The organism is Pseudidiomarina planktonica (genome assembly GCF_900177775.1).
Taxonomy (GTDB): Bacteria; Pseudomonadota; Gammaproteobacteria; order Enterobacterales; family Alteromonadaceae; genus Pseudidiomarina; species Pseudidiomarina planktonica.
In genome coordinates this window covers 1-114,249 of sequence record NZ_FXWH01000002.1, presented here as the reverse complement: position 1 = coordinate 114,249, position 114,249 = coordinate 1, and the positions used below count along the sequence as shown (strand labels likewise).

Sequence of the window (114,249 nt, the reverse complement as noted above, 5' to 3'; positions counted from 1 at the left end):
CCGAAATGAAACTGCACGACGGCCTGCCACTACAGTTAGTATTTCAGGACACGCCGCTGGGTCGCCAGTTGCGTGATCACTATGAAGCAACCATGCGTCAGTTGGTGCAAAGCGGCGAAATTAAAGATATTTACAACGCCGAGCAACTACGCAAAGCTAATTTAATGCCCAAGCCTTAAGGTATCGACAGTTCATGTTTCATATTGCGCTTTATAATCCGGTGATGGCGGCAAATGCTGGCAATATTATTCGGCTGTGCGCCAACAACGGCTGCATGTTGCACATGATTGAGCCGCTGGGCTTTGACTTTGAAGAGAAGAAATTGCGCCGGGCGGGGCTGGATTATCACGATTTAAGCAGAGTTGAGCGTTACCCTGATTACGACAGCTTTAAGCAAGCCATGGGCCAGCGCCCTATTTATGCTATTACCACCAAGGGCACACGCGGTTACACAGAAGTAGAGTTTCAACCTGATGATGTGTTGCTGTTCGGCTCTGAAACCAGCGGGCTGGCACCTGATGTTATGGAGCAGATTCCGCCAGAAAAGCGCCTGCGGGTTCCCATGATGCCAAATAACCGTTCGCTTAACCTTTCCAATACAGTAGCCCTGGTTAGCTACGAAGCCTGGCGCCAACAGGGTTTTCTAAACTCTATTGACGCCAGTAGCTAAGCGCGAATTCCGCTACTAATTCTATTCGGTAATTTGAAGCTGATGTTTAAGCTCGCGTAGTAGCTGATCACGATAACGGTCAGTCTCCATTACTACTTCATGTTGACTGTGTGCGATCACTTTTAAGTCGCTGTCGGGGTGAATCAAACGGTTGGCAAACCGTATTTGCCCGTCGGGTTTTATCACCCGGTCGCCGCCTGCTTGCAGCACCCGCACCGGAACTGTGATTTTGTCGGCACAATCAATAGCCTGCTCACTGGCGAGCAAAGCTTCACGCAGCCAGCCAAAGGTGGGGCCACCTAATTTTAGTTCATGATCGGTTTCATACACATCGCGAAAGGCGCGGTAACGGGCCCGACTGCTGGTAAGTACATTTTCTTCAAAGCTCGGCGACTGATAGTCACCCATGCCCAAAAAATACCAGGGATTAAGCGGCGCCAAGCGCTGATTCAGCCAATTGCCAAAGTTTACTGCAGCTCTAGCCAGCCAGGTAGGAACCCAGCCACTGCTGATAGACAGCATGGGTGCGCTTAATACTGCGGCTTGTAGTTGGTGTTCATGCTCTGCCATATATAGCGCGGCTATAGCGCCGCCCATGGAGTGGCCCAGCAGCACCTGGCGATGCGTGGGAAGTCGTTCCGTTACCAAATCACAAAACAGGCCAAAGTCATGCACGTAATGCCCAAAGCTGTGCACGTGGCCTTTGTTGGGATTGTTGGTCATGCGGCCCGACTTGCCCTGGCCACGGTGGTCTAAAATAGCCACAGCAACGCCTAGCTGGGCCATTTCCCACACAAATTCCTGATATTTAATGGCCGCTTCGATGCGACCGGGGGAAACCACTACTACCTGAGTACTTTCAGCAGGCACGCAAAAAACGGCATTGAGCTGCAGGTTGTCTTCACCCACAAAACTGACTTCTTCGCAGTGTTGGTGCCAGAAGGTTTGCACGTGATCGCGGAAAAACGCGGGCCATTCGGGGCTGGTATCAGCCGGCCGCTGGGGGTCGGGTATAAGTTCGGCATCCAGTACTGGGTTATCGCGCATGGTCTGCAGGTTATCCTTCGCGGCTATTCTTTGTCGTTGTCGTTGTCTTTGTCTGCTTCACAGGTTAAATGAATACTCACTTCCAAGCCACCATCGGGATGATTCCGCGCACTTAGCTTGCCGCCAAGTACACCTGCGGCGCGACGGCTTAATGCCATACCTAAGCCAACGCCAGCCTGAGGCAACCGCGACGGATCGCCGCGGTAAAACGGCTCAAATAATTTTTCCATTTGTGCGTCGGTCACGCCTTGGCCGTGGTCACGCACCAGCATCACACACCAGCCTGTAGGCGCCGTTGAACAGCTAATTTCCACCTTACCGCTAGTGTATTGCAGCGCGTTACGCACCACGTTTTCCAGTACCAACCGCAGCAACTCCATGTCGGCGTGTAAGTGGGGCCACTCTGAATCTGCTACCAGCACCAGCCGTTTCTCAAGGCCGGCATCGGCATAAATCAAGTCGGCAACCAACCGCTTGGCTATGTCTTTAGTGATTATGCGCTCGCGGTTTAGTTTGATCAGACCATTTTCCAGCCGCGACAATGACAAAATGCGTTCAATAATACTGCCCAGCCGCTCTAAGTCGCGCTCCATTTGACTCCAGTGCGGATTATCTTGTTCCTCTTTTTCAGTCAGGCTCAAGGCTACCTGCATACGCGCCAGAGGCGACCGTAGCTCGTGCGACACGTCGCTTAACAAACGCCGCTGGGCATCACGCGACACGGCTAAATCGTGTGCGGTTTTTTTCAGCGCCCGGGCCAGCTCACCAAGTTCGTCACTTCTCCGGGGTAAATTTCGCAGTTTGGGGGACGCGCTACCTGCAGCAATTTCGCGGGTGGCCCGCGTTAACCGATGAATAGGCTGCACCAGCCAGTAACCTAATAACAGGGCAATAAAACCGCTTCCCACCGCCAGCACTATAGTTCGCGCCTCGCGGGTTTCTCGATCAGACGCTTGCCGCTGGCGCAGTTCGTCGGCAGATAACGGGCGCGTAAGCAGTAAACGGGAGCCGTTCAATTCAAAGGGGCCAACCAGTAACAAATTTTCCAGCGTGCGTTGCTGTGGCTCGCTCGCATCAATTTGCTTAAGCAACGTGGCCTGGTGACGACTGGCCAACCCGGGATCTACCAAAAACTGTTGTTGCCCTTCAGGTGCCAGCCGCACTACCACGCGGTAGTCGCCTGCTACCAGTCGACCAGGCGTCAACGAGCCGAAAGTGGCAGGGTCACTTAACAAGGGTTCTAAGGTTCGACGAATTTCTTGAGCTAAAGGTGTGGGGGTTTCACCTTTGGTTTGCCATAGTGCGATGACAAAACCGCTGCTGGCAGTCAGAAACAAAAGTATCCAGAACAGAACCAGCAGCCGCAGAGTTAGGGAGTTATACCAGCGGGTATGTCGAATTTTCATCGGACCTCAATTAAACGGTAACCCCTCCCTCGTACAGTTTGAATGCGCTCAGGAGAAGCCGGTAGCTTCTTGCGTATGTTGCTAATGTGTACGTCCAGACTGCGGTCAAAAGGTGCCATGGCACGGCCTAGCGCCGCCACCGACAGCTCGTCTTTACTGACCAGCTCGCCAGCGTGCTGCATCAAACACCGCAAAATATCGAATTCAGTAGGAGTAAGTGTAAGCTCCTGCTCGTCACAAGTCACTTCGTTCAAGGTTGGATTTAACACACAACCGGCATAATCCATGGTTTCGGACTTCACCGTGGTATTCGATGAACGGCGCAACAGCGCTTTTATGCGTGCCTGAAGCTCTTTGGGATAAAAAGGTTTTGGTAAATAATCGTCGGCGCCTAAATCCAGTCCGGTTACCCGGTCTTCGTCGTCACCACGCGCCGTTAGCATGAGCACTGCGGTATTACGGTGTTGCTGGCGTAATCGCTGCAGTAGCTGCAAACCGTCAATGCCGGGCAGCATAATGTCCAGCAAAATCAAATCAAAACCACCGTTGAGCGCCAGCTGCAATCCAGTTTCGCCATCCAGGGCGCACGTCATTTTATAGCCGTCCTTGGTCAGCACCTGATCCAGCATGCTGCTCAGTTCAGCGTCGTCATCAACTAATAGAATCTTGGTCATTTGAAGTCTCTGCCCTCAGCTTTTATTAAAAGCTTAACTGTTTAACTATGGAGTTATAGGAGCTTTGACCCTAACGTAAAGATAAGTTGCGTCTATATGTAAAGATTTACCCGATCTTTACATTGGTAACACTCTTTTAAGTGATCTTCTTATCCTTTGCATCGGTTTCGGCTTCGGCTAGTTTGCGAGTTAAGGTGTTGCGCCCCCAACCTAGTTTCTTCGCGGCGTTTTGTTTGTGTCCGTTGCAATAGTCCAGTGCCTGCTGCATAGCTTGCTGTTCCAGTTGATGTACCGCGCTGTCTAACAGCCCCTGCTGACCGCTAGTCAGTTGTTGCGCAAACCAGTGCTCAAAGGCTTGCAACCAGTGACTGTTAACGGCGCCAGCGTTGTCGTTCGTAACGCCGGGGCTGTCATTAAGTTCTTGCAGCTCTACCGGCAAATCGCTCACGGATATTTGCTGACCCGGCGCCATAACCGTAAGCCAGCGACAGGTGTTTTCTAATTGCCGCACGTTGCCCGGCCAGGGTGCCTGCTGCAGTAACTGCAGCGCCTGTTGGCTCAGGTGCTTGGGCTTACCGCCAAGTTCTTTGGCGGCGCGCTGTAAAAAGTGTTGCGCCAGCTTGGGAATGTCGCTGCGGCGTTCATGCAGGCTTGGTAGCTGCAAGCGAATCACGTTCAGGCGGTGGAATAAGTCTTCCCGGAATGCGCCTTCCTGCACCCGTTGCTCTAACTGCTGATGGGTGGCGGCAATAATGCGTACGTCCACAGTCACGGCCTGATGCCCGCCCACCGGGTAAAACTGGCCTTCGGCTAACACCCGTAACAGCCGGGTTTGCACTGCCAGTGGCATATCGCCAATTTCGTCCAAAAATAAAGTGCCACCGTGGGCTTGTTCAAAGCGGCCCTGACGTTTTTGCGCAGCGCCGGTAAACGCGCCTTTTTCGTGACCAAATAATTCGGATTCAATCAATTCGGCCGGTATGGCGGCCATATTCAGTGCAATAAAAGGCTCGTTCTGGCGTGGGCTGTGTTGGTGCAAGGCGCGAGCTACCAGTTCTTTACCCGTGCCTGAAGCGCCGGTAATTAAAACGCTAACACTGGAGTGCGACAATCGCCCAATAGCCCGGAACACGTCCTGCATAGCCGGGGCTTCGCCAACTAACTCGGAACCAATTTCCGGTACCTGAGGTGCCGGTGCACTGTGCTTTTCGCGCTGCTCAATAGCGCGCCATACGGTTTTAATAGCATCATCTAAATCAAAAGGTTTGGGCAGGTACTCAAAAGCGCCCCCCTGAAAGGCACTTACGGCACTGTCGAGATCGGAGTGCGCCGTCATCACGATAACCGGAATTTGCGCATGTTGCTGTTGCAGCTTAGCCAGTACCTGCAGGCCGTCTTCGCCGGGCATGCGCACGTCGGTTAGCACCACACTGGGTTGCTCCGTAGCCAGCGCTTCGCGCAAACTGCTGCCGGTTGCAAAACTGGTAACCTGAAAGCCGGCTTTATGTAGCGCGCGCTCCAGCACCCAACGAATAGATTCGTCGTCGTCGAGCACCCAAATCAAATGCTGATTCTCGGCTTTAGTCATCCTTCACCTCGTCGGCAACACGGCTATTTTCGTAGGGCAGAAACACCCTGAATTCGGTAAAGCCCGGCCGGCTTTCCACTTCAATTTTACCGGCATGCTGATGCACCGCCGTTTGCGCAATAGAAAGCCCCAGCCCGGTACCACCAGCGCGACCACTTACCATGGGGTAGAACAAGGTTTCTGACAGCTCTGCCGGAATACCCGGCCCATGGTCAATCACACTCACTACCGCACACTGGCGATAGCGCTTGCCGTAAATGGTTTGCTGATGCACCACTCTGGTGCGAACGGTTATCTCACCGCTACCACCTAACACTTCACTGGCATTCGCCAGCATGTTTAGTAGTGCCTGTTCAATAGCGTCGCCGGCAATCGTCATTTCCGGCAGGCTGGGGTCGTAGTCGCGCTTCACGCTAAGCTCGCCCTGCGCATCCAGCTGTACTACTTTAATGACCTGTTCCAGCAATTGATGCAGGTTGCACGGCTTGCGCTCAGGAAAGCGGTGTGGCCCCAATAATCGGTCTACTAAAGTGCGCAGCCGATCGGCCTGACTAATAATTAAATCTGTGTATTCGCGCAACTGAGTATCGGGTAATTCGCTAGCCAGTAGCTGCGCAGCACCACGCAAACCACCCAGCGGATTCTTAATTTCGTGCGCCAGCCCGCGTACTAAGGATTGCGCGGCCAACAGCTGCTGATGCTGGCTGTTTTCCTGATTTATTTTGCGTAGCTGGTCTACCCGGCGCAGCTCCAGCAGTAATAGTTCTTCGTTGTCGTTTGACTGAATCGGCTGGGTAGAAAACTCCACCAGCATGCGCTGATGGTCGTGAAACACCATCACCACTTCACTGTCAGAAACGCTCTGCTGTTGTCGCAACGCGTGAATCAGCATGGATTCGTCCAGGCTCAGGTAGCTGAAGTGGCTGTAAAAGGGCGTGCCGGCCAAGCGCTTGGCGCTGCCGTCCAGCAGCGTTTCTGCCGCTGAATTCATATATTGAATAACCAACTGGCGGTCCAGCACCACAATGGCCGTTAATAAATGATCACATAGCTGCCGCAATGGCATCATAACGCGCATCCTTTTACCCGAGCTACCAGCAAATGCACCATAATGGTGCATAGGTACTCTACCCAATCAATTGCCATTTGGGAATAAGCGCGAGTGCCGTTGTAAATAAAATATCTGCGGCTCGGTAGTGGCCACTACAGCATCTTCAACATTACTGCCGTCGGTCATGCGTTCACTCAGTAAAGCTTTTATCTGATATTCATGTTCACCACGGTTTAAATTCTGCAGCGTGGTTTGTGGTAAAACGCCCTGGTAAACCAGGTTCCCGTCCAGAATCAGCTGAAATACTAAGCTGCTACTAAGCCGCTGGGCTTCAACGCTCCAGCGAAAGCTCACATCACCATTATTGGCGCGAACAGCTTCTTCCGCAGTAGGTTCAATAATGCTCAGGCTTACCTGATTCAGTAATTCGTCGGGTTGCTCAGCGTTTGATTCCGATAGCTGCGGCACAGTTACCGGCGTAAAACGAGTCGTGGTTGGAGTAAGCTCCACCTCCACCGGCACCGCAGCAGAGCTTGGCTGGTCGCTGTAGCGAACCCGCCCCTGGGCATCAATGGATTTATAAATTTGGGGGTTAGCGTCAGTGCTAGCTTGCGGATCGGCTTGCGCCTGCTCCTGCTCGGCCGCCTGAGCTTCGGCCTGTACTTCGGCGTGTAAGACAGCCGGATAAAAAAACAGCGTGCTCACCGCCAGCATAGTACCAGCCAGCAAGGTGGTGAAACACCACCGGCTGGTTGGGTTAGTTGCTGGCGATTTACACGCTGGCATGGGTCAACGGCTGACCAGACTCAGCTTACACTGAGTAGTACAGGTCAAACTCAATTGGGTGCGTGGTCATTTTCAGCTTCATCACTTCTTCGTGCTTCAGCTTAATGTACGCATCAATCATGTCGTCGCTCATTACGCCGCCTTGTTTCAGGAAGTCGCGGTCTTTGTCCAGCGCTTCCAGCGCCATTTCAAGTGAGTGACACACAGTTGGAATTTCTTTCGCTTCTTCCGCTGGTAAGTCGTACAAGTCTTTGTCCATAGCGTCGCCAGGGTGGATCTTGTTACGAATACCGTCTAAGCCGGCCATTAACAGTGCGGTGAAACACAGGTAAGGGTTGGCAGCCGGGTCCGGGAAGCGCACTTCAATGCGGCGTCCTTTCGGGTTAGAAACCACCGGAATACGGATTGAAGCTGAACGGTTACGCGCTGAGTAAGCCAGCATAACTGGTGCTTCGAAGCCTGGTACCAAACGCTTGTATGAGTTGGTAGCCGGGTTAGCAAAGGCGTTAATAGCGCGGGCGTGCTTAATAATACCGCCAATGTAGAACAACGCCATTTCGCTTAAGCCGCCGTACTGGTCGCCAGCAAACAGGTTTTCACCGCCTTTGCTTAGTGACATGTGTACGTGCATACCTGAACCGTTATCGCCTACTAATGGTTTCGGCATAAAGGTTGCGGTCATGCCGTATGAATCAGCAACGTTGTGAACGACATATTTGTAGATCTGAATTTCGTCAGCTTTTTTCATCAGCGTGTTGAAGCGGGTTGCCACTTCGTTCTGGCCAGCTGTTGCTACTTCGTGGTGATGCGCTTCAACTACTAAGCCCATGTCTTCCATTACGGTACACATAGTGCTGCGAATGTCGTGCGCAGAATCTACTGGTGGTACCGGGAAGTAACCGCCTTTTACACCCGGACGGTGAGCTAAGTTACCGTCAGCGTACTCTTTACCAGAGTTCCATTTGGCTTCTTCGGCTTCAATTTTGTAGAACGAGCCGCTCATGTCGGTGTGGAAACGTACGTCGTTGAACAGGAAGAATTCTGGCTCAGGACCAAAGGCAGCGCTGTCCGCTACACCTGAACTTTGCAGGAACTCTTCAGCGCGACGGGCAATAGAGCGTGGGTCACGGTCGTAACCTTGCATGGTGTCCGGCTCTAAAATGTCGCAACGAATGTTCATAGTCATTTCTTCGGTAAACGGGTCTAACACCATGCTGTCGCAGTCAGGCATCAGCACCATGTCTGACTCGTTAATACCTTTCCAGCCGCCGATGGAGGAACCATCGAACATTTTGCCGCCTTCCAGGAATTCTTCGTCAATTTGTGACACTGGAATAGTTACGTGCTGCTCTTTACCTTTGGTATCGGTAAAGCGTAAATCGACAAACTTTACTTCGTTTTCTTCGATGGCTTTCAATACATTGCTTGCTGACATGTGATCCTCCACGATCGGTCTGCTTTGCTACAGGTTGCTGTTGTATGCATTAGCAATGCAACAACAACCCCTTAAACTTTGCTCGCTTACTAGCTTGAGTCCGCATGAGTAAGCAATGGCTGTGCCAAAACAATTTTTACTCATATATTCAGTTAGTTATACGCTAACTGGCGAACAGTCACTGATAAGATAGCAGTAATCACTGTAAAAATGCACTGTTATGGTGCATTTTACACAAAAATGACGCACAAAATCATTTTGAGCCACCCTTAACGACAAAAACGCACCAAAATAGTGCGTTTTGCTCGCGGCAGCCCCTGCGCCGTTAAGGTGTAAGTATAGCTGGTATTTAAAATTCTTCAGTCACCACTTTCGGGTTAACCAGCCGCGTCGAGCGTGCAGGACACAATTCGCGACAGGTGGCTGTACGGCAGCCCGGTTTCTTCATGCCAGTGGTTAAAAGCTTTTTGCGCCTGCAGCAGGCCTTTTTTGCTAGTGGGTGAGGCATCCATTAAATGATGATTCTCCAGCGCCGTTACTACGTCGGCCGACAAAATAAAGCCGTCGTACCCGATGCGCCGCAGAAAGTACTGTGCGGTAACACCACCAAGGCGGGCGCCATTGGCTTTTAACCACAGCAGCAAACCAGCCTGATCACTGGCTGGCCACTGGCTTAAAAAGCGTCCGAAACTGCCATGCTCTTCGCTCATTTCCACAACCATGCGGGCGTTTACCGGCACCGTATCTATTTTTTGCATGTTGCGCACAATGCGCGCGTCGGCGGTTAAGTCATCCAGCCGCTCCGGCGGTACTTGCTGCCAGTACAGGGGGACAAATCCGCTAAAGGCCGCTTCAAAGCCCGGCCATTTATGATCGATAATGCGCCACACAAAACCGGCGCGGAACACGCAGCGGGTTATCTCTGCCAAATAAAAGCTGTCATCACGCGCTTCCAGTTCAGCGTTGCTGGCCACCGCAGGTAAGCGTTTTTGCAGCGCCTGCTCGCCGCCGCTGCGCGCTACCGCTCGTTCGTAGAAATAATCAAATTTCATTGGTCACCTGGTGTTCTTTATAACTAAGGGTCATAGCTTTTGTTCATAGTGAACAACTTCCGTGTCACCCAGTGGATCTTGGTGCAGGAAGGTTCGCACAAAGGTCATACCCAGCTTTTTCATAATATGAATAGAACCAGTATTGTCGGGGTGCGCAATGGCTGAAAAGCGCTGAATGGACTTATCATGAGCCGCTAAAAAGTCCGCCACATGGCGCGCGGCTTCACTGCCATAGCCATGCCCCCAGCTGTTCTCTTTAAAGCGCCAGCCCAGTTCTATATTGCTGTCGTCACGCTCGTTGGAGAAGAAATACATAGGGCGCACCAAGATGAATCCGATAAAGGCATCATCTGCGCGTGTATTCACCTGCCATAAACCCCAACCTTTGTCAGCATTGCGATAACTTAGCATGCGCGGAATAAATACCGAGGTAATGTCGTCACGGGTGGTTACCCTGCCTGGCGATATGTAGCGCATTACGGCCGGATTTTGATCCAGTTCATACATCAGGTCGCCGTCGTGTTCGTTCATTAAACGATAGGAAAGGCGTTCGGAATAAGGCATTGCTGGCAACATGGGGTTCTCTTTTTTGTTATTTTTTAAACAGTATACCTTCGAAACAGAGCCAGCTCACCTGCTTAAGAACTGACCAGCCATTATTTATTTAGCACTACCCCTTTCTAATCGCGGCAGTAAATAGTAGAATACGCCGCTATTTTAACCAATCTCCAACTCTCTTCTCTCGCAAATTCTCGCAAGACTGGGAATGAATACAGGCTTTTTGAATGACTATCCAAGCAACCGAATTATCTAAACTTCGCAATATTGCGATTATCGCTCACGTTGACCATGGTAAAACTACTTTGGTTGATAAACTGCTGCAGCAATCCGGCACGCTGGAAAGTCGCGGTGATGCGCAAGAGCGCATCATGGATTCAAACGACATTGAGAAAGAGCGCGGCATTACCATTTTGGCGAAAAACACCGCCCTGAATTACAAAGACTACCGCATCAACATTCTGGACACCCCAGGCCACGCCGATTTCGGTGGTGAGGTTGAGCGTGTACTGTCAATGGCTGACTCAGTGTTACTGTTGGTTGATGCCGTTGACGGCCCAATGCCGCAAACTCGCTTCGTAACGCAAAAAGCCTTTGCGCACGGTTTGAAGCCAATTGTTGTTATTAACAAAATTGACCGTCCGGGCGCACGTCCTGACTGGGTGGTAGACCAGGTTTTCGATTTGTTCGACAACTTAGGCGCTTCTGACGAGCAGCTGGATTTTCCAATTGTGTTTGCCTCAGCCATTAACGGCTACGCCACTTTGGATCACGAGCAACTGGACGACGCGGGCGACATGACCCCATTGTTCGAAACTATTCTAAGCAAAGTAGCTGCGCCTGACGCAGACCGCGACGGCACCCTGCAAATGCAAATCTCGCAGCTGGATTACTCTAGCTACGTAGGCATTATCGGTATTGGCCGTATTAAGCGTGGCTCTATTAAGCTGAACCAACAGGTTACTATTGTTGGCGCTGACGGCACCACACGTAACGGTAAAGTTGGCCAGTTATTCGGCTACTTAGGTTTGGACCGTATTGAAACTGATAAAGCCAGTGCCGGTGATATTGTTGCCGTTACAGGTTTAGGTGAACTGAAAATTTCTGACACCGTGTGTGCCGCTGGTGCTGTTGAAGCCCTGCCTGCGCTGACGGTTGATGAACCTACAGTAACCATGACCTTCCAGGTAAACACCTCGCCGTTCTGTGGTAAAGAAGGTAAGTTTGTTACCTCGCGCCAGATTCTGGAGCGTTTACAGCAAGAGCTGAAGCACAACGTAGCACTGCGCGTTGAAGAAACTGAGAACCCGGACCGTTTCCGCGTATCAGGCCGTGGCGAATTGCACTTGGGCGTATTGATTGAAAATATGCGTCGTGAAGGCTTCGAGCTGGCCGTGTCACGCCCGGAAGTTATTCTGAAAGAAGAAGACGGCCAAACCTTAGAGCCGTTTGAAAACCTGACTGTTGATATTGAAGAGCAACACCAGGGTTCAGTGATGGAAAAACTTGGTATTCGTAAAGCCGAAATGACCAACATGACGCCAGACGGCAAAGGTCGCGTACGTATCGACTTTACCGTTCCTAGCCGCGGCTTAATTGGCTTCCAAACTGAATTCATGACTCTGACTTCAGGTTCTGGCTTAATGTACAAAACCTTCGACCATTACGGCCCGCACAAAGGCGGTAAAATTGGTCAGCGTACCAACGGCGTATTGATTTCAAACGCAACCGGTAAAGCCCTGACTTACGCGCTGTTTAACTTACAAGAGCGTGGCAAGCTAATGACTGGTCATGGTGATGAAGTATACGAAGGTCAGGTTATTGGTGTGCACAACCGTACCAACGACTTAACAGTGAACTGTTTGAAAGGTAAGCAGTTAACCAACGTACGTGCTTCTGGTACTGATGATGCCTTAACCTTGTCACCGCCAATACGCCTGACGCTTGAGCAAGCGTTAGAGTTTATTGATGATGACGAGCTGGTAGAAATTACGCCGAAGTCGATTCGTATTCGTAAGCGTCAGCTGACTGAAAACGATCGTAAGCGAGCCAGCCGTACTAAATAAGCCAGCTTAAAAGCTTTAGGAAGAGGCCGTAACCGTTTGGTTACGGCCTTTTTGTTTGGCTTCGTACATGACTTTGTCGGCGCGGTTCAGCAAATGTTCCAGATTTTCTTCGCGATCCCACAAGGCAATACCTAAACTCATAGTTACCGTGCGGTCGTCGGGAATACTATCGAACTTCAGTGAGTTCAAGCCCCGATGTAGTCGATTGGCCAGCATCTCGGCGCCTTCCAAATCAGTAGAGTCCAGCACCACCGCAAATTCTTCGCCACCAGTACGGGCACCAATGTCGGTTTCACGCACTGTGCCTAAAATCAGATTACCCACTGCCACCAGAACTTCATCACCGGCGGCGTGACCAAACTCATCGTTGAAGGCTTTAAAGTAATCCAAGTCGAACATCAGCATGCTAATGGGCTGGTCCTGACGTTTCGCCCGTTTCAGCAAACGGTCGCCATGCTCAAAGAAGTAACGGCGGTTAGCCAGACCCGTTAAGGCATCGGTGGAGGCCTGGCGTTCCAGCTCCTGAATCAACTTTTCACGTTCCAGCTGCGCTTTACGACGCTCGGCAATCTCGTATTTCAAGTCTTCGTTGGCTTTCAGCACTTCTTTCGTACGCCTACGTACCTTATGATCCAGATCTTCGTTTAGCTGAGTTAACTGACGTTGTTTGTCGTCCACCCGTTGAATAAGCGTATTCAAAGCCACCGACAAGTCGTTCACCTCGGGGTAGTCGCGTAGCATAGGAATTTTATTTACCCGGGGGTCATTACCCAGTGCGCGCGCGGCGGCGGTAATTTCAAGCAATGGCCTACTAATACGCTCGGCGCTAAACCAACCTATAAAGGCAAATAGAATAACTACTACCACGCTCACCAGAATAGCGTTCTTCCGCAACTCGGTAACTGGCGCAAAAGTGTCGCGCAGGGGTTGGCGCACAATCACTTTCCAGTCCAGCCCCTCATAGTCGCGGTAGCCGCGGTTCTGTGCATAACCCACCACATAGGTTACGCCGTTGTCCCAGGTTTCAATCAAGTAACCGGAGTTGTTTAAACTCAGTTCTTCCAACGCTTGCGAGCTTATTTCATGCTCCATTAGCTCCTTCGGGCCCAATACCACCTGATTGTCATTACCAACCAGAATCATCTCGGCCGAACCGCCCAATTTCATGGTATTGATAACCGAGCTTTCCAGCTCTCGCCCCCAGCGCCAGTTCAAATGCGAACCCAGCACTCCGGTAATGTCGCCTTCGGCGTTACGAATCGGAATAGCAATATCAACAAAGCGTAATGGCTCGCCGCCTTGCTCGGCCGCCAGAGCTTCTTCCAGCAACAAGGCCGGATGTACGTCACCCACATAAGAGATATCGTTAATGGCGTTGCGAAACCAGGGTCGGTCAGATACGTCGTTGCCTTCCAGCAAGTCCTGAGTAGCCACCAAGACCTTGCCCTCGGCATCGGTAAGCCCTATCCAGGCATAATCGCTGTAGGTGGTTTGCAGACGGTTCAGTAAGCGCTGCATGCCTTCGGTGTTGTTTTCCAATTGCAGCTTTGCCACTAAACTGGCGGCCACCTGAATGTCGCGATAGCGCTCAAACATGCCGCGCTCAAGTTTGTCGGACATTTGATAAGCCACGTCGGCCAGGCTGTTACCTGCTTGCTGCCGTATCTGGTTACTGGCAACCTGGGTCAGCAGTACGCTGATAACAGTCGTAAGCACGACCGCCCAGGCAGCAAATGTAACAAACCAGCGCAATTTTAGATTCAACGGAACACCTTTTACTCAATACCAATACTAATGCTTTACCTTATACGTCCAGTGTCAGGTTTCGTTGGTTTTTTTTAATTACGGCAACACCTCCGGGTGCGGCAGTACGTAGTAAAATATCGACAGGAAATGAAAAATACTTCCCATTAAAACGAATAAATGCCAAATAGCGTGATGATATTTCAATGATTTCCACACATAGAAGATAACCCCAAAGCTGTATGCCAGGCCACCTGCCAATAGTAATATCAAGCCCACAGTGTCAACTGTATCCAACATGGGTTTAATCACAATTAATGCCATCCAGCCCATGCCCAGATAGAGGGTTAACGACAACCACTTGATGCGCTCTTTAATTCCCAGCTCCAGCACCACACCAATAATGGCTATGCCCCAGGCCACACCTAGCAACGACCAACCCCATACCCCCTGTAAATTAATTAGCGCAAAAGGTGTGTAGGTTCCCGCTATCAGAATAAAAATAGCCGCATGGTCAAGTTGTTGAAAAATATACTTTAGCTTAGGTACCGGAATGGCGTGGTACAAGGTCGATGCCGTGTAAAGTAAGATTAAGCTGGCGCCGTAAATGCTGGCAGCAACCACATGCACGGCACTGCCGTAAGCCATGGCCCAGGACACCATAACAACTAAGCCGACAACACTAAGTACTGCCCCTAACCCGTGTGTAACTGCATGAGCTACTTCTTCCGCCACGCTATAGCCAGCATGTTTCGTCATGGTATTCCCTGTTGGTTTTAAAGTTATTTGTCACGCCCCGGCGCGTTGTAGCCCTTGCTGATTTGCTCTATTTTTTTCATAAACAAATCGTAATCCCGTGAGGCTTCATACTCTAAATGGTACTTATTATGAAACTCCAACGTCAGCTTGGTGTTGTGGCCTTCTAAAAACACCGTGTAACCGTCGTGGTCGGTGTAGGCGGTAATGCCGTCAAGCGTGTGTTTGCCTTGCTCTGCTTTACCGTGCAAATGAATCTTCTCGTATGCATCTAGTAGTAAGCGATGATCTATCTGGTTTTGCATAAACGCTCCTTGATTAAGATATCGGCTTTCTTTTCAGTATATACGCTAGTGTCGCATAGTATAGTTTTACCCCGTTTGGCCAAAAACGGATGCTCTACTATTAGTTATGGGTGCCAATGTCTTAGTTTTCAATCATTACCACTGATCTCTGTTCTCGCATAAACAGCCTAGACTACTTTTTATACATACATTCATGCATGTTTGTAAAAATTTGAGTATACTTGTATACAAATGAAGCAGGATAACGCGCTTAGTGCGCAATTTGAAACGGAGCTAGTGTGGTAAGAAGAACTAAGGCCGATGCACTGGAAACGCGGTCAGCGTTATTAGATGCTGCGGAGCAGTTGTTTAGTGAACAGGGTGTTACCAATACCTCAATGATGCAGGTAGCAGAAGCGGCAAATATGACGCGTGGCGCTATTTACCATCACTTCAAAAACAAACTGGATTTAATTGACTCGCTGATGGAGCGGGTGCGTTTACCTGTGGATGAAATGCGCTGCCAGGTACAAGCGAATAGCCCCAATAATCCGCTGGAACAAATTACCCTGCGTTCACAGAAGTTTATTCGCCATGCCCATGATGATCCGCACACGCGCGCGCTAGTAGAAATACTGCTGCATAAATGTGAATACGTAGACGACGTGTTACCCATTAAAACTCGCCATTTAACCGGGCGTAATGAGTGTATTACTGATGTACAGCAGCTGTTTGAACTGGCTATAGAAAAGCAGCAGCTGCCTAAATCAGTGAAGCCTCACGCCGCCACCGTAGGTTTATTTAGCCTAATTGACGGCCTGATGTACAACTGGTTATTAGATAAAGACTACTTTGATTTGCTGTCGGTAGCCGAGCAATCCATTCAGGCCTACCTGAACGGACTGGCTCGCAAAGCTTAATACCGGCTAACTCAGGGGCGGATGCTCGCCCTTGCCACGGTTGCGCCAACCACTGTATTTACGGTGCACGCCGCGGGTTAACGACTGGAAGTAATTTTCCAGCATGTCTACCAGCACCAGCACACCCACCACCACTAACGCTAATTTAATGGCCACCCCAAGGTGGCCAAGCCCTATGGCCACGCCAAGTGCTGCCAGCGACCAAATGGTTGCGGCCGAGGTAACCCCCACCACAATACCGTCGCGCGCCAACATGACGCCTGCACCTAAAAAGCCGATGCCGGTAATAACCTGGCCAATAACCCGGGACGGATCGCCATGTTCGGTCATCACCGAACTGGCGCTCACCAGAAATAAATAGGTGCCCAGGGTGATGAGTGACGACGTACGAATACCTACCGGCTTACCCCGAAACTGGCGTTCAATACCAACAATAGCACCACATAAAATAGCCGTGGCTATAGCCGGCCAGGAATAAGGCTCAATAAGAAACAACGCCGTCCATTGCATAATTAGTCACCTTGTTGCAAAAAGTGCTGAAGGAATTCGTGATCTGTGTCTGCGATTTCTTTTGCAGATGCATTCTTTATACTGCCAAACTCAGGCGCAATCCACGCTTTTAAGTTACTTAATATGTCGCGCAAATGCGACAACGAGCGCAACCCGCCTAAAGCGCCGGGCGAAGCGGCCGCCAGCAGCACTACCTTACTTTTCCATACCGCAATGTTTTCGCGGCTGCTCCAGTCAATGGCATTCTTTAATAGTGGTGGTACTGAGCTGTTGTACTCCGGGCTTACAATAACGACTTTGTCGGCGTTACTAATAGCATTGTTCAAGCTTTTGATAGACTCAGGATAGCCATTGGCTTCTTCGTAGTCACCGTTATAAATAGGGGCGTCTAAAGCCTCAGCGGGGTACAAATTCACGGTCATATTCAAGCCTTCCGCCACTTCCGCTAAGCGTTTCTGTAGTTTTTGGTTTAGTGAATCTTTGCGGCTACTACCAGCTAAGATAAGTACTTTCATAAGGTTTTGTGCTCCTTAAAGTTGTTTAAAAGCAAACATTGGCGAGCTAGGCGAGAGGCGTTTTTTTACCGCGGTTATAGCTGTCGATAGCAAAGGCGGCGTGCATAATGCAAACCAACCACAGCCAGAACAATCCGCCGAGCGAAAACACGCTGAGTAGAATCACGGCAGCACACAGAATCAAATTCAGTATGGCCTGAAATATTTTGCCGGTAGTCATAATAGCTAGCGGCGGTAAAAAAATGGCAAGCAAATATCGCATGGCTTTAATCCTTAAGCTGTTGATACCAAACTAATACTAATAATTACTTAGCTTAGCAGCCTTGGGCTAATAAGGTAATTCTTCACCGTTCCAGTGCCACAGCTTACCACTGTTATCCGGGTTTAAGTTTTGTATTACCTGCACTATGCGTTCAGCCGACTCCGCTGGCGTGTAAAGCTTGCCCTCGCTAATACGTTCCTGAAACGGCGCCGACAGCTGGGTGTCTGTGGTGCCCGGATGAATAGCTGCTACCGTGAGCTTCTTATGCGTTCGGCGCAGCTCTATGGAGGCGGTTTTTAACAGCATATTCAGCGCGGCTTTACTGGCCCGGTAGCTGTACCAACCGCCAAGATAGTTATTGGTTGCGCTGCCCACCATGGCGCTTAGCTGCACCCAGAAGCCCGGGGCTTTGCGATCCATTAAGGGTAAACTCTGCTGCATTAACAACAATGGCAAGGTGGCATTTACCGCAAAGTTCTCGGCCAGCTGCTTGGCATTCACTTCGGCCAATCGCTTCTCCGGCATATAGTCGTTGGTATGCAGCACTCCAACGGTGCTAAGCACGCCAGTAACAGGCTCTTTAATACCACTAAGTACTGCCTGCAACGACTCTTCACTGTAATCGGCCACCTGGTGGTGCTCAATTCCCGCGCCTGACGTTGCAGCAGATTTGGGTTGCCTGGTAATGGCAATCACCTGATCGGTTACCCCAGCGGTTAACAACTCCTGCACTAATGCCTGACCTAAGCCGCCACCGGCGCCGAATACTAGAACAGCCATATTGATCTCACCTGTAAATTTCGTCGTTGAATAGTTACCACTGTAACTGCCATTACGAAAATTAATCCGGAACAGGTCAACACGGTGGCGCTTGCTTGGTAGCCCAAAGCACTTACAATGACTACTATACTGATAGCAGAATTAGCAAAGGACGAGGTCGGTATGCCGACCCGGTGGTAGGAATTAGCAAATGGATGTAACCAAACTTCAGCTTTACGCAACCAATTCATGGCGCTTTTTGCGTTACTTTGTGCGCCGCTGTGCGCAGGATAAGATTTCGGTAACTGCGGGTCATCTAACCTATGTGAGCAGTCTGGCACTGGTGCCATTAATTGCGGTGATGTTTTCGGGCTTTGCCGCATTCCCCATGTTTGCCGACATGCGCAAAGAAATTCAAAACTTAATTGTGACCAATTTAATTCCTACCTCCAGTGACGCCATTAACGGCTACATTAACGAGTTCGCCGGAAACGCCTCGCAAATGACCACCATTGGTGTGGTATTTTTGGTGGTGGTTGCCATTATGCTGCTGATGACCATAGACACCGCCATCAATCGTATTTGGCGTAACTATCAGCGCCGCCGGTTACCTATTGCCATTGCCATTTACTGGATGTTGTTAACGCTGGGCCCGTTACTCATGGGGTCCGGTTTAGCTATTAGTTCCTACGTGGTGTCGCTGGCGTCCTTTGCCGACACTTATGTTTCCGGCCTGCAGTCAGCCATTCTGACCATAGTGCCCTACATTACCTCGATACTGGCGTTTTTGCTGCTGTACGTACTCATGCCAAACCGTGTGGTACGCATTAAACACGCCATTTGGGGCGCTTTATTAGCCACGATATTATTCGAGTTAGGCAAATACGGTTTCACCGAATACATTACCCGCTTCCCTTCCTATGAAGCGATTTACGGCGCCCTGGCCACTATTCCAATACTGCTGGTGTGGATGTACTTGTCCTGGAATATAGTGCTACTTGGCGCCGAACTAACCGCCAGCATTGAGGAATTTAATGAGCGCGAAGAGCCCGGCACCGATCATTTACCCGCTGACTGAACCGCGCCAGCGCTGGCAGCTGGAGGTTGGTGCGGGGCACGTACTGCAAATTTACGAGTATGGCCGCGCCGATGCCCCGCCAGTAGTGGTGTTACACGGTGGCCCCGGTGGTGGTGCCAATGCCGTACAGGCGGCTATGTTCGACCCGCGCGCCTGGCGCATTATCTGTTTTGACCAACGCGGATGTGGTCAATCTACCGCAACCGACACGCTGGCCGAGAATAACACCCACACGCTGGTGGCCGACATTGAAGCAATTCGGGAACAGCTGGGTATTGAGCAATGGCATGTTTCCGGCGGCTCCTGGGGCAGTACTTTAGCCTTGGTGTATGCCATTACTCATCCGCAGCGAGTGTTAGGAATGATTTTACGCGGGGTGTTTTTAGCACGTCAGCACGACAGCGACTGGCTTTACGGCAATGCTGGAGTGGCTCGCTTATTTCCGGAGTTTTACCGGGAATTCACCGCCAGTTTAGGGGTTGATGCCAGCCACCGCAGCAGTAAAGAGGTTATCGCCAGTGCCTGGCAGGCCTTGCAACAACCAACCTCACCGCAAGGCCTGAAGGCAGCGGCAGCCTGGGCGTTATGGGAAGCCAGAATTTCCACCTTAACGGCGAAATCCGGCTTGCTCGATCATGTTCAGCGCGACCCCAATGGCATGAATGCTGCTCGCATTGGCACTCACTTTTTTCACCACGGGTTCTTTTTGCCTGAAGGATTTATTCTTGAGCATTTAAACGCTATTTCGCACATTCCGGCCATTATTGTGCACGGCCGTTATGACGTGGTTTGCAGCTTAAATAATGCCTATGATTTGGCCACCCGCTGGCCCTGTGCCCAACTTAAGATTGTGCAGGACGCCGGCCATTCCACTACCGAAAGCGGGATTGCCCGGGGCCTGGTTGCCGCCGGCCATGTTTTTCAACAACACAGGTAATAGCAGTAATTATGATTGCACTTATTCAACGAGTGTCACAAGCCAGCGTTAGTGTGGCTGGCAAACAAATTAGCAGCATTGAGCAGGGCTTATTAATTTTGCTGGGGGTGACCAAAGCCGACACCCAGAACGATGTTGAGCGCTTGGCAAAGCGGGTAGCCAGTTACCGAATTTTTGCCGACAGCGACGATAAAATGAATTTAAGCCTGCAGGATATTAACGGCGCCGCTCTGGTGGTTTCCCAATTTACCCTGGCCGCAGACACTGCTAAAGGGCGTCGCCCGAGCTTTTCCAGTGCGGCACCACCGGAACAGGCCGAACCGCTGTATTTGGCTTTTGTTGAGGCTTTGCAGCAACAAGGTGTGGCGGTGCAGACCGGTCAATTTGCGGCCGATATGGCGGTTAGCCTGGTGAATGACGGCCCGGTTACCTTCACCTTACAAAGCTAGAATCAATCGGCCGCACGTTGCGCCGGTTGCGAAACACCATTACAGTAGTGCACCTAAACCTGTGCCCCGGAGCCTGCCCCATACTATGTTCACTGTGATAACCCCAAGCTCAGACGAAGAACTCAAGCGCTATTTTAATTTGCGCTGGCGAGTTCTGCGTGAGCCTTTTCAGCGTCCACCGGGTTCTGAGCAGGATGAATATGATCAGGTGAGTCATCACCGCATGGTAGTGAATGCAGCCGGCGAACCCGTAGCTATTGGTCGGGTGCATTTTAATAGCCCCGATGAAGCACAAATTCGGTTTATGGCGTCGGCACCGGAATATCGTGGCGAAGGGCATGGTGTCAGTATTGTGTACGCGCTAGAGCAGGTGGCTCGCGCCGAGGGCGCCAAGCATGTAGTGATTAATTCCCGTGATAACACGTTGGGCTTTTATCAAAAATGCGGCTATACCTTAGTGGAAGAGGCCGACACCTTAAAAAATTCAACCGCCGAGCATCAGCTACGCAAAGAATTCAGCGAGTCGAACCGCATTATTTACCGGCCCGAGTGGTGCGCCGACTTGCAACAAATTTGGCAGCAGGACATTCCCATTTCAGAAGCTATGGGCATTCGTATTCATCAGTATACGGGCCGGGAATTTGAAACCCGGGCAACCTTGTCACGCAACACCAATGTGCATGGCACTATGTTCGCCGGCAGTATTTATTCGTTAGCCACCTTGACCTGCTGGGGGTTATTGCATCTACAATTGCAGGAGCGACAGTTGCCGGGCAGTGTGGTGTTAGGTGATGGCACTATTCATTATCATAAGCCGGTAACCCATGAGCCACGCGCTACTGCGCAATTAAGAAATATGACCGGTGATTTCTCACCACTGAAAAAGAATCGCAATGCGCGCCTTACGTTAAAGGCGCAGGTTTTTGACAACGATAGTCCGGTAGCTGAGTTTAGCGGGCAATTTGTGGTTTTAGCACCAACTTCCGACAAGTAAGGGACTGTGCAGTATGAGTCTTTCGTTATCCGCGCAACAACTGGCGCGTATTCGTACCAAGCTGGAAACCCGGCGCTCTGAAAACCCACCAGCGGCAAAAGCGGCAGCCTTGGAGGCTGCGTTAGAACGCATTGCCAACGGCGAATATGGGTATTGTGTGGAATGTGGCGATGAAATTTCTGCCGCACGACTGTCCATGAAGCCGGAAGTAGCCTTGTGCAGCGATTGCCAGGCGCTAAAAGACGAAGAAGACGATAGCAACACCTGAGTCCGGTGCTGCTATCGCGCTAAGCTACATTAGTAACGTTTTAATCAAACAATGACTGCGGTAATAGTGCCGCAACTTGCCCTTGCTCAATAAGTGTTCCCACCGCAGTAATGTCCGGGGCGAAGAACCGATCCTGATCGTAATAACTTACCTGCTCGCGTACTAACGCATGCACTTGCTCAACCACGGCAGCGGCTTTTAACGGCCGGCGGTAATCTAAGCCCTGCGCCGCTTCCAGCAGTTCAATAGCAACAATGTCCCGAACATTCTGGGCAATATCGGTTAACCGCCGCGCCGCAAAAGTAGCCATAGAAACATGGTCTTCCTGATTCGCCGAGGTTGGAATGCTGTCTACCGAGGCTGGATGCGCCAGTGATTTGTTCTCAGACGCCAGTGCTGCTGCAGTTACCTGCGCCAGCATAAAGCCTGAGTTCACCCCACCGTCGTCTACTAAGAACGGCGGTAAATTGCTTAAGTGGTGATCAATCAGCAAGGCTGAGCGACGCTCCGAAATAGCGCCAATTTCACTGGCGGCAATAGCCAGAATATCGGCGGCCATAGCCACAGGTTCGGCATGGAAGTTACCGCCGGACAGAATATCGCCCGAATCGGCAAATACCAGTGGATTATCAGTTACACCGTTGGCTTCGCGCTGCAAAATACCAGCCGCATGGCGAATTTGATCCAATACCGCGCCCATAACCTGCGGTTGGCAGCGTAATGAGTACGGGTCTTGTACTTTTTCGCACTCGGCATGAGCTTCGGCAATACCTGACGTGTGGGTAAGCACGCTGCGCATAGCGGCAGCAAAATCGATTTGCCCCGGCTGGCCACGTACCGCATGAATGCGTTCATCAAATGGTGAGCGCGAACCCATGGCAGCTTCTACTGACATAGCACCCGTTAACAAGGCCGCGTCGTACACGCGTTCAATGGCAAACAGCCCGTGCAGCGCCAATGCAGTGGATGCCTGGGTGCCGTTCAGTAAGGCCAGGCCTTCTTTCGGTGCCAATACCAGCGGTTCCAAGCCGGCGTGCTTTAAGCCTTCCACCGCGCTTATTAGCTTGCCCTGATAGCGAACTTCGCCTTCACCCAGAAGTGGCACCACTAAATGGGCCAGTGGCGCTAAATCGCCCGAGGCGCCAACTGAGCCTTTGCTTGGCACACAGGGGTAAACACCGCTGTTTAGCAGCGCCAGCAGTGCATCTATAACTTCGGCGCGAACACCGGAGTAACCGCGAGCCAGTGAGTTAATCTTTAACGTCAGCATTAAGCGCACAACGCTGTCAGACATCAGCTCACCGGTACCGGCGGCATGTGACAACACAATGCGGCGCTGCAGGTCTTGTAGCTTGTCTTTTGGAATGCGGGTATTTGCCAGCAAGCCAAAGCCGGTATTAATACCGTACACAACGCGGCCTGCAGACAATACGTCGGCCACAGTTTGAGCACTTTTACCAATGGCGCCATAAGCTTGTGGGTTCAGCTCCAGTTGCGGTTGCTGCTGGTGTAAATGGCGCAGATCGGCCAGGCTTAGTTCGCCAGGTTGTAACATAAACACTTCGCTCATGACTTGCCCTCCAGCATTGGTAAATCAAGTTGTTGTTGGCGCGCGCAGTCTTGTGCCAGTTCATAACCAGCGTCGGCATGGCGCATTACGCCAGTGCCCGGATCGTTCCACAATACCCGCTCTAAGCGCTTGGCTGCAGCGTCTGTGCCATCGGCAACAATCACTACGCCGGCATGCTGGGAATACCCCATGCCCACGCCACCACCATGGTGCAAACTAACCCAGGTGGCGCCACCGGCAGTATTTAACAAGGCGTTCAGTAACGGCCAGTCGGATACCGCGTCAGAGCCATCTAACATGCCTTCAGTTTCACGGTTCGGGCTGGCCACTGAGCCGGAATCTAAGTGGTCACGACCAATCACAACTGGCGCTTTCAACTCGCCATTTTTAACCATTTCATTGAATGCCAGCGCAATGCGTTGACGGTCTTTTAAACCAATCCAGCAAATACGTGCTGGCAGCCCCTGGAATGAAATGCGCTCACGCGCCATGTCCAGCCAGTTATGCAGATGGTCGTTGTCAGGAATCAGTTCTTTAACTTTGGCGTCGGTTTTGTAAATGTCTTCCGGATCGCCAGACAGCGCCACCCAACGGAACGGCCCTATGCCTTCACAGAACAGCGGGCGAACATAGGCAGGTACAAAGCCTGGGAAATCAAAGGCGTTTTCAACGCCCATGTCCTGCGCCATTTGGCGAATGTTGTTGCCGTAATCCAGTACCGCAGCACCGGCTTTTTGCATGGCCAGCATCGCGCGAACCTGCACAGCCATTGCTTCTTTAGCGGCAATAACGGTACCTTGCGGGTCGTTTTCCTGACCTGCTTTATAGTCTTCCAGCGTCCAGCCCTGCGGCACATAGCCATGCAGAGGATCGTGCGCAGAGGTTTGGTCGGTTACCACGTCGGCCATAATGTTGCGACGTTCAAGTTCGGCGTAAACGTCGGCGGCATTACCCAGCAGGCCAACTGAAATAGCGTCGCCTTTGGCACAGGCGTCGTTAATAAGTTTTAGCGCTTCGTCTAAGTTGGTCGCTTTGTGGTCTACGTAGCCAGTACGTAACCGGAAATCTATGCGTGACTCGTCCACTTCTACCGCCAGCATACAAAAGCCAGCCATAGTGGCTGCCAGTGGTTGCGCGCCACCCATACCGCCTAAGCCGCCAGTAAGTACCCACTTACCTTTGCTTTCGCCGTTAAAATGCTTACGTGCAACCGCGCCGAAGGTTTCGTAGGTGCCCTGCACAATGCCCTGCGAGCCAATGTAAATCCAGGAGCCGGCGGTCATTTGGCCGTACATCATTAAACCGGCTTTATCGAGCTCGTTAAAATGCTCCCAGTTCGCCCATTTAGGAACCAGATTAGAGTTAGCAATTAACACACGCGGTGCATCTTCATGGGTAGGGAACACGCCCACAGGTTTGCCCGACTGAATCAGCAATGATTCAGTTGGCTTCAGCCGGTTTAACACTTCAATAATTTTGTCGTAGCATTCCCAGTTACGAGCGGCGCGGCCAATGCCGCCATAAACCACCAGCGCATGCGGGTGCTCGGCAACTTCCGCATCAAGGTTGTTCATGAGCATACGTTTGGCAGCTTCTACCTGCCAGTTGCAGGTAGTCAGTTCGCTACCATGTGCCGCTTTAATGGAGCGGGTCGTGTCCAGGCGTGAGCCGGTTACTTTGTTAGGCATACTACTTCCTTACTTTTAATTCTTACAACGTGCAGCGGCTTAAGCGCGCGCTGACTGGAAACTCAGGTGACCGCCTAAACGGAAGCGCGAACCCGGGTGGGTTAACACCGCGTAGGTAACCACGCCATCGGCACACCAGGTGCGACGAATAATGCGCAGGCAAGGTTCCGGGCGATCCAAATCCAACCACTGGCACACCTGTGGTCGTGGTGAAATAGCTTCTATTTCGTGGCTGGCTTCGGTGAGTGGAGTTACTTCGCACAAGTACTCATGCGGAGTCATTTGGGTGTAGTCCTGGCGCAAATAGTCCGGCACCAATTGTGGGTTCACAAAACGTTCTTCAACCTGCACGGCAAGGTCGTTTTCAAAGTGGGTGATAACCGAATGCAGTACTTTTTCGCCCACCGTCAGGTTCAGCAACTCGGCAATTTGGTCTACTACCTTTTCCTGCCGTAATACCTGTACTTTGGCGTGGTAGTTGTGCCCGCGAGAGCGAATTTCATCAGCAATATTGCGAATAGCCATAAAGCTGGTTTGCGACTTTATTTGCGCCACATAGGTGCCGGAGCCCTGGGTGCGAACCACCAGGCCTTCATCGGCCAGGTCCTGCAACGCCCGCCGTGCGGTCATGCGACTTACCTGAAACTGCTGAGCCAGCGCGTTTTCAGAGCTCACCGGATGATTTTCCGGCCATTCGCCGGATGCGATTTTGCGATACAGATGCTGTTTAATTGAAGAAAATTTTGCCATGCTGAACACTCCAGAACTGTGATTTTAGCCACCAGCTGTGCTAAAGTTTACGCCACCTTGGTTGTATATACAATACATGCAAATTCAAAATAAATAGTCAGCGAGAGGTTACTTTGCAAGCAGCATCCAGCAGTCAGCGTATCGAGAACATTACTTTGGCAACCATGCAGGGCAACGGCTACGGGCTTATTGAAAATGCGGTGGTGGATATTCACGGCGACACTATTGCCTATGTGGGTACAAGTCAGGATGCGCCGGCTCCTAGCGCAGACATGCAGGTAATTGACGGCAAGGGTGGCTTGTTAACTCCGGGGCTGATTGATTGCCATACCCATTTAGTGTGGGCGGGTTCGCGTGCGAATGAATTTGCGGCGCGTTTGCACGGCGCCAGCTATCAGGAAATTGCTGAACAAGGTGGTGGTATTGCTGCCACCGTAAAAGCCACCCGCGAAGCGTCAGAAAGTGAGCTGCTACGGTTGGCCAAAAGCCGTGCCGAAGCCTTGATGGCCAGCGGTGTTACCACGGTTGAAATCAAGTCCGGCTATGGCCTTGATTTAGCCAACGAGCGAAAGCAATTAACGGTGGCGCGACAACTGCAGGAAGTATTACCGCTGGCGGTGCAAACCACCTTGCTGGCTGCCCATGCGGTACCGCCGGAATTTAAGGGCCAGCCAGATGCCTATATTGATGTAGTGGTGAAAGAGATTTTGCCCAAGCTGGCCGCAGCCGGGCTGGTGGATGCGGTAGATGCCTTCTGTGAAAATATTGGCTTTAGTCCGGCGCAAACCGAGCGTGTGTTTCAAGCAGCCAAACAGCATAAGCTGCCTATTAAGTTGCACGCTGAGCAACTGAGCAATCAAAACGGCAGTGCACTGGCGGCCAAATATCAGGCGCTTTCTTCGGACCATTTGGAGCACTTAGACGAAGCGGGCGTGCAGGCGATGCGCGAGGCCGGCACTGTGGCCGTGTTATTGCCAGGCGCCTTTTACTTTTTGCGCGAAACTAAGCTGCCACCTATTAGCTTACTGCGCGATTATGGCGTACCTATTGCCATTGCCACCGACGCCAATCCGGGTTCAGCACCCATTCATAATTTACAGTTGATGCTACAAATGGCCGCCACCTTTTTCCGCATGACGCCGGAAGAATGCTTACGCGGCGTTACCTGTAATGCGGCGCAAGCGCTTGGCTTAACCGACCGGGGTATTATTGCCGAAGGTAAACGCGCCGACTTAGCGCTGTGGAATGTGCAAGATGCCGCCGAGCTCAGCTACCAGTTTGGCGTGAACCCGCTACAGCAAGTGTGGTTTCAAGGATTGCGCCGCTGACGCCCATGCAGGTAAGCAAGTGCTAACTCACTGAGTAACTGGCCGACCTGCAATTCACCCGCCGCTTTGCCGCTTGGGTGCAGTGCGGGTGCCGCCTCGGCCAGGTGCACATAACGGGCGGTTTCAATTTCCGCCAGTTGCGACACAAAGCGATAGCCTTGCGCCACGGTTAAGCCGGTGTAGTTAAACGCGCTGGCTGGCACCTGCGACAGTGCGTCTATGTCTACTTCAATACCCAGCGGACATAACCAGGACGCTGCCTTGGCTGTTACATCCTGCATCGCATCGGTAAAGAACATATCGTATAACCGGTGAATGCTGTGATAGCGGAAACCGGCATCACGCATTTGCTTTAAGCTGGTGGCGTTGTTTTTGCCTTCATGCAGGCCAACCACATGGTAATACTCCAGCGCACCGTCTACGTAGGCATAGCTAAAGCCATTCCCACTGTGGCGCCCTTCGCGCAGGCGAAAGTCGGCATGCGGATCCAGATTCACCGCGCCACAGCCCACTTCAGTTACGTCAGCCAGACTGCGCAACAGCGGATACGCATTGTTATGCCCGCCGCCCACCAGAATCACTTCAAAGCCGGCCTGAAACAAAGGCCGTAATACGCGCATAACTTGCTGGTCCAGCTCACCACACAACTCACGTAACCGCGCCAGTTCACCGGCATCTTGCGGATCTAGCCCGGCGCCCTGCTGCTGCAGCGGCTCACAACTCACCGCGCCAACCAGCAGCAATTCCTGCACCGGTAAATGCGGGGTGGCTTGCAAGTTTAAAAAGCTGTTTAGAAAAGCTTCCCAGGCGCCTTCGGCACCGCTGCGGCCAAGGTTGGCACGTGGCCCTATACTTTCCGGAACGCCCACTACGGCCACCCGCTGCCCGTTTTTATACGCCTCGGACAAAGCCTCGGAATAACCGTCCGTGGATTCATTCACCACTTCAGATAACAAAGCCACCGCCTGCCCCACACGCGTTTCATGCTGGCGTGGTTTTACGTAATGGCTGGGATCAACCAGTTGTAAATGCTCAAATGCCATACTACTTATTCAATATCCAGCGGTTCGGCGGCAATAATAATGCCGGTGCTGTCAGTATAAATGTGGTCTTCAGGCAGGAAGGTAACGCCACCGAAGTTCACCGCGATATCGCTTTCGCCGATGCCTTCACTTGGCGCGCCTACCGGCATAGCGCCAACCGCCAGAATACCCATTTCAAGTTCGTCCAGAGCATCAACATCGCGCACCGCACCAAAACAAACAATACCTTCCCAGTCGTTGTCCAGCGCCGTTTCGGCAATGTTAATGTCAATCAGAGCGCGACGCAGCGAACCGCCACCGTCAATCAGCAGCACTTTACCGGCACCCGGCTGTTGCACCACCTCTTCAATCAGGCCTTTGTCTTCAAAACATTTAATAACCACCAATTGGCCACCAAACGAATCACGACCACCGTAATGAATGAACATGGGTTCTACCACATCGATCATGTCTGGATATAAATCACAAAGTTCGGATGTATTGTATTCCATGTTGGGTTCCTGCCTAGGTTCATGCTTAACTTGTTGTTAAGTTTTCTGCGCTGTTGAGATGCTTCAGTATAGCTGGTTATTCCAGCACACAAAAGTATAAGCCAGAGCTATCACTTGCACATTTTTCTGAAAACACGTTTAATCGTGTAAGAGTATTAAACAGAGTTCTGAAAACTCGTCCGTAGCTCCTAAAAACAACCACAATAATAAGAGTTGTCGCGATGTTTCTGATTAGCCAGACCATAGAAGGCTACACCCACTTTACTCAGGGTATGCTGCTGTTTGCCTTCGCCCTGTTACTTCGGCACTATTTTTCTGCCTATCAGCGCCATTATCTGCGCTACTGGTCGTTTGCCTCGGCGGTATTTGGCTTAAGTGAAGTAACGCGCTTTATTGCCATGCAGGCAAGCCCCTCATTGCTACCCGACTATTCGTTAATTATCGACTCACTGCTGGCGGTGTCGTTAGCATCTCAGTATCTGGCTATTGTGTTTCTGGCCATTGGGGTATTTCACATTACCCGCGGCGAGTTACCTATTACGGCAGTTCGACGTTTGATTTATTACGGCGCCATTACTGCTGGTTTAGTCTCAGTGGCTGCATTTTCGCTGGTACCTGAACTTGCCCACCTGGAATCGTCAATCGGCCTGGCCGCCAAGTTTTCGGTAACCGGCCTGGCTGTCGTCATTCTGAGCGCGTTGATTATTCGTTCAGCGCCGGCAGCGGTAGGCCCGCGGCTTATCGCAACCGCCTTCTTTTTAATTGGGGTCAAAAATTTAACTGTTACCTTTTTGATTCTAACCACGGTATTTAACATTGATCTGTCGCTGGTTTTAGCGATAAAAGCCCTATTGAACCTGACCTTCTTAATGCTGGCAGCACTGGGGGTTATCATTTGGCTGCTGGAATCTGAGCGTAATAACACCGTGATGGCCATTCAACGGGCGGAATACCTGAATACGCACGACGCGCTAACCGGCGTGGAGAACCGCGAACAACTGGTAAACAAGATTCCGGTATTTATTGATTACTGCCGCGGCAACGGTCGCCATTTGACCGTTATGCTGGTGGGTATTAACCGCTTTAAAGCCATTAACGACATGCTGGGCATTCGCGGCGGCGACAGGGTTCTGGTTGAACTAGCCGAGCGGCTGACAAACTTTCAGCCTCAGCCACTTGCGGTAGCCCGTATTAGCGGTGACGTGTTCGCCGTGATGTTTGATCATTTAAAGCGCCGGAGTTTTATTCTGGATTTAGCCGAAGAGTTACTCGGGCGACTACAAAAAACCATGCAAATTGACGGTCGCAGCATCAATATCAGCTGTGCCCTTGGCATTTCCAGATTCCCGCAACACGGCACCCGCGCTGAACTGCTGATTAATAAAGCCACCATAGCGCTGGCCAACGCCAAGTTAATAGACAACGACTCAGTTATTTTCTACGAGCGCGGTATGGATGAGCCCTACACCCGGTTGGTGGATTTAGAACCGGACTTAAAACGTGCGTTGAAAGAAGACGAGTTTTTACTGTATTTACAGCCGTTTGAAGAAGCGAGAACCGGCGAGCTGTGTGGGTTTGAAGCCTTGATCCGTTGGCAACACCCTACCCGTGGCTTAATTGGGCCAGGCGAGTTTCTGCCGTTTATTGAACAGCTAGGCATGGCCAGTGAGCTGGACGACTGGGTACTGGAACACGCCGCGCAGTTGATCAAGCGCTGGCAGGGGCAGTTCGATACCCTGGTGCCATTAGCGGTAAATATTTCCGCCAAGCATTTCCAGCAGCCACAGCTAACTCAAAAGCTGAAAGACTTACTGAAAAAGCACAACTTAAGCGCCGATTTGCTCGAGCTGGAAATTACCGAGAACGTGGCTATGTCGGATATTAAAACCGGCATGAACGTGATTAGTCAGTTGCAGGGCATGGGTTTGAAGGTAGCAATTGACGACTTCGGCACCGGCTACTCCTCGCTCGCCTACTTACGCCGCTTACCAATTGATCGTATTAAAATTGACCGTAGCTTTATTGCTGAGCTGCAGGAAAGCGATGCCGATGCCACTATTGTAAAAGCCTTAATTCGACTTTCGCATGGCTTAGGTAAACGTGTGGTTGCTGAAGGTGTTGAAAAAGAGCACCAGCATCAACTGCTGAAAGAACTTGGTTGTGATGTGATTCAGGGTTACTACTACTCACCGCCGGTAGCGGAAGCCCATGCGGCTGACATGCTTGCGCGCATTCAAACGCAAGCAGCGGTCAGCCAGTAAGCTACTGGTGTTACAGAATGAAGCGGCTTAAGTCTTCGTTTTGCGCCAGTTCACCTAAGTACTTATCAACATAGGCGGCATCCACTTTAATAGTGTCGCCTTGCAAATCACTAGCGGTGAAGCTCACTTCATCCATTAACCGCTCCAACACCGTGTGCAGGCGCCGAGCGCCAATATTCTCGGTGGTTTCATTCACATGAAACGCGGTTTCAGCAATCCGCTCAATACCGTCTTCGGTAAACTCAACGGTCACACCTTCGGTGGCCATAAGCGCTTTGTACTGGGTAGTTAGCGAAGCATTCGGCTCAGTCAGAATACGCACAAAGTCGTTGCTGGTTAAGGCATCCAGTTCCACCCGAATTGGCAAACGCCCCTGCAACTCAGGAATTAAGTCCGATGGCTTGGCCATTTGGAACGCACCTGAGGCAATAAACAGAATGTGGTCGGTTTTTACCATGCCATGCTTGGTTGATACCGTGGTACCTTCCACCAATGGCAGTAAATCACGCTGCACACCTTCGCGCGACACATCCGGTCCGCTCACGTCACCACGCTTACAAATTTTATCTACTTCGTCTAAGAACACGATGCCGTTTTGTTCCACGGCATGCAGCGCCGCTTCTTTTACGTCATCCGGGTTCAGCAGTTTGGCGGCTTCTTCTTCCACTAACTGCTTGTAGGCGTCTTTAATTTTAAGCTTACGCGGTTTGCTTTTACCACTGCCCATATTCTGGAACATAGACTGCAACTGCGAGGTCATTTCTTCCATGCCCGGCGGCGCCATGATCTCCACACCCATTTGCTGCATGGCTAAATCAATTTCAATTTCTTTGTCGTCCAGCTGACCTTCGCGCAGCTTTTTGCGGAACATTTGGCGGCTATGGCTTTGCTCGTTACTTTTGCTCTCGCCGTCTTCTGCGCCCCAGCCAGTTTTTGCCGGTGGTAACAGGGCATCCAGGATACGTTCTTCGGCTGCATCTTCGGCGCGATGACGCACTTTTTGCATCATGCTTTCACGCGTTTGCTTAATCGCCGTATCGGTTAAATCACGGATGATCGACTCAATTTCTTTACCAACATAGCCAACCTCGGTGAACTTCGTGGCTTCTACTTTAATGAAAGGCGCATTCGCCAGCTTTGCCAGACGCCGGGCAATTTCGGTTTTACCAACACCGGTTGGGCCTATCATTAAGATGTTCTTAGGGGTAACTTCCTGACGCAGTTCGTCACCCAACTGCATGCGCCGCCAGCGATTACGCAGTGCTACAGCAACCGCACGTTTGGCTTTGTCCTGGCCAATAATATGGCGGTTTAATTCATCTACAATTTCGCGGGGGGTCATGTCAGACATTTTTTGACTCCGAATCTTGTTCTTCAATTGTTTGATTGCCGTTGGTATACACACAAATATCACCAGCAATAGTGAGTGCCTTTTCCACGATTTCGCGGGCACTTAACTCGGTACTGTCCAGTAGGGCAGTGGCGGCGGCTTGCGCATAAGGCCCGCCAGAGCCAATGGCAATAAGGTCGCGCTCGGGCTGCACCACGTCGCCGTTACCCGTAATAATCAACGAGGTTTCTTTGTCGGCTACCGCCAGTAAGGCTTCCAGACGTCGCAGGGCGCGGTCGGTGCGCCAGTCTTTGGCGAGTTCAACCGCCGCGCGCATTAAATTACCCTGGTATTGCTCCAGTTTGCTTTCGAAGCGTTCGAATAGGGTGAAAGCGTCGGCAGTGCCGCCGGCAAAACCTGCCAGCACCTGGCCGTTGTACAAGCGACGTACTTTTTTGGCATTGCCTTTCATTACAGTATTGCCAAGCGACACTTGCCCGTCGCCACCAATGACAACTTTGTCGCCGCGGCGCACTGATACAATTGTGGTCATGAATATCTTCCTTTTCTTACCGACACACGCACCTAAAAGTGCGCTGTCATACATGGGGTATGACAGCAGTTATGAGGGCAGAAACGGATTTTTCAATAGCAGGACACGGCTGTTTACAATTCGCCTAGATTCCAGTTCCAGATTTGGCAGCCGAAAATTTGCGCGCGTTGCAGCTTGTGGCGGTCACGTTCAGCGTCACGTTTAGTTTCGTACGGACCTAAGATTACCCGGTGCCAGGTGCCTCGGTTGGCTTCGGTAGTACCTTCAGAAGCACGAACAATAGCTTCTAAGCCCACCATAGCCATGCGCGCCCGCAGTGCCTGGGCATCGTCCAGACTACGGAAGGAGCCGCACTGCATCAGTTTGGGTGGCCCCAACTCACGCTCAGGTACGTCTACATACACTTCTTTGTTTTCAAGTTCTTCAATGTACTGCCAGCGCTCTTCCGGCTTGGTCGGCAATTTGTCAGCGTCGGTTACCGGCTGTTTCGTTAAATTTGGCAACGTCTTTTCGCTTTCTTCTGACTTGCCATTAATGCTCACCAAAAACCAGGTGAATAAACCCACCAGCACTAATGCCAGAATAACAATCAGCCAGGGCACCGGACGCGCAGCCACCGATTTGCTGGCCGCGCCACGCTTGGTGTTTCTGGCTTTGCCTTTGGCAGTGCCTGAAGGTTTTTTCTTCCGCGGCGGACGGCCGCGATTTGCATAATCCATGCTTACATCTTCTCTAGCGTTGGAATGCCCAGCAAGCGTAACCCTTGCTGCAGAGTTCTGGCGGTTAATGCCGACAGCTTCAGGCGACTTTGCCGTTGCTCCGCATTGTCGTTATTCAGAATCGGGCAAGCTTCGTAGAAACTGGAGAAGTTACCGGCCAGTTCAAACAAGTAGCCGCACAGAAAGTGTGGCATGGCTTTATCGGCCACGCTGTGTACCACTTCATTAAAGCGCACTAATTGATTGGCCAGGGCGATTTCGCGTTCGTCTTCCAGCATCAACTCGCCGGTTACACTGTTGGCATCCAACCCTGCTTTTTGGAAAATACTGTTTACCCGGGTAAAGGCATACAGCAAGTATGGTGCGGTGTTGCCTTCAAAACTCAGCATGGTGTCCCAGTCAAAAATGTAATCACTGGTGCGGTTCTTCGACAAGTCCGCATACTTCACCGAGCTAATACCTACTACCTTGGCAATATGTTCCTGCTCGGTTTCACTCAGTTCGTTGGACTTCTGCTGCAACAATTCCAGCGCGCGGCGCTCGGCTTCGTCCAGCAAATCGGCCAGCTTAGTAACGCCACCATCACGACTCTTGTACGGACGACCGTCTTTGCCCATTACGGTACCGAAACCGAAGTGGTCCAGTTGCAAATCAGCACTGGCGTAACCGGCTTTGCGCGCTAACGTGAATATTTGCTGGAAGTGCAGGCCCTGGCGCTGATCCACAAAGTACATCACCTGATCGGCGTTCAGCGTACCCACCCGATAGCGAATAGCGGCTAAATCTGTGGTGGCATACAAGAAGCCGCCACCGGTTTTCTGCACAATAATTGGCAGCGGGTCGCCTTCTTTATTCTTGAATTCGTCCAGGAATACGCATTTCGCGCCCTGATCTTCTACCAGCAAGCCTTGTGCTTCTAAGTCTTTTACTACCGGCGCTAAGTCGTCGTTGTATGAGCTCTCCGCCATCACGTCGTCACGCGTTAGCTGCACGCCTAAGCGGTCATAAACTTCCTGGCAGTGGGTTAGTGACACATCAATAAATTGCTGCCACAGCTTGTTGCAGTACTCGTCGCCGGATTGCAGCGCGACCACTAATTCGCGGGCGCGTTTGGCAAAGGCTTCACTTTCATCAAAGCTGCGCTTAGCGGCTTTGTAGAAGGTTTCTAAGTTGTTCAGTTCGAATTCAGCGGTGGCAGCATCCAGTTCTTCCATGTGCGCCAGCAACATACCGAATTGCGTACCCCAGTCACCCACGTGATTCTGGCGAATAACCGTGTGACCTAAAAATTCCTGCACCCGCGCTACGGCGTCGCCAATAATGGCGGAACGTAAATGGCCCACGTGCATCTCTTTCGCTAAGTTCGGCGAGGAATAATCAATCACCACACGCTTGCTGGTTTCAGCTTTGGTTATATTTAACTCTGCCGACGCATAAGCGGCTTCCAGCTGTTCCAGTAGTTGTTGCTGCGATACCTTGAAGTTAATAAAGCCAGGTCCGGCAATATCCGCACCAGCAATAATATCGTTGCCAGGCAGAGCTGCCAGAATAGCTTCTGCCAGCGCGCGCGGGTTGGCTTTGGCCGGCTTGGCCAGCATCAACGCCAGGTTAGTGGCAAAATCACCATGCGATTTATCACGCGGCCGGTCCAGTTGAATTCGGGGTGCGACGTCGTCCGGTAAGGTACCGTTTTGTTTTAGCTCGGCAATTGCCGCCGCAAGTAACTGTTCCAACTGCGTTTTCATGAAACTATTCCTGTGTACTCTGAGTCGTTTAAGGCGCTTATGTGCTGCAGCACCGATGATTGGTGCCGGCGCGCTCGGGAAGGCCGAAATGTAAGCCTGCTAGTTTAATCTTTCGGCGCGCTAAAAAAAACCACTAAAGCCTGCCAATTCACGTAAAGTCCTGCGGATCTACATCCAGCGACCAGCGTACCTTGCGCGTAATAGATAAGCCCGCTATTTGTGGCACCACATGCTTGAGCACTTGTTGTCGTAAACCACGCTGCGCGCACTGCACAATCAACTGATAGCGGAACTTGCCGGCTTTGCGTTCCATAACTGCCGGTAGTGGCCCCAGCACCATCAAATCCGGGTGCTCAGGAAACAAGGCGCCAATAGCTTCCAGCGCCGCAACGGCAGCTTCACGTTCGGTTGCCTCGGCACGGAACAAGGTCATGTGACTAAAGGGCGGTAACTGGGTTTGCTCGCGTTCGGTTAAGGTGGTGAGCGCAAAGTCATGGTAGCCATTGTTCACCAGATCCTGAATCAGCTCATGCTCTGGGTGATGGGTTTGCAGTACCACAGTGCCTTGCTTACTGGCACGCCCGGCGCGCCCAGCCACCTGGGTATACAATTGCCCGAGCCGCTCAGCGGAACGAAAATCCGAGCTATACAGCGCACCATCAACATCCAGCAGCGCCACTAAAGTAACGTCGGGAAAGTGGTGGCCCTTGGCCAGCATTTGCGTGCCCACCAGCAGTGAGTGTTTGTTTTCAGTAGCGGCCTGCAATTGTTTGGCGAGCTCGCCCTTGCGACGAGTACTGTCGCGATCAATACGTAGCACCGAATGGTCAGGAAATTCCTGCTGTAATACCTGCTCAAGTTGCTCAGTGCCCACCCCGCGGCCCATCAGCTGAGTGGAGCCGCAATCGTTGCACTGACGCGGAATACGCTGCTGGGTACCACAATGGTGACACTGCAGCTGCCCCAAACTCTGGTGCACGGTAAAATAAGCATCGCAGCGCGGGCACTGCGCCAGCCAGCCACACTCATGACAAATCAGCGCGGCAGCAAAGCCCCGGCGGTTTAAAAACAAGAGTACCTGATTACCTTGTTCCAGCTCTTTGCCCATAAGCTTCAGCAGCGGTTCTGACAACCCGGCTTTTAGCGGTAATTGCTTAATATCCAGCACCTGGTGGCGCACGGCTTTGGCACCACCGGCGCGGTTTTCTAATGTGAGCCAACCGTAACGACCGGCTTTGGCATTCGCCAGGGTTTCCAGCGAGGGTGTTGCCGTACCCAGTAGCACCGGCACCGCTTCGTGATGACCGCGTTTTACCGCTAAATCACGGGCGTTGTAACGAAAGCCGTCCTGCTGTTTGTAGGAGTTGTCGTGCTCTTCGTCCAGAATAATCAAACCCAGCTTGGCGAACGGTGTGAAAATGGCCGACCGGGTACCAATAACAATGGCGGCAGCGCCACAGCGGGCGTCTAGCCAGGCATCCAGCCGTTCACGGTCGGTTAAACCCGAATGCAGCATCACCACAGGTACTGAAAAGCGTTGTTGAAAGCGCTGCAAAGTTTGCGGCGTGAGCCCAATTTCAGGCACCAGCACCAGCACTTGCCCACCTTTGCGCAGCACTTCGGTCATGCACTGCAAATACACTTCGGTTTTACCGCTGCCGGTAACACCCTGCAGTAAATAAGGTTGTGGCTTACTGGCGGCCGCGATGGTGGCCACCGCAATCGCCTGTTCTTGATTCAGTTGCAGTGGTTGCTCACCTAAATTCAGCTGCCAGTCGAGCGTTGGTTTAGCCGTAACTTCCTGCTGCCGTACCCAGCCTTTGTCCTGCAGCGCTCGTAGGGCCGAGGAGGCGTATTCACCCGCGCGAATATCGCGACTTAGTAACGGCGCTTGTTTCAGGGCTGCCAGCAACCGCTGTTGCTGTGGCGCACGTTTTAAATCGTCGGGCTGCAGCGCAGCACCCTCTGTGGTGAGTTCGTACTGACGGGTGGTTTGATAGTTGTCGGCCTCACCGTGACGCAGCAATACTGGCAGAGCATGCATTAAGGCATCACCCAGCGGATGCTGGTAATAATCCGCCGCCCACTGCACCAAATTCCAAATAGCTTCAGGCCACACGCAGGTGTCGTCCAGCACTGACATGATGGCTTTATATTGAATGCCAGCGGCAGGTTCACTGTCACTTTCACCTAAACAAACTCCGGTTAACTGGCGCTGACCAAACGGCACCCGCACCCGCGCCCCTTTGGGCGGCACGGCAATGTCGTTAGGCAGCACATAATCATAGGCCGGATAAATAGGCACCGGCAACGCCACTTTCATCAGCTTAGCGCCAGCTAAAGTGCTTTGATTTGAGCCTGCCGAGTTGTTATTTGATGTTGTCATAATGCCTATTGTGCGGGGCGATGTCGGCACAGGCAAGCACCTTAACGGGTAACTTTCGCCGGATGTTAGTTACGCGCGATCAGTTGCTTGATCTTTAACCCGTTTAGCATTAGAATGCGCGCCCTTATTCACAATAATTTGCGTATGGTGTCCGGCTTTGGATCGGATGGCGATACGGCCCTAACGAGGTAACCCCATATGAGAGAAGGTATACACCCTAAATACGAAGCAATGAACGTAACATGTTCTTGTGGTCATAGCTTCACTACAAATTCTACCCGCGGTGGCGACTTGCACCTGGACGTATGTTCAGAGTGTCACCCATTCTACACTGGTAAACAGCGTGTAATGGATACTGGCGGCCGTATCGAGAAGTTCAACAAGCGCTTCTCAATGGTTGGTGGCAAAAAGTAATACTTGCCATTGATTTAAAGAAAGGGTGCCAAAAGGCGCCCTTTTTTGTGCCCAACTGCTCCCTGAAGCCCTTTCCTTAACAGTTCTTTACTGGTGTAAAAACCAACAACCGCGCGATTATCTTCGCCAAACCAGCCTCTTTCGTGGGAGGTAAGATTTGTTATCTTCTACAAAGCCGCTACAATTCCTGCCAATGCTCTAATTCTCCACATTTGCAGGTACGCAACACTATGACTGACTTCCGCCAGAAAGCGCTCGACTACCATGCTCTGCCAACTCCCGGCAAAATATCGGTGGAGCTAACCAAGCCCGCTGAAACCAGCCGTGATTTAGCTTTGGCTTATAGCCCTGGCGTGGCAGAACCCGTGCGCGCGATTGCGGAAGACCCAGCCGAAGCCTATAAATACACAGCCAAAGGCAACATGGTAGCGGTTATCACCAACGGCACCGCTATTTTGGGCTTAGGTAACTTAGGTCCATTGGCGTCGAAGCCGGTGATGGAAGGTAAAGCCTTATTGTTTAAGCGCTTTGCCGGACTAGACTCCATTGATATTGAAGTGAATCACCGTACCACGCAGGACTTTATCAATACCGTAGCCAATATTGCCGACACTTTTGGCGGTATTAACTTAGAAGACATTAAAGCACCTGAATGTTTCGAAATTGAACAGGCACTGATTGAGCGTTGCGACATTCCGGTGTTTCACGACGACCAGCACGGCACCGCTATTGTCACTGCGGCCGGTTTGCTGAACGCTCTGGAAATCCAGGGGAAAGACTTAAATAAAGCGCAAATCGTTTGTTTAGGTGCCGGTGCTGCAGCTATTGCCTGCATGGAACTACTGATTAAATGTGGCGCCCAGCGCGAACACATTTACATGCTCGACTCGAAAGGCGTTATTCATACCCGCCGCGATGACTTGAATGAATATAAAGCCCTGTTTGCCAACAACACCGACAAGCGTACTTTGGAAGAAGTAATTACCGGCGCTGACGTATTCCTTGGTGTTTCTGGCCCCGATTTGTTGCCTCCAGATGCACTGAAGCTGATGGCGCCAAATCCGATTGTGTTTGCCTGCTCTAACCCAGATCCGGAAATTAAACCCGATTTGGCCAACGCCGTACGTGATGACTTGATTATGGCCACCGGCCGTTCGGATTACCCAAATCAGGTTAACAACGTATTGTGCTTCCCGTTTATTTTCCGCGGTGCGCTGGATGTGCGAGCTCGAATGATTAACGACGAAATGAAACTGGCCGCCGTAGAAGCCATTCGCTCGTTGGCAAAAGAGCCGGTGTCGGCAGAATTGTTAAAAGCCGCCGATATAGATAAACTCGAATTTGGTCCGCAGTATATTATTCCGAAGCCACTGGACCCGCGCCTATGCAAACGAGTGGCGAAAGCTGTTGCCGAAGCTGCTGTTGCTTCCGGTGCGGCACGTATTGAACTACCTAAAGGCTACATGGAGTAGCCTGCAGGCCTTACAGGAGCCTTGCCATGGATATTGAACGTCTTGAAAAGCTTCAGGATTTGCGCGACAAAGGCATAATTACCGAAGAAGAATTTCAGGCTGAACGCGCCAAAGCTATTCAGGCCAATGCGCAGCCTTCAACTGCGAGCGAAGACGCTGATAAAGACAACAACTTTGGCGTTATTTTGCACCTGTCGCAATTCGCCGGCTGGGTAGTGCCGCTGCTGGGCTTCTTGTTGCCTATTATTTTGTGGCAGTCACGCAAAGACAATCCGCTAATTGACGAGCAAGGCCGCGCGGTAACCAACTGGTTACTCAGCTCAATTATTTACTTCGCCGTGTCGTTTGTACTCACGCCATTTATTATCGGCTTCTTTATGCTGTTCGCGCTGGTGTTGTGTAACATTATCTTCGTGGTTATTGGGGCGGTAAAAGCAGGCTCCGGCGTGGCCTGGAAGTACCCACTAAGCATTCCGTTTTTTAACGTAAAAGCGGTGTGAATCTGCCTATCTTATTTTCATAAGAATCTAAAAAGGCCACCTAAAGGTGGTTTTTTATTCCCATTAAATGAATATTTATGCTTGAATAACGAATAAGTATATTTTATAGTGCAGCCATTACTGACTTACTGAACTAGAGAATAATGGTTGTTTCCAATGCAAATATTGCCTGTGCAGTGTTTGGCGCCAGCGGTTATAGCGGCGCCGAATTGGTGCGCCTGCTCAACCAGCATCCCAATTTCAATGTCAGTGCCGTGTTTTCCTCCAGCGCAGGGTCAGCAAAGCCGTTGGCTGAGCTGTACCCGCAGTATCAGTTCCCTGGTCATTTGATACTGCAACCTTGGCACTCGGACTTGTTGCCCCAGTTGGTGCAGCAGGTTCGGGTGGTTTTTTTAGCGCTACCCCATGAAGCCAGTACCGAACTGGTGCCTGAATTGTTGGCCGCCAACAGTGAGCTCACTATTTTTGATTTGTCCGGCGCCTTTCGGTTGCAGGATGAAACTGCGCACGCCCAAGCCTATGGTTTTGACCAACCAAAGCTTGCGCAGCCAGTGCCATATGGTTTAGCCGAATGGTGTCAGTTGCAGGGCAATGAGCCGGTAGTTGCGGTGCCCGGTTGTTACCCCACAGTTGCAGCCCTGGCATTAAAGCCACTACTGCCGCTATTAAGTGAGCAAAGCACGCCCATTATTAACGCCGTAAGCGGTGTGTCCGGTGCTGGCCGCAAGGCTTCGCTCACCACCCATTTTTGTGAAGTAAGCCTGCAAGCCTATGGCGTTGGTACTCACCGGCATACGCCGGAAATAGCCCAAAGCCTGCAGCGGCCGGTGGTGTTTACACCGCATTTGGGTAACTTCCCACGCGGTATAGTGGCTACTATTTACGCTCAAACAAACGCCGATGTGAGTTTGGCGGACATTAATCACGCCTACCAACAAGCCTATACCGATGCGCCTTTGGTGCGTTTACGTAACCAACCACCAGCTATTAACGATGTTGCCAATACACCTTTTTGCGATATTTATGCGCACCTGAGCGGCACACAATTAATTCTGTGTGCGGCCATTGATAACTTACTCAAAGGCGCTGCCGCACAGGCGGTGCAACTTGCCAACCTGTATTTTGCCAAGCCAGCTAGCCGCGGCCTATTGCCCGAGCCTGCTCCAGCCAGCGGAGGGCAGCATGAGTAAAGTCCCTTTTGTAATCAAGCTGGGTGGGCGCTTGTTCGACCACGCCGATGCGCTGCAAAAACTCCTGCAGGTATGCGCTGACATTCAAACAATTCGGCCGTTAGTGTTGGTGCATGGTGGCGGTGATCAAGTGACTGCACAATTGCGTGCGCTGGGCTTTTATCCGGACAGCGGCGAACCGAAACTGGCAGGTCAGCGCATTACTGCCCTTGAGCATCTGCCGGTTATTGCCGGAGTACTAGCCGGTGATTTGAATAGTCAGCTATGTGCACTGGCACAGCAAGCCCAACTGAATGCCGTTGGGTTAACCCTGGCCGCCGGTAACAGCATTAGTTGTCAGGTTGATACCAGCCGCGGTGCCGTTGGCGTACCCGCCCCAAACCAACCGCAATTGCTGCAAGGTCTGTTAGATCAGGGCTTCACCCCTATTATCAGCTCGCTGGGCGTTGCCCCGGATGGCCAGCGCCTGAATGTGAACGCTGATTTAGCGGCCGCCGCTGTGGCACGCCTGATCGGTGCTGATTTAGCCCTGTTAACCGACGTTGAGGGCATTTTAGCGGCTAATGGCGACCTAATTCCCAATATTACCTCCGCTGAGGCAACCCCATTAATCGACAGCGGTGTGGTGCAGGGCGGCATGTTAGTAAAACTAACCGCTGCGCTTGATACCGCCCGCGCCAGCCGACGAAGCATCGCGGTGGCCGGCTGGCGTAATGCCAGTGCCCTGATAGAGCTAGCTCAGGGTCACCACGTTGGCACCCGCATACTCCTTTAGAAACACCCAAGCCAAATTCTTACTGAACCAAATTGGAAACCGACATGAATGATTTACTAGCGCTGACCGAAGTCAGTCCGCAGCAATTAAACGCGTTGCTGCAATTAAGCACCACCATGAAGCAGAACCCGGCCGAGTATGCCAACGCGCTAACAGGCAAAAGCATCGCCATGCTGTTCGAGAAGCCATCACTGCGCACCCGCTCCAGCTTTGCTGCTGGTATTAATCGGCTGGGCGGACATAGCATTTATCTGGACGCTAATACGGTTATTGGCGAGCGTGAAACTGCGGCCGACGTAGGTGCAAACCTGGCCTGCTGGCACGACGCTATTGTGGCGCGGGTATTTAAGCAGTCGACCTTGCACGAACTGGCGAATGCGTCAGACAAGCCGGTAATTAATGCCCTGAGCGATACTTGTCACCCCTGTCAGGCCATTGCCGATGTGCTTACCCTGCAGGAATTATTCGGTGACTTAAGCCAGGTGCAACTGACCTGGATTGGCGACGGCAACAACGTATGCCACGCCCTGATTAACGCGGCCGCACTGGTAGGTATGAAGCTGCAAATTGTAACTCCTAAAGGCTATGAAGCTAACACCGAGGTGCTGGCAACTGCGCAAGGCATTGCCAGCCAAACCGGAGCTCAAATCACCCAAACTACTAGTTTGGATGAGCTACTGCCAAGCGACGCTATTTATACCGACACCTGGTTTTCCATGGGTCAACAACGTGATGAAAGTCAGGTTATGCATGACTTTGCGCCTTATCAGGTGAACTGCCAGCTGATGCAACAAACCGGTGCTCAGTACTTTATGCATTGCCTGCCCGCCCAACGCGGCCGCGAAGTAACCGCCGAAGTACTGGACAGCGATCAAGCCGTGGTGCTGAAACAAGCCGAGAATCGGCTGTTTGCCCAAAACGCTATTTTAATGACCCTATTAACCGGAGACCAGCAGTCATGAGCAAAGGCGCAACGAACAAACCCAAGGTAAACAAAGTTGTACTGGCGTATTCCGGCGGACTGGACACCTCGGCCATTGTGCCCTGGTTAAAAGAAAACTATGACTGCGAAGTGGTGGCTTTTGTGGCTGATGTTGGCCAGGGTGCCGACGAACTGGATGGCGTTGAGGCTAAAGCCAAAGCTTCAGGGGCCAGCGAATGCTACGTGGTGGATTTGCAACAAGAACTGGCTGAGCAGGTGATTTACCCCAGCCTGACCACAGGTGCTGTATACGAAGGTCAGTACTTACTCGGCACCGCATTGGCGCGCCCGGTTATTGCCAAAGCCCAGGTTGAGGTAGCCCGCGCGGTTGGCGCTGATGCGGTTAGCCACGGCTGTACCGGCAAAGGTAACGATCAGGTGCGGTTCGAATCGGCGTTTGCAGCGCTGGCCCCGGACTTAAAAGTGATAGCACCCTGGCGGGAGTGGAGCATGCGGTCACGTCCCGATCTGCTGAATTATCTGGCTGAACGGGATATTCCGTGCTCGGCATCAGCGACCAAAATTTATAGTCGCGACGCTAACCTTTGGCATATTTCGCACGAAGGCGGTGAGTTGGAAGACCCTTGGTGTGCACCAACCGAGCAGGTATGGACCTGGACCCGCTCACCCGAGCAGGCACCGGACAAACCTGAGTACCTGACGCTAAGTTTTGCCGCCGGCAAACTCACCCACATTAACGACAGCAGCTTTAGTCCGGTTGATGCCATTTTGCATCTGAATGAAGTGGCTTCAGTTCATGGTATCGGGCGGTTGGATATTGTCGAAAACCGTTTGGTAGGCATGAAATCGCGGGGTTGTTACGAAACCCCGGCCGGCACTGTACTAATGGCTGCGCTACAAGGGCTGGAATCACTGGTGCTGGATCGCACCGCGCTGAACTACCGGCAGAGTATTGCGCAGGAATTTGCGTTGTTGCTGTATGACGGACGCTGGTTTACGCCGTTGCGCGAAGCCCTGCTGGCCGCTGCCGCTAAACTGGCAGAGCCGCTTACCGGCGACGTCGTAGTGAAGCTATACAAAGGTCAGGCAACTGTTTCCCAACGGCGGTCACCGAACAGCCTGTATTCCAATGCCTTTGCTACCTTCGACGAAGACGAAGTGTATGACCAAAGCCATGCGGAAGGTTTTATTCGGTTATACAGCCTGTCGAGCCGTATTCGGGCATTGCATCAGCAAAGCGCTGATCACAAACCCAATGGAGGTTCGTCATGAGTTTATGGGGCGGGCGGTTTGCGGCGCCCAGCGCCGCCGAATTTAAACAATTTAATGACTCACTGAGCTTTGACTATCAGTTGGCGCCATACGATTTAGCAGCATCCCAGGCCTGGGCCGGTGGTTTGCTGCAGGCCAAACTGATTACCGAGGCTGAGCACCAGCAGTTGCAGCAGGCCTTAGCCCAGTTACAGCAAGAAGTTGCAGATAACCCGGCGTTACCGCTGCAAACTGACGCGGAAGACATTCACAGCTGGGTGGAAAGCCAACTGATTGAGCGTATTGGTGCTACCGCTAAAAAGCTACATACCGGCCGGAGCCGAAATGATTTAGTGGCGACCGATTTACGCCTGTGGTGCAAGCAGCAAGGGCAATTACTGATCACGGCGAACCTGGCTGCCATACAGGCGTTGCTGCAGTTTGCACACAACTACACCGACGCCATTATGCCAGGCTATACGCATTTACAGCGGGCGCAGCCAATTACCGCAGGGCATTGGGCGCTGGCTTACGTGGCCATGTTGCAACGCGACGTGAGCCGTTGGCGCGACGCACTGAAGCGGCTGGACGTTTGTCCGCTGGGCAGTGGTGCTTTAGCTGGCACTACCGCCCCGCTGGATCGGCAACAACTGGCGCAAAACCTGCAGTTTCGCAATGCCTGTGACAACAGTCTGGACGGCGTGTCCGACCGCGACTTTGTGCTGGATTTTTTGTATGCCAGCAGTGTCGGCATGATGCATTTGTCACGGTTGGCTGAAGACGTGGTGTTTTATTGCTCCGGCGAGTCTGGCTGCTTTGCCATGAGCGACCGCATTAGCAGTGGTTCGTCGTTAATGCCGCAGAAGAAAAACCCGGATTTATTCGAGTTACTGCGTGGCAAAACTGGCCGGGTTTATGGTCATTTGCAGGCTATGTTAACCACTTTGAAAGGCCTGCCGCTGGCCTACAACAAAGACATGCAGGAAGATAAAACAGGTTTGTTCGATGGCATAGCTACCTATCAGCAGTGTTTGCAAATGCTGGCCTTTGCCGTGCCTGAGTTAAGCGTGAACGTGAGCCATGCCCGGGAACAAGCGGCTAAGGGTTACAGTAATGCCACCGAGCTGGCGGACTACCTGGTGAGCAAAGGCATTGCGTTTCGCGATGCCCACCATGTAACTGGCGCTATTGTGTTGGCGGCCCAGCAGCAACAGTGTGCGTTGGAAGACTTGCCACTGGCCAGTCTGCAAGAACACTGTGCAGTAATTGAAAACGATGTGTATCCGGTGTTAGCCGTGGACTACGGTTTGCAACAGCGGTGTGCACTAGGTGGCACCGCACCCGAGCAGGTGAAGCTGGCGTTAAAACGCGCCGAGGACTGGTTGCACGCCGCCGAAGCCGCCAGCAAACATGTGCGTCAGGCGCGGCTAACCGATGTCGACAAAATCTGTGAACTGATTGCGTACTGGGCTGATCAGGGCGAGAACCTGCCGCGCTCCAAAGCCGATGTCATGCAGGCCATTCATGGCTTTGCGGTGGCTGAAATTGATGACGAAGTAGTGGGTTGCGCGGCTTTGTATGTGTATGGCACGGGTTTAGCGGAAATTCGCTCGCTGGGGCTATTCCCGCAGGCGCAGGGCAAAGGTATGGGGGCTGAGTTGGTGGCCTGGTTACTGTGGAAAGCCCGTGAACTGGGCATTGGCCGCACTATAGTATTGACCCGGGTGCCGGAATTCTTTGGCAAGCTAAACTTCGCAATTACGGTAAAAGAGAAGCTACCGGAGAAAGTAATGAAAGACTGTGAATTATGCCCGCGCCGGGATCACTGCGATGAAACGGCGCTGGAATACTGGCTGTAGTTACTCGAGGTCGTCGTCTGCCGGAATCGGTAACCCGCGGGCGATGAGCTCTTCGCGTACTTCAGCAGGAATTTTGTGCGGGTTGTCTTTGCGCAAATCATCGTCGGTTGGCAATGGCTGCCCCGTAAAAGCGTGCAAAAAGGCTTCGCACAGCAGTTCACTGTTGGTGGCATGACGCAGGTTTTTGATTTGCCGGCGGGTACGCTCGTCGGTTAATACTTTCAGCACTTTGGTTGGAATTGAGACGGTAATTTTTTTTACCTGCTCGCTTTTCTTACCATGCTCCACGTATGGATAAATATACTCGCCATCCCACTGCATTGATTTGCTCCGTTGCTGAACCGCTATACCCCTACAAAATGCAGGTTTAAACACTGGTCAAATTGTACTGCGTTCGTGGCATCAGTCAACTTTAACCGCTTTTACGGGCGCTTAACTTTGACCCCGGCGTATAGCATCGTATAATCAAGCCCTTAGAGTTTATATTTCGACCATTATTCGCTCAGTAAATGGAGTACGCTCACGCATCATGGCAGTTGGTACCGAGGTTAGCAGCGCACAGGCAATAGCCGACAATGTGCAGGTTCATAAATTTGGCGGCAGCAGCCTGGCTGATGCCTTCTGCTATAGACGCGTAGCCCGCATAGTTACTGAGTATGCGGGTGCCAGCGATTTAGTGGTGGTGTCTGCTGCAGGCGACACCACCAACCGTATTTTGGCTATTATTGACGCGCATGAACAGCAAAGTGAAGCCGCTGAAGTACTGCTAAACCAGCTTGAGAAATACCAGCAAGGCCTGATTGTTGAACTGCTGGGTAGCAAAGACCACCCCATTTTTGAGTTATCGCGCACTGATTTTGCCCGCTGGCGGCGCTGGCTGGCCGGCGAAGAAGAAATTACCAATAGGCCGGAACTGCTGGCTTATGGTGAACTTTGGTCCGCACGCCTGCTGGCCAGCCTGCTGCAAAAGCAAGGCATGCGCTCCGACTGGATTGATGCCCGCACCTTTTTAACCGCCGATGACGCCCCCGAACCTATTATTCAGGTAGAAAAGTCGCGCGCGGCTTTATTGGAACGAATTGCTCCACATACCGGTACCCGGTTTATTGTGACTGGCTTTATTTGCGCCGATCCTGACGGTAACTCCCTTATTCTGGGTCGAAACGGTAGCGATTATTCAGCAACTTTAGTGGGCAGCCTGCTGGATTCCAAACAAACCACTATCTGGAAAGACGTTGCCGGTGTGTACTCTGCCGATCCACGCAAAGTAGAACGCGTGGTTAGCTTACCTTCGCTGGACTGGCAGGAAGCTGAAGAATTAGCCCGCCTGGGTAGCCCGGTATTGCACCCGCGTACCTTCCAGCCGGTAAACCGCGAACGCATGGTTATTGCGGTGCGCTCGAGCTTGAAAGTTGAGAATCAGCAAACCCGCATTGGTCAGTATGAACAAACCGATCCCCGCGGCAAAGTATTAACATCACTGGCTGAAGTAGTGTTGTTCCGCGTTGATTTAGCCGACAAGAAGCTGGTAGAAGCCTTTGAAGAGTTAGATTTAACGCCACTGCTAAGCTGGAACGAAGTGGAAGCTAAGCACGCCTACTACGCCTATCACCAGAACCATCTGGACTTTATGGAGCAGTGGCTGGAAAAAATAGACATTAGCGATCATGTTACCCAAATGCATGGCTACAGCATGATTGCGCTGGTTGGTAATCGGATTCAGGAAACCGACCAGTACCCGGTGCTGAAGCAGCAACTGGCTGAGCAAAATGTCCGCCGCGTCAGTTTTAGTCCGAACAGTTCGTCGGTTATAGCGATTTTAGAGCAGAAGCTTGATAACCGCTTGCTGAACCGTCTGCACAGCTTGCTGTTTAACTACCGCCGCAGTCTGGGCATTCTGGTGGTGGGTCGCGGTAATATTGGTTCGGCCTGGTTACAGCTATATCAGCAACTTCGCGATCGTATTAACGAAGTGATGGACGTGCAGATTATTGGCATTTGTAACTCCACCCGCATGTGGTTTGACTACAACGGGCTGGAGCTTAGTGAATGGGAAGACGGCTTTGACCGCTTAGCGCGCCCTTATGTGCTGAGCGAATTCATTGGCGAGCTGCCAAATGCGCCTTATGACGAACTAGCCATGCTGGATTTAACCGATTCACTGGAAGTAGCGCAGTTGTACCCCAGCTTTTTTGCGAACGGCCTGCACATTATTAGCGCCAATAAACGCGCGGGTGCTTCCGAAGACGCACAGTACCGGGAAATCCGCACTATTCAACGCGAGTACAAGCGCGAGTGGTATTACAACACCACGGTTGGCGCTGGCTTGCCACTGAACTATGCACTTAACGACCTGCGTAACTCAGGCGACGAAATCCGCAGTATTTCCGGTATTTTCTCGGGTACCATGAGCTGGTTATTCGAGAATTTCCATAGCGAAGTGAAGTTCAGCGATTTGGTGCGTGAAGCCAAGGTACGTGGTTACAGTGAGCCCGACCCACGCGAAGATTTATCCTGTCAGGATATTATTCGCAAGCTGCTGATTCTGGCCCGCGAAATTGGGTTGAAGCTGGACTGGCAGGACATTGAAGTGGAAAGCCTGTTACCGGATCAATTGCGCGACATTCCGCTGGAAGAATTTATGCAGCGCTTACCTGAGCTGGATGCCCATATGCACGCCATGTATGCCGACGCTCAGCAAACGCAGAAAGTACCACGCTTAATGGCCAGCTTTACGGTACTCAAAGACGACACCATAGAAGCCAAAGTAGGGATTGAATACATTCCTGAAGGCGACATGCTGGCGAACTTGATTCCGGGTGAGAATATCTTCGTAATTTACACCGACTGGTACAGCGAAATGCCGCTGGTTATTAGCGGCCCTGGCGCAGGTAAACAAGTGACTGCCGGTGGGGTTCAGTCTGATTTGAATCAGTTACTTAGCCGCTTAAGTGCTGAGAACCGCGACTAACGTAAACTGCTGCAAAGGCGGCTAGAACAAGCCGCCTTCACTTTCAAATACACTTTCCTGATCGTTACTGTCGGCATAATCAGTAGGCGCTGTGCCCGACATAAAGTACTCGAATCGGGTGGTGTGATCGGTTCGCTTACTGAGTTTACCAGTAGCCAAATCAATGCGCGCCGAAACAATGTCAGGCGGTGTTGAGGTTGGCAGCGCAGGTACGTCCTGAATCGCTACTTCCATAAATTCAATCCAGGCTGGCAAGGCCGTTTTAGCACCAGCCTCGGCACCTGAAATACTCTGTTCTTTACTGGTCAGGTTGCTATTCATAGTGCTGCGGCCAAGAGTACGTTCCAGATTGTCATGACCTACCCAAACGGTAGCCACCAAACCGCTCACAAAGCCCGAGAACCAGGTGTCTTTCACATCGTTGGTGGTACCGGTTTTGCCGAATACGTTGCGGCCAGCTTTATCCACAATAGCGCTGGAGCGGGTAACCCGCCAGGCCGTACCGTTCCAGCCGGTTTTGTGCGCCCAACTACCACCGCCCCAAATAGCGGAACTCATGGCCTGCTGAATTAAAAATGTATTTTGCTCAGAAATTACCTGCGGCGCCTGCTCAAACTCACGGTCTCCGGTTTCGCAACTCACACATGCTACCTTCGGCTTCGCTTCATATACGACTTCACCGTCGGCATCTTCAATACGTTCAATCACGTAAGGGTCAACCAAATAGCCACCATTGGCGAATACCGCATAACCGCGCGCAACCTGCAACGGAGTCATGGAAGCTGAACCCAGCGACAATGATTCGTTGCGCGGTAACTCGCTGCGCTCGAAACCAAATTTGGTCAGGTGATCAACCGTGGTGTCTACGCCAAGCGCTCTTAATAGCCGCACGGAAACCACGTTTTTAGATTTAGCTAACCCCTGCCGAACCCGAATCGGACCTTCGTATACGTCCGGCGAATTACGCGGACGCCAGGCCACACCGGTACCCGGATTCCACTGATTAATAGGGGCGTCATTGACCAGGCTGGCCAGGGTAAAGCCATTGTCCAATGCCGCTGAATAAATAAAGGGCTTAATGTTTGAACCGGCCTGACGTTCCGCCTGCAGTGCGCGGTTGTATTGGCTTAGGGTAAAGCTGTAACCACCTACTGCGGCCGCTATGCCACCGTCTTGTGGACGCAGTGCAATCAACGCTGAACTTGGTTCAGGTACTTGTGCCAGTCGCCATTGATTCTCGGGATCCGGACGTACCCAAATATGATGTCCCGGAGCGACCACATCAGCCACAGTTTTTGGAGCCGGACCTTGCCGCTCGTCATTCATATAGGGTCGGGCCCAGCGCCAGCTACCCCAGGGCAGCGTTACCTTTTCGCCGGTGCGTAGCAACACCTCAGCAGTTTGTTCTTCGGCATCAGCCGCGGCCACCTGGGTCACTACGGCGGGCACTAAGCGACCAATAGAGCGATGCTGTTCCAGATACGCGCTAATGTCTTCGTCGCTCCACGCAGTAGCGCCTGAAGCAACTAAGGGAACCAACTCAACATCGTCATTGTTGGCGTTCGCGACTCGCGGCTGCGGTGGCTTTTCTTCCGATTCCCACAACACACTGACCGGACCACGGTAACCGTGGCGCTCATCATAACGGTGTAAATTGTCACGCACAGCCTGAATAGCGCCGCGTTGCTGCTTCGCATTGGCGGTGGTGTAAACTTTAAAGCCAGCGGTGTAGGCTTCTTCTTCGCCAAACCGGGCAACCATTTCCTGACGCACCATTTCGGCCAGATAAGGCGCTTCCATGGTCACTTCGGCACCATGAACATAGGTTTTCACGGGTGCCTGCAAGGCTTCCTGATACTCTTGCTGGCTAATTTTTCTTTCATCCAGCATCCGACCTAGCACCACCGCACGGCGGCCACGCGCGCGCTCCGGATAAGACACCGGGTTCATGGTGGAAGGCGCTTTCGGTAAGCCGGCAATTACAGCAATTTCAGCCAGCGTTAGTTGATCAACGGTTTTGCCGTAATAAACCTGTGCTGCAGCACCAACGCCAAAAGCGCGATGCCCGAACGAAATTTTGTTCAGATACAGCGTTAGAATTTCATCTTTTTCCAGCTGCTGCTCAATGTGCAGGGCAATAAAGGCTTCTTTAATTTTTCGAATCCAGGTTTGTTCGTAACTTAAATAAAAGTTCCGGGCTAACTGCTGCGTAATGGTACTACCACCACCTTGTATTTCACCGGTGCTTACCAGCAAAAATAAAGCGCGGCCTACGCCAATAGGGTCAATGCCGAAGTGGTCGTAAAAACGGGTGTCTTCGGTACTCAGAAATGCATCGATCATAGGTTGCGGAATTTCTTCAATTCGCAACGGAATACGGCGCATTTCACCGAATTGAGAAATTAATTCGCCATCGGCAGAATACACCTGCATAGGTGTTTGCCAGCGCACATCACGAAGCTCCTGCACACTCGGCAGATCGGGACGAACGTATATGTAAATTGCAACCACAGCCACGACACCAAGTACAAACCCGAGCAATCCTAGCTTCAGTAAAAATTTTAAAACCTTCAAACAGTGACGCCTCTTTATTACCTAACAGTGGTTGCGTTATGAGCCCACGTATTATAGAAAGATAAGACATTTAGAATAACGCATATTATGGCTCATATTAGGTCTTTACTCTATGCTTGCGGTATAACTTTTGTGCAAGACGAAAAGATCGCCCCAAAAATAAGCCATCCAGCGGTATAGGAACAATTATGCAACTAACTCGCTTTCAAAAGCCCCAGCCTGCGCTCGGGGTAGATATAGGCACCGACGCGGTGCGGGCGATTCAATTGTTACCTGTCGAAAACTCCTACAGTATTGGTTGCGCCGCCGAACTTAGCGTGCCGTCCAATGTTATGGCCGAAGACGAAGTTACTGATATCGGCCAGTTAGGCACCATCCTTAAACAACTCAGACAGTATTGCGGCGCACAGGTTCGCGATGTTGTTAGTGCCGTGGCCGGTACTCAGGTTATCAGCAAAATCATGATGATAAGCCCGGGCCTTGATGAACAGGCTATTGCCGACCAAATTGAAGTGGAAGCCGAAAGCTTAATTCCGTTTCCGCTAAACGAAGTCAGTTACGATTTTGAAAGCTTGGGTGAAAACCCAACCAATCCGAATCAGGAACGTATTTTGGTAACTGCGGCGCGCAGCGAGAGTATTAACGCGCGAGTTGAAGCCTTCCGTAACGCCGGTTTTGACACCCGCATTATGGACGTTGAAAGTCAGGCCTTACTGCGCTGCTGCCAATACGTGCTGCCACACCAGCATCCACATTTACTGGCGCAGGAAAAACCACTGCTACTGTTAGATATTGCTGAGTCTCATTTGTTGTTGCTAGTAGTGAAAGGTGACGAAATTCTGTTTAGCCGCCACCACGGCATGGGTACTGACGCCTTAATAAAACCGCTTAGTAGCGGTGCCGACGCAACGCCAGAAACATTAGTCTTTGAGCAGTTACAGCACGGTGAGCTGGAAGGCTTTTCAGAACTTATTATTGCCGATTTTTGCGCGAACTTATGGCAGCAACTTAGCCGTAGCCTGCAACTTTACAGTAGCAGCACCAGCGGCAGCCAAACCGATTTCAGCGGCCTGGCCATAAGTGGTAGTGGCGCACAGCTGCCGTTAATTCATGAATATTTGCAACAGCAAAGCAAGTATCCGGTCGCCGTGGTTGACCCCTTTGCACTGTTCGAACTGGCACCCGCATTAAATCATATGAAATCGCACGGCCCGCGTTTTGTGCAGGCTACCGGGTTAGCCCTGAGGAGCTTTTCAGCATGGCACACGTAAACCTGCTCCCCTGGCGGCAACATGAGCGCCTGCGTGCGCGTAACCGATTTTTACTCATTATGGGCTTAACTGCTTTGGCCGCGGCATTGGTTATTATGCTGGTGCACTTTGTGTTTATGGAAGTGCGGTATCAGCAACAGTCGCGTAATCAGTACCTGCAACAGCACATTGCCTTGCTGGATACTCAACTGGCCGAAATTAAACGTATTAACGACCAGAAAAAATCTATAGAGCAGCGCATGGCACTGATTCAGTCATTGCACGAAGATCGCAACACCGCGGTGCGGCTGGTCAATGAACTGGCAACCCGAACCCCGCAGGGGCTGTATATTGTGAGCGTCGAGAAGCGTGGCAGCATGCTTTATATTGACGGCCGCAGCGCGTCCAATAATCGCGTAGCGGAACTGTTGCGAGAGTTAAAGCGCTCGCCGCTGTTCGACCAACCCTTGCTGCAACAAGTCGTAGCTGACGAAGACAGCAGTGGCCAGTTTGATGCCTTCTCGTTGTCCACCCGAATTGTGCCAGCAATGACACCGCCAACTGCTGCGGAGGTCGCCAATGGCAATTAATTTGGAGCAATTACGCGAGCTGGAACTGAGTGAGCTACCCTGGTGGCCAGCGCCACTGCGGCGCCTGGTATTTGCTATTACTGCCGTAGCTGTACTGGGGCTGGGCTATTATTTTTTACTGGCCGACGACTGGGCGAGCTATCAGCAGGATGTAGCCAAAGAACGCACCCTGAAAGATGAGTATCAGTTGAAGTATTATCGCACCGCAAATTTGCCAACCTATCGCGAACAACTCCGAGTGTTAAATGCGGCGCTGGCTGATTTACTGAACATGCTGCCGACGGACGACGAAACGCCACGGCTATTGGATGACATTACTCTGATTGGAACCCAAAGTGGTTTGCGAATTGAACGCATTGAATGGCAGCCCGCAGTGCAGCGGGAGCTCTATACCGCCTTACCCATGAATATTGAATTAACCGGCAACTATCATCAAATTGGCGACTTTATTGCTGAATTAGCCGGGCTGGATCGCATTATTAGTGTGCAGAATTTTCAGTTACTGCGCCGCTCAGAAAATGCGCCACTGCGATTAACAGTAACCGCAGAAACCTACCGCCAGCAAACCATGAGGGCGGAACCATGATAATATATTCACGCACTCTGGCACTGGTGCTAGTGGTTCTGACTTTGGCAGCCTGTAGCGGTCGGCATACCGACTTACAAAACTATTTAGAGCAGGTTCAGCAAGGTGCAGTGCCAGCCGCGGAGCCACTACCACAACTACCTGAACTAACCAGCGTAGATTATGTTGGTGAATCTGCACGAGATCCGTTCCGCCCCATGGCTCGCAGCAGCGAGCAAAGTCGCGATGCAGCAGCTGGTGCGGCGCGCAACTGCCCACAACCAAATTTTGCCCGGGTGGCAACCCAGTTGCAGCAAATTGCGCTGGATCAAATGCAGTTAAAAGGCGTCATGAGCGCCCAAAACGGTAGCCGCACCGCTTTAATAACCACTAACCAAGGTCAGTTACATCGGGTAACGACCGGGGACTATCTGGGCCTGAATTACGGCCAGGTAACAGCCATCAGTGCCAATCGCTTAACGTTGCGCGAGTGGATAGCTACCGGCGACGGTTGCTGGCAGCAACGCGAAACTTCGCTAACACTGGTGACGCCTTCCAGGAGTAACAATTTATGAGATGCCGATTATTTACCGCCGTACTTGGTTTATGCATCGCCTTTAGCAGTCATGCTGATACGCTGAATACCTTAAATGGCATTGACCATGCACCGCTTACTCCCGATCGCTTCGGTTTGCAGCTGCGTTTTGAAAATCAGGTAGCAGCCCCGGTGGTGCGTACCACCAACAGCCCGTTGCGCAATGAATTTTTGCTGCGCTACACCAACAGCGAGTTGCCCGATGGCAAAATTGCCACGCCTAATCATCCGCTTATTGAAGCAGTGTATTTAGAGCAGCAACGCGATGACCTGCTGTTATCGGTACACACCCGCGAACCACTTCAACACTTGTTAATGCGCAACAATAACGAGCTGTCGTTAACCTTGCTGGCCAGCACCGACACCCCAAGTGCGGGCGCCTCAGAGGAAATGGCACGCATTCAAAGTGCGCGCAATGAAATTGATGATATTCAGTTCGAGCGCACCGATAACTCCACCGCTACTGTGCGCATTCGCACCAATAGCGATGCCGGCACTCAGGTTCAGCAAGAGCTGAAAGCTGGTGAAAATTCATTAAGCATTATGCTGTTTAATACCCGGTTGCCGGAGCAGCACCTGTATTTGCTAGACGTAAGCGAGTTTGATACCCCGGTAGAAACCATTGAAACCTTCCGTGAGGGCGACCATTCACGTATCGAAATAGTGGGCAAAACCGGCTTTGAACATCAGCTACAACAACTTGAAGACAACCTGGTACTGCGGTTATTTCCGCGCCCGAAAGACGAACTGGCCGAGTTAAGTGACAACACCGATGATCGGCCCATTTCACTGAACTTTCAGGACATTCCGGTGCGCCAGCTGCTGCAGATTTTGGCCGACGAGAACAACCTGAACCTGGTTGCCAGCGACAGTGTTAGCGGAACCATTACCTTGCGCCTTGAAAATGTGCCATGGAATAAAGCGCTGACCACTATCTTGCGAGTAAAGGGGCTAGATAAACGCATTGATGACAATATTCTGATTGTTGGTCCGGCCGATGAGCTAGCCGAGCGCGAAGCCAAAGACTTAGCCGCCAGCCAGAAAATTGCCGACTTAACGCCCATGCAATCCAGCTATGTGCAGGTAAACTACGCCAAAGCAGCAGAACTAGCGGCGTTATTGCGCAATGACGATACTAATTTATTGTCCCAGCGCGGTGCTGTAACCGTGGACGAGCGTACCAACACCCTGCTGATTCGTGACACTGCTGAACAAATTGAAGCTATTCGCAGCATGGTGGAAGTACTCGACCGCCCAGTTAAGCAAGTTATGATTGAGTCGCGCATGGTTACTGTGCGCGACAACATTAGTGAAGAACTGGGTATTCGCTGGGGCTTTTCCGGCAGCGGCAATGAAAGCGGCGTGTCTGGTAATTTGCAGGGTGCCGAAGACATGGCCAATGGCAATGTGCCAGCACTGGCTAATCGCCTGAATGTGAACTTGCCGGTGAATAACCCTGCCGCTTCGCTTGGTTTCCACGTGGCCCGCTTAAGTGACGGCCGCTTGCTGGACTTAGAACTGTCGGCTCTGGAGCAGGAAAACCGCGGTGAAATTATTGCCAGCCCGCGTATTACCACGGCCAATCAAAAATCAGCTTACATTGAACAAGGTACCGAAATTCCGTTTGTGGAAAGCTCATCGTCGGGCGCGACCTCGGTTCAGTTCAAAAAAGCGGTGCTGGGCTTGCGGGTAACACCACAAATAACTCCAGACAATCGCATTATTCTGGACTTGGTAATTACTCAAAATACCCGCGGTGAAACCGTGAGCACCCCAACCGGACCAGCAGTTTCTATTGATACCCAGGAAATCAGCACCCAGGTACTGGTAGAGAACGGCGAAACCATAGTGTTAGGTGGTATTTATCAGCAGCAAATACTAAATGATATTTCCAAAGTACCGCTGCTGGGCGACATCCCTTATGTTGGTGTGTTGTTCCGTACCACCAGTCAAATTAACGAAAAGCGCGAGTTACTTATTTTCGTGACCCCGCGCGTAGTGACCACTGAGCGCTAAAGCTTGCCATCAGAGCTGTGAATTGCGATAATCGCGGCTCTTTTTCGTTGGGTTGAGGATGGTCTTAAGACACTCCAAATTCGTGAGTCACAGCTATCAATAAGTGATGTAAAGCAGACATATGGCTGAAAAACGTAATATTTTCTTAGTAGGTCCAATGGGTGCAGGCAAAAGCACTATTGGCCGTCAAATCGCCAGAGAACTTCATTTAGAATTTTATGATTCAGACTCAGAAATTGAGCGCCGCACTGGTGCTGAAATAAGCTGGGTATTTGAATTAGAAGGTGAAGAGGGTTTTCGTGCGCGGGAAGAAAAGGTCATAGAAGAACTGACCGAGCATACCGGTATCGTGCTGGCCACAGGTGGTGGTTCTATCCTGAGCAAGGAAAGCCGTAACCGCTTATCGGCTCGTGGCATTGTAGTTTACCTGCAAACTACCATCGACAAACAACTGGCTCGTACTCAGCGCGACAAGCGCCGGCCGTTAATCTCGGAAGCCGAAAATCCACGCGAAGTGCTGGAAACTCTGGCCGAAGAGCGTAATCCTTTATATGAAGAGATTGCCGACATTACGGTTCGTACCGACGAGCAAAGTGCCAAGTTTGTGATTGACCAAATTATAGAAAAAGTCGGTATTTAAACACCGGAGCGCGCAAACTATGGCCAGCCACGCAAACAAACCCCTGATGGTGCAATTGGCCGAGCGCAGTTACCCGATTCATATTGGCAGTGGTTTGCTGAATCAAATCAGCACCCTGCTGCCGCAGTTACCCCCGCAGATTTTTATTCTTACCAACACCACGGTAGCGCCGCTGTATTTGGCGCAGCTGCAACAAAGCCTGGCCGAATCTGCAACTGAACACCAAGTGGTGGTGCACCAACTAGCTGATGGCGAACAATATAAGTCGCTGGAAAGCTTTGCTGAGGTTATGAATACCTTAATAGGCGCCAGCTTTAACCGTGATTGTGCCGTGCTGGCATTAGGTGGTGGTGTAGTTGGTGATTTAGCGGGATTTGCGGCCGCTTGTTTTCAACGTGGCGTCGACTTTTATCAAATTCCCACCACCTTACTGGCCGACGTAGATTCGTCGGTGGGCGGCAAAACTGCCGTAAATCACCCCTTAGGTAAGAACTTAATCGGCGCTTTCTATCAGCCGCAAGCCGTGGTTATTGATACCGACTGTTTAAACACGCTAACCGAGCGCGACTTCCACAGCGGCCTGGCCGAAGTCATGAAGTACGGCATTATTCATGACGCTGAGTTTTTTACCTGGCTGGAAACCAACGCCGCCAAGCTGGTTGCTCGCGATAGTGCTGCACTAACGGAAGCTATTGCCCGTAGCTGCGCTATCAAAGCGGAAGTAGTAGCCTTGGACGAACGCGAACAAGGCGTGCGCGCCCTGCTGAATTTAGGCCATACCTTTGGCCATGCCATTGAAGCCGCCAGCCACTACGGTGAATGGACCCACGGCGAAGCTGTTGCAGCTGGCACTGTTATTGCATCTAACCTTGCGATGGCAATGCAGCTGATCACAGCGTCAGATTTTCGACGCATCGTTGCGCTTACCAAAGCGCTTGGGCTACCGGTGAAACCACCGCAATTAGCCTGGGACACCTGGTTAAGCTACATGCAACGAGACAAAAAAGTGCAGGCCGGCAAACTGCGATTCGTTCTGCCTACCGCTATTGGTAGCGCCACGGTAACCAGTCAGGTCGACCCCGAACTTGTGAAGGCTGCAATTGCTGACGTCAGTTAATCAACGTCGGACAATGGCAGATGCAAGCGTTATCTAAAAATCCAATATTACTAGCGGCGCCGGTACAGGCAACGCTGAGCCAGCAACGGTTACTGGAACGGCTACATTATGTGAGCAGCTTCAGTGAACAAGTGGTGATTTTGCACGGCCCGCAAGGCGCCGGAAAATCGACGCTGGCCGAACTGTACCTGGAACAAGCGTCGGACTACGCCGAAGTAGCTTTCTTAAGCGCAAGCAGCAAGCAGTCCGATGCTCACTTGCGCAGCCAGATTCTTACTCAACTATATGGCACTATGCCGGTGTCCAGCAAAGCGCTGGGCGAGCAAATGGCGAATCACCGCGCCATTAGTCATGCCATTGTGGTGGTTGATAACGCCGAATACTTGTCCAACGCCTTTATTCATGAATTGCAGCAAGCCATTATGCAAATGCTGGCCAGCGGCAAGGGCTGCCGCCTGAGCGTAATGCTGAGCGGCATTTCCAGCTGGGCCAAACAATTCAAAGCTATTCACAATGGCGATCAAACGCCGTTGTTAATGGCCGTAGAACCTTTTACCTTCGCCGAGCAATACGATTTTGTGCGCGCCATGCTGCCACAAGCACTGCAAAGCAGCTGGACCCAGCAACGCCATAAGCGCGAGCTGATGAGCCTGACCGGCTTCCCAGGTGAAATTCAAAACTACTTACAGCAAAATCTACGTCCGCAAGCTTTTGATCTTGGCGATGGCATTGACTCGTTGCGCGACAACGACAGCAGTAGCATTGATGATGAAGACGAAGGCGTTGCTGTAGCCTTAGGTGCCTACAGCGCTAAAAAGCGTAAGTTGAGTAAATCCCAGCCCGGCTGGTTTAAGTTGCTGATGTTACCGCTACTGGGTTCTTTGTTTACTCTGGTTACACTAAACAATGACTTAATCACGGCACCCGTTAAATTAGCGCTGGCCGACAATCACCGTCTGGATGCGGCGTTCTGGCAAACGCCATTACCCAAGCCTGAGCCTGCAGCTCCGGCAGCAGTGGCGGCTACAACTGATACCATTAACAGTGCCGACGAGTTACCGGCAGAGCTGGCTATTACCTATAACGACGCCTTAACCGACTTAACCACAGCCGCAGAACGTGAAGCTTCCACCGAAACTCTGAATTTAAAACTCAGCAAACCAAGCAAAGCGTCCGTAGCTGTCGAACAAGCTCCACCAGCTACTAGCGCTGCCGCAAATGCGTCAGAGAGTCCGGCGGAGAATACGCAAAGCACGCCAGTAAGTACGAACAACAACTACGACAACGCCTGGGCGCTGGCACAACCGCCGCGCAACTATACCTTGCAGCTAAATAGCCTGAGCTCAGCTGAATGGTTAGATAACTTTTTACAAGAAAGTGGTTTGCAGAACACCGCCAGAACCTATCAGTACGGCAGTGGCAATAACCTGCGCCTGATCACCATTTTCGGTAGTTTCAGCACTATAGATGCAGCGCGTAATGCCGTGGCCGAACTGCCACCGAAGGTTCAGGCACTGCAGCCCTGGCCGAAATCTTTTGCTGCGGTACACGCAAACATCGAACAACAGCCCTAAATCAGGTTACAATCGGCGCTATGTTGAAGTAATAACTGTGCAGGCGCATGAAAAAGAACCGGGCATTTTTAAAATGGGCAGGGGGCAAGTACGGCCTCATTGAGCCCATTACGCGTCTGTTACCCAGCGGCAACAAGCTCATTGAGCCCTTTGTTGGCGCTGGCTCGGTATTCTTAAATACCGATTATTCCCGCTACCTGCTAAACGACATCAATCAAGATTTAATTACCCTGTACCGCACGGTTAAGCGCAAGCCGGTTGGCTTTATTAAAGACGCCCGCACCTTCTTTAACGCCCAGAATAATACCGAACAAGCCTACTACTCCATGCGCGAGCAGTTTAATGCCAGCACCGACGGCTATGAACGGTCCTTGTTGTTTTTGTACTTAAACCGCCACGGCTACAATGGCCTGTGCCGCTACAATTCCAGCGGTGGCTTTAATGTGCCCTTCGGCCAATACCGCAAGCCTTACTTCCCGGAAGCTGAGTTGGAGCACTTTGCCGAAAAGGCGAAGCGCGCCACCTTTACCTGCCTGAGCTTTGAAGACGTGTTCCGCCGCGCCCGTACCGGTGACGTAATGTACTGCGATCCGCCGTATGCGCCTTTAACCACCACCGCTAATTTCACCAGTTATGCCAGTGGCGGTTTTAATCTGGAACATCAGCATGAATTAGCGTTGCGAGCAGAGCGTCTGGCACGCAAGCGCGACATACCTGTATTAGTTAGTAATCACGACACTGAGCTCACCCGGGTGCTGTACAAAAACGCGCAACTCACCACCTTGCAGGTGGCACGCAGTATTAGTCAAAATGGTGCAAAAAGACATAAAGTAGCTGAGTTACTTGCTCTTTTTCCGGCAAACACGGATAGTATTGCGCAACAAAACGTTATCCACCTAAACCAAAAACTAAAAAAAGTGGCCACATGATTTGGGAAAACCGTAGTTTTCAGGAACTAGATATTCAGACCTTGTATGCAATTTTAAAAATTCGTCAGGAAGTTTTTATTGTTGAACAAACCTGCCCTTATATGGACGCAGACGGACTGGATCAGCAAGCACAACACCTATTCGCACGCAGCGATACCGGCAAGCTATTAGCCTATGCCCGCATTTTTCTGCCGAATAAAGACAACCAATACAGCCGCATTGGCCGCGTACTTAGTGCCGGCAATAAGCGTGGTAGTGGTTTGGGTAAGCAGCTCATGCAGCGCTCGCTGGATTATTTGCTGGAGCAAGCACCAACCAAACCTGTGCGGTTAAGCGCACAAACCTATTTGAGAGATTTTTATGCCGGTTTTGGTTTTGTCGAAATAGGCGAAGAATATTTAGAAGACGATATTCCGCACATAGATATGGAACGCGCTGCATGAGTGAAACCGGGGTCGGCGTTATCGCCGTTGTAAACACGCAAACGGATGACCCCGAGTTGCAGCAACAAGCGGCAGCCATTGCCGAGCAGTTTCAATTCACCACCCAACCACATCCAAATGCCGAATTTCAGTTAGAACTTAGTCGCTTAGGTTTAAGCCTACGCTGGCTGGCCAACGCTGACATGACGCCGCTTCGCATTGATTTTTTACATAGCAAACATGCCGCCAGAGCCGCTCGTGCCACCATTAAAAATGAGGCTATTGCCCGCGCCATTGGTGTGTCGGGTAACAAACGCCCCAGCGTTTTAGATGCCACTGCCGGGCTAGGCCGTGACGCGCTGGTACTGGCTGCGCTTGGCTGTGAAGTAACCCTGCAGGAGCGCCATCCGGTAGTTGCTGCCTTGCTGCAGTATGCGCTGCAACACGACGGCGCCAGCCATCCGTGGCTGCAGCAACGCCTGCAATTTGGTGGCCAGCATGTATTACAAACCACACCAGCCGCCAGCTTTGATGTTGTATACTTAGACCCTATGTATCCTAAAGGTCAGCACAAACGCGACCGCAAGTCTGCGGTCAAAAAAGACATGCAGATGTTTCATGCGTTAGTGGGCAACGACGAAGACGCCGATGCGCTATTAGCCCCAGCACTGCAAGCGGCACGCAAACGCGTAGTCGTAAAGCGCCCGCAGCACGCCGATTTCCTGGCCGGCAGCAAACCAAATCAACAGGTAATTAGTAATAAACAGCGTTTCGATATTTATTTGATAGACGCCGCGGCGCCGTCAGTAAATTCATAATCACCAATTTCACCTAAGGATTTACCCATGATTAAGCAAAACGATCGCATTCCGGCTGGTACGCTAACCGCTAAAGGCGAGTTAGGTATGCAGCAACATAATCCAGAAGAAATCTTCGCCAAAGGCACCCATATTTTGTTTGCCGTACCGGGCGCTTTCACCCCAACTTGTTCTGAAAAACACTTACCGGGCTTTGCTGAGAAAGTAGATCAGTTCCGTCAGTTAGGCGTCCAAACTATTAACTGCGTTGCAGTGAACGACGCTTTTGTAATGGCCGCCTGGGGTAAAGACCTGAACGTTGGCGATAGTGTGCGCTTACTTTCTGATGGCGACGCCAGCTACCACAAGCAACTTGGCCTGGTAAAAGAAACCGGTAACTTTGGTGGCACCCGTGCCGAGCGTTATGCCATGGTCATTACCGACGGCGTGATCACGCACCTGTTTGTTGAAGACGAAAAAACCTTCGGCGTAAGCAGTGCTGAACACGTATTAGAGGCTCTGCAAAGCTAGTGAGCCAGGTTGATGTTCTGATTATTGGCGCCGGTGCAGCTGGCCTGCACTGCGCCGCTACCGCCGCCGCACGGGGAAAATCCGTGCTGCTTCTGGACCATGCCAAACAAGCCGGCAAGAAAATACTGATATCCGGTGGCGGGCGCTGCAACTTTACCAATATGTACACCAGCCCCGAAAATTTCCTGTCGCAAAACCCACACTTTTGTAAGTCGGCACTAAGCCGCTATACCCCCTGGGACTTTATTGCGCTGGTAGAAAAGCATGGTATTGCCTACCACGAGAAAACCCTGGGTCAGTTATTTTGTGACGAGTCCGCTAAAGACATAGTGCGGATGCTGATGGCTGAATGCGACACTTATGGTGCCCGCGTGCAGCTGCGCACCGAGATTCTGGATGTAAGCTACGCCAACGATCAGTATCAGGTGAAAACCTCGCAAGGCAGCTATCAGGCAAGCAAGCTGGTCATTGCCTGTGGCGGACTTTCCATGCCCAAGCTGGGCGCCACGCCGCTGGGTTATCAGTTAGCCGAACAGTTTGGTCACAGCGTGCTACCGGTGCGCGCCGGCCTGGTGCCTTTTACCCTGCATGACGCCGACAAAGAACGCTACGCCGAGCTTTCGGGTCTGGCCGTAGACGTAGTTGCCAGCAATGAGCGCAGCAGCTTTAAAGAAGCCATGCTGTTCACTCACAGGGGCTTAAGCGGACCTTCTATACTGCAGATTTCGTCGTACTGGTTACCGGGCGAAGCCGTGAGCTTAGACCTACTGCCTAGCACCGACGTACTGGCCGAGCTACAACAATTGCGCACTGACCGACCCAAACTTGGCTTGCGCACCGTTCTGCAACAGTGGTTCCCCAAACGCCTGGCACTGACTCTGGCCGACCAACACCAATGGCCCGACAAAAACCTGGCCGACTGCAACAACGCCCTACTAACTCAAGTTGCCGAAACCCTAAATAGTTGGCAGGTAAAACCCAACGGCACCGAAGGCTACCGCACCGCCGAAGTAACCTTAGGCGGCGTAAATACCGACGAAGTAAGCTCGCGCACCATGGCCAGCAACCTGCAGCCCGGCCTATTCTTTATAGGCGAAGTGCTGGACGTAACCGGCTGGCTGGGCGGCTACAACTTCCAGTGGGCCTGGGCTTCGGCAAATGCCGCGGGGGAGAGTGTTTAGTTCAACCAATAGAATAGCTATCTTCCTGAATGTAGCCTAGTGTGTTACTGGTACTTCCCACCAGTTGACGCGGCTGCAGGCACCCAGGCTCGAATGTAACTTTCACATTTCAGCGACTTTTTAGTCACATTGGCCTTGCTAACCTCCCAACGTTCATCAGAAAAATACAGCGCGTTGTTGGAGGATAGTAATATGACTAGGCAATTTAAACGGGTATCGTGGTTGGCTCTGTGGTCGCTCCTGATTAGTTTTCCATTTTTTACTTACGCAGCAGAAGCGCCCGGTGCGCTGACGGTTATCGTTAAAGATCAGATGACAGACCGACCACTGCCGAACGTGCAGATTACCCTCGAGGAGCGGGAAACCGCTGCCACGCAAACGGTGGAAACCGACGAGCAAGGTCGTATCGTTGTTGACCAGCTCGACTCGGGTCTTTACTCGGTAAGCTTAGCCAAAAGCGGGTTCGCTTCATTGTACGAGCCAAGCGTACGCGTAGTTACGCGCAAAAATATCAAGGTTGAATTCAAACTGTTTAAAGACGAGGCGATTGAGAGGGTACTTGTTCAAGGACAGCAAACCAATCCATTTGCATCGCCTTCCAGCACCTATATCGACAGAGAAGCGCTGCGCAGCGCTGTGGGCGGTGGCGCAGATCCGCTGCTGTCATTGGACGGATTGCCAGGCTTGGCATCTGCCAGTGAATTCGCAAGTTTTAGCGTGCGCGGCCGGGGCCCACGAGATAATTTGCTATTCGTTGATGACTTTCCCTTTGATAAAGCGATTCACTTTGATGCGACACTGGGTGAAGAGGAAGACGTTGGTGGCGGTGGCCGTTTCTCGATTTTCGCACCGAACGTTATCAGCGGCGCTGAATTCTCACCAGGCGGTTGGGGGCCTGCTTATGGCGGCCGTGCTGCATCGCTACTCAAACTAGACGTTGCCGATGGCAACCCAAGCCCTTCCGCAAGTTTCCGCTACGACCTTGCGGGTTATGAAGTTGGTTACGATGGCCCTACCGGTATCACTGAAGACTCAACGATGCTCGTTTCTGCCCGGCGGCTGGACTTCGGCGCTTTGTTTGAAACTATTGAAGAACTCGACATTGGAGAACCTGTTTTACGAGATATCATCGTAAAATCGGTTATGCCAATCAATCCAACGAACACGCTTGAAATTCTGCTAATAGATACACACGAGGACTATACTCGCGACGTGACCCACGTTTTCGAATCGCCGAACTTCGAAGATGCAGCGCTGCAAGATTCTGAACAAGACAGTGATTTGTATGGTCTGACATTACGCTCTTTAATAGGCGAAACAGCGGTCTGGACCAACAAGGTTTACTACCGCAACAGCGACAAGGTTAGTTCAGAGGGCGAAGCATTTCCTGACCAAGCACCAGAAGGAGGGCCTGCGTCGAGTATTCCGGTGCGCGAGGACATTATTACCATTGGTGAAGGTGAAACGGAGATCGGCTGGCGCAGCGATTTTGAAGAAATGAATCAATGGGGTATGTTCAGTACGGGTGTTCGTGTCACGCAAATTGATCTGGACTACAACACGTTTTTAGATGGTGATTGGAACCGATATGTTTACCACGACGATGATTTTAGACCCGACCCAGAGCAACGTTATATTGTGCTGACGCCCGAGAGCATCAACTCTTCGGTAAGCCAGAAAGAAACCAGTTATGCTGGCTACGTAGATCAAGTTTTTGAGTTCGGAAATTGGGATTTCAGCACTGGCTTACGGCTCGAGCGAGACGGCTTTGCTGACGAAAGCCTGGTGTCGCCCAGATTCAGCGTGAACTGGCAGCCAACTAAAACGGTTAGATATTTTGCCACCGCAGGGCTGTTTCATCAGTCGCCACGGTATTTAGAGCTTGCCGCTAACGAATCAAACAATCTTAAGAACGAAGAAATCACGCATGGTAGTGTCGGTTTGAAGTATTTCCCGAGCACTAATTGGTCGGTGTTAACAGAGGTCTATTATCAAAACCTCGACGACCTAGTCGTAGATCTTGACCGAACCAGCGGCACCTTTGCCAACATTGGTGACGGCACCTCGTACGGCTTCGACATCGTGACTATGGGAACAATTCGCGACGGCCTATACGCTACCGCAACTTACTCTTACAACGATGCTGAAATCGACCGCAAAGATGGTCGCGGTAAAGTAGCCGCTGAATTCAGTCGCGAGCATGTTGCCACCCTGGGTCTGACTTGGGAAATTAACGACCGCTGGAAGGTCGCCGGGCGCTACAAGTATCTATCCGGTACACCCGACGACAACTTTATTATTCACGAAGACGTATTGGGACCCGGACAACCGTTACGCTACTCAAAAGAGATCACTGAGCGCAATGTTGGTCGCAAAGGCAGCACCGCCATGGTAAACCTTCGCGTTGACTATCGGCGCGCAGTTGGCCCTGTAGATGTAACTGCTTTTCTTGATGTCATTAACGTAACCTCGGCATCATCGGGTGAAGAAGCCGAGTTTGACTACCGCCGCGGCGTTATCGTGAAAGACGATGGCGAGGCCGAACCACTGATTGGTTTACGATTCGACTATGCCTGGTAGTTAGGCTTAGTAACTAGGTCTGGTGAGGAGAGCAATACATGGCAAATGTGCTTGGCGCGGCGCCAATTAGAGTGTTGATTGTCGAAGATAACCGCGACATTTGCGCGAACATTGCCGCGTACTTTGAAAAGCATAGCTATGTTATGGATTTTGCCTATGACGGTGTCAGCGCGATGCACCTGGCACTGACAAATCCGTTTGACGTTATTGTTCTGGACCTTATGCTTCCAAGGATGGATGGCCTAAGTTTCTGCCAAAAACTAAGAACTGATGCCGACGTAGATACGCCCGTGCTGATGCTAACGGCCAGAGACACGCTTGACGATAAATTGAAGGGGTTCGCCGCGGGAGCCGATGACTATTTGGTCAAACCATTCGAATTACAAGAACTGCATGCGCGACTACAAGCGCTTTACAAACGCAGTCACGGCAAAACCGACAACCTGCTGAAGGTTGGTGAGCTGACTCTGAATAAGTCCACGCTGCAAGTGCATCGTGCGGGACAGCGCGTCGATCTCAACCCTGCTGGTATGAAACTACTGCAACGATTAATGGAACAAGCACCATCTGTGGTGACACGCGATGCTCTCGAAACCTTGTTGTGGGCTGACGAGCCACCCGATGGTGATGCGCTTCGCTCCCACATGTACAAGCTACGGCAGGCTATCGACAAGCCATTTGATAGCCCGCTCATTCATACGGTGCATCGCATCGGTTATCGAATTTCAGAGGACGCTTAGTTATGTACCGCCACAGTTTGCGCAAGCGTGTCGCCATTGCATTTGCGATATGTGTTGCTCTGCTCAGCGTGGTTTGGGGATTCGCGTTCTTAGCCGCGGTCAGGTTGAGCGAAGACCGTGTGCTAACGCAGCAGTTACAGCACGCTGCCGACAATTATCCCTCGCTGGAAACCAACTTACGCGGCTACGATAACGTTGAGAGCTTGCCGGAATCGCTCAGAGACTGGGCGCAGACAAACCCCGCTGCGGGATTGCACGAGTTCGAGGCGGAAGAGTTACATGTGGCAGTAATACCTACCGACAATGAACAGCGACCCGCCTTTGTGGTGTTTGACGTTGCCGGAATCGAAGCGCCATCGTCCGAGGATTGGTGGTATCTGCTGATTATTACCGGTGTTGTAGGCACGCTGGGTGTGCTTGGTTTCGGGCTGGGAATTTTGGTGATGCGTCGAGCAATAGCCCCGGTAACGCACCTTGCTAAAGCGGTTGAGAGCATCGACTTAAAACATCTATCCGCCGAAGATTACAAACGCATCGAATCGAGCCGGTTTGGTGATGATGAAGTTGGCCTGCTCGCTGAAGCTATTGAAAAAACATTAGAGCGTATCAGTGCATTCGTTGATCGGGAGCGATACTTTACCAGTTCCGCCAGTCATGAGTTACGCACGCCAATCACAGTAATAATAGGGGCGCTTGAGCTGCTAGAGCAAAGCGATTTGTCCGCAGCCGATGTAAAGACGTTAAATCGAGTAAGGCGTGCCACGCTCGACATGAAAACCACCATTGAAATGTTCTTGTGCCTTGCGCGCGAAACCGACAACAGCTTGTATCACGAGCAGTTTTCAGTCATGCCAATGGTGAATCATGCGATAGATCAGCAGCGCTACCTGCTGAGCCGAAAGTGCGTGGATGTGAATATCGACGAACTCGCAAAACCCAGCGTGAACGGACATCCGCAGGCTTTTGCTATTGCGGTTAATAACCTAGTGCGAAATGCGTTCGAGCACACGCCCGACGGCCAGGGACCAATCACGATTCGTATTAAGGAGCGCGAGCTGTTAGTCACCAATCAGTTGAGCAGTGACGCAGATCAACCGCACCCGCCAGCCGAGGCGTCATCTCACGGGTACGGTCTGGGTCTGACTATCGTGCAACGGCTGTGTGAGCGTAACAGCTGGTCGTTTTCACTACTCACTGATGAGCAGCGTGTAGTCGCTCGTCTTTCGTGGTGACGGCAGCGGACCACTGTAATTGATTTAGCAAAGGCTCCTGTCGACATCCTTAAGGTGTAAGTTCCGAATCACTTCGAATGCACTTTCCCGCCAATCATCTTATACGCCGGAGTGCCGCGCATCATGGTTTCGCGGGCGAATTGCTGGCCGCAGGCCGGGCAATGGCAGGGGGTTTCGGTAAAATCTTCGGCAATGCGCTCAATAAAGCACTTTACCAGCGCGCCTTTGCCGCCCTTGCGATATTTGAATAACGGTGCGCGGCAGGCCGCGCAGGTTATGTCGACGGTTCGTAATGGCTGTTTTTTGCGTGGTTTAGAGATAATAAACTCCGAATTACTTACCTTTAAATGCGAATACTTTCCAGAACGCGCCATCAATGGATGAGCGCCCTACGCCCAGTATAAAGAGAACGGCTGCAATTCCAAACAACACAGCATAGGTAATCCAGCTGCTCCAGCTTATATCGAAAAATATCCATTCAAACAGAAATATCAGAATGTAAGCGTAAATCAGCGCAGGAATAAGAAATATGGCCAGCGCGATAGCGCCCACTAAGTAGGCAAGTACATATTCGTGTGGTTTGGTTTTTCCGTGGTAGCGCTTGAGGTACCTGTCACTTCCGGACATGTTTCAGTTCCTTTGATTTTCATTAGGGTTCGCGTGGCTTCAATGTTAGCCGATCCCGGCTTAGCACTCACCCCTTATTATCCCTCTATAAATCACTACTACTTTCAAATTCCACACCGGCGATTTCCATCGTGGAATGGGCGCGCTCGCAACGCTCCAGATCAGTCGGTCGGGTTGCGTCGGTTAGCAGCACCACTTTGAAGTCCTCATTGCGGCCATCCAGTGCTGTGGAAGCCACGCAAATGTCTTCGGCCAGGCCACCAATAAGTACACGTTTTACGTCGCGGCGACGCAGCTCTTGCGCCAGCCCGGTTTCGTCAAACGCAGAGCTTTGGTCTTGGTCAAAGCGCGTGCCTTTACTGACTATAACTGCCTGTTCAGGTATTTCTAAATCGGGATGGAATTTGGCTCCGCTACTGTCCTGCAAGCAATGCTCTTCCCACTTACCACCCTGCGCTTTGAAGCTAATATGTCCTTTGGGGTGCCAGCAGCGCGACACATAAATGGGTACGCCTACCTCAGCAGCTTCGCGCATGAGCTCATTCAGTACAGGTATGATTTCGTTCGAGTCTTTGATTTCTAAGTCGCCCCCTTCGCAAAAATCATTCTGCACATCTACCACTATCAGGGCGTCTCCCGATTTCAGCTTGTTGCTCATTGTTAATACCTATTTTTGTTTAGTTCCTATAAGCTTAGCTCATGAGTCACGCTATTTCGAAGAAGCCAAAAGGACTTAGCCAATGAGCCAACTGAAGTTAAGCGGTAAGCGCATTTTAGTCACTCACGCGGATTTATTTATGGGCCCGGCGCTGTGTGAGGTGCTAGCGGAGCAGGGCGCCGAGGTTATTGCCAGTACGGAAGCACTGGCCACCAGCACCGAGGTGCAGCAGCTTATTGAGCGCGCCGGCGACCTTGATGTAGTGCTGGTGAACTTAGGTGTGGCTGCGCCTTCAACGCCCGCCACTGAGGTTACCGACAACGAATGGCAGCAGGTATTCGGTGCCCTGGTTGACCCGTTGCCGCGTATTATTCGTGAAGTACTACCGGCAATGGTTGAGCGTCGCTCGGGAAAGATTTTATTAATGGGTAGTGCTTCGGCGCTGCGCGGAATTAAGCGTGCCTCAACTTACAGTGCGGCGCGTGGGGCGCAGTTGGCTTACATCCAATCGGTAGGGATGGAAGTAGCCGCGCATAACGTGCAGGTGAATGCCATAGCCCAGAACTTTGTGGATAACGCCACCTACTTCCCGCCCGAGGTTCAACAGAACCCGCGCTTTCAGGAGCGCTTAAAACGGGAAGTGCCACTTGGCCGCTTGGTGAGTGCCCGCGAAGACGCTGAATTTGCGGCCTTCTTATGCAGTGATGCCGCCGACTGTTTTGTTGGTCAGATATTCCCGGTAGCCGGCGGTTGGGTTACGCGCTAATGAAAAGCCCGCAGTTGATGCGGGCAAATATTTCACAGTTAATGCAGCTTCAGGCGCGGTCGCAAACGTCTGTTAATACCCTGCACGGCAATAAACAGCATGGTTTTGAAGTAGCCATGCACTTCCACCTGATGCATACGATACAACGACTTATACATAATACGCGCCAGCCAGCCTTCTACCATCATGGCGCCTTTGGTGAGGTTGCCCATTAAGCTACCCACCGCGGTATAGCTGGACAGCGACACCAGCGATCCACGGTCATTAAACACAAACGGGTCTAATGGCTTATTGGCTTGCTGACGTAATAGGTTGGTATACACAATCTTCGCCATTTGATGTGCAGCCTGCGCTCGCGGCGGCACCCAGGATCCATCAGACCGCTCAAACCCAGCGCTGTCGCCGAGTACAAAAATGTCGTTATCACCTTTGGCCAACAAACTCTCTTCCACCACAATCTGGTTACGCTTGTTCGTTTTAAGTCCATCAATTTTGGTCAGCAACTCAGGCGCCTTCACGCCTGCCGCCCATATTTTCAGGGGCGCCTCGAAACTCTCGTCGTCGCCGGTATAAATGGCATCAGCCGTCACCTTCACCACGGGTTTATTCACCAACACTTGTACGCCCAGCTTTTCTAGTTCTTGCTTCGCCGCATCAGCAATACGCTCGGGCAGCGCAGGAAGAATGCGGGGGCCGGCTTCTATTAGCGTAATGCGTAGCTGATTCATTTCAAAATCATCAAAACCGTAGGTGCGAATGAGCTCAGCTGACTTATGCAGTTCCGCCGCCAGTTCAACACCGGTGGCACCAGCACCAACAATAGCCACCTGCAGCGGCTTCACATATTTTTGTGCCTGCAGTGCCAGGAAGGTGTTCATTAGGGTGTGATGGAACTCGGTGGCTTGCTTAACGCTGTCCAGGCAATAACAATGTTCTGCTACGCCCTCGGTACCGAAGTCATTAGTTACTGAGCCAATGGAAATAACGAGTTTGGTGTACTCGATTTCACGTTCGGCAACCAATTCGTCGCCTTTGTCATTCAGAATTGCGGCCAGAGTAATGGTTTTTTCTTTGCGGTTTACGCCAGTTAACTGGCCAGGCTGGAAATGAAAGCCAACATTAGCGGCTTGAACGCGGTAATCAACTCCGTCAATGTCAGCATCTAATGCGCCAGCTGCTACTTCATGCAACAAGGGCTTCCAAACATGGGTCAGGTTTTTGTCGACCAGGCTAACCCGAACCTTGTTGTCTTTTTTGTACTTGCGCCCCAGTTTAGTAACTAGCTCCAGCCCACCTGCACCACCACCAACAACCACAATATGTTGACTTGGCATGAAATTCCATCTCCCGCTTATGCATAACCGCAAAGGTTTTGACTATTGTAAAACGCCCATAAAAAAAGGCAAACCGGTTACGGCTTGCCTTTCTAAGGTTTGTGCTGCCGATAACCTTATAGGTTAGCCCTGCGCACGAACAGCGTAGATTAAATAGCTACGATGTTTTCAGCTTGAGGACCTTTAGGGCCTTGAGTTACAGAGAACTCAACGCGCTGGCCTTCAGCTAAAGTTTTGAAGCCTGAGCTAGTAATAGCACTGAAATGGGCGAATACGTCAGCGCCATCTTCACGCTCGATAAAACCAAAACCTTTAGCTTCGTTGAACCATTTTACTGAACCAGTAATTGTATTAGACATAATTTATGTACCTGTATTTTTGAGTATATGCCTCATTGAGGCGGTCATGCGGGGAAAAAATAACTGAAACTTAAAACTACAGGACGATGGAATTACGAATAATGCAACGAAGTGGAGTATCTAAATATATATTTTCTATCCGACGCCGTGGAGACTACGCCTATTCCAGCCGAAGTCAATGATGTTCTGCTATTTATTATCAGGAGTGGTTTTGGCTTTGTGCTTGCTAGCTGACAAGTCTTCAATCTCAGCCTCGTCTGCAGCCAGATTGTTCAGCCAACGATTCGGTATGATACGACGCAGTTGTTTTCCTGCTTTTAGCCGGAATCTTTTACTATGAATGCAAATACCACCGAGCAAACCAAATAAACAGCCTAACAAGGTATCGTAAAAACGCGCTTCAATGAGCGTGTCGACCGAGGTTTCCCCAAGCGAGGCGGCTTCGGCTATTAAAATAGTAAGCGGCGTGAAGAAAATGGCCGCAACCACATAGTGACGCACCACCATGAACTCGATAAGAAAGGCCAATAACATCATAACCAGCGCAATGCTCCACTGATTCAGCGGCTGCTCGAGTAAAAACCATGCCAGCAGCATCCCAATAGCAGTGCCTAATACCCGGTGCAATTGCTTGTCCCAAATGTCCCGTACCGATGCGCCTTGAATAACAGCTAAACAACTAAGCGGCACCCAGTACGGTTTTTCGAGCTGCAACAACTGGGCAACGGCCAGCGACAGCCCAATAAAGAAGCCGATAACCACCGCATCGAACACCACAAAGCCGAAGGTAGGTCGCGGCCAGGGCAGCACACGGTGTGGCGCCCGTATGCGTAATACGTTCACGCTATAAAAAAACGCAATGGCGCAGGCAAGTATGGTGCCCATACTAAATAGGCCAATCATGAGTGGTACTGAACGGCCGTCCATAGGGGTGTAGGCGGCAATTCCGGCAGCGGTGATAAAGAACAAGCTACCCGGCGGCCCCAGGCCGTAAAAGCGGCTGACCATGGTAGCCAATACGCTGATAAAAATTAGGCTAGGCACCATAAACACCGGGAAAAACTGGCTGATCAAACCAAGTGTATAACACGCCGTCATACCGAAGGCACAAGCCATTAACTTCAGCATGCGGTGGTATAGCGGCGTTTCCGGTACATACAAAAACACCAGCCCACCTAACGACGACACCAGACCGTAATCAAGTCGCCCGAAGTAAACTCCCACCAGCAAAGGTAAGCCAATAGCCAAAGCCGCAGCCACCGGCATTTGCCACAGCCGGTCGGTACTGTGGAACGTTAGTAAGTAATGCAGCTCAATTCGAATGCGCTGCTTTAATCGCATCCAACGGGACACCTCTGCCATCTAAATCTTTTCCCTCCTCCTGCTAACTGTGCTCAGCTCAGGCGCCGGAAACTAAAATAGCAACGCCGGCAGCGTATAGCACCAGAATCGACACGCTTTCCAAACCAATTCGGGCCAAACCCTGACGCTCGCGGCGAATCAATCCCATCATAAGCACGCCACTCATGACCATGGTTAACGACACCCAAAATAAGGCGTCATCGGACATTTGGTGGTAAATAGAGCCGTCACGATAAGCAACGTCAGAAGCCGCTGTAAACAGCGTATCAAAAGCGTTACCGCCAATAATACCGCCAACGGCAAGCGTGAGCGCACCGCGCCGAACGGCGGCAATAGAAGTCACTAACTCAGGAATAGAGGTACACACTGCGGTAAGTAAAACGCCTATTACGGTATGACTGATACCGGCTTCAGCAGCAATAGTGGTGGCCGAGGGTTCCAATAACCAGCCGGTTATTCCCAAAACTAAAAACAACAAGGTAAATTCCATCCAAAGCTGCGGTAGCGACGGCATTTTGCGAGTATCGTCGGGCACATCTTCCAGTGTGTCACTGGTGCTTACTGCGGTCCACATAGGCTCTTCCTGGGAACCTCGCACCAACCGGATACCGTAAATATAAAAACCAAACAATAACGGTGTAATAGGGTGAATACCCCACACCGTAAATTCAGGTGTAAAGGGTGCCAGCAGAATAAAGCCGAGCAGTGAAATGAGCAGGCCATTCTGCATCATGTTCGGCACCGAGGCCGCTGCGTGTTCCAGATTAGCCTTACGGTATGCCATATCTGCCAATGCCAGGAAGAATGTTTGTACCGCAATACCACCTAAAGCATTACTAACGGCTAATTCGGCGTGGCCGTTCCAGGCAGCCGTTACCGACAGCACCGAACCACCGATTGAGGTTGACGCGCCAAGCAGCACTGCACCGGCCGCAGCCTCGCCAATACCGGTTCGGTCAGCTAGCTGATCAACCACCCGCGTAATGCGTGTGCCGGCTACCGCAATAACCAGTGCACAGAGGCTAAAAACACTGATTGCCTGAAATAACGTCCAACTATCGGGATTTAGAAGTGACAACTTACCCCCTCGAGTTATGGTTTATCGGTTTTTGTCACGCACTGAGTCAGAATTTGCTCAAAAAAATCAGCGCCTTTACGGCGCGCAAATTCCATATTCCGCTGGGGAATGTTTTCCGGATCTTCGTAGTTCGCCAGTGCTTGTTCTAAGCTCGATTCTCGCAGCAGGTGCAGAATTGGGTAGGGTGCACGATTGGTGTAGTTGGCCGCGTCACTTTGCAGTTCACCGTCGAAGCAGTAGTCGGGATGAAAGCTGGCGAGTTGATAAACACCTTCGTAATTTTGCGCCAGCAATAAGTCGTTAGCCAGATCGAGTAAGTCCAGATACTGGTAAAAGCCTTCGTAGCCGTGCGGCAGAATAAACAAGGTGGTTTCGGTTTCCGGATGCTCATCTAAATAGGTGCATTCATCAATCAGCTGAGTGAGCACCGCTTGCGGACTCTGCTGTTCGGCAACCACATAACGAATACTATTGCGTTCAAGCTCACGCCGCGCAAAGGGGCAGATATTGTATTTCACAATAAGCTGCTCAACCCAGCGCTGCGTGTGCTCTATGTAGTTCGCCATAGCTTAACGGGCGCGATCCAGTACGAATTCAAGCGCACCTACTACCGAGGCTACCTGTGCCTGAATACACTCTTCTGGCGTTGCGTTTGCACTATCGGGATACACTTCCGTAGTGGTCACGTACTTGGCTTTGGTTAGGCCCATGCACAGACCGAGCTTTGCCACTGCGTAATTGATAGCGCCTTCCTGAGCTACGGTTTCGCCAATCAGCTTGCCGTGTTCATCGGCTTCGGCAATGTGCGTAACCTTTGCGACTGAATCCAACACTGCAAGCTGAAATTCAGGTGCCGGTTTGTCAGAATCACCAACCAGATAAAAGCCATCGGGAATATTCCAGTTGGTATTTACTGTGCCGTCGCGAGCGGCTTTGGCAGGACGAAACTCACTGTTGTCGGTGTCTGTAGTTTCGTGCAAATCAACATGAACCAGAATCTCTGTTGGCACGCTTTCCATTAAGCTCATCAGTGCGGCCGCCTCTGGCGCCGGGCTATTTTTTACAAATGAGCGATTTGGATCCACGGCTAACGGGTTCCAGCGGTTAATGGTTTCATAACCCCAGGGGCTGACACAGGGAGCCACCACAATATTAAATTTTTCGGCGTAACCTTTAGCCTTGGTTTCCAGAAAACGCAGCGCGCCATGCACACCACTGGTTTCGTAACCATGCACGCCGCCAGTTACTAGTATAGTTGGTTTGTTATGGTCCCAATTGCGGGTTTTAACGGCATATAGCGGGTAGGTTTTTGCATCAAATTGTTGGTAATCCAGACTGCCATACTGTTCCACATCAAAGGTGTCTTTCAGGCCTTCCAGTTTATTCACAACGTCGTCAAAGTAGGAACGCTGGTTGCTTTGCTGGGCTAACCAGGTGGCTTTTTCTTCATCACCCCAAGGTTTACCCTCGGTTCCTATTTTGTATATATGCTTCTGTGACATTCTGTGACCCTGTTGAAGATTAGAAATAGTAGTCACAGAATGATACCAGAGCCGGGCGTTTACCCAAACTCAGGCTGGCGAATTAATTCTCTTCGGCAGGTTCGGGTTCGGGTACGGGTACGGGTTCAGGCTGCGGCACAAATATAGCCATTCCCTTACCTGCTTTTGCGCTCATACCAATAGAGGTTCCAATGCCAATACCAACACTTGAGCTGCGCGAGTGAGTACCACCGCCGGTGCCAAGTGATACCGCACCACTTTGCTGATCACCAGTGGTTTGCAATAACACCCCGTTAGCGCCAAGTTTAGCCGCCTCTTTTTTTAACCGCTCAATCATGACGTCCATTTTAGCTTGCTCTGAAAAGGTCATGGATGCCTTGCTGGAAGCTTCAATAAAGGCGATTTCTTCGTACACCTCAGGTGGTTCCAGATAAAGCACGACCTGTTCAGGGGTAATAGCCGGGCGTGTTTCGCCAACCACCACGGCCGACGAAGATGAACAACCACTAATGAGCAGGCTGCCTAGGCTAATAAACATAACGGGAATAAAGTACAAACGGCTGCGCATTAGAGTCCACCTTGCTAAGAAAAAAACTCAACTGCAGCTAACATGGGTTAACTGCGCTTTCAGTATAGCTTAGTTATAGCGAACTGCTTGCGTAGGCAGTTGCGTTAAGCGCTTAGGCGTTATCAATACCAAAGGCGGCATGATAATGAACAAAGCCTTGCGCGGTTGCGGCGGTGAATGCGCGCGCCTGAAAATATTCCGGCGGTACATTCGCCAGCACCAACTTAGGTTCAGCCCGAAAACCAAAACGTTGATAGTAATCAGGTTCGCCCAGCACCACGCAACCAGCCGCACCGCGTTGTTGCAACTGTGCCAAGGCAGTAAAAATAAGTTGCGAACCAACCCCTCGGGATTGTTGCTCTGGCACTACAGAAACCGGACCAAGGCCATACCAATTAAGGCTACCATCGGTGATTTCCACCGGTGAAATGGCCACATGACCGATAACTTCACCAGCAAGTTCAGCCACCAAAGAAACAGTGAGCGCGCCAGCACTGCGCAACGTATTCACAATCACATGCTCGCTCTGATCGCTATGCTCCACATCGCGAAAAGCTAACACGGTAATACGTTCAATGGCCGCTTCATCGCTAGCACATTCAGGTCTGATAATGACATTACTCATGATTCGCACTCATCCCAAAACAATGTTCGTCGGCCGGGAATTTCCCACTACGAACGTCCGTTTCAAATTCCGCAAACACCTTCGCTATAGTGGAGCTCAGATTCACATATTGCTTGGCAAACTTTGGCGTGAAGTCGGTAAATAGCCCAAGCATATCTTCAGTCACTAGCACCTGACCGTCACACGCCGGTGATGCGCCAATACCAATGGTTGGTATTGCAACGGCCTCGGTAACCCGCCGGGCAGCAGCTTCAAACACGCCTTCAACTAACAACGAAAAGGCACCCGCGTGTTGATAAGCCAATGCTTCTTTAATCAATAACTCCGTGGTTTGCTCAGTTCGAGCCTGCGCTTTAAAGCCACCCATGACGTTGGCATGCTGCGGCCGCAAACCAATATGCGCCATCACCGGAATACCCCGCTGTACCAGGAAATCAACGGTTTCAACCAGCTCCATACCGCCCTCTAGCTTCACCGCCTGCGCTCCGGTTTCTATTAATACCCGTGCGCAATTTCGGTAAGCCTGCTCCTTTGATTCCTGATAGGTGGCAAACGGTATATCAATAACCACACAGGCACGCTCGGCACCGCGCACTACCGCTACACCATGCAGAATCATCATGTCCAGCGTAACCGGCAACGTAGAGTCAAAGCCATAAGCCACCATACCGGTGGAGTCACCCACAATAATAAGGTCAACGTATGGGTCCATAAGCGCTGCCATAGGTTTGGTATAGGCAGTAAGCGAAACAATTTGGCCGCGCCCTTTCATGGCTTGTATTTTGGTAGTGGTTATTTTGCTAGTAGAGGTATGCGTACTCATGCGTTCAAGTCCAAGTTTTCAGAGGCCGCTTAGCCTCATAAAGTGACCGGACTTTAGTAACTCCCCAAGGTTATTGGTAGGTACACATGGCTGCTTAAACTACTACACAGTTGACTGTTTAGTCTTGTCCAAGTGCTTTTAGGAAGCCTTGTTTGTCTTCGGGTGAAATCATTAGTTTTTTGTCGTTACCATAGCAAATGAGTAACCGATCAAGACTAAGCGCGGGATTCGACAATGGGCTGCGGGTTTCAGTAATTGAGGATATTTCGCTCCGTTCAATCACCCATTTAAAAGGGCCGCTACGAACTTTTAGTTCGCTTTGCGTTACTGTGTATTTGGTCGACAATATTAACCAAAATGGCAGCACGACACCGGTGGCAAGAATAACCACAGCCAGAAATACATTAGGTACGGTTGGTAGCAAAAATAGCAAAACCGCCGCGGCTGATAATGATAGGGCTATACCCAGACCCAGAATTGACAGCAGCCAGTTATCAACTTTTGATTCAAATACCATATCTGCGTTCTCCTTAACTCAATTGATCAGTTGTTGCACACGCTGCTTCAACTGCGGAATCAATTCTGTTTCAAACCAGGGATTGCGGCGCAACCATAAGTTATTTCGAGGGCTAGGGTGTGGCAAAGGTACTATTTCGGGCCAGTACTCGCGCCAGCGTTGCACACGTTCTGTAACTGTCATTTTAGGGCCGCTGAAATGCCAGTCGTGCGCATAACGACCAATAGCCAAGGTTAGCTTCTGATGTTCTAAATGCGGTAGCAATTTATGTCGCCATGCCGGGGCACATTCAGGTCGTGGAGGTAAATCGCCCGACTTGCCAGTGCCCGGATAACAAAACCCCATAGGCACAATAGCCAGTTGTTTGGCGTTGTAAAAAGTATCTGCAGTTATCCCAAGCCAGTTCCGCAAGCGATCACCGCTGGCGTCATCAAATGGCTTACCTGATGCATGTACCTTGCGCCCCGGAGCCTGCCCAACTAATAGAATGCGGGCCTTCGGATGAAACTGTACCACTGGTCGCGGCCCGAGAGGTAAGTGCTTCTCACACAAAGTGCAGGCTCGAATTTGCGCAAGTAATTGGCGCGTTTCTGAGTTCATTACAGCGGTGCGTTCCTTGCGCGCTCCATAATTTCAGCCAGTTCGGGTTTTACCGGCATCGGCTTAAACGGGCTCACATTCGCTCCACCGGTGTTACCTGTGGGAACCAAGCCCACAGCTGTTTTAGTGGTGGCTCCAACAATACGTAGTAATTGCCCCAACAACTCACGCCACTGTCGTTCCCGCACGCTCCAGCGCAGCATTAACCAATGGGTGCGCACATGCAGACGGGTTGAGTTTTGCCCCAGCACATGGGCGTTCTCCAGATGCGTAAAGGCTTTGCTCGAATTCCCAGCCGCATGGGCTTGTTCAGCTAAGTTAATTTCAGCTTCCACGTAGGGTCGAATATTGTCGGTATAACTCATTCGTCCTCCTTCCCCTCTGACTCTTCCACTGCTACCGGCTCAAATACGGCCAGAGTGCCTGCCACTGTGCTTAGCAGTGTGAGTTGATTTGCCTGCAGCACATAGCTGTCTGTTTGCGCCACTAAATCCGCCAATTCTTGCTCGGGGTTTGCTGTTTGACACGCCATTTTAGTAGTAGCCAGCAACGCCAGCTCAATACCGTTGTTGTCGCTCAACTGATAACTGCTACGAAACCTGTTACAGCCAAGAAAGCCACTCACAATGCCATGTTTAGTAAAGCCAAAAACCACCGGTTCCGCCAGTTTATATTCGGCCTCAACCGCCTCGCCATTCAGGGTTTTCAATTGCCAGTATCTGGGTTTTGTCAGAAGCTGCTTTGCTTGTGCCGCTGGCATGGTTTTACTGAGTGCATGCTGTTGCTTACTGGTAGCACTGACCTGAAGCAAACTCCCTTCCGCAACTTGGTATTCGGCGGGCTCGGTATTCATATTATCCAGAATGATATGAGACCCTGCGTCATTCCAATAAAACAGCCCCTGCGAGCGAAACTCGGTTCCTGTTTTGCCAAGATAGTGGCTTTGTAATGTATAGCTGTTGTCGGGGGTTAAGTTGAGTCTGGTAAAGATGCCGGCACAGTCGTCACAAGGCAGTACGCCGCTATAAGGCCCGGCCCAGTCTAATGCGTTGCGACTGTTGTGCATGTCCGGCGCACTGGTGTTGTCACCGTCCGGCTTACCTGCGCAGGCGCCGAGCGCTGTTAGTAGCGCTACCGCCAGTATAAAACGCGACAATGTGTAAGGGTACATGGCTGTCACCTGTTAACCAGTTGATGTTCGGGCCAATTGCGCCAGTTGTTTATCATGCCATTTCGATAGCGTTAGCAAAGCTAAAATAGCACCTAACAGCGCAAATCCCATGTCTGACTGCGTGTCCCAAATATAGCCCTGAGTTCCTAAGAATGCGTCAGCGCCGGAGCCCGAGGCTACCGCCACCCACCATTCAATCAGCTCATAAAAAGCGCTAAAGGCCAGGCATACTGAAATGATAAACAGGTTGCGCCAAGCCGGGCTCTTCACCACGCTATGCCGAATTAGCAGCTCGCGGGCCAGAATAGCGGGCACAAAACCCTGGGCCAAATGGCCGAGCTTGTCATAATTATTTCGTTCAAATCCAAACCACTCTTTAAACGACTCAAACAACGGCACTTCCGCATAAGTAAAGTGGGAACCTACCATTAAAATAACCGCGTGCACCAAGATCAGCACATACAGCAACGGAGTTAGCGGGAACCGCTTATAAGTATAAGCTAGTAGTAGCACCGCAATAATGGCTGGTAGTGCTTCCAGAAACCAAACGAAGTAATCCTTAGGTTCAATGGCCGACCATATGAGCACGGCAAAAAATACAGCTAACCATAGGGCAATTGCTATTCGTTGCTTGGTTGTCATGGTTTATACCTTTAGTTATTTGCCGGCCAGTTCACGATGATGCTCTTTTATAGCTTTAGTGAGCGATTCATCCTGTGAGTTTCCCAAGCGATTTGTTATTTCTGCGGCCTGTTCACTGTTACCTTGTAGCTGATATAGCTGTGCCAGCCGAAACTCGGCCCAGTCGCGACTTGGCAAATCTGGTTTACCCGGGTTCTCGTCTAAATAGCTTTCAATAGCGGCTGTGCCTTCCGCCACATGATTGCCGCTGAATACCGCAGTGCGGGCAACCTGATACAGCGCACTCAAGCGCGCCTTCTCACTGCGCTCATCGGGCGCTTGTTGCTGGCTACCCGCAACAAATAACTCATGCGCTCGCTGATATTCAGTTTCAGCCTGTGCATTCAGCCCGGCTAGAAAATAAAAATCAGGAATTTCGCTATGGGTTTCAACGGCCTCTTTTAGGCGGCGCTGAAATATTTCTTGCTGGTCGTCTGCACGCAGGTAATCCAACTCGGCAATCATGCCTGAACGAGCATCTAACTTGGCAATTTCTTGCACCTGTTCCCAGGCCAGCTCCATGTCGCCACCGGCAATGCCCGGAGCCGCCAGATAAAAGCCCATGAGCCCTTGTCGGTACAGCACAGTTTCAGGTTCCAGCTCCACCGCCCGCTGAAAGCTGTGCAATGCCTTTTTGGCATAGCCAAGCGCGGAAAAAATCGAGGTGTTCGCTTGCGCACCCATAGTAATACCACGCTGAAATTGGGCTTCCGCGTAGTCAGGAGCCAGTTCAACAGCTTGGTCTATGAGTTCTTCTGACTCATCAAGATCTTCTCTGCGCACTATTTGCGACAAGTACATTAACGCCGTAGGGTGATTCGGATGTGCCTCAAACACCTGTCTGGCAGTATCAAAGTCGCCATTTTCAAATGCGGTTACGGCCTCATCCAGCTCCGCATCGGCGGCAGCCGCTGTTGTTACTAACAAAGCGGCAGTGGCAATTAGTTGTAGTAATGCTTTGCGCATTAGTCATTCATCCTTGTCATGAGTTCGGATTACTCTGATGGTAGCCGATTTTGCCGTACAACGGCGCGTTTTTACTATTCCTATAAAAAAAGCCCCTCATTGTGAGGGGCCTGTTCAGTAAAACTCGTGCGGCTTATGCCTGTTGTGACGCTATCCACTGGTCAACACGGCGCTCCAAAATAGGTAATGGCAAGGCGCCGCCACCCAAAATGGTGTCGTGGAAACCACGGATATCAAACTTGTCACCCAGCGCTTCACGTGCTTTTTCACGCAGCTCCAGAATCTTAATCATACCGATTTTGTACGAAGTAGCCTGACCCGGCATCACCAGATAACGACGTACTTCTGAACGCACGGCACCTTCAGCAATTGGCGTGTATTCCTGGAAATAAGCAACGGCTTCTTCTTCGGTCCAGCCTTTTGCGTGCAAGCCGGTATCAACTACCAGGCGCACCGCACGCCACATTTCAGTAATTAAGCGGCCAAAATCGGTGTAGTCACTTTCGTAAGCACCCATTTCTTTTGCCAGTAGCTCGGAGTACAGCGCCCAACCTTCAGAATATACGGTGAAGCCAGCTTGCGTGCGGAACTCTGGTACCGAGGTTAGCTCTTGTGCAATAGAAATCTGCATATGGTGGCCCGGACTACCTTCGTGGTAAGCAATGGCTTCCATTTCATTTTTTGGCATAGAGCTCATGTCTGACAAATGCGCATAGTATACGCCTGGACGAGACCCATCAGGCGTGCCCGGGAAGTAATGCTGTGCCGCGCCGTCTTGTTCACGGAAAGGCTCAACCCGTTTCACTACCAAATCAGCTTTTGGCAAAATACCGAAGTACTCAGGTAGCTTCTCGTCAATGTAAGCCAGGTATTTACGTGAATCTTCCAGATAACCTTCAGCACCTTCGTCGTTGTTCGGATAGAAGAACTGCTCGTCGGTACGAATAAAGGTAAAGAATTCCTGCAAGTCGCCTTCAAAACCAACGCGCTCACGAATTTCGTTCATTTCTTTGGTTAAGCGCTCAACTTCGGCCAAACCAATATTGTGAATTTCATCTGCCGTTAAGTCGGTGGTGGTTGAGGCTTTCAAACGCATGTTGTAGTAGTCCATGCCGTTTTCAAACTGGCTTACACCGGTTGCCACTTCAGCGGTATTTTCAATGTCGCTTTCCAACCAGGTGATTAAGCTTTCATAAGCGGGTTTAAACTCGTTCACCAGGGCATCAGCCGCTTGCTGTTCCAGTTCAGCAGCTCGCTCAGCGGAAATTTCTCCAGCTTCAAGCAAGGTGTTGATTTTCATTTTCGCATTGCCAAACAAGCTTGAATCTTCATCGCTGTCGTCAAACGGCGCGCCTTCAATCAGGCCTTTGGCTTCTTTAGTTACTTGCTCATAAGCAAAACGTGGCGCACGAATACCATGCTCAACTTGCTCCTTAGCACGCACCAACAATTGTTCAATACCAGTGCCAACGCCTTCAATACGGCTAATCAGCGCTTCCATGTCGCTTTCACTTTCAACCTGATGGAAGTTCATCAGAATTTGCGGCAGGAAGGTGTGTGCTCCGCGCATTTGGTCAAATACATAATCCATATGCGGGAATTCTGCGGCGTCTTTCGCGCGCTCATACTGGAACATCCACACGTCGTATGAGGTTTTGGCTTCGTCACTTAACTCGTCGTAGTTAAACTGATTTTTCAGCTCTTCAACGCTTTGCTTCATCCAGTCCAACTGGCGCTTTTCTGCCGCACGGGTTAAGTCATCAATTTCACCGTAACGTTCTTTGCGACCTAAGAAGGTTAACTGAATTGGGCTTTGCAGCAGTTGTTCTTCGTATTTGGTGTCGAACCAGGCATTCAAACGCTCAGATTCTGATTGTTGTTCAGCGCTGCTTGCCTGTTGTTGTTGTGGATCTGTTGCCTGAACCGACTGGCTGGCATCCTGACCGCAACCGGCCAGTAAGCCCATAATGGTAAGGGCCAGGAGTGAATGACGCATTGAGTGGTGCATGGTGCCGCTTCCTTGTTAGTTCGTTAATTGATCAGGGTGTTTTAGATAATTGTTATAGATCATGCTTCAATGTGAATAATCGCCAGCCACAAGTCAAGCATGCAGTAGGCACAGATACCTGCCAAAATGAACTTTTTACGGCTAAATTCGTTCCTATTCACAGACTATTACAAAAAACATAGGTTTAGCTAACGCCGCTAACGGAGACTTCTTTCATGTTCAGAGCCCTACAACAACTTATTCGCACCACTGCATCAACGAATACTGACATCCAGGAAGGTGTTGCGGGTTTATCGCACGCGCAAGTAATGGCGGTGGCGCTCATGCTGGAAATTGCTCAGGCCGACCATGAGTTGGACGACGCCGAGCGCACTACCGTACTAGATCACCTGCAGAGCGAACTGGGCCTTACTGAAACCGCTGCCGACGAAGTTTTTAAACACGCGCAGCAACTGGCTGACGATGCTGTGTCATTACGGGATTTCACCCAACATGTGAAACAAGGTGAGTATCACGAGCGCGTGGCCATTTTTAAAGCACTGTGGCAAACAGCCTATGCTGATGGAACGCTGGATCCACATGAAGAAGCTATGCTACGAAAAATCGCTGACTTACTTTATATCTCGCACGCCGACTATATTCGTTTGAAAATTACGGTATTAGAAAACTCAAACGCTTAGTCTGCTTTTCCCAATATGGGCTGCAGGCAGTTCCGCAGGTGCTCATGCCAGAAACTGGCAGCTTGCTGCATGGCATTACGGCCAATAGTAATTTCGCAAACACTGCAGTCGCCCTCTACCGCCCGGGGCTGTGGCAAAATAATCACCTGATGCTGGTTTGCATAATCTATTACCGCTTGTAGCAGGTCATCGGGTTCGCAGGCAATATGCAGGTGAAACATTGCTGTTTGTGCGGGCGCTGGGTTCACCCGTACACCTTCAATGTCCTGCAACATGGTACTCAATTCTCGCGCATAACTTACTGCGTCGCTAACCGCACCGCCATTCTCGGCCAGGCCCTGCTGCGCCGCTAATATGTATGGGTATAAGTTGATTAGGTTGCCGCCGGCGCGACGAACCCAAACGCGGGCTTCGGCAATAAAGTTATCATCACCCAGCAAGAGTGCGCCAGCGATACCGCCAATATCTTTGTAAAAACTCACATAAACCGAATCAGCCAAAGCCGCAATTTCGGCCAGGCTATGATTGAGTGCTGCCGGACATTGCCATAGACGGGCGCCGTCAATATGCACAGCAATACCATGCGATTTAGCCCAGCGCACCTGTGCGCACAAGTCATCCCAGCTCGGCAGCTGTCCGCCAATCTCGCGCATGGGTAGTTCTAATACTATGGCGGCAGGAAGTTCTGTTGGGGTGGTTGAAAGTGCTTCTAAATCGGCAACCGTCAGCACTTTGCTGGCCGTGCCAAGCGTAACCGCGGTCAAGCCCCACAAAGCACTATAACCCTGCTGTTCATGCAGCAGTAAATGCGAGGTAGGATGCAAACCAATGCGATTATTGCCAGCTTTATCACAGTGAATTTTAAGTGCTACCGGCTGAGCCAGGGTTCCACTTGGTAAAAACAAGGCGGCGGGTTTATTAAACTCCGCCGCCAACTGCTTTTCAAAGTCTTCAATTAACGCGCCAGCACCGTAGTTGTCGGGTTCCGCGTAAGCTTCCGCCCGCTCCGCCAGTAAGCGCAGCGTTGCTGCCATAGACCGCCCGGGATGGCGCAGCAATGAATGCTTTGCCGCTTTGGTGGCTTGCTGATAAGCCCGGTGAAGTTCCGGGCTTGAAGTGCGATAACCCACTTTTGCTCCTAATGCTGTTTACTCGCCAATGTCCTCGTTCCAAAGTTCTGGCGAAGCACTAATGAACAAGTCCATTAGCTCAACACAACGTTCGTTATGCACAACATCTAACTCAACGCCCCGGCTTACCAGCAGTTCCTCTTCGCCCAGAAAGGTTTTATGTTCACCAATCACAACTTTTGGAATGCCGTACAGTAAAATAGCGCCACTGCACATGGCGCACGGAGACAGCGTGGTATACAAAGTAGACTCTTGATACACCTTGGCAGGTTGGCGTCCGGCGTTTTCCAGTGCATCCATTTCACCATGTAAGGTAGGGCTACCTGACTGAACCCGACGGTTATGGCCACGACCAATAATTTTGCCGTGATGAACCAGCACCGAGCCAATTGGAATACCGCCTTCGGCTAAACCTTTTTCGGCTTCCTCAATGGCTGCCTGCATAAATGGATCAAGCGTCATCGCAACTCCTTTGTTTCGTTTATTTAGTCGTCATCGCGATTGATGCTAAAGGCGCCACTTGGCCCCGGAAACACCACCGGACTTTCAAAACCGTCATCACTGACACTGGCCACACCAAAGTAATAGTTATCTATAACCACATTTTCCAGTGTGAATTCATTTACATCGCCCACGTAACGGCTGTACTGCCATTGCGGTGCATCGGTGTAACGCCAGTAAATTTTGTAGCCCGCCGCGCCGTTTACTTTATTCCAGCTTAGGGTGGTGCTTGGCTTCACGGCGCCAGCAATACTTACTTTTGCCGGTGGTGCCGGAGCCCAGGCCATATTCGCTAACGCCGCCGCATTCAACGATGTCAGCTTGGCCGCGTAGTCGAAGTTCACCCCATCAATGGTGTCACCGTACTCAATGCCGTTTTCGGTGCGCAAGTCCTGATGCTGGCGATTGTAGTTTTCATTGGTTTCCATAATGCGCACACCCGGAAAGCCAAGGTCATTAAACGGACGGTGATGACCACCACGACCAAATCGGTCTAACCGGTATACCACCATTGTGTCTAGGTTCGGAATATAACGATCCGCTACCCAATCCACATAACGCGCCACATTTCGGGTTGGCGAATCGACTTCACCACCAGTGTAGCGACGGCGGGTTTCTTCACGGTCAGTTTCATCCATACGCGTGCCCTCGGCGAAAATACGAGCCGTGGTGTTGTTAATAACGCCGTTAATGCCTTCAATATTGCCGATCATGTCGTTGTTCAGTACGGCTTCAATATTCCAGCCGTCGGCTTTGGCTTGCTCGGCCATAATGCGGCCACCAAACAACCCTTGTTCTTCACCAGCAAGCGCGGCATACACAATGCTGCCGTCAAATTTATACTGGCTCAGCACTCGCGCGGCTTCTAAGGCACCGGCAACACCGGAGGCGTTATCGTTGGCACCAGGCGCATCGGAGGTGAAATCCATAACATCGGAAACGCGTGAATCAATATCACCCGACATAATCACGTAGCGGTTCGGGTCTTGGGTGCCTTTTTGCACAGCAATAACACTCACCACTTCTACTGGATCCGGAATGCGGGTTTCACCTTCAATAACCTGCGACTGAAAATACACGTCTAAGCAGTTGCCACAGGCGGCTGAAATCTTTTCAAATTCCGCTTTAATCCAGCGGCGCGCAGCACCAATTCCACGGGTATCAGACTCCGTTTCAGACAGCGTGTGGCGGGTTCCGAAACTCACCAGTTTTTCGATATCACGTTCAATATTTTCAGCCGATACCTGCGCCACTATCTCATGAATTTTTGCCTGATCCTGATAATCCACTTGTGGGTTTTCAGCTGCAACAGCTGCGGTACTGAAACCACCCGCTAAGGCCATAGCTGGCAGTAACTTAGCTAAGGCTGATTTATTCATCGCCATGGGAACTCCTGAGTTTACGATAAGTTGTCTAGATTCAAATTGTGCTTTCACCTTAACCCAGAACAGCTAGAACCAACAGGTTACAAATCGACACCAGCATGCAATTAGCCGTATTTGGGGAAATTTCGTCACCGCGCTGTCACATTGGCTATGCTATTATCGCGGCACATTAAGATTCATTTTAGTCTGGAATAAGGGTTGTACCATGAAAACCTCAGCTGCCATTGCGGCGCTTATTAGTTTGTCTTCGCTTGCTGGATTTTCCAGTGCAGTAACCGCCAATGAACCCACGAGCGAAACCCAACCGCCGAATATCATTTTTATGATTGGCGACGGTATGGGCTTTGAGTTTATTAGCGCTTACCGCTATGCCATCAGCGATATCAATGCCGGCAAGTTGGAATCAACACCTTTTGACGAGTTACTCAGTGGCGCCGCGACTACGTACCCGGACGACAATACTTGGGTAACAGACTCAGCCTCCAGCGCTACCGCGTTGGCTACCGGCGTGAAAAGTTACAATGGTGCAATTGGTATGGACGCCGACAAACACCCGCAACAGAGCATTATGGAGCTGGTTCGCGACAAAGGTTGGTTAACCGGTGCGGTATCTACATCACAGATAACCCACGCCACCCCGGCTTCGTTCTTTACCCACCACCCGTCACGCAATATGTATAACCAAATTGCAGATTCATTCGCCACCCAGCGCGACGACGGCCGCTGGTCTTTCGATTTACTGCTCGGCGGCGGTTACGCGCATTTTAACCGGGAAGACAAAAACTGGTTGCCGGAATTGCAGGAACAAGGCATGACGGTGGTTACCGAGTTTGATGAACTGCCGGGTTTGAATCAGTTACCAGCTATGGGCCTGTTCGCGCCTATCGGTTTACCACACGCCATTGATGATCAGCCGCGGTTAGCCACCATGACTGAGCACGCGCTGCGATTGCTTAGTGAAGAACAGCACGACAAGCCTTTTGCACTGATGATTGAAGGAAGCCAAATTGACTGGTGCGGACATTCAAACGATATCGCCTGCGCCGTGCATGAAGTGCAAGACTTCGCGAACGCGGTAGCCGTGGTACGTGAATTCCAGCAGCAACATCCGAACACCTTACTGGTGATTACCGCTGACCACTCAACCGGCGGCCTGACATTAGGTCGCGATGGTGTGTATGAATGGTTGTCTGAACGCGTAATGGGTATTAAAGCATCGGTGTATGTGATGAGCAAAGCGCTGGCTGAGATGCCTGCCGACCAGTGGCGTGAGTATGTAACGCCGCGGTTGAACCTGCCGTTAACCGACGAGCATTGGCAGCCACTGATGGCCGCTGCGGAAATTACCGATGCCGAGGAACGCGAGGATGCCATTCACGCGGCGCTGGTTTATGCCACCGCTGACTTAACTGGCACCGGCTGGACAACCTCAGGCCACACTGCTGTTGATGTACCTATTATGGCAACCGGCCCGCACGCCGAAAAATTCCGCGGTTATATGGATAACACCGAAATTGGTAAGCAGCTGCTGGAACTAGTTCGCTAGTTCCGGCTGCCAGAACCTATTTACCGAACTGGTATTGCAAAAACAGGTTGCCCGACTAGGCTTAATAACGAATACGTTCAATGACGTTTAATTGCATAGAACCTAGGAGTTATTTATGGCAAATGAAGGCTACCATGAGCCGGTAGAAGAGCTTAGTGATGAAACCCGTGATTTTCACCGGGCTACAGTGTCGCTGATGGAAGAGTTAGAAGCTGTTGATTGGTATAATCAACGGGTAGATGCATGTAAAGATGCCGAATTAAAAGCAATACTGAAGCACAACCGGGACGAAGAAATAGAGCATGCCGCCATGGCATTAGAATGGATTCGTCGGAACAACAAGGTATTCGACAAATACTTACGCGAAATTCTATTTACTGACAAAAAATTAGGGCATCACGATTGATGCCCTTTTTTATGCGCTCTTCTTGCTGACTTAATCAGATTGAATCGTAGCTCGGCCGATGGTGTTGCTATCGGCACCAAACCAAATGCTGTTGGTAGCTTCGTCATAATACATATGACGCACGGTACCGCCACCACTTGGAATTTCAACGGGATCCGTGAATTCTTCGGTTTCAGGATCGAAGCCCACCATTCGATTTGGCTGCACACCGGTTTCAACAAACCATAACCGACCTTCGCTGTCGGAACTCATACCATAAGGCATAGATCGATGTTCGGCCGGAGCGCGCCACTCTTTAAATTCACCGTTATCAGGGTTATAGCGGCCCAAATAGCCTTGTGCGTAGTCCACGTACCAAACCATGCCGTCATCGGTTACCGCTAAACGACGAGGCCGGGATTGTTCTCGGGGCAGCTCAATTTCCACCAGTTCACCATCTTTAAAGGTAGCTAGCTTATTGCTGCCGAACAGTGTTGCCCAGGGCTGGTCGTTGTGTATCACAATACCGTAAGGGCGCGCACGTTCGGTGCTTACGTCATACAGCGTCATTTCTTTACTATCGGTATCTAAAAAGCCGATTTTATTAGCACCCTGAGCAGTAAACCAGATATCACCTTCGCTGGTAAACGCCATGGTGTGCGAATCGCGCCGCCCCTCACCGGGCAACACGAACTTTTCAATGTCGCCAGACTCAGGACCAATTAAACCAATATGGTCCGACATATTACCCGCGTACCAGGCACCTCGGTCGTCCGCAATCACGGTGTGGGGGCCAGCGTTATCAGGCAAATCGTAGCGCTTGAACTCTTCGGTTTCAGGGTTAAAGGTTGCTGCATAATGTGACTTTTGACCCACAAACCACACCCTATCAGGGCCACTTACCCAAGGGTCACGCGGACGAGATTCTGGCCAAGGCACCTGCCACTCTTTAATCTCAACGGTGGTTTCTGCCGCTGCACTTGCGGGCAGCAAGCACATGGCCATACAAACTGTTGTAACCGGCATCCACTTGAGCATAGTTTTCTCCTTCATCTGAACTGAGTTCGTTGTAGAATGATGCAGATTGCAAAAAACTATTTCTGCTAAGGTAACTATAGTTTAGTTGATTATTTTTCAAGCGGAATTAATGTGAAAGCACTGTAAAAATAGCAAAGGGAAGATATGGAAATTTTTATTGCAGTACTCTTTTTTGCGTTTTCAACCACCATAACACCGGGCCCCAATAACGTCATGATCATGTCGTCGGGCGTGAACTATGGCATTCGGGCAAGTTTGCCGCACTTTCTGGGAATTTGCTTAGGGTTCCCATTAATGGTGCTGCTGGTAGGGCTGGGATTTGGGGTCGTGTTCGATCGCTTTCCGAACCTGCATCAGCTGATTAAGATTTTTGGTGTCATCTATTTGCTTTGGCTGGCGTGGCGTATTGGCTCGGCCGAGCCCAAAGCGATTGAAAAACGCGAACAAAAGCCTTTTAGCTTCTTTCAGGCTGCCTTATTTCAGTGGGTAAACGGCAAAGCCTGGGTTATGGCATCAGGCGCTGTAGCTGCATTTACCTCGGTTAGCGGAAATACTTTCTGGCAGGTTGGCAGCATTACACTTGCCTTCCTGCTTATGAGTTTCCCGTGTGTCGGGGTCTGGTTACTATTCGGCGCCATGTTGCGTAAGGTACTAACTAATTCCGTAGTTAGGCGCGTGTTTAATATTTCCATGGCACTACTGCTGGTACTTTCCATTATTCCGGTGCTGGATGAGCTGTGGCAGTTTTACTTCACGCCCATGGGTGGTTAACACCAGTTAGCCGCCATGGCTAGCCAAACATGGGCTCCGAATCGGCGTCTAAATAGCTGGTAATGGCGGCAATAAATTCTTCGCCGTAGCGTTCCAGCTTGGTTTGGCCAACCCCGGTAATGCTCAGCAATTGCTGCTGGGTGGTAGGAAAGTGCTGCGCCATTTCAATTAAGGTGGTGTCGTTAAATACCACAAATGGCGGTACTTCCTGGCTATCGGCAATAGCTTTACGGAGTTTACGTAAGCGGCGGAACAGCACTTTGTCGTAGTCGCCGCGGTCGGTAACCCGGGTTTTGCCGGTTACGTTCAGGCGCGGTTGCGCCAGCTGCAGCGCTATTTCGCCACGCAGTATGGGCCGGGCCGCTTCGGTTAATTCCAGCGCCGCAAAGCGCCGAATATTCTGCACCAACAAACCCCGATGAATCAGTTGTCGCAACACCGACTGCCAGTATTCCTGACTCTGCTCGGCACCAATACCAAAGGTTGAAAGCTGGTCGTGCGCCAGTTCGGTTAAGCGCTGCGACTTACTTCCGCGCAGAACATCAATAACATGGTTCATACCAAACTGCTGGCTTACCCGATACACACAAGACAGTGCTTTTTGGGCATCCACAGTGCCATCGTACTGAGTTGGCGGGTCCAGACAAATATCACAGTTACCGCAACCCTTATCGCGATACTCATTGAAGTAGTTCAGCAGCACCAGGCGACGACAGGTTTGCGACTCGGCAAAGGCCTGCATGGCGGTGAATTTCTGGCGTTCAATGCGGCGGCGTTCTTCGTCTTGCTGCTCTTCAATCATGCGCCGCACCCAGTTAGCGTCGTTCGGATCGTAGAACAACACCCCTTCGGCAGGTAAGCCGTCGCGCCCGGCGCGGCCGGTTTCCTGATAGTAGGCTTCAATACTACGCGGCACGTCATAGTGCGCCACAAAACGCACGTTGGGCTTATTAATGCCCATACCGAAAGCCACGGTAGCCACCACCACGTCAATGTCGTCGCGCACAAAGCCGCGCAAGGTATGTTCACGCAGCTCATGTTCAAGGCCGGCATGATAGGGCGCTGCCCGCACGCCGTCTTGCTGCAGGCGTTCAGCCAATTCTTCTACGCGTTTGCGGCTGCCGCAGTAAACAATTCCGGAAGCGCCGCGTTGCTGTTTTACGTAATCACGCAGCTGCTTCATAGGTTTGAATTTTTCTTCCACCAGATAACGAATGTTCGGGCGGTCAAAGGAGCCACGGTAAACAAAGGGGTCACGTAAGTGCAACCGCTCAATAATGTCTTGTTGGGTGGTGTCGTCCGCGGTAGCAGTTAAGGCCATAACCGGTACTTGTGGTAAGGCTTCGCGTAAACGATACAACTGCCCGTATTCCGGGCGGAAGTCGTGCCCCCACTGGGAAATACAATGGGCTTCATCAATGGCTATATTGGCAATGGGCAAACCTTGCAACCGTTGCAGAAAGAACGGCATGAGCGCACGCTCGGGGCTCACGTAAAGCAGTTTTAGCGTGCCCGCTTGCAGCTTTGCCTGAATCTGGTTGCCTTGCTCGGCGGTTAAGCTACCGTGCCAGGCCGCCGCTTCCACACCCATAGCCTGCAAGGCTTCTACCTGATCCTGCATTAAGGATATTAACGGGGAAATCACCAAAGTGATGCCATCAGCCACCATGGCCGGCAACTGATAACACAGTGATTTACCACCACCGGTAGGCATTAGCACCAAGCTGTCGCGACCTTGAATAGCCGCGCTCATCACCGCTTCCTGCCCTTCCCGGTAGGCGGTATAGCCATACACGTCGGCAAGGATTTTTGACACATCTGCGGGGAGCGACAACGACATCAGTTTTGCGGCCTCATTGACTTCATACTTAGGTAGCCCCTATTGTATGCATCCCCGTGGGCAAGCACCACCGGCAAAGCTATATTTACGCAATAAACTCTGCGTTAATAGGCTTACACCGAACCAAAAACCAAAGGAAGCCTGGAACATGACCGATGACGCAGTTCGCGCCCGCCACGGCGTATTTTTTGCCATCGCTGCATACACCTTATGGGGCATAGCGCCGGTTTATTTTAAATTGATAGCCCAGGTTCCGGCTTTCGAAATTTTAGCCCACCGCATTATTTGGGCTTTTGTGATTGTGCTGGCACTTATTATTGGCCTGCGTCGCTTAAATCGCATTGGCCCGGTCATGAGAAACCCTTCACACATGCTCCGGCTGCTGGTTGCTACCTTGTTACTTGGCGGCAACTGGTTCTTATTTATTTGGGCGGTAAATAATAACCACATGCTGGACGCAAGCCTGGGCTACTACATTAACCCGCTATTAAATGTGGCCATTGGTATGCTGTTTTTCTCGGAACGCATGCGCGCGATACAGTTAGTGGCCATAGCTATGGCTGTTACCGGTGTGCTCATTCAGATTGTTTCTTTTGGCTCGGTACCCTGGATAGCACTCACTCTGGCCTTTAGCTTTGCTATTTACGGGGCCATTCGCAAGCGCCTGCCAGTGGATTCTATTACCGGATTGTGGCTGGAGACCTTGCTGTTACTGCCCATGATGCTGATTTACATGCTTATGTTTGCGGATTCAGCGACCAGCGATTTAACCGCTAACAGTTGGGGCTTAAACGGTTTGTTGTTGCTCGCCGGGGTAGTTACTACCGTGCCCTTGTTGTGCTTCACCGCCGCGGCGCAGCGGATTCGCTATTCCACGCTTGGGTTCTTTCAATATATTGGCCCCAGCCTGATGTTCATTCTGGCGGTGGCGGTGTATGGCGAGCCTCTGGCGGCCGATAAATTAGTCACCTTCGTGATTATTTGGGCGGCATTGGCGCTTTACAGTGCCGACTCATTAATACACCAGCAGCGTCAGCGCCGGGCAAATAAACAGGCCGTTATCCGCAATCAACAAGCTTAAGTTTCTGCTGCCGGGTCATGCGTTTAATCGCGGCTTCACGCCGCATGGCGCTGCTACGATCCGGCCAGCTTTCTTGCCACACCAGCGCAACTGGTCGCCGGGTTTTCGTATAGCGGGCGCCTAGTTTGCTATCATTGTTATGTTCATTAACGCGTCGGTCACAATCAATAGTGACGCCGGTATATAAACTTTCATCGGCGCAACGCACTATATAGACATACCAGTTATTCATTTTTCCACCACGGAGGACAACTATGAGTCGTCATTTTGACCAAGCTGAAGGATTAAGTGAAGAGCGCGCACCAGAAACTAAAGGTTTTGTGCTAAATCAAACCATGCTGCGCATTAAATCGCCCGAGCGGTCGCTGGCTTTTTATACCGGAACCTTAGGTATGACACTGGTGAAACGCCTTGATTTTCCAAGCATGAAGTTCTCGTTATATTTTCTTGCGATTGTAGAAGAAGGTGAGCAAGGAAACTGGTCCCAAGACGAAGAAACTCGCATCAAAGAAACCTTCGGCCGCCCGGCGTTGCTGGAATTAACCCATAACTGGGGCGATGAAGATGATCCGGACGTGGATTATCACAATGGTAATTCCGACCCGAAAGGCTTTGGCCATATAGGTTTTGCTGTGCCGGACGTGAATCTTGCCTGCCAGCGCTTCGAAAAACTGGGTGTTGAGTTTCAGAAGAAACCGAATGAAGGCACTATGCGCGACATGGCGTTCATTAAAGACCCGGACGGCTACTGGATTGAAATATTCACCCCCGAGCTACAGCCAGGCGCCTTAAAGAAATTGCTTGGCTAAGTCGCCCCTTTACTCGAGCCAATAAAAAAGGCCTTACCGGAATTGGTAAGGCCTTTTTCAAATCTTGCATCGAACTCTGATTGCCAAGTGCGTTAGTTTAAACTTGCGCTCATGGAAATGTCGGCACGTAATACTTTACTTACCGGACAACCGTCCTTCGCTTTTCCAGCAATTTTCTGGAATTCGTCATTGTCGATACCACTGGCTTTTACTTTTACGTCCAGATGTATCTTGGTGATTGAGAAGCCGCTGTCGTCTTCTTCTAAACTGACGCTTGCCTTGGTGTCTATGCTGTCAGGGGTCACATCTGCTTCACCTAACATCATTGACAAGGCCATTGAAAAACAGCCTGCGTGAGCGCTGGCAATAAGCTCCTCAGGATTCGTTCCTTTGCCATTTTCGAAGCGGGTACCAAATGAATACTGCGTGTTATCAAGCACGCCACTGTCGGTTGAAATAGTACCTTTGCCGTCTTTTAGACCGCCTTTCCATTGTGCTGATGCGTTGCGTTTCATATCAGTCCTCCTTGTTGGAATGTGTTATTACATACCAGAGAAACCTAAGCATAGATCAGTTTTGTGGGAAGGCTATCGACTTAACACGATTCTAACCGAGCATAGGCAACCACCAGCCATTTGCTGCCTAAATCGTCGAAATTAATCTGAATGCGACTTTGCGGCCCGGTGCCTTCGTAATTCAACACGGTGCCTTCACCAAACTTGCTATGCCGAACTCGCTGACCTAGTTGATAACCAGTTTGCTCGAAAGCTTCGTGGCTGGCTCCCGTATGAAAACGACCGAAATCCTGATCGGTACGACGCTCTACCTGCGTTTGCATGCGCACATGGTGCAGGCAGTCCGGCGGTATCTCGCCAATAAAGCGACTCACTTTGTGAAACAATTCCTGCCCATAGATACGGCGTTGTTCAGCGTAAGTGATTACTAACTTCTGCATAGCCCGGGTCATGCCGACGTAACATAGCCGACGTTCTTCTTCTAACCGGCCCGCTTCATCCATAGATTGCTGCGACGGAAACATGCCTTCTTCGACGCCGGTCATAAATACCAGCGGGAATTCCAGCCCTTTGGCGCTGTGTAGTGTCATGAGCTGCACGGCATCCTGATGCTCATCGGCCTGTTCGTCGCCAGACTCTAGCGCGGCATGAGCTAAAAAGGCATTCAGCGGCGTTAAATCTTCATCTGATTCCAGCTCACGGAAATGATCGCAGGCGTTCACCAGCTCTTTTAAGTTCTCAACCCGGGTTTCAGCTTTCTCGCCTTTTTCAGACTCGTACATGGCCAGCAACCCGCTTTTCTTAATGGCGGTGTCGGTTTGGCGCCCAAGACTGAAATCAGCGGTGATGTCTTCTAACTCATCAATCAGGTTTAAAAAGTCGTTTACCGCGTTACGCGCCCGGCCACTTAGGGTTTTTTCTCCCACCAAATAACGCGCGCTGTCCCACATGGTAGTGCTGCGTTCACGCGCAGCCTGGCGAATAATATCTATAGTGCGATTACCAATACCGCGGGTTGGGGTGTTAATAACCCGCTCCAGCGCTGCATCGTCTTGGCGGTTCGCCATTAAGCGCAAATAGCCCAGCGCGTCTTTTACTTCCTGCCGATCGAAGAAGCGTAAGCCGCCATAAATACGATATGGGATACGCGCATGCAGTAAGGCTTCTTCTAACACCCGCGACTGGGCGTTGCTACGATACAAAATGGCTGAATCGGACAATGCATTGCCCTGCTGATGCCACTCTTCAATGCGGCCGGTAATGTACCGTGCTTCATCCATCTCATTAAAGGCGGCATACAAATGTATGGGTTCGCCGGCATTGCCGTCAGTCCATAAATCTTTACCAAGGCGATCAGAGTTATTGGCAATAACCGTATTCGCAGCTTCCAAAATGGTGCCGGTAGAGCGGTAGTTTTGTTCCAGCCGAATGGTCAGCACATTGTCGTAGTCATCCAGAAACTGCTGAATGTTCTCTACTTTGGCGCCGCGCCAGCCGTAAATAGACTGATCGTCGTCACCCACAATAGTCACGTAATTGGGTTCTACCGAAGGGTCACCAACGCCTGAAAACAGCTGTATCCAGGCGTACTGAATCGCGTTGGTGTCCTGAAACTCGTCCACCAGAATATGGCGGAAACGGCGCTGATAGTGCTCGCGAACGGTTTTGTTAGTGCGCATTAACTCTTGCGCGCGCAGCAGCAATTCAGCGAAATCAACCAGCCCGGCACGGTCACAGGAATCCTGATAGGCCTGATAAACCTCTTTCAGGGTGCGCTCGGTAATATCGTAACCGTCTAAATGGTGCGCCCGCAGGCCTTCGTCTTTTTTGGCATTGATAAACCACTGTGCCTGTTTGGGCGGCCAGCGCTTTTCATCCAAGTTCAGTGAACGGATAATGCGTTTGATTAAACGCTGCTGGTCGTCTGAATCCAGAATTTGAAAGTTTTGCGGTAAACCTACGTCCATGTAATGCGCACGCAGTAACCGGTGCGCTAAACCGTGGAAGGTGCCAATCCACATGGACCGTACCGAGCTACCCAGCAGCTCTTCTACGCGACCGCGCATTTCGGCTGCGGCCTTATTGGTAAAAGTAACCGCTAAGATGCTGTAGGGCGATACCTGCTGCTGTTGCAACAACCACGCAATGCGATGCACCAGCACCCGCGTTTTACCACTGCCGGCACCGGCCAGCACCAGCATGTTGCGCTCACTGGCGGCAACTGCCTGCTGTTGTTTTTCGTTTAGTTGTGCAAGTAGTGGATGTGTGGCCATGCGCATGCTCTTAAATAACTAATAAGGTGACTGAATGCCGTATTGAGTGGCAGTGTACTGAGCTTATACTGTATATGCAACCAGTTATCTGGACAGTATCCGTTGCAGTTCAGACAGCTCGCCAAAGGCAAAGTTTGGCAGTACCTTTAGCTCATTGGCGCGACCTAATCCGCCTTTAAACCAGGCACTTTGCCAACCCGCCCGATGCGCACCCAGTACATCGGACACCGGATGATCACCTACGTGCAAAAAGCCCTGCGGGGCAATAGTTGGATAAGCCTGCATAGCAGCTTCGAACATATCACTGTGTGGTTTTCCGCGGCGCTGTTCAGTAGGCTGAAACACATGCTCAAAATACTCGGCCAGCGGGGTTTTCGGCACTTCAACATTGCCGTTACTAATGGCAATAACCTGATAGTTTTTGGTTAACGAGCGCAGCAGATCATGGGCTTCATCACTTAGCTCCAGTTGACTGCGCGAACTTAAGAAAACTTCCAGAGCGCGCTTAGCGCCAGCCTTGGGGTCGGCCACGTCAAATTGCGCTAAGCCGCGCTCCAAAGTGGCCAGCCGCAGCAAGGTCATGTTGCTAGCCAAACTAACGTCTTCACGCATAATCTGTTGCCGTAAACGTTGCCAGTCGGTTATTTGCCAGGCTTTAGTGGCGGGAAATTCCTGCTGCAGGAATTTATGCACGTTCGCTTCCGATCGCTGCATAATCGGCACGTTATCGTACAAAGTATCATCCAGATCGAAGCTGATAACTTGCGGATGATGAAAACGACGATAAAACTCCAACATGCCTGACGTGTCCTTTTGCGACTATAAATTGTGTGAACTAACTTTTCTTGCGGGCGCGGGGATGCGCGCTGTCGTACACCTTAGCTAAATGGGTAAAATCAAGATGCGTATACACCTGAGTGGTACTTAAATTGGCGTGCCCCAACAGTTCCTGCACGGCCCGCAAGTCACCGCTAGCCTCGAGCATATGCGAGGCAAACGAATGGCGGAGTTTGTGCGGGTGCAAAGCGCCAGCTAAACCCTGCCGCTGCCCCCAGTAATTCAGCCGTTGCTGTACGGTGCGCTGACTCATACGACGCTTGCGCTGCGTAATAAACAACGCCAATTCCGGTTGCCCTTCCGCTAACCAGCTGGTTCGCAGCTTTAACCAGGTTTGCAAGGCATCCGACGCGTAGCGCCCATAAGGCACAATGCGGGTTTTATTCCCTTTACCGGTAATACGCAGTTCGCGGTGGCGCGGATTAATGGCATCTACATCTAAGCCCACTAGCTCTGCTAAACGCAACCCACTGGAGTACATGAGCTCCATAATGGCGGCATCACGAATAGCCAAGGGCTCGTCCTGTGGCAGCTTTAGTAACTGGCTAATGCTGTCTACATCGAGGTTTTTCGGCAGGCGCTTGGCTTGCTTGGGGGCTTTCAGAGTTTGTGCCGGGTTGCTGGTAAGGAGCTGTTGCCGCACTAAGTACTGACAAAACGTGCGCCAGCCGGACAAATATAAGGCAATGGAGCGACTGCCTAAACCCCGGCGCCGCCACTGCATCATCAGGCGTTCAAGTACGGCAGGGTTGAGCTGCGCCGGTTTAGTAATGCCCTGATCTTCCAGCGCCGCACAACTTTCAATTAAAATTCGTTGGTAACTTTTTAAGGTGAGCTCTGCCAAACCTCGCTCACCGGCGAGGTGTTTTACAAAGGCGGGAATCAACTCAGCTAGGGTCATGGCTTCCTGCGGCGCGTGCCAGTGCCGGCTGTTGCACCAGCGGCGGTAAAATAGCACTCAGCAAGGTTTGCAGTTGGCTTACCAGTAGCTTGTCCATGGCCGGCTCAAAATGGCTGGCGTCGTCGCTGCCAATAGCCAGCATGCCCAATTCGCCATTGTCGCCCAGGAGCATTAACGCCACCGACTCAATGTTTTTTTCCGGGAACAACAAGCGCTGTTCGGCACTGGTTAAACGCCCTAAGTACATAGTGGTATTCTGGAAGCGCTTGCTCAGTAACTGCTTGTGAGTATCGGCGGTAAAGGTAAATTGCTCTGGCAAATCCAGCGGGCTGTCAAAAAACTTCAGCGTTAGTGCTGGTAACTGCAGTTGTTCGGCGAAGGTTGCCTGTAAGCTTGCCGCTACCTCGTTCAAGGTTTCACACTGCAGCAGTCGCTCATACAGCGCGCTGTAATGGCGGAAAATGTCTTCGTTGCGACGCGCATTCACCATTAAGTCGGTGATCTCTTCTTCCAGCATGCGAATACGCTCGCGCAGCACTAACTGCTGGCGTTCTACCAACGAAATAGCACCATGGGCAGAGTGGGTAACTTTTAACTGCTCTAACAGCTGCGGATGGCGATCGAAGAAATCCGGATTTTCCTGCAGATAATCCACAATCAGGCTATCGTCAATGCGCGTTTGATCGGTTTTTTTTGCTTCTTGTGTCATAACTGCATTTGTCCATCAAAAACATGTTGTACCGGTCCGGTCATTCGAACCGGCTGGCCTTCGCGCCAGCGAATTGTAAGTGTACCACCGGGTAGCTTTACCGCCACCTGTTCGTTTAATTTTCCTTGCCGCATACCCAGTACTGCAGCTGCACAGGCGCCGCTACCGCAGGCCTGAGTTTCACCAGCGCCGCGCTCAAATACCCGCAAGCGTACTTCGTCGCGGTTAACTATTTGCATAAACCCGACGTTCACACCCTCGGGAAAGCGTTCATGCTGCGTTAAGCGCGCGCCCAGTTCTTTCACTGGCGCCGTGTTTATGTCGTCAACTTCTAACACACAATGCGGGTTACCAAGGCCCATGACACCGCACAAAATAGTGTCATCGCCATCGCGCAGCACATAGGTTTGCTCTACTTTATTGGCTTTAAAAGGCACATCTTGTGGCTCAAACTGCGGCTCGCCCATTACGACCGTTACAGTGCCGTCTTTCTCATGATGCAGGCTCATTTTGCCGGTTTTCGTGCTCACCTTCAGGTGGTTCTTGGTGCTCAAACCTTTCATTCTGACAAAACTGGCAAAGCAACGGGCGCCGTTACCACATTGGCCAACTTCACTGCCGTCGGCATTAAAAATGCGGTAGTGAAAATCCAAATCCGGGTCGTATGGCGGTTCTACCAGCAACAACTGATCGAAACCAATGCCCCGGTGGCGGTCTGCCCACTGGCGGATTTGCTCAACGTTCACGTACATGTTCTGCGTCACATTGTCGATGACGACAAAGTCGTTGCCAAGCCCGTGCATTTTCGAAAAATTTAACAGCATAATGGCACTTATTATTTAAGATTCATGAAACTAGTTTACGGCAGAAGTTGCTCACCTTTCCACAAATCCTGAAGAGTTTCTCGCTCACGGATAACATGTGCCGTTGCACCACTAACCATGATTTCTGCCGCCCGCGGGCGACTGTTGTAGTTTGAGCTCATGGTAAATCCATAAGCGCCGGCATTCATAACGGCCAGAATGTCACCCTGTTCGGCAGCAATATGGCGCGCATGCCCCAGAAAATCGCCGGTTTCACACACCGGACCCACCACGTCATATAACTGACTGCTGGCGCCAGTGGCCTGCTTAACCGGTTTAATGTCATGCCAGGCTTGATATAACGAGGGGCGCAGTAGATCGTTCATACCCGCGTCTACCAGCATAAACTGCTTCTCTGAACCCGGTTTTAAATATTCAACCTTGGTTAACAGCACACCAGCGTTACCCACAATGGCGCGACCGGGTTCCAGCATTAACGTCAGGTTGTCCACCCGCTCGCAGCGCTCTCGTAACGCTGTTAAATAGGCGCCGATGTCGGGTGACTGCTCTTGTTGATAGGCAATACCAACACCACCACCCATGTCCAGATGAGATATTTCAATACCTTCGCTGCGCAGCTCCATGATTAAGTTCAGCATAATATCGGCAGCGTCCAAAAACGGCGCGGTATTCAGCAACTGCGAGCCGATGTGGCAATCGGCGCCGATGACATTAATGTTTGGTAATGATGCCGCTTCACGGAAAGCGTCCGCGGCTTGTTCCATGGCAATGCCGAACTTATTGGCGCGTAGCCCGGTAGCAATGTAAGGGTGTGTTTGAGCATCTACGTTTGGGTTAACCCGCAAGGACACCGGCGCTTGTACGCCGTGCTCACCGGCAACCTCGTTTAAGCGATGTAGTTCGGCAACGGATTCAACGTTAAAACAACCAATACCGTAGTTAAGCGCTGTGGCCATTTCGGCGGCTGATTTCGCAACCCCGGAAAACACCACTTTTTTTGCTTCACCGCCGGCCTTTATTACCCGTTCCAGCTCGCCCACCGAAACAATATCGAAGCCGGCGCCAAGCTTAGCCAATACATTTAGCACCGCCAGGTTGCTGTTAGCTTTTACCGCATAACAGAGCTGATGAGGACTAGGCCAGTGTTCGCTAAAGGCGCGCCAATTGGCTTCAATCAACGCCTTTGAGTAAACATATAAAGGCGTGCCGAACCGCTGAGCCAGCTCACCTAAGACAACGCTTTCCGCACGCAACTGCTGCTGTTCATAATGAAAGCTCATGATGCGCTCATTTCCACCGCTACGGGCGTGGTTTCAGACCTCTGCGTGGTATCATTGCTGTCGCGCTCTTCCGGCAAGTGCAATGGGCCGGTTTGACCGCACCCTAACAGGGTTGAAGCGCTCAGGAATAACAGGATGTAGATTACTTTCTTGGCAAACATCGCTAAACTAGTCTCAATCATTTCGTAATGTGCTTATCATCGCATTGCCAACAGCAAAAGTCATTATCGGGAGTTGCTATGCAAGACCACGAATACCATGAGCTGGCAGAACAAACTATCGCTGCAATAGAAGAAGCCATTGAAGCCACAGGCATTGATATTGACTGCGAATCGTCCGGCGATTTACTGGAATTAACCTTCTTAAACGATACCAAGATGGTGATTAACAAGCAGCCACCGCTGCAGCAATTATGGGTGGCCACCAAGTTTAACGGCCATCACTTTGAGTATCGCGATGGCCAGTGGATTGACAATCGCACCGGCGCTGAGCTGTGGGCGTTGCTAACCGAGTCCGCCAGCAAACAGGCTGAACAGCCACTACAATTAAAACCTGACGCCTAAGTTTTTGGTCGGAGATTCACCATGAAACGGATGCTCTTTATTATTGCTTTGGTGGTTAGCGCAAACGCATTTGCGGGCGAGTTAAGCCGTAACGATAACGCCATTGACCGGGCGGTGCTCACCAGCGCCGTTGAGAATCGTGAGCCGGTTGATAATTTAGACAGCACCGTGATGGTTGGCGATGAACCGGTGGAAATTACGTTTTTCACCCAGGTTCTGAATCAGGCCGATGCCAAAGTTAGCCATTTGTGGTTCCGTCAGAATCAGTTGATGGCCGAAGTTCCGCTGGCCATTGGCAGCCCGAATTGGCGCACTTACTCTACCAAAACCATCTTGTCCGACTGGCTGGGCCGCTGGCGAGTGTTGGTAGTAGACGGCGACCAAAATATTATTCTTGAATACGAATTTAACGTGGAGCCAAAGTAGTTATGGCAGAACAACTGCGTATTGCCACTCGCAAAAGTAAACTGGCGCTGTGGCAGGCAGAACATATAAAAGCACGTCTGGAAGCTTTGCATTCAGGCCTTCAGGTTACCTTAGTGCCCATGAGCACCCGTGGTGATGTGATTTTGGACACCCCGCTGGCAAAAATCGGTGGCAAAGGCTTGTTTGTGAAAGAGCTTGAGCTGGCCATGATGGAAGACCGCGCTGATTTAGCTGTGCATTCCATGAAAGATTTACCGGTGGACTTTCCAGAGGGCCTGGAGCTACATACTATTTGTACGCGTGAAGACCCCCGTGATGCGTTCGTGTCGAACACCTACAAAGAATTATCAGAGCTGCCGGACGGCGCTGTTGTGGGTACTTGTAGTTTACGTCGGCGCTGCCAAATTCAGGCAAACTACCCGCAACTGATTATTAAAGATTTGCGCGGTAACGTGCAAACCCGCCTACAGAAGTTAGACGACGGCGAGTACGATGCCATTATTCTGGCCGCGGCCGGTTTAATTCGCTTGGAGCTTGGCGACCGCATTACTAACTTTATGCCGGTAAGTGAGTCCTTACCAGCCAATGGTCAGGGCGCGCTGGGCATTGAGTGTCGCAGCGACAATAGCCGGGTACATGAACTACTAGCGCCGCTGGACTGTGCTGACACTCGTAGTTGCGTGTTAGCCGAGCGAGCTATGAATCGTCGCTTAGAAGGCGGCTGCCAGGTTCCTATTGGCGCCTATGCCGAACTTGACGGTGACCAGTTGCGCTTGCGTGGCCTGGTGGGTCGACCCGACGGTACCGAAATTATTGAAGGTGATATTCAGGGGCACCGTGATGACGCTGAAGCTATTGGTATTGAGCTTGCTGAGTATCTGCTATCACGCGGCGCCGGTGCGATTTTGGCTGAGGTTTATAAAGATTCAGAGCAACCGGGTTAGGGCATGATGCATCTTGATACCGAAGCGCAGGTTTTATTGCTCCGCGCCCCAACGGCAACCTCTGCCTTACGGGAGCGGTTAGAGCGCGCTGGTATCAACACCCTAACCGAAAGCTTTGTGGATATTATTGATAATCCTTCCGCAGCGGATCAGGTTGCCGACATCGCAAGCACGAATTGGCACGGCGGCATCGTAATTAGCCAAAATGCTGCCAGCTATGCGGCCAAACTGCTGAGTAACGCCAATCAAACCTGGCCACAAATTCCCTGGTTCAGTGTGGGACCAGCCAGCGCTCGCGTTACTGCCCGCTATACTGGCCTGCCGGTTACCAGCCCCTGGCAACAACACAATAGCGAAGGCCTGCTTAAGCTGCCGGAATTGCAACAATTAGTGCAGCAAAACTGGTTAATTATAAGGGGCGAGGGTGGCCGGGAATTGCTGGCCGACACTTTAACCGCCCGTGGTGCTAAACTGCGATACTGGTCGGTTTATCAACGCGCTCAAAAGCATGTAGATGGCCATAAATTATGGCAAGCCGCACAAAAAGTACGTGTTATTGTAGTAACCAGCGCCGAACAACTTGGCTATTTTCTTGCCGCGATGCCCCAAGAGGCTCTAAGCTGGTTAGAGCAGTGCAGTTGGGTTGTTCCGGGTGAGCGCATTGCCGGTTTGCTGCCATTTCGGCGCAACGACAATGTACATACCGCGGGTAGCGCGGTTGATCACGCCATTGCTAACAGTGTGATGGCACTTTATAAGCTGCCAGGCACCAGTACTGCGGATGCCCACAACGCACCTGCGTAAACTCATTCACCTATTCGGGAATATATGCATGACCAAGGAAACTGATAAATCAGCCGCAACAACTACTGAAGCGAAAGCTGAAACCAAAAAATCAGCCACCGGGGAAGCACCATCAAAAGCGCCTGAAAAAGAACCAAAGCGCGCGGTGAAGTCTTCCCGAATACTCCCTTGGTTGTTGCTCATTATTGTTATTGCCGCTCTGGCTGCCGGTGGTTGGTTTGGTTACCCACACTGGCAGGCTTATCAACAGTCGCAGCAGCAAATACAACAACAGCTGGCTAGCTACAATGATCAGATAGCAGCGCTTGAAAGCAAGTTGTCGCAACTTGAACGCGAGCAAAGCCAGCAAGCCAATCGCATTGCCGAAACGCCAGAATCGCTGAATGCATTGCGTCAGAGCTTGCGCGGTGAACTACGTCAGCAACAAACTGAACTGAACAATCAAGCCCGCGCTTTGGGCTCGCTGCAAAGTGAGCTGGCAAATCTGGATATGTCGCAGGAATCCAGCTGGCGTATTATTGAAGCCCGCAATCTTGCCGCTATGGCCGGTCGCAAAGTGTGGCTAGAAAGCGATATCAACACCGCTATTCGCTTACTGGAACTTGCCGACTCGCACCTGCGGGCGCTGGATAACCCGGTACACATTCCGGTGCGTCAGGCTCTGCGCGACGACATTGACAGCTTAACCGCTATTGCTCAGGTTGATACCGACGCCATTGTGATTCGTTTAACCAGTGTGGCCGAGCAGCTGAATGCACTGAATTGGCAACAAGCACCTGGTTTTAACGGACCAGATGCAACCGAAACCGAAACTGACACCACTACCTGGCAACAAAACCTGGCGAATAGCTGGAAGCGGTTTATGCAACAGTTTGTGCGTATTCAACAACGTGAAGAAGCGGTTGAGCCGCTACTGTCACATGACTTCGTGCGGGTAGTACAACAGCGCTTACAGTTGAGTTTGCAACTGGCGCAGTTAGCCGCCGTAGCCGCTAACGACGAGCGTTACCAGGCCGCCCTTGAACAAGCACAAAGTTTACTGGCGGAGTACGCGCCGGCGCAGTCGAACGCGGTTAAACAAGCTCAGCAAACCTTACTCGATTTACAGCAACAACAACTGGAACAGGCCAAGCCAAGCACCCTGCAGTCGATTGAGCTACTGCAACAACTGGCGGCGAATAATAACGAGGAGGCCAGCGCATGAAATGGGCTCTGATCGTTGTCATTCTACTTGTGGTTGGATTACTACTGGGGCCACTGTGGTCGGGTAACACTGGCTACATTCTGATAGCCGTAGGCCAGTGGACCATAGAAACCAGTGTGGTTGCCGCTGTTGTCATGTTAACTCTGGCTATTGTCATCGTTGGCGTTGTGGTTCGCGTACTGAGTCGGCTTATTCGTCGTTCACGCTTGGGCGTACGCTGGTTTGGCGAGCGTCGCAAAGCTAAAGCACAAAAGGCTTATCAACACGGTCTTAAACTACTGCTGCAAAGCGACTACCAAAATGCCGAACAAGCCTTAACCCGCGCCTGGGGTTATGAAAAGCAGCAAGCCACAGCTTTGCTTGGCGCTTATACAGCGCAGCAGGCGGGGCACATTGCGAACGCCCGCAACTGGCTGCAACGGGCCGATTTGCAAGATGTTGATGTCGCCCTGGCGGAGTTCTTGTTAGAGCTTAACCTAACCGCAGATTACAGTGCCGCCGCAGTAACGCGTATTCGTGAAGCGGTGCAAGCCTATCCCCAGCACCGCCGCGTGCTGGCAGCCGCCGCCAAGGCATTTACGCAAACCCATGCCTGGGAAGACTTACGTCAACTATTACCTAAGCTGCGTGACGCTGGCATTAAAACAGAAACCGAACTTGCCGAATTGGAGCAGCAAACCTTCCTGGAAGTATTTAAAGCGAAAGGCCGCTCCAACAGCAACGATTTATATAATTATTGGCGCCAGCTTGACAAAAAACAACGCCGCAGTGGCACCATACGATTAGCCTATATTCAGGCGCTGCTGCAATTAGGCCAGCCTGAAGTTGCCGGTAAAGTTCTGCACAAAGGTTTGGTTCGCGGTTATATCAGCTTGAATCGCGCCTTGCAGGAAAACCTGGTTCGCCCGGGTTCGAACGAATTACTGCAATACCTGCAGGACCGTTTAAAGCAACAGCCGAACGATGCCGCTTTATTGCATGCACTGGGTCGGTTGGCTTTGCTTGGCGGGGACTATTCGTTAGCACAGCGGGCCTTGAAAAAAGCCGCTGAGCAAGCCCCAAGTAATGCCGTGCATTATGATCTAGCTCAGTCGTATCAAGCACTTGGCGACAGCCAGCTGGCTTTACAAAGTTTCGCCAAAGCCATGCCGAAACAAGCTTAAGCCTTGTGCAAAAAGAAAAAGCCAGCATTTATTAAGTGCTGACTTTTTTCGTTTAAACGTCAGTTTGCCGTAAGCGCTTACTGGCGAATACCTTCAATTGATAGGAAGATCTCAACGTCACGCGACGCCGGACCTAAATCATAATCGATACCATAATCAGCCAGAGTTAAGGTTACGCCACCTTCAAAACCACGGCGGAAGCCACCCCAAGGATCCTGACCCGAACCGATTTCTTTCACATCAATACTGATGTCTTTGGTTACGCCATGCAGGGTGAATTTACCCATTAAGGTGCCAGTACCATCGCCGTTTGGCTTGTACGAAGTACTTTCAAAAGACGCTTCTGGAAACTCTTCCACATCTAAAAAGTCATCGCTACGCAAGTGTTTATCACGCTCAGCGTGGTTGCTATCAATACTGGCCGTATCAATAGTTACTGAAACCGATGCATTTTCAGGATTGCTTTCGTCGTAACTAAAGTTTCCTTCAAAGTCGTTAAAACGACCTAGCAACCAGCTGTAACCAAGGTGGCTGATTTTGAATTGAACAAACGCGTGCGCACCGTCGGTATCAATTACATAATCTTCCGCCTGAGCGGCTGTAGCGCCAAATAATGAGGCTGAAACCAACGAAGCTAATAATAATTTTTTCATGTTTAATCTCCTGTCAGAGGGTTATTTTTGTGGTTTAAGCATACGCTTCAGCGTGTTCTGCTTATCCAAAAAGTGGTGTTTCAATGCCATTAATGAGTGCCCACCGGCTAAAATCACCAGAGCTAAAGCACTATACCAATGCACCTCACCAGCTAAATCTTCCTGCGCCGGAATGCTGGTGATAAGCGCCGGTACTTCAAACCAGTCAAAAACCGAAATTCCACGTCCGTCAGCGGTTGAAATCAAATATCCGCTCACCATAGTCAGTAGCAACAGTACGTATAACAACAGGTGTCCTAAGTGGGCACCTATTTGCTCAAACCGGCTACCTATAAGTTCCGGCTTTTTATTTGCTGCCCGCCACACAACTCGTGCCACGGTCAGCGCTAACAGCAGAATACCAACGGATTTATGCCACCAGGGCCCAAGCCGATACCATGGGTCGTAGTAACTTAGCGTTAGCATCCAATAGCCAAGCGCAAACAATGCAACCACCACTAGCGCTGTTAGCCAATGTATTCCAATAGTTGCCCATCCATAGCTACGTTGGTTGTCTCTGATCACGATCAAAACCTTCTTGTTTACGCTTACCATAATTAGATTATATGAATTAATTTGAAATAATAGTGGTATTAATCGCAATACATGTTCTACTAATTAGAACGAACATTCCATTTTTGTATTTTTTTTTCAACATTTCACAGACAAATAAAGGGTCTCCAACTACGCTACTAAGTTACTAAGTTATCCACCTGTCAAAATAAGGAATCAATCCGATTTGGATTCAATACAACCAATGGAAAATGGTGAATACCCGGCTCCCACACTGGAGCAAAACTACTTACTAAACGCTCTGCCGGATGATATCAAGACACGGCTTGCTCCACATCTGCAACTGATTAAGCTGCCTCTGGGAGAGTGTTTATATGAATCTGGCGCCCTTCAGAGATACGCAATTTTCCCTACCAACTCTATTGTTTCGCTCGTTTATGTTTTAGCCAACGGCGACTCCGCTGAAATATCTGTTATTGGTAATGACGGCGTACTTGGCACTTCTTTGTTTCTCGGCGGGAATACCACGCCGCACCGAGCCGTGGTGCAAAGCGGAGGAAATGCCTATCGTTTGTCAGCCCAATTACTAAAAGAAGAGTTTTCCCGCAATACCAATTTACATCAGTTGTTACTCACTTACACACAATCGCTGATGACGCAAATGGCGCAGACAGCGGTGTGTAATCGCCACCACACGGTCGATCAGCAGTTATGCCGGTGGCTCTTGTTGTCGCTAGACAGAATTCCGTCCAACGTGCTCACCATGACCCAAGAGTTAATTGCAAACATGCTCGGAGTTCGGCGCGAAGGGGTTTCTCTGGCAGCTGCCAAGTTGCAGAAAATAGGTGTTATTGAATATCACCGTGGTCGCCTGACAATAAAAGACCGCCCCACACTCGAAAAACTATGTTGCGAATGCTACAGCGTGGTTAAGGAGGAATGCGATCGCCTGCTTCCTTATATGCCCATTAAGCATAAGCACAGTTCGCATTGAGCAAAAAAAAGGTGTGTGCGGCAAACTGCCACACACACCTAAACCACTATTAACTAACAGTACTTACTTACGATATCCAAGAATTATATTAACCCGACGATTGTCCTGACGGTCTGACGCGGTGATGTTGTAGGTGTCCCGGCGAGTTGCACCAAAACCTTCTACATTCAACCGCGAGCGGTCAACATCAAAATGCCTCACCAGATAATCGGCTACGCTACGAGCGCGCTGTTCGGATGTTTTCTGTGCGTCCGCCAGGTTGGCATTATCAGTATGACCTTCCAGGGTGACGATTAGATCCGGATTTGCGCGCAAGTACTTAGCTACATTTTCCAGCTGGTTATGATATTTCGAGTCAATTTTTGTGCCTTCGGTATCGAACTCAAGCGACATTGCAAGCGTGGTACGGGCAGGCAGGGTACTCAGACCCGTTATATCCGTTGCACAATCGATAACAGCATTGATTCGGCGATTGGCTTGCTCACCTGGGTTATTATTATCAGCTACCAGCGGACGAGTTTCGCCGTAGCCTACCGGTGTTAGTCGGCTCGAAGCAATATTGTGCTCGCGTACTAAATAGTCGACCACGTTTTGTGCCCGCTGTTGCGACAGTTTCATGTTGTCAGCGTCACTACCAACACTATCCGTATGACCTTCGATTCTTGCTTCCGTGTCCGGATATTTCTTCAGGAAAGTAGCAAGCACCAACAAATGCTCGCGATTTACCCGCTCGACATGCTCGTTACCAATCTCAAACTCCATCGCTAATGCGCTACAGTAACGCTCCGTAGCTGCCACGGCTCGAACTGGAGCCTTGGCGGGTTTTACTGCTGCAGCTTCCGGGCTGGCCCCGAAGCGATACATAAAGTTAAGCGAGACCAAATCGATGTCACTTTGGTTTCCCACAGCGTCGTCCATACGATAACGCTCCGCTTCCAGACGTAAGGTCACTTTATCATTCAGGTCGTACTGATACCCAACACCAACTTTGTAGTCGAGACCGGTATGACGGTAGTTAGAATTCAGTACATTTACGGCACCGGTACCGGCATAGTGAACGGTTGTCTCACTTTTATGGACACCAATTCGGGCAAGTAAAGACCCACGCTTCGTTACTGGTAACATACCGACCAAATCGACGTTCCAGCCGCTGAAGTCCAACTCACCAGTTTGAGTACCGGTAGGGTCGGTTGTCGCCGTGTAGTCAAACTCACCAAGATCAAAGTAACCGCCTTCTATGGCGAAGTTCTGATTAAACTGATAGCCAGCAAAAATCTTGTAGCCGAAGTCTCTATCGTCTTCGCTGAAGTCAGTAGTTTCAAAGCCTGAATTGAGCAAGTCCGCTCTAATTTCCTTTTCGGCGATAGTAGCGAATGAGCCACCTCCACCAAGTCCAAGAAACCACCCATCGTTATCAGTTGCCATTGCCGGCGCCGTCATGCCAAGTACGGCAAGGGCGCTGATTGCTTGAGTAATCTTATTAATTTTCATGTTGTTCTCCATTGAAACCTTGTTCGCTTTAGCCACTACTCTGCTGGTACATTTATTACAGTATTCACTACCGTCACCGATGCACCCAGCGATAGAGCCCGACCATCTAAAGTCACAATGTCAACATTACCGGCCGTTGAAATACTAACGCCTTCCTGCGCGATAATCGTGCCTTTCATGATGCCGCCGCCGGCTGCGTTGATTGTTGCGGCACTGCCTACTTGCCAGAACACGTTCTTCGCTTGTGCGCCGTTTATAAGCGTCACGCTCTGTGGAAAATCCGCTCCTGGTCCACCAACGGTTAAGGTTGTAGCCATCTGGAATACCCATACAGCGTTCAGGTTACCCTGACCATCCAGAGTTAAATCACCACCCTGGATACTAAAGGCACCACTTTGTGCCGTGTAGATACCCGGCGCCAAGGTAAGACTGCCAAGATTTTCATTGCCAGGATTCTGGCCGCCAGGAAGATTAGCCGGTGTCAGCGAAATATAAGCCGCTTCAGCATCAAGGCGTGCCTGAGTTGCTATCGACTCGGTTTCAGCGGTACCGTCTTGTGGACAGGCAACGGTCGGTGGTGGTGGCGCGGTATAAATCTTACCGTTAACCTGACCCTCGTTCAGTGTAGTAATGGTGTACTCACAACCCGGTTCAGACACAAAGCCAGTTACCAGAGTAGATGCTGCAGTGGTTCCCAGGTCGCCATTGATGATGGTTAACAAACCTTCATTCGTTGCACCTGCGGTGCCACCGAAGTTACCGAACGGAGCTACAGTACCAAGATCCGGTGGTAACAAACAGCTTTCCACCGGGGCTTCCGCAGTGAATGTCCATACGTAGTCTTCCAGCATTTCATTGCCTGGTACGATAAGATCTTTCACCCCATCAGCGCCGCCAACTATCGTAACTTGGTAAGTAACGTCCTGGTCCAACTGAGTTTGTGGAATAAAGGTCGCAATGGTACCGGTATCCACATCAAGTTCGATCGACTCAGCAGTAACGGTATTCAGCGGATTCGCCTCTTCAACCACCAGGAACGTCATGTCATTAACGGTAGTAGGATTAAGCCGTGTACCAGATGGCACGTCGAAGGTTGCATTAATGCTCGCATTTGGGCAAACAGCCATAAAACCAGCATCTATCGGGTCCGTTGACTGTACTGAAATATTGTCAGGAACTACGGCTGCAGTTGTGGTGAACATCCAAATATAGTCACTTGCGTTAGCTGTGTTGTCCTGATTACCAGCAAGTTCATTACCAGCTGAATCGGTAGCCGAACTATCAACAGTTACCGTATAGGTAGAACCCTCTTCAAGGTTCTGTTCTGGAGTGAATACCGCGCTACGCGATGAAACCACATAAGAAACTTCACCAACCGGCGGCAAACAAGGGGTTTCACAAGTTACCGTGAAACTCGTGTCGGTGATGGTTGCCGGCAGCATGTCCTCACTAAAGACAGCGGTTATAGCAGTATTAACAGGAACATCTGTAGTTGGACCGGGATCGGAGGTAACCGGCTCAGTGATAGTTACTCGTGGACGAGTCGTATCTGGTGTTAAACTGGTGGTAAAACTCCAAACGTAATCACTAGCGTCAATCGCAGGCCCTTGATTACCAGCTAACTGGTTACCAGCGAGATCAGTTACGGTACGATGCACAGTGGCCGTATAGGTTGTTTCCCATTCCAGGTCTTGATCAAGGGAAAATACTGCGCTTTGCGAAGCAGTGTCATAGGAAACGTTGCCTGCAGGCCCAGTACAAGGCGATTCACAGGTAACCGTAAAGCTGCTATCGGTAATTGTATCGGCTAACATTTCCTCACTAAATACCGCAGAAATAGACGTATTTACCGGCACTCCGGTAGTGGGGCCCGGTGACGTTGTCATCGGATCCGTTGCGGTAACTTCTGGTCGAATTGTTTCTGGAGTATCAACGGCCGCTTCACCCGTTGTGAATTGCCAGGTATAAGGCTCAGCAAGGGCGACACCCGTCGCGATACTGGTTGCCGTTTGAATGTTCGCAATGTAAAGGGTAGACGCATCTAATGCAGCCGGGTCCGTTATCGTAAATGTCGCTGTAATATTATCGGCATCCATAGTGACAGTACCTGAAGGATTACTACAGGGGCTTGCACAACTGATCGTGAAGTCCGTTGCACTTAAGGCTTCAACACCTTCACTAAATTCCGCAGATATTACAGCGCCAACCAGTTCAACACCGGTTGCGTTATCAGCTGGAATGACCGTGACCACGGTTGGTGGTAGGTCTTCATTTTCGTCAGGCGGTGGATCCCCTTCGTCAGGTGGGTTAACCACGACAGGAGGAGGTGTCACAACGTTACCGTCATTACCGAGTATAGGATCACGGCTGTCATTGCCACAGCCGGCCAAAAAGGTGGTGACTAATGCCAGCACCAGCCATTTCTGGATGCGAAGAAAGTTGGGTATTTTAGGGCGCATAATTTGTTCCTCTCGGGATAGTTGTACAGGTATTTCCATGTACGAGTAGTTCCGACCCTGACTGTTAGTGCAGGGATCGGTGAGGTTGCAACTATCCGCTTCTTTGTAAAGACCGTCTGTACGTTAGCGCGCATATAGAAATTTTTTTTAACGAAAACAGTCTTAAGCTCTCGCTCGGAACGTCAGATTACGGGCGGAATGCCACCGCTTGGCAGGGGTAGCCTGCGGTTCTACCGCAGGTGAGGTGGTGCTGTATCGAAATAGCTATGTTACGAAGATGGGGCTCCCGGCAGGCTCAGCCCTGACGTGGAACGTCAGGCTACGGCGGGATGTTCCGGTATGGTAGAAGGTTAGGGCGCAGGCCCGAATTACAGGCATAAAAAAACCCCGACCATCAGGTCGGGGCTTTCTCAATTAGAAGTCTGGCGGTGTCCTACTCTCACATGGGGAAACCCCACACTACCAT

The 114,249-nt window shown here is 51.1% G+C and carries 115 protein-coding genes (1 of these 115 only partly in view); 50 read left to right on the top strand and 65 right to left on the bottom strand.

Features of this window, described 5'->3' with window-relative positions; translation table 11 throughout:
- A protein-coding gene (locus CCE91_RS09290; protein WP_086435007.1) for a type 2 periplasmic-binding domain-containing protein crosses the window boundary here: on the top strand, positions 1 to 179 show its 3' end. 1,246 nt of this gene lie to the left of the window's left edge; 179 of the gene's 1,425 nt are visible here — the last part of the coding sequence; the start codon falls outside the window, past its left edge; the stop codon is at positions 177 to 179.
- A gap of 14 nt (positions 180 to 193) precedes the next feature.
- Positions 194 to 670 (top strand): tRNA (cytidine(34)-2'-O)-methyltransferase, encoded by a 477-nt coding sequence (locus tag CCE91_RS09285; RefSeq protein ID WP_086435006.1) that lies wholly within the window; start codon positions 194 to 196, stop codon positions 668 to 670.
- A gap of 21 nt (positions 671 to 691) precedes the next feature.
- Here CCE91_RS09285 and CCE91_RS09280 read toward each other — a convergent pair whose 3' ends face one another.
- The 9 genes from CCE91_RS09280 to CCE91_RS09240 all read right to left on the bottom strand — a co-directional run bounded on the left by CCE91_RS09280 (position 692) and on the right by CCE91_RS09240 (position 10,285).
- Entirely contained in the window at positions 692 to 1,717 is a 1,026-nt protein-coding gene (locus tag CCE91_RS09280) for an alpha/beta fold hydrolase (RefSeq protein ID WP_086435005.1), read from the bottom strand.
- Between the two features lie 23 nt (positions 1,718 to 1,740).
- Positions 1,741 to 3,123, bottom strand: a complete 1,383-nt coding sequence (locus tag CCE91_RS09275) for a sensor histidine kinase (RefSeq protein ID WP_086435004.1) — start codon at positions 3,121 to 3,123, stop codon at positions 1,741 to 1,743.
- Positions 3,120 to 3,797, bottom strand: a complete 678-nt coding sequence (locus CCE91_RS09270) for a response regulator transcription factor (protein ID WP_086435003.1) — start codon at positions 3,795 to 3,797, stop codon at positions 3,120 to 3,122. The genes CCE91_RS09275 and CCE91_RS09270 overlap by 4 nt, the downstream gene beginning before the upstream one ends.
- A 136-nt stretch (positions 3,798 to 3,933) precedes the next feature.
- On the bottom strand, positions 3,934 to 5,385 hold the full coding sequence (gene ntrC / locus CCE91_RS09265) for a nitrogen regulation protein NR(I) (protein ID WP_086435002.1): 1,452 nt from the start codon (positions 5,383 to 5,385) through the stop codon (positions 3,934 to 3,936).
- Positions 5,378 to 6,454, bottom strand: a complete 1,077-nt coding sequence (gene glnL, locus CCE91_RS09260) for a nitrogen regulation protein NR(II) (RefSeq protein ID WP_327078327.1) — start codon at positions 6,452 to 6,454, stop codon at positions 5,378 to 5,380. Before glnL ends, ntrC begins: the two co-directional genes overlap by 8 nt.
- Before the next feature lie 66 nt (positions 6,455 to 6,520).
- A complete protein-coding gene (locus CCE91_RS09255; protein WP_086435001.1) occupies positions 6,521 to 7,222 on the bottom strand; it encodes a DUF4124 domain-containing protein in 702 nt (233 codons plus the stop codon).
- A 25-nt stretch (positions 7,223 to 7,247) separates the two neighbouring features.
- Complete coding sequence (glnA, locus tag CCE91_RS09250) at positions 7,248 to 8,657, bottom strand: glutamate--ammonia ligase (RefSeq protein WP_086435000.1); 1,410 nt, start codon at positions 8,655 to 8,657, stop codon at positions 7,248 to 7,250.
- Between the two features lie 377 nt (positions 8,658 to 9,034).
- Positions 9,035 to 9,709, bottom strand: coding sequence for a DNA-3-methyladenine glycosylase I (locus CCE91_RS09245; RefSeq protein ID WP_086434999.1), 675 nt, complete (start codon positions 9,707 to 9,709; stop codon positions 9,035 to 9,037).
- A 30-nt stretch (positions 9,710 to 9,739) separates the two neighbouring features.
- A complete protein-coding gene (locus CCE91_RS09240) occupies positions 9,740 to 10,285 on the bottom strand; it encodes a GNAT family N-acetyltransferase (RefSeq protein WP_086434998.1) in 546 nt (181 codons plus the stop codon).
- Positions 10,286 to 10,494: 209 nt separating this feature from the next.
- On the opposite strand from CCE91_RS09240, the gene typA reads away from it, so the two are divergent.
- Positions 10,495 to 12,333, top strand: coding sequence for a translational GTPase TypA (typA, locus tag CCE91_RS09235; RefSeq protein ID WP_086434997.1), 1,839 nt, complete (start codon positions 10,495 to 10,497; stop codon positions 12,331 to 12,333).
- 15 nt (positions 12,334 to 12,348) lie between these two features.
- On the opposite strand, the gene CCE91_RS09230 is transcribed toward typA, so the two are convergent.
- From CCE91_RS09230 to CCE91_RS09220, 3 genes are all read right to left on the bottom strand, one after another.
- Complete coding sequence (locus CCE91_RS09230; protein ID WP_086434996.1) at positions 12,349 to 14,097, bottom strand: sensor domain-containing diguanylate cyclase; 1,749 nt, start codon at positions 14,095 to 14,097, stop codon at positions 12,349 to 12,351.
- 78 nt (positions 14,098 to 14,175) lie between these two features.
- The gene (trhA, locus tag CCE91_RS09225; protein ID WP_086434995.1) at positions 14,176 to 14,835 is read right to left on the bottom strand and encodes a PAQR family membrane homeostasis protein TrhA; all 660 of its coding nucleotides are present in this window, start codon (positions 14,833 to 14,835) and stop codon (positions 14,176 to 14,178) included.
- A 23-nt stretch (positions 14,836 to 14,858) separates the two neighbouring features.
- Complete coding sequence (locus tag CCE91_RS09220; protein ID WP_086434994.1) at positions 14,859 to 15,137, bottom strand: DUF3081 family protein; 279 nt, start codon at positions 15,135 to 15,137, stop codon at positions 14,859 to 14,861.
- 278 nt (positions 15,138 to 15,415) lie between these two features.
- On the opposite strand from CCE91_RS09220, the gene CCE91_RS09215 reads away from it, so the two are divergent.
- Positions 15,416 to 16,036 carry a TetR family transcriptional regulator gene (locus tag CCE91_RS09215; protein ID WP_086434993.1) on the top strand — a complete coding sequence of 207 codons (621 nt, stop codon included), beginning with the start codon at positions 15,416 to 15,418 and terminating at the stop codon, positions 16,034 to 16,036.
- Between the two features lie 6 nt (positions 16,037 to 16,042).
- On the opposite strand, the gene CCE91_RS09210 is transcribed toward CCE91_RS09215, so the two are convergent.
- The 4 genes from CCE91_RS09210 to CCE91_RS09195 form a co-directional block, all read right to left on the bottom strand.
- Positions 16,043 to 16,546, bottom strand: a complete 504-nt coding sequence (locus tag CCE91_RS09210) for an MgtC/SapB family protein (RefSeq protein WP_086434992.1) — start codon at positions 16,544 to 16,546, stop codon at positions 16,043 to 16,045.
- Positions 16,547 to 16,548: 2 nt separating this feature from the next.
- On the bottom strand, positions 16,549 to 17,061 hold the full coding sequence (locus CCE91_RS09205) for an NADPH-dependent FMN reductase (RefSeq protein ID WP_086434991.1): 513 nt from the start codon (positions 17,059 to 17,061) through the stop codon (positions 16,549 to 16,551).
- 46 nt (positions 17,062 to 17,107) lie between these two features.
- On the bottom strand, positions 17,108 to 17,323 hold the full coding sequence (locus CCE91_RS09200) for a YqaE/Pmp3 family membrane protein (RefSeq protein WP_086434990.1): 216 nt from the start codon (positions 17,321 to 17,323) through the stop codon (positions 17,108 to 17,110).
- Positions 17,324 to 17,389: 66 nt separating this feature from the next.
- A complete protein-coding gene (locus CCE91_RS09195; RefSeq protein WP_086434989.1) occupies positions 17,390 to 18,103 on the bottom strand; it encodes an SDR family NAD(P)-dependent oxidoreductase in 714 nt (237 codons plus the stop codon).
- A gap of 190 nt (positions 18,104 to 18,293) precedes the next feature.
- Here CCE91_RS09195 and CCE91_RS09190 point away from each other — a divergent pair, with 190 nt between their 5' ends.
- From CCE91_RS09190 to CCE91_RS09170, 5 genes are all read left to right on the top strand, one after another.
- Positions 18,294 to 19,160 (top strand): virulence factor BrkB family protein, encoded by an 867-nt coding sequence (locus CCE91_RS09190; RefSeq protein ID WP_086434988.1) that lies wholly within the window; start codon positions 18,294 to 18,296, stop codon positions 19,158 to 19,160.
- The gene (gene pip / locus CCE91_RS09185; RefSeq protein WP_086434987.1) at positions 19,117 to 20,097 is read left to right on the top strand and encodes a prolyl aminopeptidase; all 981 of its coding nucleotides are present in this window, start codon (positions 19,117 to 19,119) and stop codon (positions 20,095 to 20,097) included. The genes CCE91_RS09190 and pip overlap by 44 nt, the downstream gene beginning before the upstream one ends.
- 11 nt (positions 20,098 to 20,108) lie before the next feature.
- Positions 20,109 to 20,546 carry a D-aminoacyl-tRNA deacylase gene (dtd, locus tag CCE91_RS09180; protein WP_086434986.1) on the top strand — a complete coding sequence of 146 codons (438 nt, stop codon included), beginning with the start codon at positions 20,109 to 20,111 and terminating at the stop codon, positions 20,544 to 20,546.
- Between the two features lie 85 nt (positions 20,547 to 20,631).
- Positions 20,632 to 21,540, top strand: a complete 909-nt coding sequence (locus CCE91_RS09175; protein WP_086434985.1) for a bifunctional GNAT family N-acetyltransferase/hotdog fold thioesterase — start codon at positions 20,632 to 20,634, stop codon at positions 21,538 to 21,540.
- Between the two features lie 13 nt (positions 21,541 to 21,553).
- Positions 21,554 to 21,808, top strand: a complete 255-nt coding sequence (locus tag CCE91_RS09170) for a TraR/DksA family transcriptional regulator (protein ID WP_086434984.1) — start codon at positions 21,554 to 21,556, stop codon at positions 21,806 to 21,808.
- Positions 21,809 to 21,848: 40 nt separating this feature from the next.
- On the opposite strand, the gene hutH is transcribed toward CCE91_RS09170, so the two are convergent.
- From hutH to hutC, 3 genes are read right to left on the bottom strand one after another with little or no spacing between them, the layout of a single operon-like run.
- Positions 21,849 to 23,378 carry a histidine ammonia-lyase gene (hutH, locus tag CCE91_RS09165; protein WP_086434983.1) on the bottom strand — a complete coding sequence of 510 codons (1,530 nt, stop codon included), beginning with the start codon at positions 23,376 to 23,378 and terminating at the stop codon, positions 21,849 to 21,851.
- The gene (gene hutU / locus CCE91_RS09160; protein ID WP_086434982.1) at positions 23,375 to 25,066 is read right to left on the bottom strand and encodes a urocanate hydratase; all 1,692 of its coding nucleotides are present in this window, start codon (positions 25,064 to 25,066) and stop codon (positions 23,375 to 23,377) included. Before hutU ends, hutH begins: the two co-directional genes overlap by 4 nt.
- Before the next feature lie 39 nt (positions 25,067 to 25,105).
- Complete coding sequence (hutC, locus tag CCE91_RS09155; protein WP_086434981.1) at positions 25,106 to 25,816, bottom strand: histidine utilization repressor; 711 nt, start codon at positions 25,814 to 25,816, stop codon at positions 25,106 to 25,108.
- A gap of 164 nt (positions 25,817 to 25,980) precedes the next feature.
- Here hutC and hutI point away from each other — a divergent pair, with 164 nt between their 5' ends.
- Entirely contained in the window at positions 25,981 to 27,144 is a 1,164-nt protein-coding gene (hutI, locus tag CCE91_RS09150; RefSeq protein WP_234996319.1) for an imidazolonepropionase, read from the top strand.
- On the opposite strand, the gene CCE91_RS09145 is transcribed toward hutI, so the two are convergent.
- Both CCE91_RS09145 and rraA read right to left on the bottom strand, forming a co-directional pair.
- Positions 27,126 to 28,187: an arginase family protein gene (locus CCE91_RS09145; RefSeq protein WP_086434979.1), complete on the bottom strand. Its 1,062-nt coding sequence runs from the start codon at positions 28,185 to 28,187 to the stop codon at positions 27,126 to 27,128. The genes hutI and CCE91_RS09145 overlap by 19 nt on opposite strands.
- Before the next feature lie 5 nt (positions 28,188 to 28,192).
- Complete coding sequence (rraA, locus tag CCE91_RS09140; RefSeq protein WP_086434978.1) at positions 28,193 to 28,678, bottom strand: ribonuclease E activity regulator RraA; 486 nt, start codon at positions 28,676 to 28,678, stop codon at positions 28,193 to 28,195.
- Between the two features lie 221 nt (positions 28,679 to 28,899).
- Here rraA and CCE91_RS09135 point away from each other — a divergent pair, with 221 nt between their 5' ends.
- Positions 28,900 to 30,939 (top strand): putative bifunctional diguanylate cyclase/phosphodiesterase, encoded by a 2,040-nt coding sequence (locus CCE91_RS09135; RefSeq protein ID WP_086434977.1) that lies wholly within the window; start codon positions 28,900 to 28,902, stop codon positions 30,937 to 30,939.
- Between the two features lie 10 nt (positions 30,940 to 30,949).
- Here the strand turns inward: CCE91_RS09135 and hslU are convergent, their stop codons facing one another.
- From hslU to priA, 5 genes are all read right to left on the bottom strand, one after another.
- Positions 30,950 to 32,290, bottom strand: a complete 1,341-nt coding sequence (hslU, locus tag CCE91_RS09130) for an HslU--HslV peptidase ATPase subunit (RefSeq protein ID WP_086434976.1) — start codon at positions 32,288 to 32,290, stop codon at positions 30,950 to 30,952.
- A complete protein-coding gene (gene hslV / locus CCE91_RS09125; protein WP_086434975.1) occupies positions 32,283 to 32,822 on the bottom strand; it encodes an ATP-dependent protease subunit HslV in 540 nt (179 codons plus the stop codon). The genes hslU and hslV overlap by 8 nt, the downstream gene beginning before the upstream one ends.
- Before the next feature lie 113 nt (positions 32,823 to 32,935).
- Complete coding sequence (locus CCE91_RS09120) at positions 32,936 to 33,541, bottom strand: SPOR domain-containing protein (RefSeq protein ID WP_086434974.1); 606 nt, start codon at positions 33,539 to 33,541, stop codon at positions 32,936 to 32,938.
- 2 nt (positions 33,542 to 33,543) lie between these two features.
- Positions 33,544 to 35,286 carry an arginine--tRNA ligase gene (gene argS, locus CCE91_RS09115; protein WP_086434973.1) on the bottom strand — a complete coding sequence of 581 codons (1,743 nt, stop codon included), beginning with the start codon at positions 35,284 to 35,286 and terminating at the stop codon, positions 33,544 to 33,546.
- A gap of 148 nt (positions 35,287 to 35,434) precedes the next feature.
- Positions 35,435 to 37,609 (bottom strand): primosomal protein N', encoded by a 2,175-nt coding sequence (priA, locus tag CCE91_RS09110; protein ID WP_086435186.1) that lies wholly within the window; start codon positions 37,607 to 37,609, stop codon positions 35,435 to 35,437.
- 261 nt (positions 37,610 to 37,870) lie between these two features.
- Here priA and rpmE point away from each other — a divergent pair, with 261 nt between their 5' ends.
- The 8 genes from rpmE (at position 37,871) to argH (ending at position 46,076) form a co-directional block, all read left to right on the top strand.
- Positions 37,871 to 38,086: a 50S ribosomal protein L31 gene (gene rpmE / locus CCE91_RS09105; RefSeq protein ID WP_086434972.1), complete on the top strand. Its 216-nt coding sequence runs from the start codon at positions 37,871 to 37,873 to the stop codon at positions 38,084 to 38,086.
- Between the two features lie 230 nt (positions 38,087 to 38,316).
- On the top strand, positions 38,317 to 39,558 hold the full coding sequence (locus tag CCE91_RS09100) for a malic enzyme-like NAD(P)-binding protein (protein WP_086434971.1): 1,242 nt from the start codon (positions 38,317 to 38,319) through the stop codon (positions 39,556 to 39,558).
- Between the two features lie 26 nt (positions 39,559 to 39,584).
- Positions 39,585 to 40,058, top strand: a complete 474-nt coding sequence (locus tag CCE91_RS09095; protein WP_086434970.1) for a DUF4870 domain-containing protein — start codon at positions 39,585 to 39,587, stop codon at positions 40,056 to 40,058.
- Positions 40,059 to 40,201: 143 nt separating this feature from the next.
- Entirely contained in the window at positions 40,202 to 41,248 is a 1,047-nt protein-coding gene (argC, locus tag CCE91_RS09090) for an N-acetyl-gamma-glutamyl-phosphate reductase (RefSeq protein WP_086434969.1), read from the top strand.
- A complete protein-coding gene (argB, locus tag CCE91_RS09085) occupies positions 41,241 to 42,023 on the top strand; it encodes an acetylglutamate kinase (RefSeq protein WP_086434968.1) in 783 nt (260 codons plus the stop codon). Before argC ends, argB begins: the two co-directional genes overlap by 8 nt.
- Positions 42,024 to 42,067: 44 nt before the next feature.
- Entirely contained in the window at positions 42,068 to 42,985 is a 918-nt protein-coding gene (gene argF / locus CCE91_RS09080) for an ornithine carbamoyltransferase (protein ID WP_086434967.1), read from the top strand.
- The gene (locus CCE91_RS09075; RefSeq protein WP_086434966.1) at positions 42,982 to 44,238 is read left to right on the top strand and encodes an argininosuccinate synthase; all 1,257 of its coding nucleotides are present in this window, start codon (positions 42,982 to 42,984) and stop codon (positions 44,236 to 44,238) included. The genes argF and CCE91_RS09075 overlap by 4 nt, the downstream gene beginning before the upstream one ends.
- Entirely contained in the window at positions 44,235 to 46,076 is a 1,842-nt protein-coding gene (gene argH / locus CCE91_RS09070) for an argininosuccinate lyase (protein ID WP_086434965.1), read from the top strand. Before CCE91_RS09075 ends, argH begins: the two co-directional genes overlap by 4 nt.
- On the opposite strand, the gene metJ is transcribed toward argH, so the two are convergent.
- Entirely contained in the window at positions 46,077 to 46,397 is a 321-nt protein-coding gene (metJ, locus tag CCE91_RS09065) for a met regulon transcriptional regulator MetJ (RefSeq protein WP_086434964.1), read from the bottom strand.
- A 208-nt stretch (positions 46,398 to 46,605) separates the two neighbouring features.
- On the opposite strand from metJ, the gene metL reads away from it, so the two are divergent.
- On the top strand, positions 46,606 to 49,047 hold the full coding sequence (metL, locus tag CCE91_RS09060; protein ID WP_086434963.1) for a bifunctional aspartate kinase/homoserine dehydrogenase II: 2,442 nt from the start codon (positions 46,606 to 46,608) through the stop codon (positions 49,045 to 49,047).
- Positions 49,048 to 49,068: 21 nt separating this feature from the next.
- On the opposite strand, the gene CCE91_RS09055 is transcribed toward metL, so the two are convergent.
- Entirely contained in the window at positions 49,069 to 51,621 is a 2,553-nt protein-coding gene (locus CCE91_RS09055) for a penicillin-binding protein 1A (RefSeq protein WP_234996311.1), read from the bottom strand.
- A 188-nt stretch (positions 51,622 to 51,809) separates the two neighbouring features.
- Between CCE91_RS09055 and pilM the strand changes: the two genes are divergently transcribed.
- The 16 genes from pilM (at position 51,810) to CCE91_RS08975 (ending at position 68,380) form a co-directional block, all read left to right on the top strand.
- Positions 51,810 to 52,892 (top strand): type IV pilus biogenesis protein PilM, encoded by a 1,083-nt coding sequence (pilM, locus tag CCE91_RS09050; protein ID WP_086434962.1) that lies wholly within the window; start codon positions 51,810 to 51,812, stop codon positions 52,890 to 52,892.
- Positions 52,880 to 53,461: a PilN domain-containing protein gene (locus tag CCE91_RS09045; RefSeq protein WP_086434961.1), complete on the top strand. Its 582-nt coding sequence runs from the start codon at positions 52,880 to 52,882 to the stop codon at positions 53,459 to 53,461. The genes pilM and CCE91_RS09045 overlap by 13 nt, the downstream gene beginning before the upstream one ends.
- On the top strand, positions 53,451 to 54,047 hold the full coding sequence (locus tag CCE91_RS09040) for a type IV pilus inner membrane component PilO (RefSeq protein WP_086434960.1): 597 nt from the start codon (positions 53,451 to 53,453) through the stop codon (positions 54,045 to 54,047). The genes CCE91_RS09045 and CCE91_RS09040 overlap by 11 nt, the downstream gene beginning before the upstream one ends.
- Positions 54,044 to 54,601: a pilus assembly protein PilP gene (locus CCE91_RS09035; protein WP_086434959.1), complete on the top strand. Its 558-nt coding sequence runs from the start codon at positions 54,044 to 54,046 to the stop codon at positions 54,599 to 54,601. The genes CCE91_RS09040 and CCE91_RS09035 overlap by 4 nt, the downstream gene beginning before the upstream one ends.
- Entirely contained in the window at positions 54,598 to 56,637 is a 2,040-nt protein-coding gene (locus tag CCE91_RS09030) for a type IV pilus secretin PilQ (RefSeq protein WP_086434958.1), read from the top strand. Before CCE91_RS09035 ends, CCE91_RS09030 begins: the two co-directional genes overlap by 4 nt.
- A 121-nt stretch (positions 56,638 to 56,758) precedes the next feature.
- Positions 56,759 to 57,277 carry a shikimate kinase AroK gene (gene aroK / locus CCE91_RS09025; protein ID WP_086434957.1) on the top strand — a complete coding sequence of 173 codons (519 nt, stop codon included), beginning with the start codon at positions 56,759 to 56,761 and terminating at the stop codon, positions 57,275 to 57,277.
- A 19-nt stretch (positions 57,278 to 57,296) separates the two neighbouring features.
- Complete coding sequence (gene aroB, locus CCE91_RS09020; protein WP_086434956.1) at positions 57,297 to 58,394, top strand: 3-dehydroquinate synthase; 1,098 nt, start codon at positions 57,297 to 57,299, stop codon at positions 58,392 to 58,394.
- A 20-nt stretch (positions 58,395 to 58,414) separates the two neighbouring features.
- Positions 58,415 to 59,968: an AAA family ATPase gene (locus CCE91_RS09015; protein WP_086434955.1), complete on the top strand. Its 1,554-nt coding sequence runs from the start codon at positions 58,415 to 58,417 to the stop codon at positions 59,966 to 59,968.
- A 47-nt stretch (positions 59,969 to 60,015) separates the two neighbouring features.
- The gene (locus tag CCE91_RS09010) at positions 60,016 to 60,897 is read left to right on the top strand and encodes a Dam family site-specific DNA-(adenine-N6)-methyltransferase (protein WP_086434954.1); all 882 of its coding nucleotides are present in this window, start codon (positions 60,016 to 60,018) and stop codon (positions 60,895 to 60,897) included.
- Entirely contained in the window at positions 60,894 to 61,340 is a 447-nt protein-coding gene (locus CCE91_RS09005) for a GNAT family N-acetyltransferase (protein ID WP_086434953.1), read from the top strand. The genes CCE91_RS09010 and CCE91_RS09005 overlap by 4 nt, the downstream gene beginning before the upstream one ends.
- The gene (locus CCE91_RS09000) at positions 61,337 to 62,137 is read left to right on the top strand and encodes a class I SAM-dependent methyltransferase (protein ID WP_086434952.1); all 801 of its coding nucleotides are present in this window, start codon (positions 61,337 to 61,339) and stop codon (positions 62,135 to 62,137) included. Before CCE91_RS09005 ends, CCE91_RS09000 begins: the two co-directional genes overlap by 4 nt.
- Positions 62,138 to 62,164: 27 nt before the next feature.
- Positions 62,165 to 62,647: a peroxiredoxin gene (locus CCE91_RS08995; protein ID WP_086434951.1), complete on the top strand. Its 483-nt coding sequence runs from the start codon at positions 62,165 to 62,167 to the stop codon at positions 62,645 to 62,647.
- Positions 62,647 to 63,828: a BaiN/RdsA family NAD(P)/FAD-dependent oxidoreductase gene (locus CCE91_RS08990; RefSeq protein ID WP_086434950.1), complete on the top strand. Its 1,182-nt coding sequence runs from the start codon at positions 62,647 to 62,649 to the stop codon at positions 63,826 to 63,828. The genes CCE91_RS08995 and CCE91_RS08990 overlap by 1 nt, the downstream gene beginning before the upstream one ends.
- A 192-nt stretch (positions 63,829 to 64,020) precedes the next feature.
- Complete coding sequence (locus tag CCE91_RS08985) at positions 64,021 to 66,408, top strand: TonB-dependent receptor (RefSeq protein ID WP_086434949.1); 2,388 nt, start codon at positions 64,021 to 64,023, stop codon at positions 66,406 to 66,408.
- Between the two features lie 38 nt (positions 66,409 to 66,446).
- Positions 66,447 to 67,148 (top strand): response regulator transcription factor, encoded by a 702-nt coding sequence (locus tag CCE91_RS08980; RefSeq protein ID WP_456107101.1) that lies wholly within the window; start codon positions 66,447 to 66,449, stop codon positions 67,146 to 67,148.
- Between the two features lie 2 nt (positions 67,149 to 67,150).
- The gene (locus CCE91_RS08975) at positions 67,151 to 68,380 is read left to right on the top strand and encodes a sensor histidine kinase (RefSeq protein WP_086434948.1); all 1,230 of its coding nucleotides are present in this window, start codon (positions 67,151 to 67,153) and stop codon (positions 68,378 to 68,380) included.
- Between the two features lie 68 nt (positions 68,381 to 68,448).
- On the opposite strand, the gene CCE91_RS08970 is transcribed toward CCE91_RS08975, so the two are convergent.
- The 3 genes from CCE91_RS08970 to CCE91_RS08960 all read right to left on the bottom strand — a co-directional run bounded on the left by CCE91_RS08970 (position 68,449) and on the right by CCE91_RS08960 (position 69,665).
- Positions 68,449 to 68,700, bottom strand: coding sequence for a hypothetical protein (locus CCE91_RS08970; protein ID WP_086435183.1), 252 nt, complete (start codon positions 68,698 to 68,700; stop codon positions 68,449 to 68,451).
- Positions 68,701 to 68,713: 13 nt separating this feature from the next.
- Complete coding sequence (locus tag CCE91_RS08965) at positions 68,714 to 69,007, bottom strand: hypothetical protein (RefSeq protein WP_086434947.1); 294 nt, start codon at positions 69,005 to 69,007, stop codon at positions 68,714 to 68,716.
- A gap of 85 nt (positions 69,008 to 69,092) precedes the next feature.
- A complete protein-coding gene (locus CCE91_RS08960; protein ID WP_086434946.1) occupies positions 69,093 to 69,665 on the bottom strand; it encodes an isochorismatase family protein in 573 nt (190 codons plus the stop codon).
- 82 nt (positions 69,666 to 69,747) lie between these two features.
- Between CCE91_RS08960 and CCE91_RS08955 the strand changes: the two genes are divergently transcribed.
- Positions 69,748 to 70,431 (top strand): SDR family oxidoreductase, encoded by a 684-nt coding sequence (locus CCE91_RS08955; RefSeq protein ID WP_086434945.1) that lies wholly within the window; start codon positions 69,748 to 69,750, stop codon positions 70,429 to 70,431.
- A 38-nt stretch (positions 70,432 to 70,469) separates the two neighbouring features.
- On the opposite strand, the gene CCE91_RS08950 is transcribed toward CCE91_RS08955, so the two are convergent.
- From CCE91_RS08950 to CCE91_RS08875, 16 genes are all read right to left on the bottom strand, one after another.
- Positions 70,470 to 71,765, bottom strand: coding sequence for an NAD(P)/FAD-dependent oxidoreductase (locus tag CCE91_RS08950; RefSeq protein WP_086434944.1), 1,296 nt, complete (start codon positions 71,763 to 71,765; stop codon positions 70,470 to 70,472).
- 149 nt (positions 71,766 to 71,914) lie between these two features.
- Positions 71,915 to 72,124 carry a cold-shock protein gene (locus CCE91_RS08945; protein ID WP_086434943.1) on the bottom strand — a complete coding sequence of 70 codons (210 nt, stop codon included), beginning with the start codon at positions 72,122 to 72,124 and terminating at the stop codon, positions 71,915 to 71,917.
- A 189-nt stretch (positions 72,125 to 72,313) separates the two neighbouring features.
- Entirely contained in the window at positions 72,314 to 73,465 is a 1,152-nt protein-coding gene (locus tag CCE91_RS08940) for an FUSC family protein (RefSeq protein ID WP_198678023.1), read from the bottom strand.
- A 58-nt stretch (positions 73,466 to 73,523) separates the two neighbouring features.
- Positions 73,524 to 74,564, bottom strand: coding sequence for a sodium:calcium antiporter (locus CCE91_RS08935; protein WP_086434941.1), 1,041 nt, complete (start codon positions 74,562 to 74,564; stop codon positions 73,524 to 73,526).
- A 14-nt stretch (positions 74,565 to 74,578) separates the two neighbouring features.
- Positions 74,579 to 75,130: a DUF1415 domain-containing protein gene (locus CCE91_RS08930; protein ID WP_086434940.1), complete on the bottom strand. Its 552-nt coding sequence runs from the start codon at positions 75,128 to 75,130 to the stop codon at positions 74,579 to 74,581.
- A gap of 3 nt (positions 75,131 to 75,133) precedes the next feature.
- Positions 75,134 to 76,066 (bottom strand): M14 family metallopeptidase, encoded by a 933-nt coding sequence (locus CCE91_RS08925; protein ID WP_086434939.1) that lies wholly within the window; start codon positions 76,064 to 76,066, stop codon positions 75,134 to 75,136.
- Positions 76,067 to 76,148: 82 nt separating this feature from the next.
- Positions 76,149 to 76,634 carry a hypothetical protein gene (locus CCE91_RS08920; RefSeq protein ID WP_234996310.1) on the bottom strand — a complete coding sequence of 162 codons (486 nt, stop codon included), beginning with the start codon at positions 76,632 to 76,634 and terminating at the stop codon, positions 76,149 to 76,151.
- Positions 76,635 to 76,746: 112 nt separating this feature from the next.
- Entirely contained in the window at positions 76,747 to 77,259 is a 513-nt protein-coding gene (locus CCE91_RS08915; protein ID WP_086434938.1) for a GNAT family N-acetyltransferase, read from the bottom strand.
- Positions 77,252 to 78,082: a 3-methyl-2-oxobutanoate hydroxymethyltransferase gene (gene panB / locus CCE91_RS08910; RefSeq protein WP_086434937.1), complete on the bottom strand. Its 831-nt coding sequence runs from the start codon at positions 78,080 to 78,082 to the stop codon at positions 77,252 to 77,254. The genes CCE91_RS08915 and panB overlap by 8 nt, the downstream gene beginning before the upstream one ends.
- Positions 78,083 to 78,200: 118 nt before the next feature.
- Positions 78,201 to 78,599 carry a PH domain-containing protein gene (locus tag CCE91_RS08905; protein ID WP_086434936.1) on the bottom strand — a complete coding sequence of 133 codons (399 nt, stop codon included), beginning with the start codon at positions 78,597 to 78,599 and terminating at the stop codon, positions 78,201 to 78,203.
- 18 nt (positions 78,600 to 78,617) lie between these two features.
- Positions 78,618 to 79,199 (bottom strand): uracil-DNA glycosylase family protein, encoded by a 582-nt coding sequence (locus tag CCE91_RS08900; RefSeq protein ID WP_086434935.1) that lies wholly within the window; start codon positions 79,197 to 79,199, stop codon positions 78,618 to 78,620.
- Positions 79,199 to 79,564: a DUF3703 domain-containing protein gene (locus CCE91_RS08895; RefSeq protein WP_086434934.1), complete on the bottom strand. Its 366-nt coding sequence runs from the start codon at positions 79,562 to 79,564 to the stop codon at positions 79,199 to 79,201. The genes CCE91_RS08900 and CCE91_RS08895 overlap by 1 nt, the downstream gene beginning before the upstream one ends.
- The gene (locus tag CCE91_RS08890) at positions 79,561 to 80,370 is read right to left on the bottom strand and encodes a copper resistance protein NlpE N-terminal domain-containing protein (protein WP_086434933.1); all 810 of its coding nucleotides are present in this window, start codon (positions 80,368 to 80,370) and stop codon (positions 79,561 to 79,563) included. Before CCE91_RS08890 ends, CCE91_RS08895 begins: the two co-directional genes overlap by 4 nt.
- A gap of 12 nt (positions 80,371 to 80,382) precedes the next feature.
- Positions 80,383 to 81,012 carry a DUF2238 domain-containing protein gene (locus tag CCE91_RS08885; RefSeq protein ID WP_086434932.1) on the bottom strand — a complete coding sequence of 210 codons (630 nt, stop codon included), beginning with the start codon at positions 81,010 to 81,012 and terminating at the stop codon, positions 80,383 to 80,385.
- A 15-nt stretch (positions 81,013 to 81,027) separates the two neighbouring features.
- On the bottom strand, positions 81,028 to 82,017 hold the full coding sequence (locus CCE91_RS08880; protein WP_086434931.1) for a tetratricopeptide repeat protein: 990 nt from the start codon (positions 82,015 to 82,017) through the stop codon (positions 81,028 to 81,030).
- A 133-nt stretch (positions 82,018 to 82,150) separates the two neighbouring features.
- On the bottom strand, positions 82,151 to 84,025 hold the full coding sequence (locus tag CCE91_RS08875; protein ID WP_234996309.1) for a DUF885 domain-containing protein: 1,875 nt from the start codon (positions 84,023 to 84,025) through the stop codon (positions 82,151 to 82,153).
- Positions 84,026 to 84,240: 215 nt separating this feature from the next.
- Between CCE91_RS08875 and CCE91_RS08870 the strand changes: the two genes are divergently transcribed.
- Positions 84,241 to 84,705 carry a tellurite resistance TerB family protein gene (locus CCE91_RS08870; protein ID WP_086434930.1) on the top strand — a complete coding sequence of 155 codons (465 nt, stop codon included), beginning with the start codon at positions 84,241 to 84,243 and terminating at the stop codon, positions 84,703 to 84,705.
- Here the strand turns inward: CCE91_RS08870 and CCE91_RS08865 are convergent.
- From CCE91_RS08865 to CCE91_RS08855, 3 genes are read right to left on the bottom strand one after another with little or no spacing between them, the layout of a single operon-like run.
- Positions 84,702 to 85,835, bottom strand: coding sequence for a threonine aldolase family protein (locus CCE91_RS08865; protein WP_234996308.1), 1,134 nt, complete (start codon positions 85,833 to 85,835; stop codon positions 84,702 to 84,704). The genes CCE91_RS08870 and CCE91_RS08865 overlap by 4 nt on opposite strands.
- A gap of 18 nt (positions 85,836 to 85,853) precedes the next feature.
- Entirely contained in the window at positions 85,854 to 86,297 is a 444-nt protein-coding gene (locus CCE91_RS08860; RefSeq protein WP_086434929.1) for a nucleoside deaminase, read from the bottom strand.
- Positions 86,298 to 86,320: 23 nt separating this feature from the next.
- The gene (locus tag CCE91_RS08855) at positions 86,321 to 87,679 is read right to left on the bottom strand and encodes a M28 family metallopeptidase (protein ID WP_234996318.1); all 1,359 of its coding nucleotides are present in this window, start codon (positions 87,677 to 87,679) and stop codon (positions 86,321 to 86,323) included.
- Between the two features lie 247 nt (positions 87,680 to 87,926).
- On the opposite strand from CCE91_RS08855, the gene CCE91_RS08850 reads away from it, so the two are divergent.
- Complete coding sequence (locus CCE91_RS08850; protein ID WP_086434928.1) at positions 87,927 to 89,267, top strand: alkaline phosphatase; 1,341 nt, start codon at positions 87,927 to 87,929, stop codon at positions 89,265 to 89,267.
- Positions 89,268 to 89,382: 115 nt separating this feature from the next.
- Positions 89,383 to 89,673, top strand: coding sequence for an encapsulin-associated ferritin-like protein (locus CCE91_RS08845; RefSeq protein WP_086434927.1), 291 nt, complete (start codon positions 89,383 to 89,385; stop codon positions 89,671 to 89,673).
- A gap of 30 nt (positions 89,674 to 89,703) precedes the next feature.
- On the opposite strand, the gene CCE91_RS08840 is transcribed toward CCE91_RS08845, so the two are convergent.
- A complete protein-coding gene (locus tag CCE91_RS08840; protein ID WP_198678024.1) occupies positions 89,704 to 90,690 on the bottom strand; it encodes a Vgb family protein in 987 nt (328 codons plus the stop codon).
- A gap of 144 nt (positions 90,691 to 90,834) precedes the next feature.
- Between CCE91_RS08840 and CCE91_RS08835 the strand changes: the two genes are divergently transcribed.
- A complete protein-coding gene (locus CCE91_RS08835; protein WP_086434926.1) occupies positions 90,835 to 91,461 on the top strand; it encodes a LysE family translocator in 627 nt (208 codons plus the stop codon).
- A 19-nt stretch (positions 91,462 to 91,480) separates the two neighbouring features.
- Here CCE91_RS08835 and recQ read toward each other — a convergent pair whose 3' ends face one another.
- The gene (gene recQ / locus CCE91_RS08830) at positions 91,481 to 93,301 is read right to left on the bottom strand and encodes a DNA helicase RecQ (RefSeq protein ID WP_086434925.1); all 1,821 of its coding nucleotides are present in this window, start codon (positions 93,299 to 93,301) and stop codon (positions 91,481 to 91,483) included.
- Between the two features lie 148 nt (positions 93,302 to 93,449).
- On the opposite strand from recQ, the gene rarD reads away from it, so the two are divergent.
- A complete protein-coding gene (gene rarD / locus CCE91_RS08825) occupies positions 93,450 to 94,382 on the top strand; it encodes an EamA family transporter RarD (RefSeq protein ID WP_086434924.1) in 933 nt (310 codons plus the stop codon).
- Here rarD and CCE91_RS08820 read toward each other — a convergent pair.
- The gene (locus CCE91_RS08820) at positions 94,360 to 94,614 is read right to left on the bottom strand and encodes a GIY-YIG nuclease family protein (protein ID WP_086434923.1); all 255 of its coding nucleotides are present in this window, start codon (positions 94,612 to 94,614) and stop codon (positions 94,360 to 94,362) included. The two genes, rarD and CCE91_RS08820, sit on opposite strands and share 23 nt — an antisense overlap.
- Before the next feature lie 22 nt (positions 94,615 to 94,636).
- Here CCE91_RS08820 and gloA point away from each other — a divergent pair, with 22 nt between their 5' ends.
- A complete protein-coding gene (gene gloA / locus CCE91_RS08815; RefSeq protein ID WP_086434922.1) occupies positions 94,637 to 95,191 on the top strand; it encodes a lactoylglutathione lyase in 555 nt (184 codons plus the stop codon).
- Between the two features lie 92 nt (positions 95,192 to 95,283).
- Here the strand turns inward: gloA and CCE91_RS08810 are convergent, their stop codons facing one another.
- The 8 genes from CCE91_RS08810 to lptM form a co-directional block, all read right to left on the bottom strand.
- On the bottom strand, positions 95,284 to 95,706 hold the full coding sequence (locus CCE91_RS08810) for an OsmC family protein (RefSeq protein ID WP_086434921.1): 423 nt from the start codon (positions 95,704 to 95,706) through the stop codon (positions 95,284 to 95,286).
- A gap of 80 nt (positions 95,707 to 95,786) precedes the next feature.
- The gene (gene uvrD, locus CCE91_RS08805) at positions 95,787 to 97,979 is read right to left on the bottom strand and encodes a DNA helicase II (protein WP_086434920.1); all 2,193 of its coding nucleotides are present in this window, start codon (positions 97,977 to 97,979) and stop codon (positions 95,787 to 95,789) included.
- A gap of 84 nt (positions 97,980 to 98,063) precedes the next feature.
- Entirely contained in the window at positions 98,064 to 98,777 is a 714-nt protein-coding gene (locus CCE91_RS08800) for an HAD-IA family hydrolase (RefSeq protein WP_234996307.1), read from the bottom strand.
- 37 nt (positions 98,778 to 98,814) lie between these two features.
- Positions 98,815 to 99,717, bottom strand: coding sequence for a tyrosine recombinase XerC (gene xerC, locus CCE91_RS08795; RefSeq protein ID WP_086434919.1), 903 nt, complete (start codon positions 99,715 to 99,717; stop codon positions 98,815 to 98,817).
- Complete coding sequence (locus CCE91_RS08790) at positions 99,704 to 100,426, bottom strand: DUF484 family protein (RefSeq protein WP_086434918.1); 723 nt, start codon at positions 100,424 to 100,426, stop codon at positions 99,704 to 99,706. The genes xerC and CCE91_RS08790 overlap by 14 nt, the downstream gene beginning before the upstream one ends.
- Positions 100,423 to 101,247 carry a diaminopimelate epimerase gene (gene dapF / locus CCE91_RS08785; protein ID WP_198678028.1) on the bottom strand — a complete coding sequence of 275 codons (825 nt, stop codon included), beginning with the start codon at positions 101,245 to 101,247 and terminating at the stop codon, positions 100,423 to 100,425. The genes CCE91_RS08790 and dapF overlap by 4 nt, the downstream gene beginning before the upstream one ends.
- Positions 101,248 to 101,285: 38 nt before the next feature.
- Complete coding sequence (gene lysA / locus CCE91_RS08780; protein ID WP_198678025.1) at positions 101,286 to 102,530, bottom strand: diaminopimelate decarboxylase; 1,245 nt, start codon at positions 102,528 to 102,530, stop codon at positions 101,286 to 101,288.
- Positions 102,527 to 102,712: an LPS translocon maturation chaperone LptM gene (lptM, locus tag CCE91_RS08775; RefSeq protein WP_086434915.1), complete on the bottom strand. Its 186-nt coding sequence runs from the start codon at positions 102,710 to 102,712 to the stop codon at positions 102,527 to 102,529. The genes lysA and lptM overlap by 4 nt, the downstream gene beginning before the upstream one ends.
- Before the next feature lie 57 nt (positions 102,713 to 102,769).
- On the opposite strand from lptM, the gene cyaY reads away from it, so the two are divergent.
- From cyaY to CCE91_RS08745, 6 genes are read left to right on the top strand one after another with little or no spacing between them, the layout of a single operon-like run.
- Positions 102,770 to 103,093, top strand: a complete 324-nt coding sequence (gene cyaY, locus CCE91_RS08770; protein ID WP_086434914.1) for an iron donor protein CyaY — start codon at positions 102,770 to 102,772, stop codon at positions 103,091 to 103,093.
- 21 nt (positions 103,094 to 103,114) lie between these two features.
- Complete coding sequence (locus tag CCE91_RS08765; RefSeq protein ID WP_086434913.1) at positions 103,115 to 103,519, top strand: DUF2914 domain-containing protein; 405 nt, start codon at positions 103,115 to 103,117, stop codon at positions 103,517 to 103,519.
- A gap of 2 nt (positions 103,520 to 103,521) precedes the next feature.
- Positions 103,522 to 104,463, top strand: coding sequence for a hydroxymethylbilane synthase (gene hemC, locus CCE91_RS08760; RefSeq protein ID WP_086434912.1), 942 nt, complete (start codon positions 103,522 to 103,524; stop codon positions 104,461 to 104,463).
- Positions 104,464 to 104,466: 3 nt separating this feature from the next.
- Positions 104,467 to 105,267 carry a uroporphyrinogen-III synthase gene (locus tag CCE91_RS08755; protein ID WP_086434911.1) on the top strand — a complete coding sequence of 267 codons (801 nt, stop codon included), beginning with the start codon at positions 104,467 to 104,469 and terminating at the stop codon, positions 105,265 to 105,267.
- 28 nt (positions 105,268 to 105,295) lie between these two features.
- Entirely contained in the window at positions 105,296 to 106,471 is a 1,176-nt protein-coding gene (locus tag CCE91_RS08750) for a uroporphyrinogen-III C-methyltransferase (protein ID WP_157984166.1), read from the top strand.
- Positions 106,468 to 107,634, top strand: a complete 1,167-nt coding sequence (locus CCE91_RS08745) for a heme biosynthesis HemY N-terminal domain-containing protein (RefSeq protein WP_086434909.1) — start codon at positions 106,468 to 106,470, stop codon at positions 107,632 to 107,634. The genes CCE91_RS08750 and CCE91_RS08745 overlap by 4 nt, the downstream gene beginning before the upstream one ends.
- Before the next feature lie 77 nt (positions 107,635 to 107,711).
- On the opposite strand, the gene CCE91_RS08740 is transcribed toward CCE91_RS08745, so the two are convergent.
- A complete protein-coding gene (locus tag CCE91_RS08740) occupies positions 107,712 to 108,287 on the bottom strand; it encodes a YceI family protein (protein ID WP_086434908.1) in 576 nt (191 codons plus the stop codon).
- A gap of 21 nt (positions 108,288 to 108,308) precedes the next feature.
- Positions 108,309 to 108,851, bottom strand: coding sequence for a cytochrome b (locus CCE91_RS08735; protein WP_198678026.1), 543 nt, complete (start codon positions 108,849 to 108,851; stop codon positions 108,309 to 108,311).
- A 232-nt stretch (positions 108,852 to 109,083) separates the two neighbouring features.
- Between CCE91_RS08735 and CCE91_RS08730 the strand changes: the two genes are divergently transcribed.
- Positions 109,084 to 109,833 (top strand): Crp/Fnr family transcriptional regulator, encoded by a 750-nt coding sequence (locus CCE91_RS08730; protein ID WP_086434907.1) that lies wholly within the window; start codon positions 109,084 to 109,086, stop codon positions 109,831 to 109,833.
- A 63-nt stretch (positions 109,834 to 109,896) separates the two neighbouring features.
- Here CCE91_RS08730 and CCE91_RS08725 read toward each other — a convergent pair whose 3' ends face one another.
- Together CCE91_RS08725 and CCE91_RS08720 are read right to left on the bottom strand one after the other, a co-directional pair.
- Positions 109,897 to 111,324: an OmpA family protein gene (locus CCE91_RS08725; protein WP_086435175.1), complete on the bottom strand. Its 1,428-nt coding sequence runs from the start codon at positions 111,322 to 111,324 to the stop codon at positions 109,897 to 109,899.
- Between the two features lie 35 nt (positions 111,325 to 111,359).
- Entirely contained in the window at positions 111,360 to 113,783 is a 2,424-nt protein-coding gene (locus CCE91_RS08720) for an Ig-like domain-containing protein (RefSeq protein WP_086434906.1), read from the bottom strand.
- Positions 113,784 to 114,249 lie beyond the last annotated feature (466 nt).

Bases quoted from the DNA above. Each gene is read 5' to 3' on its own strand.
- CCE91_RS09285 (WP_086435006.1), top strand. From the start codon at position 194: ATGTTTCATATTGCGCTTTATAATCCGGTGATGGCGGCAAATGCTGGC.
- CCE91_RS09280 (WP_086435005.1), bottom strand. From the start codon at position 1,717: ATGCGCGATAACCCAGTACTGGATGCCGAACTTATACCCGACCCCCAG.
- CCE91_RS09275 (WP_086435004.1), bottom strand. From the start codon at position 3,123: ATGAAAATTCGACATACCCGCTGGTATAACTCCCTAACTCTGCGGCTG.
- CCE91_RS09270 (WP_086435003.1), bottom strand. From the start codon at position 3,797: ATGACCAAGATTCTATTAGTTGATGACGACGCTGAACTGAGCAGCATG.
- ntrC (WP_086435002.1), bottom strand. From the start codon at position 5,385: ATGACTAAAGCCGAGAATCAGCATTTGATTTGGGTGCTCGACGACGAC.
- glnL (WP_327078327.1), bottom strand. From the start codon at position 6,454: ATGATGCCATTGCGGCAGCTATGTGATCATTTATTAACGGCCATTGTG.
- CCE91_RS09255 (WP_086435001.1), bottom strand. From the start codon at position 7,222: ATGCCAGCGTGTAAATCGCCAGCAACTAACCCAACCAGCCGGTGGTGT.
- glnA (WP_086435000.1), bottom strand. From the start codon at position 8,657: ATGTCAGCAAGCAATGTATTGAAAGCCATCGAAGAAAACGAAGTAAAG.
- CCE91_RS09245 (WP_086434999.1), bottom strand. From the start codon at position 9,709: ATGAAATTTGATTATTTCTACGAACGAGCGGTAGCGCGCAGCGGCGGC.
- CCE91_RS09240 (WP_086434998.1), bottom strand. From the start codon at position 10,285: ATGTTGCCAGCAATGCCTTATTCCGAACGCCTTTCCTATCGTTTAATG.
- typA (WP_086434997.1), top strand. From the start codon at position 10,495: ATGACTATCCAAGCAACCGAATTATCTAAACTTCGCAATATTGCGATT.
- trhA (WP_086434995.1), bottom strand. From the start codon at position 14,835: ATGACGAAACATGCTGGCTATAGCGTGGCGGAAGAAGTAGCTCATGCA.
- CCE91_RS09220 (WP_086434994.1), bottom strand. From the start codon at position 15,137: ATGCAAAACCAGATAGATCATCGCTTACTACTAGATGCATACGAGAAG.
- CCE91_RS09210 (WP_086434992.1), bottom strand. From the start codon at position 16,546: ATGCAATGGACGGCGTTGTTTCTTATTGAGCCTTATTCCTGGCCGGCT.
- CCE91_RS09205 (WP_086434991.1), bottom strand. From the start codon at position 17,061: ATGAAAGTACTTATCTTAGCTGGTAGTAGCCGCAAAGATTCACTAAAC.
- CCE91_RS09200 (WP_086434990.1), bottom strand. From the start codon at position 17,323: ATGCGATATTTGCTTGCCATTTTTTTACCGCCGCTAGCTATTATGACT.
- CCE91_RS09195 (WP_086434989.1), bottom strand. From the start codon at position 18,103: ATGGCTGTTCTAGTATTCGGCGCCGGTGGCGGCTTAGGTCAGGCATTA.
- CCE91_RS09190 (WP_086434988.1), top strand. From the start codon at position 18,294: ATGGATGTAACCAAACTTCAGCTTTACGCAACCAATTCATGGCGCTTT.
- pip (WP_086434987.1), top strand. From the start codon at position 19,117: ATGAGCGCGAAGAGCCCGGCACCGATCATTTACCCGCTGACTGAACCG.
- dtd (WP_086434986.1), top strand. From the start codon at position 20,109: ATGATTGCACTTATTCAACGAGTGTCACAAGCCAGCGTTAGTGTGGCT.
- CCE91_RS09175 (WP_086434985.1), top strand. From the start codon at position 20,632: ATGTTCACTGTGATAACCCCAAGCTCAGACGAAGAACTCAAGCGCTAT.
- CCE91_RS09170 (WP_086434984.1), top strand. From the start codon at position 21,554: ATGAGTCTTTCGTTATCCGCGCAACAACTGGCGCGTATTCGTACCAAG.
- hutH (WP_086434983.1), bottom strand. From the start codon at position 23,378: ATGAGCGAAGTGTTTATGTTACAACCTGGCGAACTAAGCCTGGCCGAT.
- hutU (WP_086434982.1), bottom strand. From the start codon at position 25,066: ATGCCTAACAAAGTAACCGGCTCACGCCTGGACACGACCCGCTCCATT.
- hutC (WP_086434981.1), bottom strand. From the start codon at position 25,816: ATGGCAAAATTTTCTTCAATTAAACAGCATCTGTATCGCAAAATCGCA.
- hutI (WP_234996319.1), top strand. From the start codon at position 25,981: ATGCAGGGCAACGGCTACGGGCTTATTGAAAATGCGGTGGTGGATATT.
- CCE91_RS09145 (WP_086434979.1), bottom strand. From the start codon at position 28,187: ATGGCATTTGAGCATTTACAACTGGTTGATCCCAGCCATTACGTAAAA.
- rraA (WP_086434978.1), bottom strand. From the start codon at position 28,678: ATGGAATACAATACATCCGAACTTTGTGATTTATATCCAGACATGATC.
- CCE91_RS09135 (WP_086434977.1), top strand. From the start codon at position 28,900: ATGTTTCTGATTAGCCAGACCATAGAAGGCTACACCCACTTTACTCAG.
- hslU (WP_086434976.1), bottom strand. From the start codon at position 32,290: ATGTCTGACATGACCCCCCGCGAAATTGTAGATGAATTAAACCGCCAT.
- hslV (WP_086434975.1), bottom strand. From the start codon at position 32,822: ATGACCACAATTGTATCAGTGCGCCGCGGCGACAAAGTTGTCATTGGT.
- CCE91_RS09120 (WP_086434974.1), bottom strand. From the start codon at position 33,541: ATGGATTATGCAAATCGCGGCCGTCCGCCGCGGAAGAAAAAACCTTCA.
- argS (WP_086434973.1), bottom strand. From the start codon at position 35,286: ATGAAAACGCAGTTGGAACAGTTACTTGCGGCGGCAATTGCCGAGCTA.
- priA (WP_086435186.1), bottom strand. From the start codon at position 37,609: ATGAAAGTGGCGTTGCCGGTGCCTATTTATCCGGCCTATGATTATGTG.
- rpmE (WP_086434972.1), top strand. From the start codon at position 37,871: ATGAGAGAAGGTATACACCCTAAATACGAAGCAATGAACGTAACATGT.
- CCE91_RS09100 (WP_086434971.1), top strand. From the start codon at position 38,317: ATGACTGACTTCCGCCAGAAAGCGCTCGACTACCATGCTCTGCCAACT.
- CCE91_RS09095 (WP_086434970.1), top strand. From the start codon at position 39,585: ATGGATATTGAACGTCTTGAAAAGCTTCAGGATTTGCGCGACAAAGGC.
- argC (WP_086434969.1), top strand. From the start codon at position 40,202: ATGGTTGTTTCCAATGCAAATATTGCCTGTGCAGTGTTTGGCGCCAGC.
- argB (WP_086434968.1), top strand. From the start codon at position 41,241: ATGAGTAAAGTCCCTTTTGTAATCAAGCTGGGTGGGCGCTTGTTCGAC.
- argF (WP_086434967.1), top strand. From the start codon at position 42,068: ATGAATGATTTACTAGCGCTGACCGAAGTCAGTCCGCAGCAATTAAAC.
- CCE91_RS09075 (WP_086434966.1), top strand. From the start codon at position 42,982: ATGAGCAAAGGCGCAACGAACAAACCCAAGGTAAACAAAGTTGTACTG.
- argH (WP_086434965.1), top strand. From the start codon at position 44,235: ATGAGTTTATGGGGCGGGCGGTTTGCGGCGCCCAGCGCCGCCGAATTT.
- metJ (WP_086434964.1), bottom strand. From the start codon at position 46,397: ATGCAGTGGGATGGCGAGTATATTTATCCATACGTGGAGCATGGTAAG.
- metL (WP_086434963.1), top strand. From the start codon at position 46,606: ATGGCAGTTGGTACCGAGGTTAGCAGCGCACAGGCAATAGCCGACAAT.
- pilM (WP_086434962.1), top strand. From the start codon at position 51,810: ATGCAACTAACTCGCTTTCAAAAGCCCCAGCCTGCGCTCGGGGTAGAT.
- CCE91_RS09045 (WP_086434961.1), top strand. From the start codon at position 52,880: ATGGCACACGTAAACCTGCTCCCCTGGCGGCAACATGAGCGCCTGCGT.
- CCE91_RS09040 (WP_086434960.1), top strand. From the start codon at position 53,451: ATGGCAATTAATTTGGAGCAATTACGCGAGCTGGAACTGAGTGAGCTA.
- CCE91_RS09035 (WP_086434959.1), top strand. From the start codon at position 54,044: ATGATAATATATTCACGCACTCTGGCACTGGTGCTAGTGGTTCTGACT.
- CCE91_RS09030 (WP_086434958.1), top strand. From the start codon at position 54,598: ATGAGATGCCGATTATTTACCGCCGTACTTGGTTTATGCATCGCCTTT.
- aroK (WP_086434957.1), top strand. From the start codon at position 56,759: ATGGCTGAAAAACGTAATATTTTCTTAGTAGGTCCAATGGGTGCAGGC.
- aroB (WP_086434956.1), top strand. From the start codon at position 57,297: ATGGCCAGCCACGCAAACAAACCCCTGATGGTGCAATTGGCCGAGCGC.
- CCE91_RS09015 (WP_086434955.1), top strand. From the start codon at position 58,415: ATGCAAGCGTTATCTAAAAATCCAATATTACTAGCGGCGCCGGTACAG.
- CCE91_RS09010 (WP_086434954.1), top strand. From the start codon at position 60,016: ATGAAAAAGAACCGGGCATTTTTAAAATGGGCAGGGGGCAAGTACGGC.
- CCE91_RS09005 (WP_086434953.1), top strand. From the start codon at position 60,894: ATGATTTGGGAAAACCGTAGTTTTCAGGAACTAGATATTCAGACCTTG.
- CCE91_RS09000 (WP_086434952.1), top strand. From the start codon at position 61,337: ATGAGTGAAACCGGGGTCGGCGTTATCGCCGTTGTAAACACGCAAACG.
- CCE91_RS08995 (WP_086434951.1), top strand. From the start codon at position 62,165: ATGATTAAGCAAAACGATCGCATTCCGGCTGGTACGCTAACCGCTAAA.
- CCE91_RS08985 (WP_086434949.1), top strand. From the start codon at position 64,021: ATGACTAGGCAATTTAAACGGGTATCGTGGTTGGCTCTGTGGTCGCTC.
- CCE91_RS08980 (WP_456107101.1), top strand. From the start codon at position 66,447: ATGGCAAATGTGCTTGGCGCGGCGCCAATTAGAGTGTTGATTGTCGAA.
- CCE91_RS08975 (WP_086434948.1), top strand. From the start codon at position 67,151: ATGTACCGCCACAGTTTGCGCAAGCGTGTCGCCATTGCATTTGCGATA.
- CCE91_RS08965 (WP_086434947.1), bottom strand. From the start codon at position 69,007: ATGTCCGGAAGTGACAGGTACCTCAAGCGCTACCACGGAAAAACCAAA.
- CCE91_RS08960 (WP_086434946.1), bottom strand. From the start codon at position 69,665: ATGAGCAACAAGCTGAAATCGGGAGACGCCCTGATAGTGGTAGATGTG.
- CCE91_RS08955 (WP_086434945.1), top strand. From the start codon at position 69,748: ATGAGCCAACTGAAGTTAAGCGGTAAGCGCATTTTAGTCACTCACGCG.
- CCE91_RS08950 (WP_086434944.1), bottom strand. From the start codon at position 71,765: ATGCCAAGTCAACATATTGTGGTTGTTGGTGGTGGTGCAGGTGGGCTG.
- CCE91_RS08945 (WP_086434943.1), bottom strand. From the start codon at position 72,124: ATGTCTAATACAATTACTGGTTCAGTAAAATGGTTCAACGAAGCTAAA.
- CCE91_RS08940 (WP_198678023.1), bottom strand. From the start codon at position 73,465: ATGCGATTAAAGCAGCGCATTCGAATTGAGCTGCATTACTTACTAACG.
- CCE91_RS08930 (WP_086434940.1), bottom strand. From the start codon at position 75,130: ATGGCGAACTACATAGAGCACACGCAGCGCTGGGTTGAGCAGCTTATT.
- CCE91_RS08925 (WP_086434939.1), bottom strand. From the start codon at position 76,066: ATGTCACAGAAGCATATATACAAAATAGGAACCGAGGGTAAACCTTGG.
- CCE91_RS08920 (WP_234996310.1), bottom strand. From the start codon at position 76,634: ATGCGCAGCCGTTTGTACTTTATTCCCGTTATGTTTATTAGCCTAGGC.
- CCE91_RS08915 (WP_086434938.1), bottom strand. From the start codon at position 77,259: ATGAGTAATGTCATTATCAGACCTGAATGTGCTAGCGATGAAGCGGCC.
- panB (WP_086434937.1), bottom strand. From the start codon at position 78,082: ATGAGTACGCATACCTCTACTAGCAAAATAACCACTACCAAAATACAA.
- CCE91_RS08905 (WP_086434936.1), bottom strand. From the start codon at position 78,599: ATGGTATTTGAATCAAAAGTTGATAACTGGCTGCTGTCAATTCTGGGT.
- CCE91_RS08900 (WP_086434935.1), bottom strand. From the start codon at position 79,199: ATGAACTCAGAAACGCGCCAATTACTTGCGCAAATTCGAGCCTGCACT.
- CCE91_RS08895 (WP_086434934.1), bottom strand. From the start codon at position 79,564: ATGAGTTATACCGACAATATTCGACCCTACGTGGAAGCTGAAATTAAC.
- CCE91_RS08890 (WP_086434933.1), bottom strand. From the start codon at position 80,370: ATGTACCCTTACACATTGTCGCGTTTTATACTGGCGGTAGCGCTACTA.
- CCE91_RS08885 (WP_086434932.1), bottom strand. From the start codon at position 81,012: ATGACAACCAAGCAACGAATAGCAATTGCCCTATGGTTAGCTGTATTT.
- CCE91_RS08880 (WP_086434931.1), bottom strand. From the start codon at position 82,017: ATGCGCAAAGCATTACTACAACTAATTGCCACTGCCGCTTTGTTAGTA.
- CCE91_RS08875 (WP_234996309.1), bottom strand. From the start codon at position 84,025: ATGCACCACTCAATGCGTCATTCACTCCTGGCCCTTACCATTATGGGC.
- CCE91_RS08870 (WP_086434930.1), top strand. From the start codon at position 84,241: ATGTTCAGAGCCCTACAACAACTTATTCGCACCACTGCATCAACGAAT.
- CCE91_RS08860 (WP_086434929.1), bottom strand. From the start codon at position 86,297: ATGACGCTTGATCCATTTATGCAGGCAGCCATTGAGGAAGCCGAAAAA.
- CCE91_RS08855 (WP_234996318.1), bottom strand. From the start codon at position 87,679: ATGGCCTTAGCGGGTGGTTTCAGTACCGCAGCTGTTGCAGCTGAAAAC.
- CCE91_RS08850 (WP_086434928.1), top strand. From the start codon at position 87,927: ATGAAAACCTCAGCTGCCATTGCGGCGCTTATTAGTTTGTCTTCGCTT.
- CCE91_RS08845 (WP_086434927.1), top strand. From the start codon at position 89,383: ATGGCAAATGAAGGCTACCATGAGCCGGTAGAAGAGCTTAGTGATGAA.
- CCE91_RS08840 (WP_198678024.1), bottom strand. From the start codon at position 90,690: ATGCTCAAGTGGATGCCGGTTACAACAGTTTGTATGGCCATGTGCTTG.
- CCE91_RS08835 (WP_086434926.1), top strand. From the start codon at position 90,835: ATGGAAATTTTTATTGCAGTACTCTTTTTTGCGTTTTCAACCACCATA.
- recQ (WP_086434925.1), bottom strand. From the start codon at position 93,301: ATGTCGTTGTCGCTCCCCGCAGATGTGTCAAAAATCCTTGCCGACGTG.
- rarD (WP_086434924.1), top strand. From the start codon at position 93,450: ATGACCGATGACGCAGTTCGCGCCCGCCACGGCGTATTTTTTGCCATC.
- CCE91_RS08820 (WP_086434923.1), bottom strand. From the start codon at position 94,614: ATGAATAACTGGTATGTCTATATAGTGCGTTGCGCCGATGAAAGTTTA.
- gloA (WP_086434922.1), top strand. From the start codon at position 94,637: ATGAGTCGTCATTTTGACCAAGCTGAAGGATTAAGTGAAGAGCGCGCA.
- CCE91_RS08810 (WP_086434921.1), bottom strand. From the start codon at position 95,706: ATGAAACGCAACGCATCAGCACAATGGAAAGGCGGTCTAAAAGACGGC.
- uvrD (WP_086434920.1), bottom strand. From the start codon at position 97,979: ATGGCCACACATCCACTACTTGCACAACTAAACGAAAAACAACAGCAG.
- CCE91_RS08800 (WP_234996307.1), bottom strand. From the start codon at position 98,777: ATGTTGGAGTTTTATCGTCGTTTTCATCATCCGCAAGTTATCAGCTTC.
- xerC (WP_086434919.1), bottom strand. From the start codon at position 99,717: ATGACCCTAGCTGAGTTGATTCCCGCCTTTGTAAAACACCTCGCCGGT.
- CCE91_RS08790 (WP_086434918.1), bottom strand. From the start codon at position 100,426: ATGACACAAGAAGCAAAAAAAACCGATCAAACGCGCATTGACGATAGC.
- lysA (WP_198678025.1), bottom strand. From the start codon at position 102,530: ATGAGCTTTCATTATGAACAGCAGCAGTTGCGTGCGGAAAGCGTTGTC.
- lptM (WP_086434915.1), bottom strand. From the start codon at position 102,712: ATGATTGAGACTAGTTTAGCGATGTTTGCCAAGAAAGTAATCTACATC.
- cyaY (WP_086434914.1), top strand. From the start codon at position 102,770: ATGCAAGACCACGAATACCATGAGCTGGCAGAACAAACTATCGCTGCA.
- CCE91_RS08765 (WP_086434913.1), top strand. From the start codon at position 103,115: ATGAAACGGATGCTCTTTATTATTGCTTTGGTGGTTAGCGCAAACGCA.
- hemC (WP_086434912.1), top strand. From the start codon at position 103,522: ATGGCAGAACAACTGCGTATTGCCACTCGCAAAAGTAAACTGGCGCTG.
- CCE91_RS08755 (WP_086434911.1), top strand. From the start codon at position 104,467: ATGATGCATCTTGATACCGAAGCGCAGGTTTTATTGCTCCGCGCCCCA.
- CCE91_RS08750 (WP_157984166.1), top strand. From the start codon at position 105,296: ATGACCAAGGAAACTGATAAATCAGCCGCAACAACTACTGAAGCGAAA.
- CCE91_RS08745 (WP_086434909.1), top strand. From the start codon at position 106,468: ATGAAATGGGCTCTGATCGTTGTCATTCTACTTGTGGTTGGATTACTA.
- CCE91_RS08740 (WP_086434908.1), bottom strand. From the start codon at position 108,287: ATGAAAAAATTATTATTAGCTTCGTTGGTTTCAGCCTCATTATTTGGC.
- CCE91_RS08730 (WP_086434907.1), top strand. From the start codon at position 109,084: ATGGAAAATGGTGAATACCCGGCTCCCACACTGGAGCAAAACTACTTA.
- CCE91_RS08725 (WP_086435175.1), bottom strand. From the start codon at position 111,324: ATGAAAATTAATAAGATTACTCAAGCAATCAGCGCCCTTGCCGTACTT.
- CCE91_RS08720 (WP_086434906.1), bottom strand. From the start codon at position 113,783: ATGCGCCCTAAAATACCCAACTTTCTTCGCATCCAGAAATGGCTGGTG.